Origin of the sequence: Amycolatopsis roodepoortensis (assembly GCF_014873915.1) — a bacterium.
Taxonomy (GTDB): Bacteria; Actinomycetota; Actinomycetes; order Mycobacteriales; family Pseudonocardiaceae; genus Amycolatopsis; species Amycolatopsis roodepoortensis.
On sequence record NZ_JADBEJ010000005.1, the window covers coordinates 1765283 to 1877448 of the forward strand.

At 69.5% G+C, this 112166-nt stretch carries 111 protein-coding genes and 1 tRNA gene (1 of these 112 cut by a window edge); 39 read left to right on the forward strand and 73 right to left on the reverse strand.

All coding sequences use genetic code 11. The features are described 5' to 3' along the window. Window positions 1–64 precede the first annotated feature (64 nt). Window positions 65–220: a hypothetical protein gene (locus tag H4W30_RS27625; RefSeq protein WP_162182762.1), complete on the reverse strand. Its 156-nt coding sequence runs from the start codon at window positions 218–220 to the stop codon at window positions 65–67. Window positions 221–352: 132 nt separating this feature from the next. Here H4W30_RS27625 and H4W30_RS27630 point away from each other — a divergent pair, with 132 nt between their 5' ends. Both H4W30_RS27630 and H4W30_RS27635 read left to right on the forward strand, forming a co-directional pair. After that, window positions 353–1138, forward strand: a complete 786-nt coding sequence (locus tag H4W30_RS27630) for a crotonase/enoyl-CoA hydratase family protein (protein WP_192745493.1) — start codon at window positions 353–355, stop codon at window positions 1136–1138. Window positions 1139–1148: 10 nt separating this feature from the next. Next, window positions 1149–1685: a GNAT family N-acetyltransferase gene (locus H4W30_RS27635; protein WP_126734846.1), complete on the forward strand. Its 537-nt coding sequence runs from the start codon at window positions 1149–1151 to the stop codon at window positions 1683–1685. Here the strand turns inward: H4W30_RS27635 and H4W30_RS27640 are convergent. Continuing rightward, window positions 1682–2830: a CaiB/BaiF CoA transferase family protein gene (locus tag H4W30_RS27640; RefSeq protein WP_192745494.1), complete on the reverse strand. Its 1149-nt coding sequence runs from the start codon at window positions 2828–2830 to the stop codon at window positions 1682–1684. The genes H4W30_RS27635 and H4W30_RS27640 overlap by 4 nt on opposite strands. A gap of 28 nt (window positions 2831–2858) precedes the next feature. Continuing rightward, the gene (locus H4W30_RS27645; protein ID WP_126734982.1) at window positions 2859–4010 is read right to left on the reverse strand and encodes an acyl-CoA dehydrogenase family protein; all 1152 of its coding nucleotides are present in this window, start codon (window positions 4008–4010) and stop codon (window positions 2859–2861) included. Between the two features lie 110 nt (window positions 4011–4120). Between H4W30_RS27645 and H4W30_RS27650 the strand changes: the two genes are divergently transcribed. The 3 genes from H4W30_RS27650 (at window position 4121) to H4W30_RS27660 (ending at window position 7361) form a co-directional block, all read left to right on the forward strand. Continuing rightward, window positions 4121–4729, forward strand: a complete 609-nt coding sequence (locus H4W30_RS27650; protein ID WP_378234204.1) for a TetR/AcrR family transcriptional regulator — start codon at window positions 4121–4123, stop codon at window positions 4727–4729. Window positions 4730–4832: 103 nt separating this feature from the next. After that, window positions 4833–5630 carry a hypothetical protein gene (locus H4W30_RS27655; RefSeq protein ID WP_192745496.1) on the forward strand — a complete coding sequence of 266 codons (798 nt, stop codon included), beginning with the start codon at window positions 4833–4835 and terminating at the stop codon, window positions 5628–5630. A gap of 117 nt (window positions 5631–5747) precedes the next feature. Then, window positions 5748–7361 carry a succinic semialdehyde dehydrogenase gene (locus H4W30_RS27660; protein ID WP_192745497.1) on the forward strand — a complete coding sequence of 538 codons (1614 nt, stop codon included), beginning with the start codon at window positions 5748–5750 and terminating at the stop codon, window positions 7359–7361. 232 nt (window positions 7362–7593) lie between these two features. Here H4W30_RS27660 and H4W30_RS27665 read toward each other — a convergent pair whose 3' ends face one another. From H4W30_RS27665 to H4W30_RS27705, 9 genes are all read right to left on the reverse strand, one after another. Further along, window positions 7594–10620: a helix-turn-helix transcriptional regulator gene (locus tag H4W30_RS27665; RefSeq protein WP_192745498.1), complete on the reverse strand. Its 3027-nt coding sequence runs from the start codon at window positions 10618–10620 to the stop codon at window positions 7594–7596. Between the two features lie 63 nt (window positions 10621–10683). Next, window positions 10684–10896, reverse strand: a complete 213-nt coding sequence (locus H4W30_RS27670; protein ID WP_192745499.1) for a hypothetical protein — start codon at window positions 10894–10896, stop codon at window positions 10684–10686. A 161-nt stretch (window positions 10897–11057) separates the two neighbouring features. Further along, entirely contained in the window at window positions 11058–11267 is a 210-nt protein-coding gene (locus tag H4W30_RS27675; protein WP_125688181.1) for a DUF397 domain-containing protein, read from the reverse strand. Beyond that, window positions 11251–12165 carry a helix-turn-helix domain-containing protein gene (locus H4W30_RS27680; protein WP_192745500.1) on the reverse strand — a complete coding sequence of 305 codons (915 nt, stop codon included), beginning with the start codon at window positions 12163–12165 and terminating at the stop codon, window positions 11251–11253. The genes H4W30_RS27675 and H4W30_RS27680 overlap by 17 nt, the downstream gene beginning before the upstream one ends. A gap of 450 nt (window positions 12166–12615) precedes the next feature. Further along, window positions 12616–13515, reverse strand: coding sequence for an acyl-CoA thioesterase (locus H4W30_RS27685; RefSeq protein ID WP_192745501.1), 900 nt, complete (start codon window positions 13513–13515; stop codon window positions 12616–12618). Between the two features lie 260 nt (window positions 13516–13775). Beyond that, the gene (gene pyk / locus H4W30_RS27690) at window positions 13776–15200 is read right to left on the reverse strand and encodes a pyruvate kinase (RefSeq protein ID WP_043848002.1); all 1425 of its coding nucleotides are present in this window, start codon (window positions 15198–15200) and stop codon (window positions 13776–13778) included. 110 nt (window positions 15201–15310) lie between these two features. Next, window positions 15311–15976 (reverse strand): DUF2461 domain-containing protein, encoded by a 666-nt coding sequence (locus H4W30_RS27695; protein WP_016332804.1) that lies wholly within the window; start codon window positions 15974–15976, stop codon window positions 15311–15313. 96 nt (window positions 15977–16072) lie between these two features. Then, a complete protein-coding gene (locus H4W30_RS27700; protein ID WP_192745502.1) occupies window positions 16073–17293 on the reverse strand; it encodes a glycoside hydrolase family 18 protein in 1221 nt (406 codons plus the stop codon). Window positions 17294–17504: 211 nt separating this feature from the next. Further along, window positions 17505–17846: a winged helix-turn-helix transcriptional regulator gene (locus H4W30_RS27705; RefSeq protein WP_192745503.1), complete on the reverse strand. Its 342-nt coding sequence runs from the start codon at window positions 17844–17846 to the stop codon at window positions 17505–17507. Between the two features lie 104 nt (window positions 17847–17950). Between H4W30_RS27705 and H4W30_RS27710 the strand changes: the two genes are divergently transcribed. Together H4W30_RS27710 and H4W30_RS27715 are read left to right on the forward strand one after the other, a co-directional pair. Next, window positions 17951–18421, forward strand: coding sequence for a group II truncated hemoglobin (locus H4W30_RS27710; RefSeq protein ID WP_192745504.1), 471 nt, complete (start codon window positions 17951–17953; stop codon window positions 18419–18421). Window positions 18422–18459: 38 nt separating this feature from the next. Beyond that, entirely contained in the window at window positions 18460–19902 is a 1443-nt protein-coding gene (locus tag H4W30_RS27715; protein ID WP_192745505.1) for an aromatic amino acid ammonia-lyase, read from the forward strand. An 18-nt stretch (window positions 19903–19920) separates the two neighbouring features. Here H4W30_RS27715 and H4W30_RS27720 read toward each other — a convergent pair whose 3' ends face one another. Continuing rightward, window positions 19921–21405 (reverse strand): amidohydrolase family protein, encoded by a 1485-nt coding sequence (locus H4W30_RS27720; RefSeq protein ID WP_225949889.1) that lies wholly within the window; start codon window positions 21403–21405, stop codon window positions 19921–19923. A gap of 165 nt (window positions 21406–21570) precedes the next feature. After that, on the reverse strand, window positions 21571–22596 hold the full coding sequence (locus H4W30_RS27725) for a 6-phosphofructokinase (RefSeq protein WP_034322513.1): 1026 nt from the start codon (window positions 22594–22596) through the stop codon (window positions 21571–21573). 282 nt (window positions 22597–22878) lie between these two features. Here H4W30_RS27725 and H4W30_RS27730 point away from each other — a divergent pair, with 282 nt between their 5' ends. Further along, a complete protein-coding gene (locus H4W30_RS27730; protein ID WP_192745507.1) occupies window positions 22879–23955 on the forward strand; it encodes a 3-deoxy-7-phosphoheptulonate synthase in 1077 nt (358 codons plus the stop codon). A gap of 310 nt (window positions 23956–24265) precedes the next feature. On the opposite strand, the gene H4W30_RS27735 is transcribed toward H4W30_RS27730, so the two are convergent. Further along, the gene (locus H4W30_RS27735; protein ID WP_016332795.1) at window positions 24266–24751 is read right to left on the reverse strand and encodes a polyadenylate-specific 3'-exoribonuclease AS; all 486 of its coding nucleotides are present in this window, start codon (window positions 24749–24751) and stop codon (window positions 24266–24268) included. A 20-nt stretch (window positions 24752–24771) separates the two neighbouring features. Beyond that, window positions 24772–25533: a lysophospholipid acyltransferase family protein gene (locus H4W30_RS27740; protein WP_007033728.1), complete on the reverse strand. Its 762-nt coding sequence runs from the start codon at window positions 25531–25533 to the stop codon at window positions 24772–24774. A gap of 216 nt (window positions 25534–25749) precedes the next feature. On the opposite strand from H4W30_RS27740, the gene H4W30_RS27745 reads away from it, so the two are divergent. From H4W30_RS27745 to H4W30_RS27755, 3 genes are read left to right on the forward strand one after another with little or no spacing between them, the layout of a single operon-like run. Then, window positions 25750–26520: an alpha/beta hydrolase gene (locus H4W30_RS27745; RefSeq protein ID WP_192745508.1), complete on the forward strand. Its 771-nt coding sequence runs from the start codon at window positions 25750–25752 to the stop codon at window positions 26518–26520. Further along, window positions 26517–27020, forward strand: a complete 504-nt coding sequence (locus H4W30_RS27750) for a hypothetical protein (RefSeq protein WP_192745509.1) — start codon at window positions 26517–26519, stop codon at window positions 27018–27020. Before H4W30_RS27745 ends, H4W30_RS27750 begins: the two co-directional genes overlap by 4 nt. A 20-nt stretch (window positions 27021–27040) precedes the next feature. After that, window positions 27041–28183 carry a glutamate--cysteine ligase gene (locus H4W30_RS27755; protein WP_192745510.1) on the forward strand — a complete coding sequence of 381 codons (1143 nt, stop codon included), beginning with the start codon at window positions 27041–27043 and terminating at the stop codon, window positions 28181–28183. On the opposite strand, the gene H4W30_RS27760 is transcribed toward H4W30_RS27755, so the two are convergent. The 7 genes from H4W30_RS27760 to H4W30_RS27790 form a co-directional block, all read right to left on the reverse strand. Further along, the gene (locus H4W30_RS27760; protein WP_192745511.1) at window positions 28180–29043 is read right to left on the reverse strand and encodes an NUDIX domain-containing protein; all 864 of its coding nucleotides are present in this window, start codon (window positions 29041–29043) and stop codon (window positions 28180–28182) included. The two genes, H4W30_RS27755 and H4W30_RS27760, sit on opposite strands and share 4 nt — an antisense overlap. Before the next feature lie 4 nt (window positions 29044–29047). Next, window positions 29048–30007: an ROK family protein gene (locus H4W30_RS27765; RefSeq protein ID WP_192746843.1), complete on the reverse strand. Its 960-nt coding sequence runs from the start codon at window positions 30005–30007 to the stop codon at window positions 29048–29050. A 16-nt stretch (window positions 30008–30023) separates the two neighbouring features. After that, window positions 30024–30443 (reverse strand): hypothetical protein, encoded by a 420-nt coding sequence (locus H4W30_RS27770; RefSeq protein WP_192745512.1) that lies wholly within the window; start codon window positions 30441–30443, stop codon window positions 30024–30026. Further along, a complete protein-coding gene (locus H4W30_RS27775) occupies window positions 30440–31582 on the reverse strand; it encodes an ArsA family ATPase (RefSeq protein WP_192745513.1) in 1143 nt (380 codons plus the stop codon). Before H4W30_RS27775 ends, H4W30_RS27770 begins: the two co-directional genes overlap by 4 nt. A gap of 14 nt (window positions 31583–31596) precedes the next feature. Then, a complete protein-coding gene (locus H4W30_RS27780; RefSeq protein WP_192745514.1) occupies window positions 31597–32037 on the reverse strand; it encodes an SRPBCC family protein in 441 nt (146 codons plus the stop codon). 141 nt (window positions 32038–32178) lie between these two features. Next, entirely contained in the window at window positions 32179–32967 is a 789-nt protein-coding gene (locus H4W30_RS27785) for a metallophosphoesterase family protein (protein ID WP_126734870.1), read from the reverse strand. An 8-nt stretch (window positions 32968–32975) separates the two neighbouring features. Continuing rightward, on the reverse strand, window positions 32976–33386 hold the full coding sequence (locus H4W30_RS27790) for a polyketide cyclase / dehydrase and lipid transport (protein WP_192745515.1): 411 nt from the start codon (window positions 33384–33386) through the stop codon (window positions 32976–32978). Between the two features lie 125 nt (window positions 33387–33511). On the opposite strand from H4W30_RS27790, the gene H4W30_RS27795 reads away from it, so the two are divergent. Then, entirely contained in the window at window positions 33512–35302 is a 1791-nt protein-coding gene (locus H4W30_RS27795; RefSeq protein WP_192745516.1) for an AMP-dependent synthetase/ligase, read from the forward strand. Between the two features lie 328 nt (window positions 35303–35630). Here the strand turns inward: H4W30_RS27795 and H4W30_RS27800 are convergent, their stop codons facing one another. The 3 genes from H4W30_RS27800 to H4W30_RS27810 all read right to left on the reverse strand — a co-directional run bounded on the left by H4W30_RS27800 (window position 35631) and on the right by H4W30_RS27810 (window position 39224). Then, window positions 35631–36725 carry an FAD-dependent oxidoreductase gene (locus tag H4W30_RS27800; RefSeq protein WP_192745517.1) on the reverse strand — a complete coding sequence of 365 codons (1095 nt, stop codon included), beginning with the start codon at window positions 36723–36725 and terminating at the stop codon, window positions 35631–35633. A gap of 65 nt (window positions 36726–36790) precedes the next feature. Continuing rightward, window positions 36791–37738 carry a ferritin-like domain-containing protein gene (locus H4W30_RS27805; RefSeq protein WP_192745518.1) on the reverse strand — a complete coding sequence of 316 codons (948 nt, stop codon included), beginning with the start codon at window positions 37736–37738 and terminating at the stop codon, window positions 36791–36793. 241 nt (window positions 37739–37979) lie between these two features. Next, window positions 37980–39224, reverse strand: coding sequence for an aminotransferase class I/II-fold pyridoxal phosphate-dependent enzyme (locus H4W30_RS27810; protein ID WP_192745519.1), 1245 nt, complete (start codon window positions 39222–39224; stop codon window positions 37980–37982). A 177-nt stretch (window positions 39225–39401) separates the two neighbouring features. Between H4W30_RS27810 and H4W30_RS27815 the strand changes: the two genes are divergently transcribed. Next, complete coding sequence (locus H4W30_RS27815; RefSeq protein WP_192745520.1) at window positions 39402–39875, forward strand: hypothetical protein; 474 nt, start codon at window positions 39402–39404, stop codon at window positions 39873–39875. On the opposite strand, the gene H4W30_RS27820 is transcribed toward H4W30_RS27815, so the two are convergent. The 13 genes from H4W30_RS27820 to H4W30_RS27880 form a co-directional block, all read right to left on the reverse strand. Continuing rightward, the gene (locus H4W30_RS27820; RefSeq protein WP_192745521.1) at window positions 39876–40370 is read right to left on the reverse strand and encodes a hypothetical protein; all 495 of its coding nucleotides are present in this window, start codon (window positions 40368–40370) and stop codon (window positions 39876–39878) included. It lies immediately after the preceding gene. After that, window positions 40367–40855: a hypothetical protein gene (locus tag H4W30_RS27825; RefSeq protein ID WP_192745522.1), complete on the reverse strand. Its 489-nt coding sequence runs from the start codon at window positions 40853–40855 to the stop codon at window positions 40367–40369. The genes H4W30_RS27820 and H4W30_RS27825 overlap by 4 nt, the downstream gene beginning before the upstream one ends. Then, window positions 40855–42090 carry an MCE family protein gene (locus H4W30_RS27830; RefSeq protein WP_192745523.1) on the reverse strand — a complete coding sequence of 412 codons (1236 nt, stop codon included), beginning with the start codon at window positions 42088–42090 and terminating at the stop codon, window positions 40855–40857. Before H4W30_RS27830 ends, H4W30_RS27825 begins: the two co-directional genes overlap by 1 nt. Beyond that, window positions 42087–43292, reverse strand: a complete 1206-nt coding sequence (locus H4W30_RS27835) for an MCE family protein (protein WP_192745524.1) — start codon at window positions 43290–43292, stop codon at window positions 42087–42089. The genes H4W30_RS27830 and H4W30_RS27835 overlap by 4 nt, the downstream gene beginning before the upstream one ends. Further along, window positions 43289–44470: an MCE family protein gene (locus tag H4W30_RS27840; RefSeq protein WP_192745525.1), complete on the reverse strand. Its 1182-nt coding sequence runs from the start codon at window positions 44468–44470 to the stop codon at window positions 43289–43291. The genes H4W30_RS27835 and H4W30_RS27840 overlap by 4 nt, the downstream gene beginning before the upstream one ends. Next, window positions 44467–45498 carry an MCE family protein gene (locus H4W30_RS27845; RefSeq protein WP_192745526.1) on the reverse strand — a complete coding sequence of 344 codons (1032 nt, stop codon included), beginning with the start codon at window positions 45496–45498 and terminating at the stop codon, window positions 44467–44469. Before H4W30_RS27845 ends, H4W30_RS27840 begins: the two co-directional genes overlap by 4 nt. Then, entirely contained in the window at window positions 45495–46532 is a 1038-nt protein-coding gene (locus H4W30_RS27850) for an MCE family protein (protein WP_192745527.1), read from the reverse strand. Before H4W30_RS27850 ends, H4W30_RS27845 begins: the two co-directional genes overlap by 4 nt. Window positions 46533–46740: 208 nt before the next feature. Beyond that, entirely contained in the window at window positions 46741–48075 is a 1335-nt protein-coding gene (locus H4W30_RS27855; protein ID WP_192745528.1) for an MCE family protein, read from the reverse strand. Further along, entirely contained in the window at window positions 48072–48920 is an 849-nt protein-coding gene (locus tag H4W30_RS27860) for an MlaE family ABC transporter permease (protein ID WP_034322613.1), read from the reverse strand. The genes H4W30_RS27855 and H4W30_RS27860 overlap by 4 nt, the downstream gene beginning before the upstream one ends. Window position 48921: 1 nt before the next feature. After that, window positions 48922–49707 (reverse strand): MlaE family ABC transporter permease, encoded by a 786-nt coding sequence (locus tag H4W30_RS27865; protein WP_125675589.1) that lies wholly within the window; start codon window positions 49705–49707, stop codon window positions 48922–48924. 91 nt (window positions 49708–49798) lie between these two features. Further along, window positions 49799–50560 (reverse strand): glucose 1-dehydrogenase, encoded by a 762-nt coding sequence (locus H4W30_RS27870; RefSeq protein WP_034322618.1) that lies wholly within the window; start codon window positions 50558–50560, stop codon window positions 49799–49801. Between the two features lie 17 nt (window positions 50561–50577). After that, window positions 50578–51462: a 3-oxoacyl-ACP reductase gene (locus H4W30_RS27875; protein WP_192745529.1), complete on the reverse strand. Its 885-nt coding sequence runs from the start codon at window positions 51460–51462 to the stop codon at window positions 50578–50580. A 71-nt stretch (window positions 51463–51533) separates the two neighbouring features. After that, window positions 51534–51725 carry a ferredoxin gene (locus H4W30_RS27880; protein WP_005164609.1) on the reverse strand — a complete coding sequence of 64 codons (192 nt, stop codon included), beginning with the start codon at window positions 51723–51725 and terminating at the stop codon, window positions 51534–51536. Between the two features lie 102 nt (window positions 51726–51827). Here H4W30_RS27880 and H4W30_RS27885 point away from each other — a divergent pair, with 102 nt between their 5' ends. From H4W30_RS27885 to H4W30_RS27900, 4 genes are all read left to right on the forward strand, one after another. Then, window positions 51828–53009 carry an acyl-CoA dehydrogenase family protein gene (locus H4W30_RS27885; RefSeq protein WP_192745530.1) on the forward strand — a complete coding sequence of 394 codons (1182 nt, stop codon included), beginning with the start codon at window positions 51828–51830 and terminating at the stop codon, window positions 53007–53009. A gap of 9 nt (window positions 53010–53018) precedes the next feature. After that, a complete protein-coding gene (locus H4W30_RS27890; RefSeq protein WP_192745531.1) occupies window positions 53019–54092 on the forward strand; it encodes an acyl-CoA dehydrogenase family protein in 1074 nt (357 codons plus the stop codon). Beyond that, the gene (locus H4W30_RS27895) at window positions 54089–55600 is read left to right on the forward strand and encodes a long-chain-fatty-acid--CoA ligase (RefSeq protein ID WP_192745532.1); all 1512 of its coding nucleotides are present in this window, start codon (window positions 54089–54091) and stop codon (window positions 55598–55600) included. The genes H4W30_RS27890 and H4W30_RS27895 overlap by 4 nt, the downstream gene beginning before the upstream one ends. Before the next feature lie 129 nt (window positions 55601–55729). Further along, window positions 55730–56827, forward strand: a complete 1098-nt coding sequence (locus tag H4W30_RS27900) for an alpha/beta hydrolase family protein (protein WP_192745533.1) — start codon at window positions 55730–55732, stop codon at window positions 56825–56827. On the opposite strand, the gene H4W30_RS27905 is transcribed toward H4W30_RS27900, so the two are convergent. Then, complete coding sequence (locus H4W30_RS27905; protein ID WP_192745534.1) at window positions 56779–57384, reverse strand: TetR/AcrR family transcriptional regulator; 606 nt, start codon at window positions 57382–57384, stop codon at window positions 56779–56781. The two genes, H4W30_RS27900 and H4W30_RS27905, sit on opposite strands and share 49 nt — an antisense overlap. 65 nt (window positions 57385–57449) lie before the next feature. On the opposite strand from H4W30_RS27905, the gene H4W30_RS27910 reads away from it, so the two are divergent. Continuing rightward, entirely contained in the window at window positions 57450–57875 is a 426-nt protein-coding gene (locus H4W30_RS27910; protein ID WP_192745535.1) for an SgcJ/EcaC family oxidoreductase, read from the forward strand. 6 nt (window positions 57876–57881) lie between these two features. Here H4W30_RS27910 and H4W30_RS27915 read toward each other — a convergent pair whose 3' ends face one another. The 3 genes from H4W30_RS27915 to H4W30_RS27925 are packed head-to-tail and all read right to left on the reverse strand — an operon-like array spanning window position 57882 to window position 62653. Then, window positions 57882–60575, reverse strand: a complete 2694-nt coding sequence (locus tag H4W30_RS27915) for a bifunctional acetate--CoA ligase family protein/GNAT family N-acetyltransferase (RefSeq protein ID WP_192745536.1) — start codon at window positions 60573–60575, stop codon at window positions 57882–57884. 1 nt (window position 60576) lies between these two features. Then, complete coding sequence (locus tag H4W30_RS27920) at window positions 60577–61749, reverse strand: acetoin utilization protein AcuC (protein ID WP_192745537.1); 1173 nt, start codon at window positions 61747–61749, stop codon at window positions 60577–60579. A gap of 55 nt (window positions 61750–61804) precedes the next feature. Continuing rightward, window positions 61805–62653: a sulfurtransferase gene (locus H4W30_RS27925; protein WP_192745538.1), complete on the reverse strand. Its 849-nt coding sequence runs from the start codon at window positions 62651–62653 to the stop codon at window positions 61805–61807. Window positions 62654–62761: 108 nt separating this feature from the next. Between H4W30_RS27925 and H4W30_RS27930 the strand changes: the two genes are divergently transcribed. The 3 genes from H4W30_RS27930 (at window position 62762) to galE (ending at window position 65850) form a co-directional block, all read left to right on the forward strand. Beyond that, the gene (locus H4W30_RS27930) at window positions 62762–63481 is read left to right on the forward strand and encodes a metal-dependent transcriptional regulator (protein WP_126734895.1); all 720 of its coding nucleotides are present in this window, start codon (window positions 62762–62764) and stop codon (window positions 63479–63481) included. Further along, window positions 63478–64659 carry a galactokinase gene (gene galK, locus H4W30_RS27935; protein ID WP_192745539.1) on the forward strand — a complete coding sequence of 394 codons (1182 nt, stop codon included), beginning with the start codon at window positions 63478–63480 and terminating at the stop codon, window positions 64657–64659. The genes H4W30_RS27930 and galK overlap by 4 nt, the downstream gene beginning before the upstream one ends. A gap of 237 nt (window positions 64660–64896) precedes the next feature. Continuing rightward, window positions 64897–65850, forward strand: coding sequence for a UDP-glucose 4-epimerase GalE (gene galE / locus H4W30_RS27940; RefSeq protein WP_126734984.1), 954 nt, complete (start codon window positions 64897–64899; stop codon window positions 65848–65850). Here the strand turns inward: galE and H4W30_RS27945 are convergent. From H4W30_RS27945 to H4W30_RS27955, 3 genes are all read right to left on the reverse strand, one after another. Then, on the reverse strand, window positions 65825–66889 hold the full coding sequence (locus H4W30_RS27945) for a DUF4192 domain-containing protein (RefSeq protein WP_192745540.1): 1065 nt from the start codon (window positions 66887–66889) through the stop codon (window positions 65825–65827). The two genes, galE and H4W30_RS27945, sit on opposite strands and share 26 nt — an antisense overlap. 148 nt (window positions 66890–67037) lie before the next feature. Then, complete coding sequence (locus tag H4W30_RS27950; protein ID WP_192745541.1) at window positions 67038–67892, reverse strand: M23 family metallopeptidase; 855 nt, start codon at window positions 67890–67892, stop codon at window positions 67038–67040. 437 nt (window positions 67893–68329) lie between these two features. Then, on the reverse strand, window positions 68330–70141 hold the full coding sequence (locus H4W30_RS27955; RefSeq protein ID WP_192745542.1) for a Xaa-Pro dipeptidyl-peptidase: 1812 nt from the start codon (window positions 70139–70141) through the stop codon (window positions 68330–68332). Between the two features lie 82 nt (window positions 70142–70223). Between H4W30_RS27955 and H4W30_RS27960 the strand changes: the two genes are divergently transcribed. Next, window positions 70224–71789 (forward strand): DUF4139 domain-containing protein, encoded by a 1566-nt coding sequence (locus H4W30_RS27960; RefSeq protein ID WP_192745543.1) that lies wholly within the window; start codon window positions 70224–70226, stop codon window positions 71787–71789. Between the two features lie 60 nt (window positions 71790–71849). Here H4W30_RS27960 and H4W30_RS27965 read toward each other — a convergent pair whose 3' ends face one another. The 3 genes from H4W30_RS27965 to H4W30_RS27975 are packed head-to-tail and all read right to left on the reverse strand — an operon-like array spanning window position 71850 to window position 73728. After that, window positions 71850–72281: a CBS domain-containing protein gene (locus tag H4W30_RS27965; RefSeq protein WP_126734901.1), complete on the reverse strand. Its 432-nt coding sequence runs from the start codon at window positions 72279–72281 to the stop codon at window positions 71850–71852. Between the two features lie 47 nt (window positions 72282–72328). Beyond that, complete coding sequence (locus H4W30_RS27970; RefSeq protein ID WP_192745544.1) at window positions 72329–72811, reverse strand: hypothetical protein; 483 nt, start codon at window positions 72809–72811, stop codon at window positions 72329–72331. Continuing rightward, the gene (locus tag H4W30_RS27975; RefSeq protein ID WP_192745545.1) at window positions 72808–73728 is read right to left on the reverse strand and encodes a neutral zinc metallopeptidase; all 921 of its coding nucleotides are present in this window, start codon (window positions 73726–73728) and stop codon (window positions 72808–72810) included. The genes H4W30_RS27970 and H4W30_RS27975 overlap by 4 nt, the downstream gene beginning before the upstream one ends. An 85-nt stretch (window positions 73729–73813) precedes the next feature. Between H4W30_RS27975 and H4W30_RS27980 the strand changes: the two genes are divergently transcribed. Then, window positions 73814–75820, forward strand: coding sequence for a prolyl oligopeptidase family serine peptidase (locus H4W30_RS27980; protein WP_192745546.1), 2007 nt, complete (start codon window positions 73814–73816; stop codon window positions 75818–75820). 46 nt (window positions 75821–75866) lie between these two features. Here H4W30_RS27980 and H4W30_RS27985 read toward each other — a convergent pair whose 3' ends face one another. Then, a complete protein-coding gene (locus H4W30_RS27985; protein WP_192745547.1) occupies window positions 75867–76181 on the reverse strand; it encodes a DMT family transporter in 315 nt (104 codons plus the stop codon). Further along, window positions 76181–76828, reverse strand: a complete 648-nt coding sequence (locus tag H4W30_RS27990) for an FMN-dependent NADH-azoreductase (protein ID WP_192745548.1) — start codon at window positions 76826–76828, stop codon at window positions 76181–76183. Before H4W30_RS27990 ends, H4W30_RS27985 begins: the two co-directional genes overlap by 1 nt. Before the next feature lie 93 nt (window positions 76829–76921). On the opposite strand from H4W30_RS27990, the gene H4W30_RS27995 reads away from it, so the two are divergent. Beyond that, a complete protein-coding gene (locus H4W30_RS27995) occupies window positions 76922–77506 on the forward strand; it encodes a TetR/AcrR family transcriptional regulator (RefSeq protein WP_192745549.1) in 585 nt (194 codons plus the stop codon). On the opposite strand, the gene H4W30_RS28000 is transcribed toward H4W30_RS27995, so the two are convergent. Then, the gene (locus H4W30_RS28000; RefSeq protein WP_192745550.1) at window positions 77507–77905 is read right to left on the reverse strand and encodes an SRPBCC domain-containing protein; all 399 of its coding nucleotides are present in this window, start codon (window positions 77903–77905) and stop codon (window positions 77507–77509) included. Between the two features lie 55 nt (window positions 77906–77960). Between H4W30_RS28000 and H4W30_RS28005 the strand changes: the two genes are divergently transcribed. Genes H4W30_RS28005 through H4W30_RS28015 form a run of 3 tightly spaced genes read left to right on the forward strand, consistent with a single transcriptional unit; the run spans window position 77961 to window position 80024 of the window. After that, a complete protein-coding gene (locus tag H4W30_RS28005; protein ID WP_192745551.1) occupies window positions 77961–78560 on the forward strand; it encodes a CGNR zinc finger domain-containing protein in 600 nt (199 codons plus the stop codon). Between the two features lie 18 nt (window positions 78561–78578). Beyond that, complete coding sequence (locus tag H4W30_RS28010; RefSeq protein WP_192745552.1) at window positions 78579–79628, forward strand: DUF2293 domain-containing protein; 1050 nt, start codon at window positions 78579–78581, stop codon at window positions 79626–79628. 39 nt (window positions 79629–79667) lie between these two features. Further along, window positions 79668–80024, forward strand: coding sequence for a DoxX family protein (locus H4W30_RS28015; protein ID WP_192745553.1), 357 nt, complete (start codon window positions 79668–79670; stop codon window positions 80022–80024). Here the strand turns inward: H4W30_RS28015 and H4W30_RS28020 are convergent. The 4 genes from H4W30_RS28020 to H4W30_RS43850 form a co-directional block, all read right to left on the reverse strand. Next, entirely contained in the window at window positions 80012–80662 is a 651-nt protein-coding gene (locus H4W30_RS28020; protein ID WP_192745554.1) for a hypothetical protein, read from the reverse strand. The genes H4W30_RS28015 and H4W30_RS28020 overlap by 13 nt on opposite strands. A gap of 80 nt (window positions 80663–80742) precedes the next feature. Further along, window positions 80743–83559, reverse strand: a complete 2817-nt coding sequence (locus H4W30_RS28025; RefSeq protein ID WP_192745555.1) for a vitamin B12-dependent ribonucleotide reductase — start codon at window positions 83557–83559, stop codon at window positions 80743–80745. 34 nt (window positions 83560–83593) lie between these two features. Next, complete coding sequence (gene nrdR, locus H4W30_RS28030) at window positions 83594–84082, reverse strand: transcriptional regulator NrdR (RefSeq protein WP_034311932.1); 489 nt, start codon at window positions 84080–84082, stop codon at window positions 83594–83596. Between the two features lie 297 nt (window positions 84083–84379). Then, the gene (locus H4W30_RS43850; protein WP_225949892.1) at window positions 84380–84874 is read right to left on the reverse strand and encodes a LysM peptidoglycan-binding domain-containing protein; all 495 of its coding nucleotides are present in this window, start codon (window positions 84872–84874) and stop codon (window positions 84380–84382) included. Window positions 84875–85192: 318 nt separating this feature from the next. On the opposite strand from H4W30_RS43850, the gene lexA reads away from it, so the two are divergent. Continuing rightward, window positions 85193–85909 carry a transcriptional repressor LexA gene (gene lexA, locus H4W30_RS28040; RefSeq protein ID WP_037343289.1) on the forward strand — a complete coding sequence of 239 codons (717 nt, stop codon included), beginning with the start codon at window positions 85193–85195 and terminating at the stop codon, window positions 85907–85909. 75 nt (window positions 85910–85984) lie between these two features. Here lexA and H4W30_RS28045 read toward each other — a convergent pair whose 3' ends face one another. The 4 genes from H4W30_RS28045 to H4W30_RS28060 all read right to left on the reverse strand — a co-directional run bounded on the left by H4W30_RS28045 (window position 85985) and on the right by H4W30_RS28060 (window position 89428). After that, complete coding sequence (locus tag H4W30_RS28045) at window positions 85985–86998, reverse strand: SdiA-regulated/phytase-like domain-containing protein (protein ID WP_192745556.1); 1014 nt, start codon at window positions 86996–86998, stop codon at window positions 85985–85987. 111 nt (window positions 86999–87109) lie between these two features. Then, window positions 87110–87445 (reverse strand): hypothetical protein, encoded by a 336-nt coding sequence (locus H4W30_RS28050; RefSeq protein ID WP_192745557.1) that lies wholly within the window; start codon window positions 87443–87445, stop codon window positions 87110–87112. Window positions 87446–87453: 8 nt separating this feature from the next. Beyond that, entirely contained in the window at window positions 87454–88887 is a 1434-nt protein-coding gene (hflX, locus tag H4W30_RS28055; RefSeq protein ID WP_192745558.1) for a GTPase HflX, read from the reverse strand. Between the two features lie 43 nt (window positions 88888–88930). Continuing rightward, the gene (locus tag H4W30_RS28060; protein ID WP_192745559.1) at window positions 88931–89428 is read right to left on the reverse strand and encodes an ArsR/SmtB family transcription factor; all 498 of its coding nucleotides are present in this window, start codon (window positions 89426–89428) and stop codon (window positions 88931–88933) included. 61 nt (window positions 89429–89489) lie between these two features. Between H4W30_RS28060 and H4W30_RS28065 the strand changes: the two genes are divergently transcribed. Next, window positions 89490–90734 (forward strand): MFS transporter, encoded by a 1245-nt coding sequence (locus tag H4W30_RS28065; RefSeq protein WP_192745560.1) that lies wholly within the window; start codon window positions 89490–89492, stop codon window positions 90732–90734. On the opposite strand, the gene dapF is transcribed toward H4W30_RS28065, so the two are convergent. From dapF to H4W30_RS28080, 3 genes are read right to left on the reverse strand one after another with little or no spacing between them, the layout of a single operon-like run. Continuing rightward, window positions 90731–91555 carry a diaminopimelate epimerase gene (dapF, locus tag H4W30_RS28070; RefSeq protein ID WP_192745561.1) on the reverse strand — a complete coding sequence of 275 codons (825 nt, stop codon included), beginning with the start codon at window positions 91553–91555 and terminating at the stop codon, window positions 90731–90733. The genes H4W30_RS28065 and dapF overlap by 4 nt on opposite strands. A gap of 10 nt (window positions 91556–91565) precedes the next feature. Next, window positions 91566–92468 carry a tRNA (adenosine(37)-N6)-dimethylallyltransferase MiaA gene (gene miaA, locus H4W30_RS28075; protein ID WP_192745562.1) on the reverse strand — a complete coding sequence of 301 codons (903 nt, stop codon included), beginning with the start codon at window positions 92466–92468 and terminating at the stop codon, window positions 91566–91568. Beyond that, window positions 92465–93154: a class III extradiol dioxygenase subunit B-like domain-containing protein gene (locus H4W30_RS28080; RefSeq protein ID WP_192745563.1), complete on the reverse strand. Its 690-nt coding sequence runs from the start codon at window positions 93152–93154 to the stop codon at window positions 92465–92467. Before H4W30_RS28080 ends, miaA begins: the two co-directional genes overlap by 4 nt. A 246-nt stretch (window positions 93155–93400) precedes the next feature. Between H4W30_RS28080 and H4W30_RS28085 the strand changes: the two genes are divergently transcribed. Further along, window positions 93401–94714 carry a DUF349 domain-containing protein gene (locus H4W30_RS28085; protein ID WP_192745564.1) on the forward strand — a complete coding sequence of 438 codons (1314 nt, stop codon included), beginning with the start codon at window positions 93401–93403 and terminating at the stop codon, window positions 94712–94714. A gap of 246 nt (window positions 94715–94960) precedes the next feature. Next, window positions 94961–95413 (forward strand): hypothetical protein, encoded by a 453-nt coding sequence (locus H4W30_RS28090; protein ID WP_192745565.1) that lies wholly within the window; start codon window positions 94961–94963, stop codon window positions 95411–95413. A 160-nt stretch (window positions 95414–95573) separates the two neighbouring features. Here H4W30_RS28090 and H4W30_RS28095 read toward each other — a convergent pair whose 3' ends face one another. Together H4W30_RS28095 and miaB are read right to left on the reverse strand one after the other, a co-directional pair. After that, window positions 95574–96035: an Rv2732c family membrane protein gene (locus H4W30_RS28095; RefSeq protein WP_192745566.1), complete on the reverse strand. Its 462-nt coding sequence runs from the start codon at window positions 96033–96035 to the stop codon at window positions 95574–95576. Then, complete coding sequence (gene miaB, locus H4W30_RS28100; RefSeq protein ID WP_043848691.1) at window positions 96032–97513, reverse strand: tRNA (N6-isopentenyl adenosine(37)-C2)-methylthiotransferase MiaB; 1482 nt, start codon at window positions 97511–97513, stop codon at window positions 96032–96034. Before miaB ends, H4W30_RS28095 begins: the two co-directional genes overlap by 4 nt. A 49-nt stretch (window positions 97514–97562) precedes the next feature. On the opposite strand from miaB, the gene H4W30_RS28105 reads away from it, so the two are divergent. Further along, on the forward strand, window positions 97563–98474 hold the full coding sequence (locus H4W30_RS28105; RefSeq protein ID WP_192745567.1) for a TAXI family TRAP transporter solute-binding subunit: 912 nt from the start codon (window positions 97563–97565) through the stop codon (window positions 98472–98474). Here H4W30_RS28105 and H4W30_RS28110 read toward each other — a convergent pair. Together H4W30_RS28110 and H4W30_RS28115 are read right to left on the reverse strand one after the other, a co-directional pair. Beyond that, window positions 98464–99867, reverse strand: a complete 1404-nt coding sequence (locus H4W30_RS28110; RefSeq protein WP_192745568.1) for a sensor histidine kinase — start codon at window positions 99865–99867, stop codon at window positions 98464–98466. The genes H4W30_RS28105 and H4W30_RS28110 overlap by 11 nt on opposite strands. 4 nt (window positions 99868–99871) lie before the next feature. Further along, window positions 99872–100561, reverse strand: coding sequence for a response regulator transcription factor (locus tag H4W30_RS28115; RefSeq protein ID WP_185927233.1), 690 nt, complete (start codon window positions 100559–100561; stop codon window positions 99872–99874). Between the two features lie 396 nt (window positions 100562–100957). On the opposite strand from H4W30_RS28115, the gene H4W30_RS28120 reads away from it, so the two are divergent. From H4W30_RS28120 to H4W30_RS28140, 5 genes are all read left to right on the forward strand, one after another. Further along, window positions 100958–101686 (forward strand): amino acid ABC transporter ATP-binding protein, encoded by a 729-nt coding sequence (locus H4W30_RS28120; protein WP_173426348.1) that lies wholly within the window; start codon window positions 100958–100960, stop codon window positions 101684–101686. Between the two features lie 55 nt (window positions 101687–101741). Then, on the forward strand, window positions 101742–102602 hold the full coding sequence (locus H4W30_RS28125; RefSeq protein ID WP_192745569.1) for a glutamate ABC transporter substrate-binding protein: 861 nt from the start codon (window positions 101742–101744) through the stop codon (window positions 102600–102602). Window positions 102603–102688: 86 nt separating this feature from the next. Then, the gene (locus H4W30_RS28130) at window positions 102689–103384 is read left to right on the forward strand and encodes an amino acid ABC transporter permease (protein WP_219153394.1); all 696 of its coding nucleotides are present in this window, start codon (window positions 102689–102691) and stop codon (window positions 103382–103384) included. Beyond that, on the forward strand, window positions 103381–104289 hold the full coding sequence (locus H4W30_RS28135; RefSeq protein ID WP_192745570.1) for an amino acid ABC transporter permease: 909 nt from the start codon (window positions 103381–103383) through the stop codon (window positions 104287–104289). Before H4W30_RS28130 ends, H4W30_RS28135 begins: the two co-directional genes overlap by 4 nt. Window positions 104290–104410: 121 nt before the next feature. Next, window positions 104411–104854 (forward strand): class I SAM-dependent methyltransferase, encoded by a 444-nt coding sequence (locus H4W30_RS28140; RefSeq protein WP_192745571.1) that lies wholly within the window; start codon window positions 104411–104413, stop codon window positions 104852–104854. A gap of 147 nt (window positions 104855–105001) precedes the next feature. Here H4W30_RS28140 and H4W30_RS28145 read toward each other — a convergent pair. The 5 genes from H4W30_RS28145 to H4W30_RS28165 form a co-directional block, all read right to left on the reverse strand. Further along, a tRNA-Glu gene (locus H4W30_RS28145) sits at window positions 105002–105073 on the reverse strand. A 312-nt stretch (window positions 105074–105385) separates the two neighbouring features. After that, window positions 105386–106138 carry a succinate dehydrogenase/fumarate reductase iron-sulfur subunit gene (locus H4W30_RS28150; protein ID WP_192745572.1) on the reverse strand — a complete coding sequence of 251 codons (753 nt, stop codon included), beginning with the start codon at window positions 106136–106138 and terminating at the stop codon, window positions 105386–105388. After that, window positions 106135–108078, reverse strand: coding sequence for a fumarate reductase/succinate dehydrogenase flavoprotein subunit (locus H4W30_RS28155; protein WP_192745573.1), 1944 nt, complete (start codon window positions 108076–108078; stop codon window positions 106135–106137). Before H4W30_RS28155 ends, H4W30_RS28150 begins: the two co-directional genes overlap by 4 nt. A 51-nt stretch (window positions 108079–108129) precedes the next feature. After that, a complete protein-coding gene (locus H4W30_RS28160) occupies window positions 108130–108960 on the reverse strand; it encodes a hypothetical protein (RefSeq protein ID WP_192745574.1) in 831 nt (276 codons plus the stop codon). Beyond that, window positions 108957–109244 carry a hypothetical protein gene (locus tag H4W30_RS28165; protein WP_016332714.1) on the reverse strand — a complete coding sequence of 96 codons (288 nt, stop codon included), beginning with the start codon at window positions 109242–109244 and terminating at the stop codon, window positions 108957–108959. The genes H4W30_RS28160 and H4W30_RS28165 overlap by 4 nt, the downstream gene beginning before the upstream one ends. 264 nt (window positions 109245–109508) lie before the next feature. Between H4W30_RS28165 and edd the strand changes: the two genes are divergently transcribed. Next, on the forward strand, window positions 109509–111398 hold the full coding sequence (gene edd / locus H4W30_RS28170; protein WP_192745575.1) for a phosphogluconate dehydratase: 1890 nt from the start codon (window positions 109509–109511) through the stop codon (window positions 111396–111398). After that, complete coding sequence (gene eda / locus H4W30_RS28175; protein WP_192745576.1) at window positions 111395–112015, forward strand: bifunctional 4-hydroxy-2-oxoglutarate aldolase/2-dehydro-3-deoxy-phosphogluconate aldolase; 621 nt, start codon at window positions 111395–111397, stop codon at window positions 112013–112015. The genes edd and eda overlap by 4 nt, the downstream gene beginning before the upstream one ends. Before the next feature lie 43 nt (window positions 112016–112058). Here the strand turns inward: eda and H4W30_RS28180 are convergent, their stop codons facing one another. Next, on the reverse strand, window positions 112059–112166 hold the final stretch of the coding sequence (locus H4W30_RS28180) for a GNAT family N-acetyltransferase (protein ID WP_192745577.1). The gene runs 330 nt beyond the window's last position; only the last 108 of its 438 coding nucleotides appear in the window; the start codon falls outside the window, past its right edge; it ends in the stop codon at window positions 112059–112061.

Sequence of the window (112166 nt, forward strand, 5' to 3'; positions counted from 1 at the left end):
GCAGGTGGCTGCGCACGGTGATCACCGGCGTCACCAAGGACACCGGTGATCACCGGAACGAGGGTCAGGAGAAGAGGCTCCGGACGAACGTCACGATGGCTTCGGCACCGGACCGGAGCCAGCCGAGCGCGGTGTGGACGGCGTCCGCGGATTGCGTCGGCCTGCTGATCAGAAAGAAGAGCACGAGCGCGACGACGGCGATGACAACGAATTTCTTCAAGCCGGGCGACATGGCTCCATCCCATCACACCGTAGTGTCCAGACGATGACTCCGCGCGCACTGCGGACTTTGTCACCACTTTAAGGAGAAGCGGGCCCTGTTGCCCACCCGGATTCCCAGAGGGAGCGATCGATGAGCGAAAACGTCCTCGTCCACCGGGACGGTCCGGTGACGACGATCACGCTGAACCGCCCCGAGTCGCGCAACGCCGTGGACGGGCCGACCGCGAACGCTCTCGCCGACGCGTTCCGCGCCTTCGACACGGACGAGGAAGCCGCGGTCGCCGTCCTCACCGGTTCGGGTGACGCCTTCTGTGCCGGAGCCGATCTGAAGGCCATCGGCACCGGCCGCTCCAACTCGCTCAGCCCGGCGGGTGACGGACCGATGGGCCCGTCGCGCATGGTCCTGTCGAAGCCGGCGATCGCCGCGGTCCGCGGGCACGCCGTCGCGGGCGGCCTGGAGCTGGCGCTGTGGTGCGACCTGCGCGTCGCCGACACCACGGCCGTGTTCGGCGTGTTCTGCCGCCGCTGGGGGGTGCCGCTGATCGACGGCGGCACGGTGCGCCTCCCCCGCCTGATCGGGCATTCGCGGGCGATGGACCTGATCCTCACCGGCAGGCCGGTCGACGCCGACGAGGCACTCGCGATCGGGCTTGCGAACCGGGTCGTGCCCGACGGCGAGGCACTGGCGGCCGCGCAAGCGCTGGCACGCGAACTGGCCGCGTTCCCCCAGGCGTGCCTGCACGCGGATCGCAAATCCGCGTACGGCCAGTACGGGCTCACCGAAGAAGAGGCGCTGCGTGCCGAGTTCTCGAACGCGCTGATCGACGGCGGGCTCGCCGAAGAGGCCGTCGAAGGCGCCGGCCGGTTCAGTGGCGGCGCGGGGCGTCACGGCAGCTTCGAGGGGGATCGGTCCTAAGGTCTGTCGGATGACAGAAACCGGAGTCGCGCTCAGACCGGTGTCCGAAGACGACCTGCCGATGCTCGAAGCGCTCACGAACGATCCGCGGGCCGCGGGCCCGTTCGAGTGGCACGGCTGGCACGACCCGCATTTTCTGCGCCGCCGCTGGGCCGAGACCGGCATGCTCGCCGCGGACAACGGGATGCTGATGATCGAGCTCGGCGGGCAGCGGCTCGGTTTCGTCTCCTGGCACAAGACCAGGACCGGCTCGACGTCGTACTGCTGGAACGCCGGGCTCGTGCTCATCCCCGAGGCACGCGGCCACGGCTACGGGACCGAGGCCCAGCGGCTGCTGGTCCGCTACCTCTTCGCGCATACGCAGATGAACCGGGTCGAGGCGTCGACGGAGGCGGGCAACCTCGCCGAGCAGCGCTCCCTGACGAAGGCCGGCTTCACCCGGGAGGGTGTGCTGCGCGGCTACGGGTTCCGGGACGGGGCCTGGCGCGACCACATCCTCTATTCGGTGGTGCGATCGGACCTGGGCCCCGACCCGGAACACCTCTAGGCGATCGTCCCCGCGGCCCGGAGCCGTTCGATCCCGTCGGCGTCCACGCCGAGTTCGGCGAGGACCTCGGCGGTGTCGCCGCCCTTGGGCCGCGGCGGTTCCGGCGTCTCGGCCGGCGTGCGGTCGAACCTCGGCGCGGGCGCGGGCTGCATCATGCCGCCGACGTCGACGAACGTCTTCCGCGCGACGTTGTGCGGATGCGACGGCGCCTCCTTCGGGGAGAGCACCGCCGTCAGGCACGCGTCGGTGCCCTCGGCCTTCGCGACCAGCTCGTCGCGAGTGTGCTTCGCGACGGCTTCGGCGACGATCTTGCGCAGCTTCGGCCACTCGTTCTTGTCGACGTGGACCGGGGTCTCCTCGGGGTCGAGGCCGAGCACCTTCACCAGGTCGCCCCAGAACCGCATCTCGATCGCGCCGATCGCGACGTATTTACCGTCGGCGGTCTCGTAGGTGTCGTAGAACGGCGCGCCCCCGTCGAGCATGTTCTCGCCGCGCCCGCCGGGCCACAGCCCGGAGTCCAGCAGTCCGTGCAGGCTGGTGGTCAGCAGCGCGGCGCCGTCCACCATGGACGCGTCGACGACCTGTCCCTTGCCGGACGTCTGGCGTTCGAACAGCGCCGCCAGCACGCCCATCGCGAGCAGCAGGCCACCGCCGCCGAAGTCACCGACGAGGTTGAGCGGCACCACCGGCCGCTGCCCGGCGTGCCCGATGGGTTCGAGCGCGCCGGAGATGCCGATGTAGTTGATGTCGTGCCCGGCGACGGTCGCCAGCGGGCCGTCCTGGCCGTAGCCGGTCATCCGGCCGTAGACCAGCCGCGGGTTGCGGGCGTGGACCTGTTCCGGCCCGATGCCCATCCGCTCGGCGACGCCGGGACGGAACCCCTCGATGAGCACGTCGGCGTCGTCGGCGAGTTTCAGCACCAGTTCGACGCCCTCGGGGGTCTTGGTGTTGATCCCGATCGAGCGCCTGCCGCGGGCGAGCGGATCGTTCGGGAACCCGATGACGTCGTTGCCCGGGGTCGCCCGGTCGATCCGGACGACCTCCGCGCCGAGATCGGCGAGGATCGTGCAGGCGAACGGCGCCGGGGCGAGCCCGGCCAGTTCGACGACCTTGAGCCCGCTGAGCGGGCCGGCCTTTTTCGCCACGTCTTTCCTTTCTGCGCCAACGGTTCCGCTACAGCGTGCGGGAGATGATTTCCTTCATGATCTCGCTGGTGCCGCCGAAGATGCGGGAGATCCGGATGTCGGCCCACGCGCGCGCGATCGGGTACTCGGTCATGTAGCCGTAGCCGCCGAAGAGCTGCAGGCAGTCGTCGACGACCTTGTTGACCCGTTCGGTGGTCCACAGTTTCGCCATGGCCGCGCCCTGCACGTCGAGTTCCTTGCGCAGGTGCCGCTCGATGCACTGGTCGAGGAACGCGCGGGACACCGCGGCCTCGGTCGCCGCCTCGGCGAGCTTGAACTTCGTGTTCTGGAAGTTGTAGACCGGGCGGCCGAACGCCTGGCGGTCCTTGGTGTAGGCGATGGTCTGGTCGATCGCGGCCTCCATCCCGGCGACCGCGGTGACGGCGATGATCAGCCGTTCCTGCGGGAGCTGCTGCATCAGCTGGATGAAGCCGAGGCCTTCCTGGGCACCCAGGAGGTTGGCGGCGGGGACGCGGACGTCGTCGAAGTTCAGCTCCGCGGTGTCCTGCCCCTTGAGGCCGATCTTGTCGAGGACGCGGCCGCGACTGAAGCCCGGGGTGTCGGTCTCGACGGCGATCAGCGAGACCCCCTGCGCGCCCGCGTCGGGGTCGGTCTTCACCGCGACTACGACGAGGTCGGCGTGGAAACCGTTGGTGATGAACGTCTTCGCGCCGTTGATCACGTAGTGGTCGCCGTCGCGGACCGCGCGGGTCTTGATGTTCTGCAGGTCCGAACCCGTGCCGGGTTCGGTCATCGCGACGGCGCCGACCATCTCGCCGGAGGCGAACTTCGGCAGCCACGCCTTCTTCTGCTCTTCGTTCGCGTACTCGAGGATGTAGTGCGCGACGATTCCATTGTGGACGGTGACGCCCCAGGCGCTGTCGCCGGAGCGAGCCTGCTCTTCGTAGAGCACCGCCTCGTGGGCGAACGTGCCGCCGCCACCGCCGTACTCCTCCGGGATGGACAGGGCCAGCAGGCCGACCTCGCCCGCCTTCGTCCACAGCTCGCGGTCGACCTTCTTCTCGGCCGCCCAGCGCTCCTGGTTCGGCACGAGTTCCTTCTGGCAGAAGGTCCGGGCGAGGTCCCGGAGGTCTTCGAGCTCCGTCGTGCTCCACGAACTCTTCTGGATCTGCAAGGGCACGGCCAACGCCTCCTGATCGGACCTGGAAAACATGACGCTTAGGATGTAAGTTCCATTCGGAATGTACATCCGTACCGAGCTGCACGTAAAGGGGGCCCGATCCGGTGAGTGTGCTCGGCAGGACCCACCGCACCCAGGCCGAGCGGCGCGAGCAGACCCGCACCGCGCTGCTCGACGCGACCATCGACTGCCTGGTCGACCTCGGCTACGCGCGCACGTCGGTCCAGGAGATCTGCGCCCGCGCCGGCGTCTCGAAGGGCGCCGTGCAGCATCACTTCTCCGCGAAGGCCGAGCTCATGGCGGCCGCCGTCGAACATCTGACGGAGAAACTGCGCGGGCGTCTCGCGACGTCGATCACGGCGCTCCCCGGCGGAGCCTCGGGCGTCGCGGCGGCGATCGACCTGCTGTGGGAGGGCTATTCCGGCACGCTGTCCACGGCGGCCACGGAACTGTGGGTCGCGGCGCGCACCGATCCCGAGCTCCGGGCGGCGATCCGCCCGGTCGACCGGGCGCTGGGCCGTTCGACCCTGGAGCACATCACCGCGGTCGCCGGTGATCTGCCGAAGGAACGCGCGGAGATCCTGTTCTGGCTGACCGTGAACCTCACGCGCGGGCTGGCGCTGGACGCCGAACTCGGCGGCGACCCGAAGCGGCGGCGCCAATTGCTCGACGAATGGAAACGCGTCGCGGTGATGTTGTACGAGGACAGCTCCGCGTAGCACGCGCGAAAGCCCTTCACCAGAGCACATCCGGCACTTATCCCGTCGGCCGATCCATGGTGGAATTCCTTGCTGGACAACGGAACCGGCGGAGGAGTCGACCATGAACGCGCCGCAGCAGCAGCCGTACCAACCGACTGGCCCGTTCGGCGCAATACCGCCCGCCGCCGCCCCGCGCCCGCCGTCCGACGTCCGGCTCCCCCGCCTTTTCGCCGCGATGATGGGGGTTTTCGCCGGCTTGCTGGTCCTCATCGCGACCTTTCTCCCGCAGTCGACGTACGAGCAGATCTCCGACGGCAAGGCGGTGTCGAAATTCGCCGAGACCGGCTGGACGCGGACCTTCGACATCGAACCGTCGGCGGAGGAGAAGGAGTTCTACGACAAGACGCATGTCGCCCGCTACGGCATCCCGCTGTCCGCCGCCGCGCTGACCCTGTTCGCCGGGGCCGCGGTCGGTTTCGCCGCGTACCAGCGCAATTCGGGTTCGCCCGCCGCGACGACGTCGCGGACGCTGCTCATCGCGGGCGGGGCGGGGACCGCGGCCTGCGTCTGGATGCTCGGCATGGACATCTCGGCGAGCCTGAGCTTCGGACAGGACACCGGCCGGTTCGTCTCGCGTTATGGGACCGGGAGCGGATTCTGGATCCTGCTCGCCGGCGGACTCGTGGCGTTGCTCACGATCGGGCTGGCGGTCGTGGCGAACCGCCGTGAACCGGCGTCGCCCCGGCAGGCCCCTTACCCCATCGCCTACACCCCTTACCCGCCCGGCGTTCCCCAGCAGCAGTATCCGCAGGCCTACGAGCCGCCGTCGCCTCCGACCCCGCCCGCGGGATCCGCGTTGCAGCAGCAGGACATCCTTCGCCCCTCCCCCGACAACCCGCCCCAGCCGGGCAATACGTGAAACTGATTCACATCAGCGGTGGACAGTCTCCATACCGGCGGTATGCTGTACTCGTCGGTAACACCTGGGCTCTGCGTGGCGCCTCCCCGGCTCCGCGCGGCATGGAACGGAGACGGCATGACGAGCACGACACCGGCGAGCGCGGGCCACCACACCGAAGGACCGGCCACCATCGGCGACGTCCCCGGCGCCCCGGCCACGGCCAGGGCGGAACGGCTAGTGCGCCGGGTCGTGGGCGGGGCGGATTCCGCGCCGGTCCAGATGCGCGCGCCCTTCACCGGGCAGCCGATCGCGACGCTGCCCCAGGCCACCGACGCCGACGTTCGCGCCGTGTTCGACCAGGCGCGTGAAGCGCAGCGCGCGTGGGCCGAGCGGCCGGTCGAAGACCGCCAGCGCATCCTGATCCGCCTGCACGACCTGGTGCTGAAGCGGCAGGAAGAGGCGCTCGACCTCGTGCAGATCGAGGCGGGCAAGGCGCGGATGGACGCCTTCGACGAGGTCAGCGCCACCGCCCTCGTCGCCGCCTACTACGGCAAGCACAGCGCGAAGATCCTCTCCCCGCGTCGCGCCGCCGGGCTGATCCCGGTGCTGACGAAGGTCGGCGAGATCCGGCACCCCAAGGGTGTCGTCGGGATCATCTCGCCGTGGAACTACCCGCTCGCGCTGACCGCGATGGACGTCCTCCCCGCGCTCGCGGCGGGCAACGCCGTCGTGCAGAAGCCGGACAACCAGACCGCGCTTTCGGCGCTGTGGCTGCAAGAACTCGCCGAGGAAGCCGGGCTGCCCGCCGGTATCTGGCAGATCGTGCTCGGCCGCGGCTCGCAGATCGGCGACGCGCTGGTCGAGGAGTCGGACTATCTCTGCTTCACCGGATCCACGCCCACGGGCAAGGGTCTCGCCGCGAAGGTGGCGGAGCGGCTGACGAGCTACTCGCTCGAACTCGGCGGCAAGAACCCGATGATCGTGCTGCCCGACGCGGACATCGCCAAGACCGCGACCGGCGCGGTGACCGCGTGCTTCTCCTCCGCCGGGCAGCTGTGCGTCTCGGTCGAGCGCATCTACGTCCACGAGTCGATCCGCGAGGAGTTCACTCGCGCGTTCGTCGCCAAGACAGCGGCACTGCGGCTCGGCGGCGCGCTGGATTACCAGGCGCAGATGGGATCTTTGACCTCCGAGGCCCAGCTGGAGACGGTGTCGGCGCACGTCGAGGACGCCCGGTCCAAGGGCGCGAAGGTGCTCACCGGCGGTAAGGCCCGGCCCGACCTCGGCCCGCTGTTCTACGAGCCGACCGTGCTCACCGACGTCACCGAGGACGTCAAGCTGTTCGCCGAGGAGACCTTCGGGCCGGTCGTGTCGATCTACGGCTACACCGACGTCACCGACGCGATCGAGCGCGCCAACGACACGCAGTTCGGGCTGAACGCGAGCGTGTGGTCGCGCAACGGCCGGGCGGGCTGGGAGGTCGCGGCGCGGCTGAAGGCCGGGACCGTCAACGTCAACGAGGGCTTCGCGGCGACCTTCGGGACCGTGGGGCTGCCCATGGGCGGGATGAAGGAGTCCGGCGTCGGACGGCGCAACGGCGCCGAAGGCCTGCTCAAGTACACCGAGGCCCAGGCGATCGCGGTACAACGCGGGATGCCGCTGCGCCCCGGCCGCGGAATCCCGCCGAGGCTCTGGGCACGAGGCCTGAGCGCCGGTCTCAAGGCGCTCCGCCGCCTCCCGCGCCGCTGACCGCCTCGCCACCGCCGCCGCAGTACATGAAGGCCCCCTTCCTTGCGCCTGGCGCAAGGAAGGGGGCCTTCATGTACTTGGGGAAGGTGTGAAGGTCGAGTTTCCTCGGCTGAGCCGAGGGAAGGGGTCCTTCACGCGCCGCCGCTGTGACTTGTGGGGCTGGTGATGTTGCCGGGGCCACGGAGGGCGGTCGCGTAAGTCCCATGCCGCCACATTCAGAGGACGAAACGCGCTAGGAGGACGAGGTGGGCGCGGCCAGCAGGCCCCGGTCGTAGGCGATCGCGACGGCCTCGGCCCGGCGGCTCGCGCCGAGTTTCGCCATCACGCGCGAAAGATGGACGCTCACCGTCTTCTCGCTGATGTACAGCTCTTCGCCGACCTGCCGGTTGGTCCGGCCGAGCGCGACGCGCTCCAGCACGTCGCGTTCCCGATCGGTGAGCGGATCGACGACGTCACGACGCGGCGCCACGGCCTCCCCGGGCAGCTCGACACGCGCCCGGTGGCTGAGCTCCCGGACGGCTTCGCGCAGCGGACAGGCGCCCAGCCGATCGGCCACCGCGTGCGCGGCCAGCAGCTCCGACGTGGCGAGCGCGGTGTCGCCGTCCGAAGCCAGCAGGGACTTCGCGTGCTGCAGACGGCACATGGCCTGCTCGTACACCGCGCCGTACCCGAACGCCTCGACCGCCTTCGCCCACAGCGCCGGATCCCCCGCGCCACGCAGGCAGCTGCCGAGCGCCTCCAGCCGGGCGAGCCACGCCAGCGCTTCCGGCCCCAGAGTCACCGAACGCGGGATGCCGTGTTCGGCGCAGTGGCGGCCGTGGGCGAGGAACTTCTCGCCCGACTCCACCGCTGCCTCGGCCGTGGCCAGATCACCGCGTACCCGTGCTTCGGCCGCCTGCGCGACGGCCGCCGTGAGACCGTGCACGCTGATCCGGATCCCGCCGAGCACTGCGGGTTCGAGCTCTTCGAGCCAGTCGATCAGCTCGTGCGCCTGCCGCACCGCGCCCGCGTGGTCCCTTCGCCACGACGCGAGCTGGATCGCGGCGTCGGCCGACGCGAGCGCGATCGAGTAGTCCGCGCTCCAGTGCTGCCGCAGGCTCGGCAGGATCTTGTCCGCGTCCGCGAACCGGCCCCTGCCGACGACGAACTGCGCCCAGATGCTCAGGAACCGCCCGGCGACGACGCTCGAAACACCGCGGCCCGCGCGGCCGGCGTCGTCGTCTTCCGGCCAATCGCCGCTGACGTACCGCAGCGTGAGGTGCTTGGTCCGCAGCTCGATCCCGAACGAGCTCCAGGTCAGCCCGGTCTCCTTGGCCCGCTTGATGCCCTTGGCGTAGTACTTCAGCGCGGAATGGATCTCGGCCCGGTCGTCGTAGCTCAGCCCGAGGAAGTGCAGAGCCCGTAGCTCGCCGTTGAGCGCGCCGGAATCCCTGGCCTTCCGCTCGGCCTCGCGCAGCCGCTCCCGCGCCTCCTCGACGTCGCCCGCCGAATCGGCCAGCGTCCCGAGCGAGACCAGCGCCGCCGCCTCCGCCCCGCCCGCGCCGACGGCCCTGGCGTCGGCGACCGCGGCCAGCGCGCACTGCAGCGCCTCGTCGTGCCGGTCGATCAGCCGCAGGATCCCGGCGCGGGTGGCGAGCACCCAGGCCCGCGCGGCACTCGCCTCGGTGTGCTCGACCAGCTTCCAGGCCTTGTCGATCGCCTCGACGACCTCGTCGATCGTGCCGTCGACCGAAAGCAGTGCTTCCGCGTGCCGCCGCCAGACCTTGGCGGCCCGCTCGTTGCCGATGTCCGGGCCGAGCGCCTCGGTCGCGGACCGCGAGTAGGCCACCGCGCGCTCCGGCTCCCCCGACGTGCTCGCGAAATACGACGCCTCGTGCAGGAGGCGGAGCTCGTCGACGTCCGGCGGCCGGTCCGCCGCGGGTACGGCGTCCCAAATGGACAGTGCCTGCTCGACGTGCCGCAGCGCGGAACCGGGCGCGCCCAGCTTCTCGGCCTCGTCCATCGCGCGCAGCAACGCGGCCAGCGCGGTGACGAAGTCCTTGCTCTCCAGGCTGTGGTGCGCGAGCCGCGCGTCCTGGCCGCGGCCCTGGCCCCGGTCGCGGATGCGGGCCGCGTACGCCGCGTGCATGCGCACCCGCTCGCCGGGCAGCAGGTCTCCGTACACCGCTTCCTGCAGCAGCGCGTGGCGGAAGGTGTAGAAACCGTTCTCGATCACCAGCACGTGATGCTGCACGGCCTCGCGCAGCGCCTCGTCGAGTTCGAGCTCGTCCAGCCCGGAGATCTCGGCGAGCGCGGCGTGCGCGACCGCGTCCTTCGCGACCGAGACCACGCGCAGCACCCGGCGCGTGATCTGGGAGAGCTGCTCCACCCTGGCGAGCAGCACTTCGGCCAGCCCGGCGGGGAGCTCGCGGCAGTCCTTCGCGGACGCGAGCAGCTCCTCGACGAAGAACGGATTGCCCTCGGACCGGGCGACGATGTCGGCGATCAGGTCCTGGCCGATCGGCTCGTCGGCCAGCGCTTCGACGAAGGCGCGCGCGTCCTCGGCGCCGAACGGCTTGACCTCGACGCGTTCGACGGCGCCGAGCCGCACCACCTCGGACAGCACCGCCCGGAGCGGATGCCGCCGGTGGACGTCCTCCTCGCGATAGCTCGCCACCACCAGCAGCCGCTGGGTGCGCAGCCTGGTCAGGAGGAAGGACAGGAGGTTCCGGGTGGAGCCGTCGGCCCAGTGCAGATCCTCCAGGAGGATCACCACGGGCCGGCGCTGCGCGATGACGGTCAGCACCCCCAGTACCGCGTCGAACAGCTGGAGCTGGCCGAGGTCCCGTTCGGGCCCGAGGCGTTGCGTCGACACGCGTTCGCTCGCGGTGAGCTGACCGTCTTCGATGGCGGGGTAGTCCTCCGCCTGCTGCATCTGCGGGAGCAGCCTGCCCAGCGCCGGCCGGGCCCGGAGCGCGGCGGTGACCGCGGGATCGGACGTCGTCGCCAGCGGCGCCAGCGCCTCGGCGAACGGAAGATAAGGAAGACCGCCCTCATGGACGTCGATACAGCGCCCGGTGAGCACCAGGGCGCCGGTGCCGGCGGCGTACTCGCCGAGCGCGGTCAGGAGGCGGGTCTTGCCGACGCCGGCGTCACCGGAGAGCAGCACCGCGCCGGCCTCGCCCCGTTCTGCACGGGCGAAGGCGGCGCGGAGCTGCCGCATCTCCTGAGTGCGGGCGACGATCGGGATTCCGGAGCCAAGACGGGGCACGAGGTGCATTCTTGCCTACCGGGCCGACAACTTCGCCTGTGTTTTCGCCGAGAGCTTCATCGCACTCGACCTCTACCGGGTGACGTCGCCGCTGCGGGCGGGCGCCTGCCGGACCTCTCGGCGCTCCTGGGCGGGCACATGGACTTCGTTGCGCTGCGCGCGCATCCGCTTGCCCGCCCGGCGGGCCCGGTCGACCCATACGCTGCGGCCCGCTCGCTGCAGCTCTTCGCGGCGATACTCGACCTCGGCCAGTACGCCGGTGAGCAGAGCGTCGTTCGTGTTCATTCTTTTCCCCTTAGGAACTCACTGCCTTGTTGGTAGTGACGAGATTCGTCCTGAGGGGTGCCCTGAGGCATCGGGTGATCACCTACACCCGGACGTGATTCGACCCCTTACGCCGGCCCATCCCCTGCTCGGGGGGCGTAAGGGGTCGAGTTCAATGGTCTCTAGCCGTGATCCGGGCCACTCGCGCGCACAGCGCCGAGCAGCCCCCGCCATGCCTGCGGGGAGAGGCGGAAGGCACCTCCCTCAGGGTCCTTGGAGTCCCTCAGCGCGGCACCGGAACCGGTGAAGGCGACCTCGACGCAGTCGTTGCCGCCACCGCTGTGGCTGCTCTTGAACCACCGGGCCTGGGAAAGGTCATCGTTGGGCGTCATGCTCCCCACTCCTTACTTGTTTCCAGTGACTTTCCGGAAGGGCCGCCTGTTCGGCGAACCTCCCGGCGGCCTCGGCGATCACCTCGACCGAGTCGTCCGGCTTCAACGCGGCGGCACGCAGATGGTCGAACATCAACGCGTATCGCCGGACGTCCGGGGGTTCCTCCAGGTAGAGCCCGCTGGAGGTGCTGTCGACGTAGACCACGTCGGTGTCGGCCAGTTCGGGGAAGCCCATGATGAGGAACGGACCCTCCATCCCGGGATGGGCGCCCGCGCCGAACGGCACGATCTGGACGGTCACGTTCGCCCTCCCCGCCATCGTGACCATCCGGTACAGCTGTTCCGCCATGACCTCGGGCCCGTCGACCACGCGGTGCAGGACCGCTTCGTCGATGACGGCCCAGTACTCCGGGGGCGAGGGATCGGTCAGCAGTTCCTGCCGCGCCATCCTCGCCGCCACCCGGCGCCTGATCTCGGCGTCCTCCGCGTCGGGCCGCATCGCCCTGATCACGGCCTTGGCGTAGCGCTCGGTCTGCAGCAGGCCCGGCACCAGCAGCGCCTGGAACGCCCGCAGCGAACTCGCGTCCGCCTCCAGCCCGACGAAGGTGCCGGTGAACACCTCGTTATACGCGTGCCACCAGCCGCGTTTGCGGGCTTCCCTCGCCAGCTGGACGAGCGCCTCCTGCTCGTCCCCCGCGATGCCGTACAGCTCGAGCATGTCGCGCGCGTCGCGTGGGGTGACGCCGACGTGCCCCGTCTCGATACGGCTGACCTTCGACGCCGAGCATTCGAGCTTCTCGCTCACCTCGTCGATGGTGAGGTCGGCCGCCTCGCGCAACCGCCTCAGCTCGCTCGCCAGCCGCCGGCGGCGCACGGTGGGTCCCTGACCCCTCGTCATCACGGCACCTCCACAAGCTGTCCGAGCACCAACGATCGCGACATCGCGGAGAACAGTGTTCAGGAACCCCGCACGAAGCACATCTAACCAGCCCGAGACACATTCGGTGAGGTGGTCACACGACCATTTTCACCCACGCGTCGATTTTCATCCTGCAATTTGCAGATTGCCGTTGTAGGTTGAGCATTGTGCAACGCGGTACGCCCGCCTTCACCGGCGGCAGCGGATCCGCTCGCGGCACGGGCGCGGGGCCGCGAGCTGCACCGATGGGCTTTCGGAAGGATACCCGTCGAAGCCGGATTCACCCCCGGTGCAGGGCCGGAGCCGTCCCCCGATCGGTTCCGGCCCTCCCTTTATGCCCGCATTCCCGTAATGCTCTGGCTCCAGATGTTAAAGCGTTTCGTCATTCCCTCTAAAGGGTGGACGAGAAGAGAACTCCGCTGCGGAACGTCACACGACTCGGAGCAGACCTTCCTGCACGACGGTGGCGATATGCGTTCCGTCCGCGGCGAAGAACCGGCCGGTCGCCAGCCCCCGGGCACCCGACGCGGTCGGCGACGCGCTGTCGTAGAGGAACCACTCGTCGGCCCGGAACGGGCGGTGGAACCAGAGCGCGTGGTCGAGGCTCGCGCCGAGCACCTTGTCGAGATCCCAGTAGACGCCGTGCCGCGCGAGGACCGAGTCCAGAAGCGTCATGTCGGAGGCGTAGGTCAGCACGCAGACGTGCAGCAGCTGCTGATCCGGGAGCTTGCCGTCGGCCCGCATCCAGACCTGGTTCCTGGCGGGCCGGTCGCCGGACTTCCTGGTCACCCACGGCGGATCGTTGACATAGCGCAGGTCGATCGGGCGCGGCCGGTCGAGATGGCCCATGAAGTACCCCTCGGCCCGCTCCTGCAGCGTCGGGAGCGACTCGGGATCGGGGACGTCCGGCATGGCCTCGGAGTGCTCGATGCCGCCTTCGTCCTTCTGGAACGAGGCGGACAGGGAGAAGATCGCCTTGCCGTGCTGGATGCCCACGACGCGGCGGGTGGTGAACGAGCGGCCGTCACGGATGCGGTCGACCTCGTAGACGATCGGGACGCTCGGGTCGCCGCCGCGGATGAAGTACGCGTGCAGCGAGTGGACCTTCCGCTCCTCGGGGACCGTGCGGCCGGCGGCGACCAGCGCCTGCCCCGCGACCTGCCCGCCGAACACCCGCACCGGCGAATGCGCGGGCGAGACGCCGCGGAAGATGTTCTCCTCGATCTTCTCCAAGTCCAGCAGCGCGACCAGCCGGTCAAGCACGGGCTGTCCGCCCGTCCCGCCGGCGTTGTCGAACCCGGCCGCGGCTTCCCTGGCCATCTCAGTCATGTCATGGACTTTAGGCCGTGCGGGTGCTTGGAGCCTCCGTGAGGCGGGACGTTTGTCGCGAAGGCCACCTTCGGGACACCTGGGACGGTACCGGGTGAGCCAAGAGTGGCGATCTCGCGTGACTGGATGGACGACACGCGTGATCCAACGGACGACACGCGAACCCGCTCACGACCACCGGGCCGAGACGTAGTGAAGGCCTCCTTCCCTACTCCGACGGTAGGGAAGGAGGCCTTCACGGACCTTCGCCGAGACCGGCGTCAGGCGTGGTCGTCCTCGCCGAGGCGGTGCACCCGGATGAGGTTGGTCGAGCCGACGGTCCCGGGCGGGGAACCGGCCACGATGACCACCAGGTCACCCTTGGCGTACTTGCCCATTTCGAGCATCGCGTGGTCGACCTGCTGGATCATCTGGTCGGTGGAGCCCACCTTCGGCACGATCCGCGTGGTGGTGCCCCAGGTCATCGCGAGCTGGCTGCGGACGCTCTCCTCCGGCGTGAACGCCAGCAGCGGCAGCCGCGTGTGCAGCCGCGCGAGGCGGCGGACGGTGTCACCGGACTGCGTGAAGGCGACCAGCGCCTTGGCGTTCAGCCGCTCGCCGATGTCCCGCGCCGCGTAGGAGATGACACCGCGCTTGGTGCGCGGGACGTGCGACAGCGGCGGCACGACGGGCGAGTCCGTCTCGACGGCTTCGATGATCCGGCCCATGGTCTTGACCACGTCGATGGCGTAGCGGCCGACGCTGGTCTCACCCGAGAGCATGAGCGCGTCCGCGCCGTCGAGCACCGCGTTCGCGACGTCCGAGGCCTCGGCGCGGGTCGGGCGGGAGCTGTTGATCATCGACTCGAGCATCTGCGTCGCGACGATGACCGGCTTCGCGTTCTCGCGGGCGATCTGGATGGTGCGCTTCTGCACCAGCGGGACCTGCTCCAGCGGGAGTTCCACGCCGAGGTCACCGCGGGCGATCATCACCGCGTCGAAGGCCAGCACGATGGCTTCGAGGTTGTACACCGCTTCGGGCTTCTCGATCTTCGCGACGACCGGGAGGCGTCCCTTGCCGACGCGGTCCATCACCTGGTGGACCAGGTCGATGTCGGCGGGCGAGCGGACGAACGAGAGCGCGATGAAGTCCACGCCGAGTTCGAGCGCGAACTCGAGGTCTTCGATGTCCTTTTCGGACAGCGCCGGCACGGAGACGTCCATACCCGGCAGGGAGACGCCCTTGTTGTTGCTGACGGGGCCGCCTTCGGTGACCTCGCAGACGACGTCCGGGCCGTCGACCTCCTTGACCACGAGACCGACCTTGCCGTCGTCCACGAGGAGACGGTCGCCGGGCTTCGCGTCGTCGGCGAGTCCCTTGTAGGTGGTCGAGACGCGGTCGTGCGTGCCCGCGACGTCCTCGACGGTGATGCGCACGATGTCGCCGTTGTGCCACTCGACCGGACCGCCGGCGAACGTGCCGAGACGGATCTTCGGCCCCTGAAGGTCGGCGAGGATACCCACCGCGCGTCCCGATTCGGCGGCGGCGGTGCGGATGAGGTCGTAGACCTGCTTGTGGTCGCTGTGCGTCCCGTGGCTGAAGTTCATCCTCGCGACGTCCATCCCGGCGTCGACGAGTTGCCGCATCTTCTCCGGCGTAGCGGTCGCGGGGCCAAGGGTACAAACGATCTTCGCGCGTCGGCTCACGTTCGCACAGCGTAGTCCCTCATCCCGGATACGTCTGTACCGATACCGAAAGTTCAAGAAAAGTGTCAGTTGACCTGGGCGACGGACAACCGTCGATCAGGGTTCGGTGGTTATCGTCGCGGCTTCTCGCTCGGCCCGACCCGGTCCCGCGCCCACTCGTTGAACGCGCGGACCTGCCGCCACGCCTTCCGCACCCGGTCGAGGGCGCCGCGTTCGTGCAGGACGTCGTCGGGCTCCCAGCCGCGGACGGCGTACACGGAGCGGTACTTCAGCAGGTCGATGCGGGGATGGTCCTCGGCGAAGCCGCGCGGCTTCGACTTCAGCCTGTCCCCCTTGATCTCCCAGCCGGCCTTCTCCAGCTTCGCGAGGATCTTGGCCAGCTCGGCGCCGCGCAGTTCGGTGTCGACGGCCTTGCGGAACCGGGCGAGCTGATCGGACTCGAAGTGGAAGCAGCCGCCGCCGACCCGCAGCCCGGCCGGGCCGACTTCGACGTAGTACGCGCCGCCGCCGCGCCCCTGTTCGATCACCGCGCCGCAGTGGGTCTTGTACGGCGTCTTGTCCTTGGCGAACCGGACGTCGCGGTACGGGCGGAACACCTTGCCCTCGCCGAAGCCGTCGCCGAACTCCGGGACCAGCTCGGCGAGCAGCGCCTCCATCGGGGCCCGGACGTCCGCCTTGTAGGTGGCGAGGTTCGCGTCCCAATAGGACTTGGAGTTGTCCGCCTCGAGACCGTCGTAGAAGTCGATGGCGTACTCGCCGAAACCCTCGAAACCCATGCGGTGACCGTAATCCCCGCCACCGACAGAAGTACGTGAAGGCCCCCTTCACTGCGCTAGGCGCAGTGAAGGGGGCCTTCACGTACTTGGAGAGCCTTACTTGGCCAGCGCGGTGATCAGCTCGCCGTCGGTGGTGTCACCGGACAGCTCCCAGAAGAAGGCGCCGCCGAGCCCCTGGTCCTTGGCGTAGGTGACCTTGCCGCCGATCGTCGCCGGGGTGTCGTAACTCCACCAGTCGCTGCCGCATTTCGCGTAGGCCGTGCCCGCGACGGTGCCGGTGGCCGGGCAGGTGTTCTTCAGGACCTTGTAGTCCTGGATGCCCGGCTCGGTGCCCGCCGCCGGACCGGTCGCGGTGCCGCCCGGGGCCTCCTGGGTGACGCCGGTCCAGCCGCGGCCGTAGAAACCGATGCCCAGCAACAGCTTGTTCGCCGGGACTCCCTTGCTCTTCAGCTTCTGGATCGCGGCGTCGGAGCGGAAGCCGGCGGTCGGGATGCCGTCGTAGCCGGTCAGCGGCGAGTGCGGGGCGGTCGGGCCCTGCGCAGCCCAGGCGCCGAAGTAGTCGTAGGTCATGACGTTGTACCAGTCGAAGTACTGCGACGCGCCGCCGTAGTCGGCCGCGTCGATCTTTCCGCCGTCGGTGCCGTCCGCGGTGATCGCGGCGGTGACCAGCTTCGAGCCGAACTTCTCCCGCAGCGCCTGCGCGAGGTTCTTGATGGCGGCCGGTCCGCTGGTGTCGCACGAGAGACCGCAGGCGTTCGGGTACTCCCAGTCGATGTCGATCCCGTCGAAGACACCGGCCCAGCGCGGGTCGTTGACGAGGTTGTAGCAGGATTCCGCGAACTTGGCGGGATTCTTCGCCGCCTCGCCGAAGCCGCCGGACCAGGTCCAGCCGCCGAAGGACCACAGCACCTTGAGGTTCGGGTACTTGGCCTTGAGCTTCTTCAGCTGGTTGAAGTTCCCGCGCAGCGCCCCGGTGTCCCAGCTGTCGGCGACCCCGTCCACACTGCCCGCGGCGTCGTAGAACTTGCTGGTCGCCGCCTCCGCGTCACCGATCGCGCAGCCGCCGTTCGTCACGTTGCCGAACGAGTAGTTGATATGCGTCAGCTTACTCGCCGAACCCGACGTGTCGATGTTCTTCACATGGTAGTTCCGCTGGTAGACGCCCCATTCGGCGAAGTACCCGAGTACCTTGCCGACCGAGGCCGCCGGAGCTTCCGGTTCGGCTGCCGCCTGCTGCGCCGGCGCCGCGACGGCCAGCGCGCCCAGCGCGACGGCCGCGGCACCCGCGATCGCGGTGAACCTGTTCAAACGGGACATGCGTTCTCCCTTCCCGGTCACCAGCGGTGACGAGAGGACTGCGGCGGGACACGCACAAGCTAAGTGGACTAGACCACACCGTCAATGGTTCAGACCAAGACTTTCGGATGGACATTTTCGAACATTCCCAGAGGGGAATATGCCGAAGGCCTCGCGGAGCCTGGTCCAAGTCCTTCAGTCGAGCTGCTCCGTCACAGCGGCACGACGGCAGTCAGTGAATCGGTAACGGCTCGAACGTGATCCCGCGGTCCGCCGCGCGCCGGGTCCCCCAGTCGTAGAGCGCCTCGAGTGCGGGGCGTAACCGCTCCCCCTCCTCGGTGAGCCGGTACTCGACGTGCGGCACCCGCCCCTCCCGGCTCTCCCGGAGCACGAGGCCGTCCGCCTCCAGTTCGCGCAGGTGCTGGGTCAGCATCTTCTCGCTGACGCCCGGCATCCGGCGCCGGAGTTCGCCGTACCGGTGCACCCCTTCCTTCAGATGCGAGAGGATCACCGGCTTCCACTTGCCGCCGATGACGTCGACCGCGAGCTCGACCGCGCAGCGGTACCGCTTCATCGTCACTCCCGTTGGCACGCACCGAAAAGTAAGCGGTTGTCCCGAGCGATCCGGGGTGGTTGCCTTGCCGGACCGGAAGATCAGCGCCGCTGGGAGGACCCTACGTGACCGAGACGCCGACGTTGTACGAATGGGCGGGCGGGCTTCCCGCCCTGCGACGGCTGACCACCGTCTTCTACGGCCACGTGCTGAAGGATCCGTTGCTCGAACCGGTCTTCCGCGACATGGACCCCGGCCATCCCGAACACGTGGCGGTCTGGCTCGCCGAGGTGTTCGGCGGCCCGGAGACCTACAGCCGCGACCACGGCGGCCACCGGCACATGGTCGGGCGGCATCTCGGCCGCGCCATCACCGAAGAGCAGCGCCGCCGCTGGGTGAACCTGCTCTTCGACGCCGCCGACGAGGCCGGGCTGCCCGCCGATCCGGAGTTCCGCTCCGCGTTCGCCGCGTACGTCGAATGGGGCAGCAGGCTCGCGGTGATGTTCTCGCAACCGGGCCGCGAGGTCACCGTCCCCGAGCCCATGCCGAAATGGGACTGGGGCAACCGGCCGCCCTGGCAGCCGCCGTCGGACTGAAGGCGTTCATAGTGGGGCGGTCGTGAAAGGAGGCCGCCGTGATCCGGGTGGACGGCCGGACCCTGCGCTGCGCGGACGTCGTGACCGCCGCGAGCACCGAGGGCCCGCTGGGTATCGACGTCTCGATCGCCGCGCTGCGTGGCGCGGAAAGCGCGTGGAAGCTCGCCGAGGAGCTGAGCACGCGCCGCATCGTCTACGGCCGCACCACCGGCGTCGGCGCCAACAAGGAGGATCCGGTCGGCGAGGGGGAATCGCCGGATCACGGGCTGCGGCTGCTGCGCAGTCACGCCGGTGGCAGCGGTGACGTCATGTCCCCCGGCCAGACCAGGGCGATGATGCTCATCCGGCTCAACCAGCTGCTCGCCGGACGTTCGGGGCTGAGCCCCGAACTGATCGGGGCGCTGGCCACCGCCGTGCGGACCGGGGCGCTGCCGCTGGTGCACCGGCTGGGCGCGATCGGCACCGGAGACCTCGCGCCGCTGGCGGAGACCGCGCTCGCCCTCACCGGCGAACGGCCGTGGCTGGCGGGCAGCGTGCCTCCGGTGCCCGTGCGGGCCGGTGACGCGCTCGCGTTCATGAGCAGCAACGCCGCCACGCTGGCCGAAGCGACCCTCGCGGCGATGCGGCTCGACACCCTGACGCGGGCGAGTCACGTCGTCGCGGCGCTCACGTACATCGCGCTCGACGGGAACCCGGAGGCCTACGCGACTCCCGTCCACGAGGCGCGTCCGCACGCCGGGCAGGTCGCGTGCGCGGCGGAGATGCGGCGGCTGCTCGGGATGGAGGGCACGCCCAAACCCGGCAGGCGCATCCAGGACCCGTTCGGCCTCCGCGCCTTCCCGCAGGTGCAGGGGCCCGCGCTGGACGCGATCCACTACCTGCGCGACGTGCTCGCGGTGGAGATCAACGCCAGCACCGAGAACCCGATGATCTCCACGGTGCACCAGGACGCCTACCACCACGCGCATTTCCACACCGCGTACGTCTCGACCGCGCTCGACCAGGTGCGTGCGACCGTCCACCAGGTCGCCGAGCTGTCGGTGGCCCGGCTGGGCGATCTGGTGGAGCCGGAGTTCACCGGGCTGCGGCCGTTCCTCGCGGCCGGGCCGTCGGGCAGCTCGGGCGTGATGATCCTGGAGTACGTCGCGCACGACGCGCTCACCGAACTGCGGCAGGCCGCGCTCCCGGCGACGCTGGGCACCGCCGTCGTCTCACGCGGGATCGAGGACCACGCGAGCTTCTCCACCCAGGCCGCGCGGGCGGCGACCGCGGCGGGCTCGGCGTACCAGCAGGTGCTGGCGTGCGAACTGGTCGCGGCCGTCCGGGCGCTGCGGATGCGGAAGGCCGACCTCGTCTCCCTCCCGGCTCGGGACGCCTACGAGGCGGCCGCGGCGGTGCTCGACCCCAGCGTCGAGGACCGGCCGCTCACCGAGGACATCGCGCGCGCCGTGTCCCTTTTGGACACCCTGGCGCGGATCTGACTCCCGCGTTTCGGGAGGTCAGCAGCAGCAACCCCGCCGGGCGAGGGCGTGGACCCGGGCGCTCGTGACCGCCGTCGGCCGGTTCGCGGCGACCTCGACGGCATCGAGCATCCGCCGTCGCTCCGCCCTGTCGAGCACCCGGCCGCGGGTGATCACCGTGTCGATCTTCGCGACGTTGCGGATGTCGGCGGCCGGGTTCGCGTCCAGCAGCACGAGATCCGCCTCCTTCCCCACCGCCACCGTGCCCGACGTCGCTTCCCTGCCGAGGAACCTCGCCGCGTCACCCGTGACGGTCTTCAGCGCCTGCACCGGGGAAAGACCGGCCTCGACCAGGAAGGCGAGTTCCTCGTGCAGCCCGCTGCCGGGGAAGGTGTACGGGTTGAGGCAGTCGGTGCCGCCGACGAGCCCGACGCCCGCTTCGTGCGCGAGGCCGACCAGCCGCAGGGTCTCCTGGTAGTACCGCTCATGCAGGGCGACGTCCTCAGGCGTCTTGGGCGCCAACCGTTCGATGCCCTTGGCCCAGCTCTCGCGGACGTCGGCGGGCATGTACTTCAGCCGCGGGTCCTGCTGGTGGGTTTCGGCGGGCTGCGTGACCACCCGGTTGATCGTCAGCGTCGGGGAATGCCAGGTGCCGTTGCGCCGCAGCCTGCCGAAGTAGGCCTGCGCACGGCCGTGGTCGTACGTGGTGACCGACTCGAACTCCAGCCGCCGCGCCAGGTCGAAGAAGGCACGCGGCGTCGCGGGGTCGTAGGGCGTCTCCGCCAGCCTGCCGAGGATCTCGTCGCGCCGGGACGAGCAGTGGATGGACACCCCGAAGTAGTGCTCGAGGCTGTGCTGGCCGAGGTCGCTCACCTCGAGGTGCGACAGCTTGTACGGCCAGTGCCCGGAGAAACGGAGGCCCTGTGCGCGGGCCTCGCCCGCGAGCGCGCGCACGGCGCCGGGCCCGAGGTAGGAGTAGATCTTGACGAATTCGGCGCCCGCGGCCTTCTCCGCGCGGACGACGGCTCGCGCTTCGGCCGCTGTCGACACGTGAAGCACCGGTGGCGCCAGCAGCGTGACCGGCCCGTCGACGATCCCGCTCGCCAGCACCATGCGCGGGCCGAGCAGTTCACCGCGTTCGACCTTGGCCTTCGTCTCGCGGTTCTCCGCGTACCCCCACATCTCGCGGACGCCGGTGACACCGTGGACCAGGTGCAGCGGCGGGACGATGTCTTCGAGGTCCGCGCTGTGGGTGTGCATGTCCCACAGACCCGGGACGAGGTATTTGCCGCGGCCGTCGATCACCCGCGCGCCGACGATGTCCGGCAGCCCGGCGGAGCCGCCCACCCGGACGATCCGGTCGCCGGCGAGCACGACCGAAACGCCCGGCCGCGGCGCGGCACCCGTGCCGTCGATCAGCGTGACGTCGGCGATGACGACGATCTCGCCGAGGTCGGCGCCCGCCGTGCCGGGCAGCAGCCCGGTGAACGCCATCCCGGTCCCCCCGGCGGCCAGCAACCTCAAGAACTCGCGCCTACTGGATCCCGCACCCGCCATGAGAACCGCCGTCCCTTTCACCTGGATCCCCAGATGGCCGATTCAACTTGCCGCGGCGGCGGGGCCGCAAGAAAACGAAGGCCCCTTACCCGGATTCAGCACAAAGTAAGGGGCCTTGTCATCAAACCGGGCTCAGCCGAAGAAGACCTCGGCCTCTTCGTACCGCTCGACCGGGACGGTCTTCAGCTCGGCGGTGGCTTCGGAGAGCTTGACGCGGACGATGTCCGTGCCGCGCAGCGCCACCATCACGCCGAAGTCACCGTCGGCCACGGCGTCGACGGCGTTGAGGCCGAACCGGGTGGCGAGCACGCGGTCGTACGCCGTCGGGGTGCCACCACGCTGGACGTGCCCGAGCACGACCGCGCGGGACTCCTTGCCGGTGCGGGCGGCGATCTCGTCGGCCAGCCAGGTGCCGATGCCGCCGAGCCGGACGTGCCCGAAGGCGTCCTTCTCCCCGGTCAGCAGCTTCTCCTCGCCGCCCTCGGGCAGCGCGCCCTCGGCGACCACGATGATCGGCGCGTACTCCTTCTCGAACCGGCGCTCGACCCACGAGACGACCTGGTCGACGCTGAAGTGCCGCTCCGGCACCAGGATCACGCTCGCGCCGCCGGCGAGGCCGGAGTGCAGCGCGATCCAGCCCGCGTGCCGTCCCATGACCTCGACGACCAGGGCCCGGTGGTGCGATTCGGCCGTGGTGTGCAGCCGGTCGATGGCCTCGGTGGCGATCGAGACGGCCGTGTCGAAGCCGAAGGTGTAGTCGGTGGCGCCGAGGTCGTTGTCGATCGTCTTGGGCACCCCGACGACGCCGACGCCGTCGTCCGTGAGCCGCTTCGCGACGCCGAGGGTGTCCTCGCCGCCGATCGCGATCAGCGCGTCGACCTGCTGCTCGGCGAGCACGGCCTTGATCTTGTCGACCCCGCCGTCGACCTTGTAGGGGTTGGTCCGCGACGACCGCAGGATCGTGCCGCCGCGGGTCAGGATGTCCTCGACGTCGTTCAGGCCGAGCGGGCGGCTGTCCCCGGTGAGGGGACCGTTCCAGCCGTTGCGGAACCCGACGATGTCCCAGCCGTGCACCTCGATGCCCTTGCGCACCACAGCGCGGATCACCGCGTTGAGCCCCGGGCAGTCGCCACCGCCGGTCAGCACACCGACACGCATGAGAAGCCTCCGTCTTGTGTTCCGTAGAGATGACAGTCACATGTCCCGCCGCCAGCGTAGCGGGAGTTCTCTGGATCGGTGCAGGGCGGACCACCTCGGGAATCGGTCCACGCCGGCGATGTGCTAGCTTGGCCCCGTGCAGCGCTATTTCTGGTTTACGAAGCTGGCCCCGGGTGGGCACGGCCGCGTGAACCTGCGCTGACCTCCACCCCGAGCCGGAATCACACCGGCTCGGCGAGTTCCCGCGGGTCGGTATCCCTTTCGAAAGGAACCAGACCCGCGATGTCTCCCTCCGCTGACACCCTGATCGCCCTCGACGGGCACCGCACGGCGGCCATCAACCCGCTGCTGTCGCCCGCGATGCTGCGGCACGAACATCCGATGACGGCGGAAATCGCCGATACCGTCCTAGCCGGGCGGGCCTCGGCCGTCGACATCCTCGACGGCCGGGACGACCGGCTCCTCGTCGTCGTCGGGCCCTGCTCGGTGCACGACGCGGACGCCGCGCTCGACTACGCCCGCCGCCTCGCCGCCAAGGCCGAAGAACACCGCCGCGACCTGCACATCGTCATGCGGGTCTACTTCGAGAAGCCGCGGACCACGCTCGGCTGGAAGGGGCTCATCAACGACCCCGGGCTCGATGGGACGTACGAGGTCAACCACGGCCTGCGGATGGCGCGCAAACTGCTGCTCGACATCTCCGCGCTCGGCCTGCCGGTGGGCTGCGAGTTCCTCGACCCGATCACCCCGCAGTTCATCTCCGACACCGTGACCTGGGGTTCCATCGGCGCGCGGACCGCGGCGAGCCAGGTGCACCGGCAGCTGTGCAGCGCGCTGTCGATGCCGGTCGGGATCAAGAACTCCACCGAGGGCGACGTCCAGGTCGCCGTCGACGCCACCCGCGCGGCCGGCGCCAGCCACGTCTTCGCGGGGATCAACCCCGACGGCCTCGCCGCCCTGATCACCACGGCGGGCAACGAGGATTGCCACGTGATCCTGCGCGGCAGTTCGGCGGGCCCGAACTACGACCCCGCGACGGTGGCCGACACGCTGGCGCGGCTGGCGAAGTCGGGGCTGCCGGAGCGCGTGATCATCGACGCGAGCCACGGCAACAGCGCGAAGGACCACGTGCGGCAGGCCACGGTCGTCCGCGAACTCGCCGGCCGGATCGGTGCCGGTGAGCGGGGCATCGCCGGGCTGATGCTGGAAAGCTTCCTGGTGGAGGGGCGACAGGACCTGACGCTGGGCTCGGCCGCTTCGCTCACCTACGGGCAGTCGATCACGGACGCGTGCCTCGGGTGGGACACGACGGCGGAGCTGCTGGACACCCTCGCGGAGGCCGTCGACTCACGCCGCTGACTCCAGGCCTCTTAAGTAGCTACTGGTCCGAAGTCCGTGAAGGCCTCCTTGAGGGACTCTGGGTCTCTCAAGGAGGCCTTCACGGACTGGGAACGCGGGTGCGCGGCGTGCGTAGAGGCGTAACTCGCGTGTTCAGGCACGTAACTCGCGTGTCTGGAAGCGACACTCACGAGTTACGCCGCTGATCACGCGAGTTACGCCTCTACGCACGCGAGTTACGCCTTCAAGCACGCGAGTTACGCTTTAGCGCACGCCTCGTGAGTGGTGAGGACGGTTAGAACCGTCCTTACCACTCACGAGGGCGAAGGGCTTACCGGTGCCAGTAGGACTCGATGATCTGCCACCGCTGGTAGTTGTGCCGCGCGTCCGCCAGCGCGTCGTGCTGGTCGTCCGGCGCCGAGGGCAGCTTCGGCTTGCCCGCGTCCTCCCAGCGTTGCCGCAGGTCACGCGTGAACCGGGGCAGCTGGCGCGGCAGCGCGGGCATCGGCCCCCACAGCTGCGCCAGCGCGACGTGGTCGTAAGCGGCGAACCAGGCCCACAGCTCGATCCCGCCGGGAGGTTTGCCGAAGAACTCGAGCAGATCCGTGCGGATCTTCTCGCGGCTGCGCCACGCCGGGTCGGCGGGCGACGGGAGTTTCGGGAGCACGTTGTCGCGGACCCAGGGGCCGGCCTTGCCGGGATCGAAATCGGTCGAGACCGCGTAGAACTCGCGTCCTCTTTCGTCCACGACACCGATCGACACCAGATCGATGGTCACGCCGTCCTCAATGAATTCGGTGTCGTAGAAAAAGCGCACCGGAGAACCCTAGTGGGGCGTCAGCCGACCTTGGTGTCCGGGATGCGGGCGACGTCCTGGGCGGACGGCTGCGCGGGCACCTTGGGGCGGAGCCCCGCCTCCTCGGCGGCGAGCAGTTCCTTCGCCTTGGCGGCGTAGATGTCGACGTACTCCTGGCCGGAGAGCTCCATGAGCGCGTACATGATCTCGTCGGTGATGGACCGCTCGATGAAGCGGTCGCCGGCGAGGCCCTCGTAGCGCGAGAAGTCGAGCGGCTTGCCGAAGCGGATCTCGAGGCGGCGCGGCCACCACATCTTCGAGCCGATCGGGTTGACCTTGTCGGTGCCGATCATGGCGACCGGGACCACGACGCCGCCGGATTCGAGCGCGATCCGCGCGACGCCGGTCTTGCCCTTGTACAGGCGGCCGTCCGGGGAGCGGGTGCCTTCGGGGTAGATGCCGAGAAGGTGGCCCTCGCGGACCAGCCGGGTCGCGGTGTCGAGCGCGGCCTGCGCGGCGTTGCCGCCGGAGCGGTCGATCGGGAACTGGCCGACGCCGGTGAAGAACCACTTCTTCAGCAGGCCCTTGAAGCCCTTTTCGGTGAAGTACTCCGATTTGGCCGGGAAGGTCACCTTGCGCTTGACCCGCAGCGGCATGAAGAAGGAGTCGGCGACCGCGAGGTGGTTGCCCGCGAGGATCGCGCCGCCGTCGTCGGGGATGTTCTCCGCGCCGACGACTTTGGTGGGCCACAGCGCCTTGAGCAGTGGCCCGATAAACACGTGTTTCATGAGCCAGTACAGCACTGCGAAAACTCCTCCTAGCAGCTCGACCCCCGCGCCCGATGGTCAAGACTACGAATCGCGCACCCCAGGCACAACGAAGTCCACCCGGTTACCCGCACCCAGCGACGGATCTCACATCGGATCCGGCCCGATTTTCGAAGTGAGAGCGGGGGCCCACAAGCCGCTCCGGTCGTGCGAACATAGGAGACCTACCCAGCTCTCACGGAAGGCGATCGCATGGCCGTCCTCGCCGGCGCGGAACCGTTCGCTCACACCGGTTCGACCGAAGCAGGGTTCCTGCTGTGCCACGGATTCACCGGCACCCCCGCGAGCATGCGGCCCTGGGGAGACCATCTGGCCGAAGCCGGTTACACGGTGCGCTGCCCGCTCCTTCCCGGGCACGGCACCCGGTGGCAGGACATGAACCGGACCGGCTGGGAGGACTGGTACGGCGCGGTCCGTGAAGAGCTGCTGGCGCTCTTCGCGACCTGCGACACGGTGTTCGTCGCCGGGATGTCGATGGGCGGGACACTGACGCTGCGGCTCGCCGAGGAGTTCGGCGACCGGATCGCCGGCATCGTGCTGGTGAACCCGTCGATCCTGACTTTGCGCTGGGACGCCAAGCTGCTGCCGGTCCTGTCGAGGATCCTGCCGTCGGTACCGGGCGTGGCGAACGACATCGCGAAGCCCGGCGAGACCGAGCTGGCCTACTCGCGGACGCCCGTGCGCGCCGCGGCCAGCCTGGCGAAGCTGTGGAAACTCACCCGCGCGGATCTGCGCAAGGTGACCCAGCCGGTGCTCCTGCTCCACTCGGCCGTCGACCACATCGTGGAGCCGGTCAACTCCCAGGTGATCCTGGACGGGATCGGCAGCGAGGACGTCACCGAGGTGGTGCTGGAGAACAGCTTCCACGTCGCCACGCAAGACCACGACGCGGGCCTGATCTTCACGCGTACGGTGGACTTCGCCCGGTCCGTACGCCGGGCGGGACAGGTGGACGCCGGATGAACAGAGGCAAGGACGGGCCGGAGGACGTCGACGCGACGTTCGCCGAGATCGTGGCCGACCTCCGTGCGGAGGGCGTCGGCCTGTTCCCCGACGACGACGTGGAGAAACCGGCCGGGAAGACGGCGGAGAAGCCCGCCGAGAAGACACCCCGGCCCGAGCCGTCGGACGCCGAACCCGAACCGGGCTGGCGCGGCGGCGGCACCAGCTGGGACAAGACCCTCTTCGAGGACGACCCCGCCGGGCCGAGCGACGACGAGGGCCATTTCGTGCCGCCGGAGCCGCCTCCCCTGCCGCGTCCGCGCAAGGGCGCGTTCATCGTCCTGCTGTTCTTCGTGCTCGGCCTGCTGCTCCTGATCGCGCCCAATCTGATCGGCATGGGCACCCGGCTCGGCACCCCCCTCGGCATCCTCGCCCTCGCGACCGCGATCGCCCTGCTCCTGCTGCGGGTGCGTCAGGGGCCGCCGCCCGGCGCGGATCCGAACAACGGCGCCCAGGTCTGATCTGCCGGACAATTCGGAAGATGAAGATCGACTTCACCCCCTCGCGCCGGTCGACGGTCGGCGCGGAATGGGAACTCGCCCTCGTCGACCGGCGGACCGGTGAGCTCTCGTCGGTCGCGGAGCAGGTGCTCGACGCCGTCCGTCCGGACGGCGAGGAGGAGCATCCGAAGATCAAGCAGGAGCTGCTGCTCAACACCATCGAGGTGATCAGCGGGATCTGCGACACGATCGCCGAGGTCAAGGCCGATCTGAGCGACTCGCTGGACGTCGTGCACTCGGTGCTCGACCCGCTGGGCGTCGAGCTGTTCTCGGCGGGGTCGCATCCGTTCTCGACGTGGTACCAGCAGAAGGTCACCGACAAGGAGCGCTACGCCAAGCTCATCGACCGGACCCAGTGGTGGGGGCGGCAGATGCTGATCTATGGCGTCCACGTGCACGTCGGCGTCGACCACCGCGACAAGGCCCTGCCGATCCTGGACGCGCTGCTCAAGTACGCGCCGCATCTGCAAGCGCTTTCGGCGTCTTCGCCGTACTGGGGCGCGGAGGACACCGGGTACGCCTCGAACCGCGCGCTGATGTTCCAGCAGCTGCCGACGGCCGGGCTGCCGTTCCAGTTCCGGAAGTGGACCGAGCTGGAGAGCTACGTCGACGACATGTTCACCACGGGCGTGATCGACCACTTCTCGGAGATCCGCTGGGACATCCGGCCCGCGCCGCATTTCGGGACGATCGAGATGCGGGTGTGCGACGGGCTGCCGACGCTGGAGGAGGTCGGTGCGATCTCCGCGCTGACCCAATGCCTGGTCGACGATTTCAGCGCGCGTCTCGACGACGGCGAGATCCTGCCGACGCTGCCGCCGTGGCACGTCCAGGAGAACAAGTGGCGCGCGGCGCGCTACGGCGTCGACGCGATCGTCATCCTCGATGCGGCGGGCAACGAGCGGCTGGTCACCGACGACACCTACGACCTGCTGAACCGGCTGGAACCGGTGGCCCGGCGCCTGGGCTGCGCCGACGAGCTGCGGTCGGTGGAGACCATCCTGGCCTACGGGCCCAGCTACCTGCGCCAGCGCGCGGTGGCGAAGCAGTACAACGGCAGCCTGCGGGCCGTGGTCGCTTCGCTCATCGCGGAGATGCGGGACGGGAAGATCGCGCGCCCTTAGTCGAGGTGCCCCAAAAGGGTGCCGGGGCCGAAGGTCGAAGCGCCCAGGGCCTCGACGCGGGACCGCAGCTCACGATCCGCGGTCACCACGACGACGTGGTCGTCCGGGCCGGCCGCCCGGGCCTCCCGTGCGACCGCCACGATCCGGGAGTCACCGTCGGACTCGGCGTCCACTACCTCGACGCCCGGCACAGCCGCGACTCCCCGCGCCTTGCCCTCGACGACCAGCACGACCTTCGGCCACCACGACCATCCACCGCCACCGGGCAGTGCCGGATCGGCGAGCCCGGTCTCGGACAAGGTCGCGAGCTTGTCCCGCAACCGTTCCGCGGCGCCACGCCGGTCGCGCCACCAGCCGTCCGGCCTCGACCCGACGACGTTCGCGCCGTCGACCACCAGTACCAGCCTGCGATCCAAGTGTTCCCTCAATCCCGGCCACGCCGCCGCGAAGTCGCGATGCAGCCGGAAGTCCGCGACCTCGGCCGCCCGGACCCACCGCAGTTCCGCGCTCTCCGCACTCGTCACCCTGGCCGAAAGCGGGCCGATCGGCGCGGCCAGGACCGTGGTGTACCGCCAGTTCCCGTGGTCGACGTGCGACGCGGCCAGCGCGCGGACCCGCCCGGGCGGGATGTCGGCCTCCTCGTGCGCCTCACGGGTGGCGGCCTCGCGCGGGCTCTCCCCCGCCTCGACGGCGCCCCCGGGCAGCGCCCAGGTACGTCCATGATGGACCCACCAGGCCCGCCGCTGCAGCAGGACACCGCGCGCGGGATCGGACAGCAGCAGCCCGGCGGCGCCGTTCAACCCCCAGTGAAGATGCCCGAAGTCGCATTTCACGAAGCCGTTGCCGTCCTGCCGGGTCACGGCTTCAGCCTGTCACACCGACCTCGGCGCCGGGAGCCTTCGCAGCGTCGACGGCGAGCGCGGCGGCACCGACGATCGCCGAATCGTCGCCGTGGTGCGCGGCCCGGATCCGCGCCAGCGGACGGTGCCCGGCGCCGGTGATCTTGCCCGCGTAGCGTTCGCGCGCCTCGTCGAGGAACAGCGGCGCCGATTCGGACACCCCGCCGCCGATCACGATGATCTCGGGATCGAAGACGTCGGCGACCAGCGCCAGGCCCTCGGCCAGCCATTTCGCCAGTTCGGTCATCGCGCGCTGGGCGATCGGGTCGCCGTCACGGGCCGCGCCGGCGACCCGGCGTCCGGTGACCGAGCCGGGGTCTCCCCTGGTCTCGCGCGCGAGCACGGTCGAACGGCCGGGATGGCGCGCGAGCAGCTCCACCGCCGTGGCGGCCAGCGCCGTCCCGCTGCAGTACCGCTCCCAGCAGCCGTATTTCCCGCACGGGCAGGGCCTGCCGCCGGGGACGACGGTCAGGTGCCCGAGTTCCGGCGCGACACCGTACGCGCCCCGGTAGATCTTGCCGTCGAGCAGCAGTCCCGCGCCGATCCCGGTGCCCAGCGCGATCAGCGCGGCGACATGGGCGCCGCGGGCGGCCCCGAAGCGGTACTCGCCGACCGCGGCGGCGTTCACGTCGTGTTCCAGGGTCACCGGCAGGCCGACCCGCTTTTCGATGCGCTCGGCGACCGGCGCGGCACGCCAGGACAGATGCGGCGCGAACATCACCGTCCGCCGGTCCTTCGCGACGAACCCGGCGACCGCGAGTCCGACGCCGGAGACCTCGTGCCGGTTGCGGAGGTCTTCGACGACCCCGGCGATGGCGTCCTCGAGCGCGTCCTCCCCGCTGGGCGTCCCGACCCTGGCCGTGTCCATCAGCGAGCCGTGCTCGTCCACCACGCCGGCGCGCACACTCGTGCCCCCGACGTCCACCCCTACCGTCAGCAACTCAGTTCTCCCGGTCCGGCTGCCAAGCGTCGCGCCTGGTCACCGTGATGTGCTGGACCCGCGAAGCTCCCACCTGCACATCTTCGGCCGTGGGATCCTTCCGCGCAGGCTGGAACCCCGGCATGTGCACGCCGGCCTCGGGTTCCCAGCGATCGGCGAGCACCGCCCGCAGCAGCGCGACGAGCTGCGCGGCCTGCTCCATCAGGCTGGCCACGAACTCGGGCCGCTCGCCGCGGAAGATCCCGACGATCGCGCAGAGCGGGCACCACCCGCCGGAATCGTGGTCGGTGCAGCCGTGCCCGGCGGAGATCAGTCCCTCCAGCCACGGCGCGGCGTGCTCGACGACCAGCTCGACCAGCAGCCGGATCTCTTCGGCCAGGTCGAGCGGCGCCGATCCGGTGTTCTCGTCGTTCTCGCTCACCCGGGTCCCCGGTTCCCGGCCAGGTTCACGACCAGGCCGTGCGCGTCGGATTCCGCACCGGTGATCCGGCACGGGCGCAGCATCTCCGGCAGGGCGATCAGCCGCCGGAAACCGTCCACGGTGACGGCGAGATCATCGTCCACTCTGGCCAGGTCCACTTCGGAGTCACGGTGCAGCGGCACCGCGATCCGCAGCTCGTAGCCACTGTCCGATTCGGACACCCGCAGCAGCGGGGTCACCCCTTTTTCGCTTCCCGCCAGGGGATCCAGGCCTTGGTAGAGCTCGTACGCGATTTCCTGCAGCGCCTCGAGCCCCACCGGCTCGACCGCGCGATACTCGACGGGCTTCACCTGCCCGGGCCCGAACCCCGCGTCGGCGAGTTCGGCGAGGACGGTGTTCTGCTGCGCGCGCCGGGTCCGCATCCAGGTGGCCGCCGCGCCGCGCCAGAACCCGGGCGCGGGCATCAGCCGGTTGACGATCAGGCCGTCGACCAGGATTCCCCGCAGGGCAAGGGAACTGAGCGTCCGGCGGGCTTCCGCCACGACGACGCGTTCCGGCGTCAGGACGAGCCGCACGGTCGTGGTGGCCGGATCGGTCAGCAGGGTGCGCAGCGACTCCAGATGCGCGCCGAGCCGCCGCACCGCGGCCGCCGTCCGCCGCGCGCCCGGTTTGAACATCCTCGACAGATAGCCGGAGACGGCTTCGGGCAAGGCCAGCAGGCGCAGCGTTTCCGCGGTCGGTCCACAGTCGACGACGACCGTCTCCCAGGGACCGCGCTCGGCGAGGCGCTGCACTTCGGTGAGGGCGAGGAGTTCGTCGACGCCGGGCACCACCGTGAGCTCTTCGGCGTCGAGCGAGTCGAGACCCGCTCCCGCGAGCGCGATCTGGAGTTCCTGCCGGAGTTCGCGCCAGGTGCTGTCGACGAGGCCGCGCGTGTCGATCTGGGCGGCGTGCAGCAGCGTGTCCACTTCGGACGGTTCGCCGCCGAGCGCGCGGCCGAAGGCGTCACCGAGGGAATGCGCCGGGTCGGTCGAGACCACGAGCGTCTTCCTGCCCCGCCCGGCCAGTGCCGCCGCCGTCGCCGCGGCCAGCGTGGTCTTGCCGACACCCCCCTTGCCGGTGAACAGCAGGATCCGCATGCCTACCCTTCGACTCAGGATGCTTCAGCGCGCTTCTTGAGCTCCTTGAGCGCGGTGTCCATGACCATCTTCTCGGCCTTGCGGCGCAGCAGCCCGATCATCGGCAGCGCCAGCTCGACGGACAGCGTATACGTGACCTTGGTGCGGCCGCCGCCCAGCGCTTCGAGGGCGTAGCGGCCGTTCTGGGCCTTCTGCATCTGCCCCTTGACCAGGTGCCAGCTGACTCCGTGGCCGTCGGCGTCCCAGTCGTACTCGAGGGTGTAGACGTCCTTGATGGGTCCGGCGTCGAGGGTGAGTTTCACCTGCTTGGCGCGGCCGTTGTCGTCCTCGGCGAGGACCTCGGTCTCCCGGACGGCCTTGGCCCATTCCGGGTACGCGGGGAAGTCGGCGATGACGGCCATCACCCGCGCGGGCTCGGCGTCGACCTCGATGGACTGCGTGGACTGCTCGGCCATGGAGTGAAGCCTAGAGCGTGTCGTGCGGTTCCCGGGCGGGCGGGTGACCACACGCGCGCGTTTCTTTTCGCCGAAGGCCCGGATTCGGGGAGGATCCGGCGGCGCGCGCCCGAGGATCAGGCTCTAACCGGGACCGGCAAGTCACCAGCGAAGCACGTACGGCTGAGAGGTCTCTTTGAAGTGACCGACGTTACGGCATTCGGTCCTGCCGAGCCTCGTCCTCGGGGTCAGCGGCTGGTGGACGTGCCCGAAGACCGACCAGCGCGGCCGCTGCTCGCGGATGAGATCCACCAGCGCCGCCGACCCGATCTCGGAGCGCCGGGCGATCACGTCGTAGGTCAGTTCCGGGACGGCGGGCGGGATGTGGGTGCACAGGACGTCCACCTTCTCCAGGCCGGCGACCGCGACGTCGTACTCCTCGCGGGTGCGCAGGTACGGCCGCCAGAAGCCGTTGCGGCGCGGGACCACGTTCGGCGGGAGCAGCGCGCCGCCGATGAACCCGAAGCGCAGCCCGCCGAACTCGGCGACCTCGCCGTCGAGGACGGTGATGCCGTCGCCGGCGAACTCGGGCCACAGCGACGGGTCGTCGACGTTGCCGGGGGTCGCGAACGTCGGCGCGGTCAGCGCTCCGAAGAGGACGGCGTACTGGTCCTGGATCGCCTCGCCGACCGCAGCGGCGGGATCGGCCAAAGTGGCCCACAACGATCGCGAGAAGGCAACGGTCTCATCACGAGTGCCCTCACGTCGCAGCCGCGCGAACTCGCCGACCTTCTCGGCGCCGAACAGCGCGCCCATGATGCCCTTGTCGTGTTCGCGGTAGTCGACGAAGTCCAGCAGGTCGCCCAGCACGATCAGCGCGTCGGCGCCGTCGCCCGCGCGTTTGAGCGCGTCGGCGTTGCCGTGCACGTCCGACACCACGTGAACCCGCATGCTCTCCCCTACTCGGCCCGGGGACCGACCCCGGGCTCGCGCCCGTCCTCGAGGACCTCTTTGAGCCCGAGCGCGATCGCCTTGGCGGCACGGGCCCTGCGATCGAACTCCCGCCGCAGGTCACGGGCCTGGAGCGGACGAGGCTCCCCGTCCGGACCGGCGGGCGTGGCGCGCAGGAAGTAGTGCAGCAAAGTGCCGTCGAGCACCGGCTCGAGCCAGACCTCCATGGTACCGATCAAGGCGCCGCGCACGGTCCAGCGCAGTCCTTGGTCGCCACGGTCGGTGTAGACCTCCAGGACGAGGTCCGGCCAGTAACGTGACCAAGATCGCGGATCGGCGAAGGCGGCGGCGACGGTGGAGGGCGGGACCACGATGAAGGTCTCGTCGACGATGTCGAGAGCTGGCGGCGCCTGGTTCACAGCGGCAGAATGTCATGCCCTGGGTATGGCCGATTCGTCAGCATGGTCTTAAGGTGCACGGCACGCTAAGTTGACTGGCGGGTAACACCGGTCACACCACTTGCACGCGAACACGGAGGTTCCTCGTGCGCGAATACAGCGCCCCCGCCGCCACTCCGGTGAACGACGACGAAAATCTCGCCGACGTCGTCTGGGCGAACGCCGAGCGGTTCTCCGATGTGGTGAGTTTCCGCCGCCAGGTCGACGGTACCTGGTTGGACGTCACCGCCAAAGACTTCGCCGCCCAGGTTCTGGCCGTGGCCAAGGGAATGGCCGAGGCCGGCATCGCTCCGGGCGACCGGATCGGGCTCATGTCGAAGACCCGCTACGAATGGACCCTGATCGATTTCGCGATCTGGGCCGCCGGCGCGGTCACCGTCCCGATCTACGACACGTCTTCGGCCGAACAGGTCCACTGGATCCTCTCGGACTCGGCCGCGAAGGCCGTGTTCGTCGAGACCGACGAACACGTCGCCACGCTGGAGACCGTCAAGGGCCGTCTCGACGCCCTGGAGCACACCTGGCAGATCGAGGGAGGCGCCGTCGAGCGCCTCACCGAGCAGGGCACCGGGCTCAGCGACGACGACCTGCACGAGCGGCGCCGCACGGTGAAGGCCGGCGACCTGGCCACGATCGTGTACACCTCGGGCACCACCGGCCGCCCCAAGGGTGTCGAGCTGACCCACCGGAACCTCCTCGCCGAGATCCGCGCCGACATCGCCGCGTTCCCGCAGCTGATGGAGCAGGGCAACTCGCTGCTGGTGTTCCTGCCGCTCGCGCACGTCCTCGCCCGCGCCATCGCGGTGACCGCGCTCAGCGCGCGGGTGACCCTCGGGCACACGTCGGACGTCAAGAACCTCGTCGCCGACCTCGGCACCTTCCGGCCGACGTTCGTCGTCGCCGTGCCCCGGGTGTTCGAGAAGGTCTACAACGGCGCGAAGCAGAAGGCGCACGGTGACGGCAAGGGCAAGATCTTCGACGCCGCCGAAGCCACCGCCGTCGCGTACAGCCAGGCCCAGGACACCGGCGGCGCCGGGCTGGGCCTCAAGATCAAGCACGCGCTGTTCGACAAGCTGGTGTTCACCAAGCTGCGCGCGGCCCTCGGCGGCCGGTGCGTGGCCGCGGTGTCCGGCGGTGCCCCGCTCGGCGTGCGGCTCGCGCACTTCTTCCGCGGCATCGGCGTCCCGGTGTTCGAGGGCTACGGCCTGACCGAGACGTCCGCCGCCGCCTGCGTCGGCACCCAGGACGGTTTCCGCGTCGGCACCGTGGGCCGTCCGGTCGCCGGGACCTCGGTGCGGATCGCCGAAGACGGCGAGATCCTGCTCAAGGGCGACGTCGTCTTCGGCGGCTACTTCAACAACCCCGAAGCGACCGCCGAAGCGCTCGAAGACGGCTGGTTCCACACCGGCGACCTCGGCGAGCTGGACCGGGACGGGTTCCTCAAGATCACCGGCCGCAAGAAGGAGATCATCGTGACCGCGGGCGGCAAGAACGTCGCCCCGTCCGGGCTCGAGGACACCATCAAGGCCAGCCCGCTGGTCAGCCAGGCGATGGTCGTCGGCGACCAGCGGCCGTTCATCGGCGCGCTGATCACCATCGACGAGGAGTACTTCCCGTCGTGGAAGTCTCAGCACGGCAAGCCCGCCGACGCCTCGGTGTCCGACCTGGCCGACGACGCCGAGCTGCGCGCCGAGATCCAGACGGCCGTCGATCAGGCCAACAGCGCGGTTTCGCAGGCCGAGGCGATCAAGAAGTTCACGATCCTCTCGAAGGACTTCACCGAGGCCGGCGGCGAGATCACGCCGAGCCTGAAGCTGAAGCGCAACATCGTGAACAAGAACTACGCGACCGACATCGAGGCCCTGTACAAGAAGTAGGCCAAAGTACGTGAAGGCCCCCTTCACTGCGTCTAGCGCAGTGAAGGGGGCCTTCACGTACTTTGGCGGATCCTGGCTGGGTGTTGCGAAAGTGGCTTTCGCAACGGCGGGCCGGGATGGTGACTGAAGTGCCCTCTCACCGCCTGCCATGCAGGAAAAGCACCCTTCCCCACGCGCAGAAGCCCTTCCCCTCGCCTCAATACACAGAACGGACTTCCGCCCCCCTGGCCATCCACTGTGGACAGAACCGCCCCGAAGGTCACCTTTGAGACGTTGAGCGTCCCGAAGGTGCCCTTCAGGACACCCCGCCTGCGCGGCGAAGCGTCCTTCAGCCGATTTTCGCGTCCCACTCGATGTGGTGCCGGTACAGCCAGTTCCGGTCCCGGTCGGAAGTCGTCCCCGACGACACCGCCGCGCTGCTCGCCACCAGCTCCTCCACCCGCGCCCGCCGCAGCCGCTCGTAGGCCGCGAATGCCGTTGGGGCGTCGGGAAGATCCCGCAGGCACTGCGCCAGCACGACACTGTCCTCCAACGCCATCGACGCGCCCTGCCCCGCGGCGGGCGAGGCCGCGTGCGCCGCGTCGCCCACGAGCACCATCGACTCGGTGAACCACACCGGCGTCGAGGGCACGTCGTAGGAATGCCCACCGAAGACGTCGTCCCCCGTGGACTCGATGATTTCCGCGGCGGGCAACGGTTCCCCCTCGAAAGCGGCGAAAGCGGCCGAGCGCCATTCGGCCGGTGACAGGCCCGAGCGCACTCCCTCGGCCGTGGGAAGCCGCGCGAACCAGTACGTCGCGCCGTCGGGCGTGCTTGTGTAGCCGAAGAAGGCGTGCAGGCTCTGAATCATCCGATAGAGGGACGGCGCCTGAGGGATGCCGGGGTCGGTCGTGTAGCCGTAGACGACGTCGAGGCCCGTCGAGCGCGGCGGCGGGCAGTCCGGGTCGATGATGGTCCGGACGACCGAGCGCAGCCCGTCGGCGCCGATCAGGATGTCGCCCTCGGCCACGGAACCGTCCTCGAAACGAGCGGCCCCCGGTGTGGCGGAGACCAGCCGTTTCCCGCGCTCGAAGGCGATCCCGCGCGAGATCGCCTCCTCCTGCAGCGCGCGGTAGAGCGCCGCTCGCGTCATCGTGCGCGGCCCGGCGAGACCGTCGATGTCGAAGGAACGCCGTTCGACCGTCCGCCCGTCCGGGGTCACGAGTTCGAGGCCCACCGCCTCGAAGGACTTGTCGATCACCGGCCCCTCGGCGCCGATCGCGCGCAGGGCGTCCATGCCGTTGTGCATGATCGTCAGGAACGCGCCCGCGTCTTCGCCGCCGGAGGGATACGCCTCGTGGACGCTCGCCTCGATCCCGGCCCGCTGCAACGCCATCGCGGTCACCGTGCCCGAGACGCCGCCGCCGATGATCACAGCCTTCACCGCTGACCCCCTGTCGTGTCGCCGTCACCCGAACCTACCGGGAAACGGCGACCCGACGGAGAGGGTTACGCGCCGCCGCTGGCGACGATGTCGCCGTTGACCCCCTTGGGGAAGAACCCGCCCTCCTTCACCGGGCCGGGGTTCAGGTAGACGACGTTCAGCACCCGGTCGGCGCCGCGGCCGAAGCAGATGCCGTTGGCGTCGGCGGGCACGATGTTGGCCTGGTTGCCGAGCAGGATGCCCTGGTCGTCGTCGCCTGGGCCGTCGAGAGTGTCGCGGGCGTTGGAGATCTTGGCCGCCGCGTCACCGAGACCGCGGTCGAACAGCGAGGTCCGGATGGTGGCGGCGTGATAGGCCTCGGCCGCCAGGATGCCCGCGGCCGCGTCCAGGAACGTCTTGTTGGTGATCAGCGGCGCGGCACCCTTGTAGGCAGTCACGCCGACGTCCTCGAACAGGAACGCCGCCAGCAGGAAGTTCTTCTCGTTGGCGAACGGGTCGAACTGCTGGTACTCGCTGATCAGCCCGGCCGCGCGGGCGGCGGCGGTGAAGCTGTTCTTCAGATCGATCTCGGGCCGCGACACCGCGGCCTCGCCCAGCGCGCCGCGCAGGAACTTGACGTGCGCGACCTCGTCGCCCGCGATCTCCTTCGCGAACTGGTGCAGCGTCTTGTCGTGGAACATGACCTTCTTGCCGCCGACGACGCCACCCTGGGCACCGACGCCACCGGTGAGGTCGTCCGGCAGCCCGCGGCCGTGGACGGCGAAGGAGTAGAACTCGGCTTCGAGGTACTCCAGATTGAGCGCGAAGTTGAGCACGGCCGCATCACTAGGGGCTTCCGCGGCGGCAGCGGCCTCACCCGTCGCCGATGCGGACGAAGTGGCCTGCACCCCGAGGTAGGTCGCGCCGACCACACCGAGCCCCGCCGCGCCCGCGGCCTTCAGGAACCGGCGGCGATCCGTGCGGTTCTCGGCGCTGCGCGAGATCAGGGTACGAACGAAGGGCTTTCCGAACACGAGTGGTTCCTCTCGTCTTTGCGGTGCACACCCACCCACTCGGACGTTCGGAACCACCCGTGACCCGGATTGGAGAAGATCTCGAATTTATTTCTTCGTCGCCGTCTTGGTCAAGGAACCGCAGATCAAGGGCTCGCGAGTGGCCGCGTCACCTCAGCCGGTGTCGCGAAAGCCACTTTCGGGACGTCAGATGTCGCGAAAGTGGCTTTCGCGACACGCCACCCTTGCCTTCGGCTCGAACTTATTTCTTCGTCGCCGCGGCAAGGCGGACGCAGACGGCGAGCCCGCGGATGGCCTCTTCGACTTCGGCCAGCTCGGGGTACGTCGGCGCGATGCGGATGACGGCGTCCTCGGGGTCGTCGCCGTACGGGTGGGTCGCGCCGGCCGGGGTCAGGGCGATCCCCGCCTCCTTGGCCAGCCGCACGACCTCCTTGGCGGTCCCGGACGGCACGGTCAGCGAGATGAAGTACCCGCCGGTCGGCTTGGTCCAGGACGCGAGGCCCGATTCGCCCAGTTCCTTGGTCAGGATCTCGTCGACGGCCGCGAACTTCGGCCCGATCAGCTCGGCGTGCTTGCGCATGTGCTCGCGGACGCCGTCCTCGTCGCGCAGGAACTGCGCGTGGCGGAGCTGGTTGACCTTGTCCGGGCCGATGGTCCGCTTGCCGATGAGGCCGGTCCACCAGGCCAGGTTCGCCTCGGAGGCGCCGAAGAAGCCGACACCGCCACCCGCGTAGGTGACCTTCGAGGTGGAGCCGAAGACGAACACGCGGTCGGCGTTGCCCGCCTCGGTGGCCAGCGCGAGCAGGTCCGCCAGCGGCGCCTCTTCGTCGGTGAGGTGGTGCACGGCGTAGGCGTTGTCCCAGAAGATCCGGAAGTCCGGGGCGGCTGTGGTCATCGTCGCGAGGCGGCGCACGGTGTCTTCGCTGTAGGTGACGCCGGTCGGGTTGCTGTACTTCGGCACGCACCAGATGCCCTTGACCGCGGCGTCCTCGGCGACGAGGCGCTCGACGACCTCCATGTCCGGGCCGGTCTCGGTGAGCGGCACCTGGATCAGCTCGATCCCGAAGCGCTCGGCCAGCGCGAAGTGACGGTCGTAACCCGGCACGGGGCACAGGAACTTGACGCTCGGCTCGTCGGCCCAGCGGCGCTCGGCGCCCGGGAGCTTGCTGAGGAAGGCCTGCACGATCGAGTCGTGCATCAGCTCCAGGCTGGAGTTGCCCGCGGCGAGCAGCTGCTCGGCCGGGACCTGCAGCGGCCCGGCGAAGATGCGGCGGAGCTCGGGCAGACCCTTGAGGCCGCCGTAGTTGCGGACGTCCGTGCCGTCTTCGGCCTTGCGCACGTCTCCGGGGAGGGCGAGCAGCCCGTCGGCGAGGTCCAGCTGGCGGGGGGACGGCTTGCCGCGGGTGATGTCCAGGGAGAGGCCACGGTCGACGAGGGCCGCGTAGTCGCGGCGGGCGCTCTCGACATCGACAGGTGCAGTGGTCATGCCTAACGCTAAACCCGGGGGCGGTCCGGCGTGAGACGAGGGTGGCCCTAGGCCCCGCGCGCACAAGATCCGATAACGGTTCCGGCGTGTTTTTCAGCGATCGTAACGAGTCCGAATCCCCTATTTCCCCGCCGCCTTTTCCCGCATTCTCGGCAGCACGAGGAAAAGGGGAGAGAAATGGGAGCGAAGAAATGGGCGGCGGTGACGCTGCTGGCGGCGGGCACGCTGGCCGCCTGCGCGGTACCGAATCAAGGAACGGCCATGCCCGCCGTCACGGTGACCGCTCCGCCGGACACGATCGTGATCCAGCCACCCGCGGTCGCGGCCCCGCCGCAGACGGTTTATGTCGCACCCGCGGTTCCCGTGGCGCGAACGGTGATCGCCTTCTACGACGCGATCAACCGGCGTGATTTCCCCACCGCGTGGAATCTCGGCGGGCAACGGCTGGCGAAAGGCGGCACTTATGCCTCCTGGGCCAATGGATACGCGTCGACTTCGTGGGCCGACGTCACCGTGCGGAGCGTGAGCGGGAACACCGTGTACGTCGACCTTTCGGCTCGGCAGACCGACGGTTCTCTGCGTACTTTCTCCGGTTCCTACACCGTTTCCGGCGGCACGATCACCGGCGCGAACATGAAACGCCTCTCCTGATCACAGCGGGGTCAGCCGGGAGATCTTCCACCGGCCGTCGACGCGCTGCGCGGTGACCGAAAGCTGCGAGACCGTCGACTGCGGCGCGCCGCCACCGGCGGTCATCGTCTGCTGGTCGAGGAACAGCAGCACCTCGGCCTGGTCGCCACGCAGGGACCGGACACCCAGCGACCGGACCGTCGTCGTCCGCACGAGCTTCTGTTCTTCGGCCCGTTTCCGCGCCGACGCGAACTGGTCCCGGTACTGTCCGGTCGCCTCGCCGGTCAGCACCTCGCCCGCGGCCCGCTCGGTTCGCGCCAAGTTGCTGTAGTCGTAGGAGAAGACGGCCTTCACCCCGGCGCCGACCTGGTCCGCGACCTCGGCCGTGGCGGCCTGGTCCACCAGTGCCGCGTTGCCGTCCGAGCCCAGCGAGGACGCCTGGAGGCCGAACCACACCGCGCAGCCGGTGGCCACCACGATGATCGCGAGCAGGATCCGCGGGAGGCGTCCGGTCATGATCCCGCCGCCTGGACCGCGCTGACCTTCCAGCCGCCCTCGACCCGCTGGTAGTCCACGGTCAGCCTGCTCACCTTGGGCGCGGCCGAGCCGCCGCCGGTACTGACCCGCACGTCCAGCACGGCCATCAGCCGCGCCGTCCCGGCGACGGCGTCGAGTTCGGTGACCGCGGCCTGTTTGAGCTCGGCGGTCGCGACGGTCTTGCTCGCGTTCGCCCGGTCGATCTGGATCTGCCGGTCACCGGTGAGGTCCTTGCCGAGCCGTCCCGTCGTGACGCCGAGCCAGCGGTCGACGTCCTGCGCGCCGCTGCGGTAGTCGATCGTGTTGAGCACTTCGAGCTGGCCGGACGCGGCGGCCAGGACGGCTTCGCGTTCTCTGCCGCGCGCCAGGCCGTCGTCACGGGCGGCGCTCCACCACGACCAGCCGAACCAGGCGGCCGCCAGGACCGCCAGCGCGGCGACGACGGTGAGGGCACGGGTGAGCACTACTTGCCACCCAGCAGCGCGCCGAGCCCGCCGGGAGCGGATCCGGAGAGCAGGCTCAGCACCCCCGGCAGCTGAGCGGATTCCGCCGCCTGCGGGGTCTGCTTCGGCCGCTCGGGGACCGCGGGCGGCTTTCCGGCGTACGGAGCGTTCTGTGAGCCGCGCACGCCGGTGGGGCTTCCCGGCGGCTCGGCGCAGTACGCCTGGGTGTTCACCGGTGCCTCAGTGGTGTCGTTGGCGGGACGCTGCTTCGTGCCCTCATAGCCCTTCGTGCACGAGACCGGGTCGAAGAAGTTGAAGACCACGCCCAGGTGACCGGTGCCGTCCGGCGACGTCGAACGCGAGAACGCCGAGATGATCGGGTACGCGACGAGCAGTTCCTCGATCGCGTCCGTGCGAGCGGAGGTGATCTGGGCCGTCGTGAGCGTGTTCGCGAACAGCACCCCGAGGTCGGTCCCGGAGACCGCGAGCACGTCGCTGATCTGGCGGCTCAGCTTCGGCGCCTCGTCGATCACGCGCCGCAGATCCGGGTCGGACGTCTTCAGCTGCGCGGCGATCGTCTTGAGCCCGCTGGAGAACTGGGTGATGCTGTCCGCCTGCCGCCGCTGGGTGTCCAGCACCGTCCGGGAGTTGGCGAGCAGGCCCTGGGTGTCGGGCAGGTACTGCGTCGCGGTCGCGGTGAGCGAACCGGTGCTGTTCAGCAGCTGCCGCAGATCCGGGCCGGCGTTCGCGAAAGCCTCGTAAGTCTCGTCGACGACGGTCTTCAGCGATTCCGGTTTCACGCTCGACACCAGTTTGTCCAAATTGGACAGGACGGTGTCCGGTCCGAGCGGGATCGAGGTCTTGTCGCGCTTGATGACCGATCCCTCGGCTAGGTACGGCCCGTTTTCGTGCATGGGCAGCAGATCGACGTACTGCTCCCCCACCGCCGACCGGTTCGCGACCGCGGCCTTGGTGTCCGCGGGGATCTTCGGCGCGCCCGAATCGATGTCGAGACCGAGGTCGATACCGTGTTCGGTGAGCGTCATCGACGCGACCTTGCCGACCGCGACACCGCGGTAGGAGACCTCGGCGTTGACGAAGATCCCGCCGGAGTCCACGAGCTGCGCGGTGACGAGGTAGCCGCGGGTGCCGAAGAGCCGGTCCAGCCCGGCGTACTTGCCGCCCGCGTAGACGACCGAAACCACCGCGATGACGACGAACGCCGCCAGCTGGATCCTGGTCTTGCGCGTGATCATTCGCCACCTCCGAGCAGCGGCCCGAGGATCCCGCCGAGCACGCCGCCGAGCACATCCCCCTGCGGTGCCTGGGGAGCCTGCGGGAGATCGCCGGCGGGCAGCGGCAGCACCGGCGGCGCGGCGCCGTTGTTGAACGGGATCGCGCCAGGTGTGCCGGTGCCCCGGGTACCGGGCAGCTGGATGATCGGCTGCGACGAGTTGTTCATGTTCTCCAGGAACGTGTCCAGTTTCAGGTCGATCTTCGCTTCGACGTTCGCGTAGTCGCCCTTGATCACGTTGCCCGCGTAGTCGGGGAACGGGTACGTGAGCAGGATCCGCAGCGCCGTCGGCAGGTCCTGGCCGGCTTCGGTGAGCTTCTTCAGCGTGGGCTGCAACGCGCGCAGGTTCGCGACCAGCGTGTCCTTGCTCGCGTTGATCGTCTCGGTCGCGACCCCGGAAAGGGTGTTCAGCGACTGCAGCATGCCGACGAGCTGATCCCGCTGCTCGGTCACGACCTTGAGCCCCGGCGAGAGGTTGTCGAGCGCGTTCGTGAGGTTCTGCGTCTGGCCGACGAGGGTCTTGGACAGCTTGTCGAGACCGTCGATGGCGCGAAGGATCTCGCCCTTGTGCCCGTCGAGTTCGGTGGCGATCTTGTCCACTTGGGACAGCAGGGAGCGGACCTCGGCCTCGTTGCCGGTGAGCGCTTCGTTGAGCTCGTGGCTGATCTTCTGGATCTGCTCGACGCCGCCGCCGTTGAGCAGCAGGGAAAGCGCGCCGAGGACCTCTTCGACCTCGGGGTTGCGGTTCGTGCGGTCCAGCGGGATCTTCGCGCCCTCGGCGAGCGTCCCCTCGGGCTTCTCGGGGGCGTGCAGGTCGACGAACTTCTCCCCGAGCAGGCTCGACTGCCGCAGCTCGGCACGAGCGTTCGCGGGCAGCGCGATGTCGCCGTTGACGACCATGCTCACCCACGCCGAACGCGTGTCCGGCGCCAGGTCGATCTTCTCGACCCGGCCGACCGGGACGTCGTTGACCTTCACGCTCGCCTGCGGCACGAGGTCGAGGACGTCGGAGAACTGCGCGGTGAGCCGGTACAGATGGTCGCCGAGATCCGCACCGCCCGGCAAGGGCGTGTTGTACAGCCCCGAAAAACCGCCGTCACTGCAGCCGGCGAGCACCAGGACGCCCGCCATCACTCCCGCGATCTTCTGCCGCTGCCGCTTCATTTCGGGATCCCCTTGGTCATCACGTCGACGAGCGGGAGCGGCAGCGGTGGCAGCTCGCCGCTCTGCAGCGACGCCAGCACCTGCGGGACCGACGGGAGTTTCAGCGTGCCGTCGAGGACGGGCGCCAGTTGCTTGCAGATGTTGCCCAGCGCGTCCGGGATCGGCTTCGGCGTGCTCGCGCTGATCAGGCGGCAGACGGTCAGGATCGGCGGATGCGTCAGCTCGTTCAGGTTGTCCCGCACCGCGATCGTGCCGGACGCGGCGTCGTAGGAGTTGATGAAGTTGGTCGCGCCGGTCGGCGCGATGTCGATCACCTCGGCGAGTGAGGCCCGCTGGTCCACGAGCACCTTGGTCAGCCCGGCCAGTTTGTCCACATTGGACGAGAGGAGGTCCTTGTTCTCCGCGACGAACTTCTCGACGTCGCCCATCGCCGTCGCCAGGGAGTTCAGCGCGGCGCCCACGTCGGCGGAATCCGCGGCCAGGAAGCCGCTCACGTCCGCTGCCCGGCGGTAGAACTCGTTGAGCTGCTTGTCGCTTTCGGCCAGCGCGCCGGTGAAGGAGTTCAGGTTCTGGATCGTGGTGAACAGGTCGCCCTTGGAACTGTCCAGCGTCTTGGCCAGTTCCGACAGCCGCGTCACCGTCGTGTTGAGGTTCTTCCCGTTGCCGTCGAGGTTCGCGGCCGCGGTGTCGAGCACGTCGGACAGCGCGCCGTTCTTGTTGGCACCGTTGGGTCCCAGGCTGGTCGAGAGCTTGTCCAGGCTCGTGTAGAGGTCGTCGAGCTCGGCCGGGGTCGCCGTCTTCTCCTTGGCGATCACGGTGTCCGTCGCCATTTCGGGGCCGCTCTCGTACGCCGGGGTCAGCTGGACGTACCGGTCGCTGACCAGGCTCGGCGCGACGACGACGGCCCCCGCGTCGGCCGGGATCGGGGTGTCACCGTCGATCCGCATGTCGACCCGGACGGCTTCACCCTGCGGCGTGACCCCGGTGATCTCCCCGACCTTCACGCCGAGCACCCGGACCGACGAACCCGCGTAGAGCCCGACGGTCTTGCCGAAGTAGGCGCTGATCCGCGTCCCGCCCGGTTCCTTGAACACCAGCCACAGCCCGGCGGTCAGGAGGAGCACGAGAACGCAGGCGAACGCGACCCAGTCGTAGACCGTGCGGGTGCGAGTGCTCATCGTCCGCCCACCCCCTGGTTCGGCGCCGCGATCGGCGGGGTGCAGCCCTCCGGGTTCACCTGGAACGCGCCCGCGATGATCGTCGGCGGCAGCAGCCCGCACAGGTACCCCTCGAACCAGCGCCCGTTGCCGGTCGCGTTCGCGCCGACGCGGGCGAAGGGCGCCATCAGCGCGAGACTGCGGCTGAGGTTGTCCTGGTTGCGCTGCAGGATGTCGGTGACCTTGCCGAGTTTCTCCAGTGTCGGCTTCAGCTGTTGCCGGTTGTCGGCGACGAGACCGGACAGCTGCGCGGAAACCTGTTGCGTGCCCTTGAGCAAGGTGCTGATCGCGTCCTTCCGGTTCTGCAGCTCGGCGAGCAGGAGGTTGCCGTCGTCGAGGATCCGTTTCAGCTGCGCGTTGCGGTCGGACAGCGTCTTGGACACCTTGCTCGTGTTGGCCAGCAACGTCTTCAGGTCACCGTCGCGTGAGGACACCGTCTTGGACAAGGAGGACAGGCCGCTCAGCGCGTCTTTGAGGTACTGCGGGCTGTCCTTGAGCGCGTCGGAAAGCACGGTGAAGCTCGTCGCCAGCTGTGCCGTGTCGATGTCGCCGACCGTGCCCGACAGCTCCTGGAACGCGTCCTGCAGCTCGAAGGGCGTCCGTGTGCGGTCGAGCCCGATGGTGGTGTTCGGGTCCTGGCTGCCTTTGCCCTTCGGCGTGAGCGCGAGGAACTTCTCGCCCAGCAGCGTCTTGATCTCGATCGACGCGGCGGTCGCGTCGCCGACCCGGACATCCTTGACCCGGAACTTCACCAGCACCTTCTTGCCCGCCAGCTCCACCGAGCTGACCTGCCCGACCTTGACCCCGGCGACCTGGACCTCGTTGTCCGGCGCCAGCCCGGCGGACTCGCCGAAGTACGCGGAGTAGGTCGTCCCGCTGCCGAACAACGGGATCCGGTCGGAGAAGTACGTCGTCGCCGTGACCAGCACGATCAGGATGAGCGTCACGCCGCCGACCACGGCCTGGTTGCGTTCCTTGAGCGGCTTCACGGCCCGCACCTCTCCGGTCGCTGCGTGCCGGGCAGCGGCGTGATCGGCAGTTCGATGTCGAGCGACTTGATGCCGATGCTGCCGGAGATCCCGCACAGGTAGTAGTTGAACCAGCTGCCGTAGCTCAGCGTCCTGGTGAACTTCTGCAGGTTGCCCGGCAGGACCTGCAGGAGATGGTCGAGCAGCTGTTCCGAATCGCCGAGGTTCTGTGACAGCGCGCCGAGCTGGACGACGTCGTCCTTGAGCGCCGGCCGCGCGTCGGCGAGCAGGCCGGTGGTGGCGACGGTGAGGTCGCCCAGCGCCTTGACCGCCTCCCCGATCGGCTGCCGCTGCTCGGAGAGCCCGGTGACGAGCCGCTGGGTCTGGTCGATCAGCTCGCCCAGCTGCGGCGAGCGTCGCTCGACCGTGCCGAGCACGGTGTTGAGGTTCGCGATGACCTCACCGATGATCTTGTCCTTGCCCGCGATGGCCGACGTGACCGACGCGGTGTGCGCGAGCAGGCTGGTGATCGTGCCGCCCTCGCCCTGGAAGACCTGGATGATCTCGTAGGAGAGTTTGTTGACGTCCTCGGGGTTCAGCGCGCGGAAGAGCGGTTTGAACCCGTTGAACAGCACGGTCAGGTTGAGCGCCGGTTTGGTGCGCTCGGGCGGGATGACCCCGCCGCGCGGCAACGACTTCTCGTCCCCGATATCCGTGCCGAGCGAGAGATACCGCTGGCCGACCAGGTTGCGGTACTTGATCGTCGCGGTCACCGACGCCGGCAGGCGGTGCGAGGTCTGGACGTCGAAATGGACCTGGGCGAGGCTCTTCTCGCCCTCCTCGACCTCGATCTTGCCGACCTGGCCGACCTTCACGCCGACGATGCGGACGTCGTCGCCCTCCTTGAGGCCGGACGCGTCGGTGAACTTGGCCGTGTAGCCCGACGTCTCGCCGAAGTTGGTGTTCGCGATGGTGGCGCCGAGGATCGCGGTGAGCAACACCGTCACCACGGCGAAGACGAGGATCTTGACCAGATCCGGGATGAAGGACCTCATCGGGCGCCCCTCCCGTCTCGTGAGTGGCTAGGACGGTTAGAACCGTCATTGCCGCTCACGAGGCCCCAGCGTGTCCGGTCGGCGGAGCCCGACATCCTCACCGCAGCACCCACCGCGCGCGTGTCGCGAAAGCCACTTTCGGGACACCAGACGTCCCGAAAGTGGCTTTCGCGACGTGGCCCGGCGCCCGGCGAGCTCGGCTGAGTCCTCATCGCAGCTCCACCTCCGCCCCGCGGTACAGCGGCCCCACCAGCAGACTCCCCCAGTTCGGCACCTGATCCGGCGTCGTGCCCATCGCCGGCGACACGAGCAGGTCGATCAGCCGCTGTTCGTCCGGCGAGTTCACCACCGAACCACCCGCGTTCCCGCCCGCGGGAATGGTCCCGTTCGACGGCAGCCTGCCGTCGGGATCACGCGGCGGCGCAGGCTTCGAGGACCCGTCGTCGATGGCGCCGTCCGGCGGGTACTGCGGCCAGCGGCCCGGCGGCGGCACCTCCGGGTAGCAGCGGGGGCCACGTTTGTCGTTGTACTTCGGCTCGTCGACGCCGGGCAGGTACTTGCCCCGGCTCGGCGTGAACTCGATCGTCACCCGGCTGACCTCGGGATGCGCGGTGCCCTTGCCGAACGCGAGTTCCGCGCGCGGCACCGATCCGGCGAGCTGCTTGAGCAGGCACGGGTATTCCGGCGCGTACTTCGCGAGGACGTCCAACGTGGGCTGCAGGTTGGTGGTGAGCCGGATCAGGTTGTCCTGGTTCACCTTCAGGAAACTCGTCAGGTCGATGGACGCCGCCGTCACGGTCGAGTAGACGTCGGCAAGCCCGCGCTGGCTCTCGACCAGGGTCTTGCTCGTGGTGGTCAGATCCGAAAGCGCGGCCAGCAGATCCGGCGCGGCCTTGTCGTAGATCGCGGCGGCGTCGGCGAGTCCGGTGATGTCGGCCTTGAGGTCGGGCAGCGACGGGTTCACCTTGCCGAGGTAATCCGAAAGACCCGCCATCGTCGCGCCGAGCTGTTTTCCCTGACCGTCCAAAGCGGACGCGACGGCGTTGAGCGTGCTGGCCATCTTCTCCGGCTGAACGGCCTGCAGCAACGGCATCACGTTGCCGAGCACGGTTTCCAGCTCGATCGCGCTGCTGCTGCGGTCCTGCGGGATGACGTCGCCCTCGGCGATGTGCCGCTCGGGCTTCTCGGGTATCTGTAAAGCGACATACCGTTCGCCGAACAATGTCTTCGGCAACAGCCGCGCGGACACGTTCGACGGGATGACCGACGTCTTGTCCGGCTGCAGCGCCAGATCCATCGTCGCGCGATCGCCGTGCGCCTGGATCGTCCGGACCTCGCCGACGACCATCCCCCGCACCTTGACGTCCGCGCCTTCGCGCATCTGGTTGCCGATGCGGTCGGTCTCCAGTTTCACCAGGGTGACCGTGGTGAAGGCCTTCTGGTAGAAGGCGATGGTGGTGACGAAGAACAGCACGACCACCACGAGGAAGATCAGCCCCAGCACCTGGTGCCGGAGCCGCTGCAGCAGAATCCTCCTGTTCACCCGGAAATCCTCACCGTCGTCGTGGCGCCCCAGATCGCGAGGCTGAGGAAGAAGTCGAGGACCGAGATCAGCACGATCGACGTCCGCACCGCGCGCCCGACAGCGACGCCGACCCCGGCGGGCCCACCGCTGGCGGTGTAGCCGTAGTAGCAATGCGAAAGGATCACGAGCACGCTGAAGATGATCACCTTGAGGAACGACCAGAGCACGTCCTCGGGCGGCAGGAACAGCGTGAAGTAATGGTCGTAGGTGCCCGCGGACTGGCCGTAGAGCCAGATGGTGATCTGCCGCGAGGCGAGGTACGACGAAAGCAGGCCGACGGCGTAGAGCGGGATGACCGCGGTGACGCCGGCGATCACCCGTGTCGTCACCAGATACGGCAGGCTCGGCACGCCCATCACTTCGAGCGCGTCGATCTCCTCCGAGATCTTCATCGCGCCGAGTTGCGCGGTGAACCCGCAGCCGACGGTGGCCGAGAGCGCGAGCCCGGCCGAAAGCGGCGCGACCTCGCGGGTGTTGAAGTAGGCGGAGATGAACCCGGTGAGCGCGGCGGTGCCGAGCTGGTTCAGCGCCGAATACCCCTGCAGGCCGACGATGAGGCCGGTGAACAGCGTCATCCCGATCATCACGCCGAGCGTCCCGCCGATCACCGCCAGCGCGCCGGTGCCGAAGCTGACCTCGGTCAGCAGGCGGAAGATCTCGCGGCCGTAGCGCCGGATCGTGCGCGGGGTCCAGGCCAGCGCCCGGAAGTAGAACGACAGCTGGCCGCCGAAGCCTTCCAGCATCGCGCCGGGACGCGCGATGATTTCGAGCGTCCGGTCGGAGACAGCGGGTTCGCCGGCCATGTCACATCGCCTTCGGCGGGACGATCCGCAGGTAGATCGCGGTCAGCACGACGTTGATCAGGAACAGCAGCAGGAACGTGATGACCACGGCCTGGTTCACCGCGTCGCCGACACCCTTCGGCCCGCCCGCCGGGTTCAGCCCGCGGAACGCCGCGACCACCCCGGCGACGAAACCGTAGAGCAACGCCTTGATCTCGCTGATCCACAGATCCGGCACCTGCGCGAGCGCGTTGAAGCTGGCGAGGTACGCGCCCGGGGTGCCGCCCTGCATGACGACGTTGAAGAAGTAACCGCCGAGCACGCCGACGACGCTGACCAAACCGTTCAGCAGCACCGAAACCACGATCGCGGCGAGCACGCGGGGCACGATCAGGCGCTGGATCGGGTTGACCCCGAGGACTTCCATCGCGTCGATCTCTTCACGGATCTTGCGGGCGCCGATGTCGGCGCAGACCGCGCTGCCGCCCGCACCGGCCACCAGCAGCGCGGTGATCAGCGGGCTCGCCTGCTGCACGATCGCGAGCGCGCTCGCCGCGCCGGTGAACGACTGCGCGCCGATCTGCTGCGTCAACGAGCCCAGTTGCAGCGCGATGACGGCGCCGAACGGGATCGCCACCAGCGCCGTCGGCAGGATGGTGACGCTGGCGAAGAACCAGCACTGCTGGATCCACTCGCGGAACTGGAACGGGCGTTTGAAGATCGCGCGCAGGACTTCCCACGACAGGGTCGCGAGCCTGCCGACCTGTGTGAGCGCACCCGTACCGGGGACGGACACCGTCGCTCCCACAGAACCTCCCAGTCGCCTGCCCCGAGTCTTACTCCACCTGTCAACGCCCCATTGCGTTAGCGGTGTTCACTTTGCTCTCGGCACCTCCGAGCTAGAACTTGAGTGCGTGTGTGGCCGTGGCGCCGCCATCGGCGACGAACTCGGCGCCCGTGCTGTACGAACTTTCGTCACTGGCCAGGAACAGCACGAGCTTCGCGATGTCCTCCGGCTGCCCGACGCGGCCGAGGGCGACCTTCTTGCCCACCCACGACATGTCGACTTTCTGGCCGCCCGCCGCGGCCGCGACCATGGGCGTGTCGATCGCGCCGGGATGGACCGAGTTGACCCGGATGTTCTTCGCGCCGAGTTCGAGCGCGGCGACCTTGGTCATCCCGCGGATGGCGAACTTGCTCGCGGTGTAGGCGACGAGGAACGGCATCCCGGCGAGCCCTTCGACTGAGGACACGTTGACGATGGAGCCGCCTCCGGCCCCGGTCATCGGTTCAACGACCGAACGCATCCCGAGAAACGCCCCGATCTGGTTGACCCGGATGACGCGTTCGTAGTCGGCCAGCGTGGTCTTGCCCAGTTCCGAGAAGTGCAGGATGCCCGCGTTGTTGACCAGCACGGTCGGCGGGCCGAACTCCGAGACGGTGCGCTCGATCGCGGCGTCCCATTCGGCCTCGTCACCGACGTCGAGATGCTGGTAGACCGCGGATTCGCCCAGATCGGCGGCGAGTTTCTTGCCGTCGAGGTCGTTGATGTCGGCGATCACCACGCGCGCGCCTTCGGCGACGAACAGCCGCGCGGCCGCCTCGCCCTGCCCGCGGGCGCCGCCGGTGATCAGCGCTACCTTGCCGTCGAGCCTGCCCATTCGTCATCTCCTCCGGTTCACGGCAGCGACATGATCTCGGACGCGGAGAACATCCGTTCCGGGTCGCGGTCGGCGAAGTAGCCGCCCACGCTGGTGGCGAGTTCGTCGGCGGTCCAGGTGCCGTTGACGGTGTCGAACCGCTGTTCCACCGACGGCGGCCGCATCAGCGCGACCATCCCGCCGTAGACGAGGAAGACCTGGCCGTTGACGCGATCGGCGTCCGGCGAACAGAGGAAGGACACGAACGGCGCGACGTGGTCGACCGACAGCGGGTCGATCCCTTCCGGCGCGTCGGCCCCGAAGACCCCTTCGGTCATCGCCGTGCGGGCGCGCGGGCAGATCGCGTTGGCGCGGACGCCGTACCGGGAAAGACCGCGTGCGGTGGAGACGGTGAGCGCGGCGATGCCCGCCTTGGCCGCGCCGTAGTTCGGCTGGCCGGGCGCGCCGAGCAGGAACGACTCCGACGCGGTGTTGACCACGCGGCCGTACACCGGCGCTCCGTCCACTTTGGACTTGTCGCGCCAGTACGCCCCGGCGTTGCGCGAAAGCAGGAAATGCCCGCGCAGGTGGACGCGGAGCACGGTGTCCCATTCGTCGTCGGTCATCGAGAAGAGCATCCGGTCGCGCAGCACGCCCGCGTTGTTGACCAGGACGTGCAGCCCGCCGAAGTGGTCGACGGCGGCGGTGAGCAGCGCGTCCGCGGTGGCGGACTCCGACACGTCGCCGGTGACCGCGATGGCCTTGCCACCCTTGGCCTCGATCTCGTCGGCCACCGCCCGCGCCGCGGCCGACACGTCGTTGACCACCACCGACGCTCCCGCCGCGGCCAGCGCCAGCGCCTCGGCCCGGCCGAGTCCCGCGCCGGCCCCGGTCACGATGGCCGTCCTGCCGTCCAAACTCACTCCGGGCCTCCTTGCCTCTCCGCACACACTAGAATCTGTTCTTGCTCGATGCAAGCAGCAAATAAACAGTGCTAACTACGGATGAGCAGGGCGTTCTTCGGACAGCTCGCCACGGCCTGAGTAACACGTTCTACTTGATTCTGCGGAACTTCCGCCGACGCGAGGACAAGCTCCTCGTCGTCGTCGAGATCGAAGACCTCGGGCGCGAAGCCGACACAGATCGCGTTCGCCTCACAGAGCGAGCGATCGACGTCGATCTCCATATTCCCTCCTCGCCGCCTCACTGGTACAACTAGAACAGGTTCTACCTTACCGCCGCGAGCGGCCATGGCACCAGTAACGAGCACCGACGGCAGAGGTGACGGATGCGGATCGACTACACGCCGGAGCAGCGGGCGCTGGCGGCGGAACTCAGGGAGTACTTCGCCGGGCTGATGACCCCCGAACGCCGCGAAGCCCTGGCCGGTGACGGTGGCGAATACGGTGACGGCCTGGTGTACAAGGAAATCGTCCGCGATCTCGGCAGCGCGGGCTGGCTCGCGATCGGCTGGCCCCGCGAGTACGGCGGGCAGGACCGGCCGATGCTCGACCAGCTCGTCTTCACCGACGAGGCGGCCGCGGCGGGGGTGCCCGTCCCGTTCCTCACGGTGAACACCGTCGGACCGACCATCATGCGCTACGGCACCGAAGAACAGAAGGCGTTCTACCTGCCGAAGATCGCCGCCGGCGAGCTGCACTTCGCGATCGGCTACTCCGAGCCGGGCGCGGGCACCGACCTGGCGTCCCTGCGCACTCGCGCGGTCCGCGACGGCGACGACTACGTCATCAACGGCCAGAAGATGTGGACGAGCCTGATCGAGTACGCCGACTACGTCTGGCTGGCCGCCCGCACCGACCCCGACGCCCGCAAGCACAAGGGCCTGAGCATGCTGATCGTGCCGACCTCGGCCCCCGGTTTCTCCTGGACCAAGGTGCACACGGTCGCCGGGCCGGGCACGAGCGCGACCTACTACGACGACGTGCGCGTGCCGGTGACCTCACGCGTCGCCGGGGAGAACAAGGGCTGGCCGCTCATCACGAACCAGCTCAACCACGAACGCGTCGCGCTGACCTCGGCCGCCCCGATCCAGACGTCGCTGCGCGAGGTGCGGAGCTGGGCGCAGACCACGAAGCTGCCCGACGGCTCGCGCGTCATCGACCAGCCGTGGGTGCGGCTGCACCTGGCGCGGATCCACACCCACGCCGAGTACCTCAAACTGCGGAACTGGCGCATCGCCTGGGCGGCCGCGAGCGGCGACCTCGGCCCGGCGGAGGCATCGGCGACGAAGGTGTTCGGCACGGAGTTCGCGACCGAGGCGTACCGGCTGATGATGGAGATCCTCGGCGCGGGCGCCGTGGTCCGCGAGGGCTCCCCCGGCGCCCAGTTGCGCGGCCGGATCGAACGGCTGCACCGGTCGTCACTGATCCTCACCTTCGGCGGCGGGACCAACGAGATCCAGCGGGACATGATCGCCGCGACCGCCCTCGGCCTGCCCGTCACGCGCTAGGAGACATCCATGGACTTCACGCTCACCGAGGCGCAGCAGGATCTCGCGTCGCTCACGCGCCGGATCCTGACGGACAAGGTCACCCCCGACGTACTGGGGCCACACGGTTCCGGCGGCTTCGACGCTCCACTGTGGACCGCGCTGGCGCAGGCCGGGGTGCTCGACGCGGCACTGCCGCAGTCGGTCGGCGGTGGCGGGTTCGGGCTACTGGAGCAGTGTTCCGTGCTGGCCGAGATCGGCCGCGCGGTCGCGCCCGTGCCGTATCTGACGTCGGTCGTGCAGGGCGCGGCCGCGGTCGCGCAATTCGGCGACGGACGGCTCGCGGAGCGCTGGATCGTCCCGGTGCTGCGCGGCGAGCACGTCCTCGCGGTGGCCCTGCCGGACTACGGCGTGCCCTGTGGTTTCACCGCCGAGGCCGACGGTGACGGCTGGCGGCTGACCGGCGCGCAGACCGCGGTGCCGTCGGGCGCGTTCGCGCACGGGTTCCTCGTCGAAGCCGCCATCGACGGCGGCCGCCAGGTGTTCCTGCTCGACCGCGACGCCGTGACGGTCTCGCCGCAGCGGACCGTCGACCACGCCGACGCGGCATTGGTCGAGCTGTCCGGCGCGAAGGCCGCCACGTCCTTGGGCGACATCGGCGAATGGCTGCGGCTGCGGGGCACGATCGGCGTCTGCGCGCAGCAGCTCGGCGTGGTCGAACGGGCGCTGGAGCTGACCGCGGCGTACGCGCGGGAACGCAAGCAATTCGGCAACCTCATCGGGAGTTTCCAGGCGGTGCGGCAGCGGCTCGCCGACGCCTACGTCGACGTCGAAGCCGTCCGGCTGACGTTGTGGCAGGCGGCCTGGCGGCTGAGCGAAGGGCTTCCGGCGGCCGAAGAGGTCGCGACGGCGAAGTTCTGGACGGCCGAGGCCGGGCACCGGGTCGCGCACACCGCAGTGCACGTCCACGGCGGAGTCGGCATCGACGTCGACCACACCCTGCATCGCTACTTCGTCGCGGCGAAACGGCTCGAGTTCACCCTCGGCGGGGCGACCGCGCAGCTGCGGGGGCTCGGCGACCTGCTGGCCGCGGACCCGGCATGACCCCCACGGTCACGGAACTCCTGCTCGCGCGGGCGGAGGACCGCTCGACCGGCCTGCTGTTCGAAGACCGGCGCTGGACCTGGGCCGAGCACGTCCGGGCCTGTGCCGGGCGCGCCGCCGCGCTCGCCGGGATCCTGCGGCCCGGCGGGCACTTCGGGCTGCTGGCGGACAACGTTCCCGAGTTCTCGTTCCTGCTCGGCGGGGCGGCGCTCTCGGGACACGTGCTGGTCGGCCTGAACCCCACGCGCCGGGGCGCGGCGCTGGCCCGCGACGTCGCGCTGGCCGACTGCGAGCTGGTGTTCGCCGAGGAGAAGTACCTTCCGCTGCTGTCCGAGGCCAAGGTGCCGGTGCTGCCGCTGAGCGAGCTGGAGCCAGCTGGGAAAGACGTCGAGCCGGTGGCCGCGAAGCCGGAAGACCTGCTCATGCTGATCTTCACCTCGGGCACCAGCGGGGACCCGAAGGCGGTCCGGTGCACGCACGGCAAGATCGCCTACCCCGGCGAGATGCTGGCCACCCGGTTCGGTCTGTCCACACAGGACACCGTGTACGTGTCGATGCCGATGTTCCACTCCAACGCCATCATGGCGGGCTGGTCGGTCGGGCTCGCCGCTGGCGCGGGGATCGCGTTGCGGCGGCGGTTCTCGGCGTCCGGTTTCCTGCCGGACGTCCGGAAGTTCGGGGCGACGTACGCCAACTACGTCGGCAAGCCCCTGTCCTATGTGCTCACCACTCCCGAGCAGGACGACGACGCCGACAATCCGCTGAAACTGGTCTACGGCAACGAAGGCGCGGAAGCCGACCTCGCCGCATTCGGCAAGCGATTCGGCTGTCACGTGGTCGACGCCTTCGGTTCGACGGAGGGCGGCGTGAACTTCGGAAGGGACGCCACCACCCCCGCCGGTTCGCTCGGCCGGCTGCTCGACGGCGTCGCCGTCCTCGACCCGGAGACCGGGAAACCCTGCCCCCCGGCGGAGTTCGACGAGGGCGGGAAGCTGCTCAACGCCGCCGAGGCGGTGGGCGAACTGGTCAACACCGGCGGCCCCGGCTTCTTCGCCGGGTACTACGGGGATCCGGCGGCCGAGGCCGAGCGGATGCGCGACGGGATGTACCACACCGGCGATCTGGCCTATCTCGACGCGGACGGCTACTGCTACTTCGCGGGGCGGCTCGGCGATTGGCTGCGTGTCGACGGCGAGAACCTCGGCACGGCCCCCATCGAACGCGCGCTCCTGCGACATCCCGATGTCAGGGAGGCCGCCGTCTACGGGGTTCCCGATCCGCGGGTGGGCGACCAGGTGATGGCCGCCCTGGTCTGCCGGTCACCGATCGACGCCGCCGATTTCGCCGCTTTCGTTGCCGCGCAAGGCGATCTGGGGCCGAAGCAACGGCCCCGGTTCATACGGACGCTCGACGAACTCCCGCGGACCGCCACGCACAAGGTCCTCAAACGCGACCTGGCCGCGGACGGGACCCGCGACGCCCACGAGCTCCACTACCCCCGCATTTAGTCCTCTGGATGCGGTAGTTGGCGACGCGAACCACCGCATCCAGAGGACGAAATGCGGGGTGGATCTCAGGGTCGGGACGGGTGATCTTCCCGATGCCCGCGGCCGGGCGCGTTGCCTACGTTCGGTGCCATGAAACGAACAACGCGCCGGATCGGCGTACTGGCGACCGCTCTCGCCCTGCCCGCCGTCCTCCTCGCCCCGCCCGCGTCGGCGGCGCCCGTCCGCTTGAGTCTTCCCGCGCCGACCGGCCCGTACGCCGTCGGCAGCACCGACCTCCATCTCGTCGATCACTCCCGCCAGGACCCATGGGTCACCGGTGTGCCAAGGGAATTGATGGTCACCGTGCGGTATCCGGCCTTGCCGAGCGGAAAGCCGAAAGCGCCGTACATGGCGCCAGGTGTCGCGAAGGTCGTGGCCGAGGGCGACGCCGTCAAGCTGGGCATGACGGCGGATCGGCTCGACTACCGCTTCCCCACCCATTCCCGGATCGGCGCGCCCGCGATCGGCGGCAAGCGGCCCGTCGTGCTGTATTCACCCGGCGGCACCTTGTCGCGTTCGCACGGCACCACCCACCAGGAGCAGCTCGCGAGCGAGGGCTACGTCGTCGTGGCCATCGACCACACCCACGAAGCGGAAGCGGTGGAGTTCCCCGGCGGTCGCGTCGCGAGGAAATCCTTGCCGCCGTCGAGTATCGAGGTGTCGAAGCGCGTGATCGACACTCGCGTCCGGGACACGCGCTTCGTCCTCGACTCGCTCGGGCTGACCCAGGCCGGCATGTTCGGCCACTCCGCCGGCGGGTTCACCGCGGGCGAGACGATGGTGAGCGACCGGCGCGTCGTCGCCGGGGCGAATCTGGACGGCAGCCTGGCCCACTCGCAGTCGCAGCGGATCTTCGGCCGCGTCGCCGACAAGGGGCTGGACCGGCCGTTCCTGCTGATGAGCGCCGGTGACCACAGCGCCGCGTCGGACGCGTCCTGGCAGGAGTTCCTCCGCAACCAGCGTGGCTGGACGCGCGAAGTGCGCTTGCCGGACGGCGAGCACTTCAGTTTCACCGACTACCAGACGCTGTTGCCGCAATTGGGGAACGCCCCGGCCGCGTTCGTCGGCACCATCGATCCCGCGCGCAGCGTCGCCACGCAGCGCGTTCAGCTCTCGGAGTTCTTCGGCAAGACACTGCGTCACCGAAGCAGCGACGTGATCAAGGTTTCCTTGAGCCAGGCTTCGTAGTCGTCGTGACTCCACCCGGCCTCGGTGACGAGGCTGGTGTGGACGTCGGCGCTCATCAGGGCCACGACGATGTCCGCGGCCCGGGGCACCACCGCGCGCCCGCTCGCGCGGATGCGGCCGACGACCATCTCGACGCCGAGCCGGTTACGCCGGGCGCCTTCCGCCTGGGTCGCGGCTATGTCCGGATCGACGGCGGCACCGGAGCTCAGCATCGCGACGATGTCGCCACAGCGTTCCCGGACCTGGCGGGCGACCCTGGCCAGCAGGCCGAGCAACGCGACCGGGTCGTCGGTCCGGTGCGCCTCGGCGACGACGTCGGGGATCCCGGCCTCGTCGTCGAGGAGGTCGACGAGACCGCCGAGGACCCCGGCCTTCGAACCGAAGTGCGCGTAGATGGTCTGCGGGGACACCCCCGCTTCCTGGGCGATGAGGCGGATCGGTGTCCGCGCGTACCCGCGCTCGGCGAAGAGGCCGCGGGCCGCCGTCAGGATCGTGCGCAGCGTCAGCGCCTCACGACGGTCGCGCAACCGGACGATGCCGGGAAGGTCCGCGGGCATGTATGCTCCTCGAAAGTTGGAACGTTGTTCTAACTTATGGATCGTCGTTACAGGAAAGGATAGCGATGATCACCGAGGAGATCATCACCGCGCTGGAACGCGCCTGGAACGCGGGCGACGGCGAGGCGTGGGCCGCGAACTTCGCCGAGGACGCGGATTTCGTCGACGTCGTCGGCCGCATCCAGCGCGGGCGCGCGACGATCGCGCGCGAGAGCCAGAACATCTTCGACACCGTCTACCGGGGCAGCACGCTGCGGATCCGTCAGGTGTCGAGCCGTCCGCTCGGCGGCGGGTTCGATCTCGTGCACACCGCCACCACGCTGACCATCCCCACCGGTCCCCTGGCCGGGGAAGCTCAGGCGGTTCAGTCGAAACTCGTCCACGACGGGCTGATCGTCGCGTTCCACAACACGATCAGGCGCGATATCGCGGTGTTCGCCGGCCACGACGCGGACCTCGCGGCCCGCTCGCCCCAGGAATGGAACTCCTGACCGGGCTCAAGCCGGGGCGTTGATCGGCCGCAGCCGTCGCGGCCCGGTGTCGGGCCGGGACGGTGGCGGGCCCAGCACGATCCGCGCGTTGGCGACGAAGGCGCCGTCCGGTGAGGCCAGGATCGGGTCGAGCGTCATCGAGCGGACCTCGGGATTGTCCTCGGCGAGCGCCGCGACGCGCAGCACGATGTCCTGGAGCGCGGCCAGATCCGCCGGTTCATCGCCGCGGTACCCGGTCAGCAGCGGCGAAGTCCGCGGTTCGCGCAGCAGCGTCGCGGCGTCGACGTCGGTGAGCGGGACCGCACGGTAGGCCCTGTCCCCCAGCAGCGTGCTGACCAGCCCGGAGAGACCGAACGACACGAGCGTGCCGAACGACGGATCGTCCTGCAGCCCGACCACGCACGAAATACCCTTGGGCGCCATCCGCTGGACGTAGACCTCGTCGTCACCGGAGATCTCCCGCAGGTCGAGATACGCCCGCCGCACTCCGTCCACAGAGGACAGATCGAGCCGCACGCCCGCCAGGTCCGGCCTGCCGCGCAGCCGTTCGTCGACGGCCTTGAGGGTGACCGGGAAGCCCAGGTCCTCGGCCGCCTTCACCGCCTCGTCCGCGGACGTCACGACCCGGAACGGGACGACGTCGATGCCGTAGCAGCCCAGGAGCCGGACCACGTCGTCGTCGGAAAGCAGCGTCGTCTTGCCGTCCTCGCCCGCCAGCAGTTCGGCGACGATCACCTGCGCCTGCTCGGCGTGCAGGCCCGCGGGGCGCACCAGGTTTCCCTGCGGCCGTTGCCGCCAGGCGGCGTAACGCACGACCCGCGCCAGCGCGTTCACCGCGCGTTCGGGGCTCGGGTACGACGGCACCGAACCCCGCGTCGGCACGCCGTCCTCGGACAGCACGGCGAGTTCGTCCGGAACGCCCTCGACGGCGAGGAAGGTCGACACGATCGGCTTGTTCTTGTCCATCTCGACGACGGCCTCCCGCAGCGCGCGGGCGTACGCCGCGCCCGGGATCGCGAGCGGCGGCACGAAGACCACGACCAGCGCGTCGGTCTCCGGCGAGTTGAGCGCCTCGCGCACGGCGGCGGCGAACTCCTCCGGGCTCGCCTGCGGCCCGACGTCGACCGGGTCCGAGGTCAGCCGGAGGCCGTGCGCCCGCGCGGTGTCCGCGGCGAGCAGCCCGATGGCGCTGGAATTGCCCACGATGGCGATCCGGGGCCCGGCGGGAAGCGGCTGATGGGCGAAGACCAGCGCGGTGTCGAAGAGCTGCGCGAGCGTGTCGACGCGGACGACACCCGCCTGCTCGAACAGGGCCTGGACGCTGGACTCGTCGACCTCCGCCGACGTCGCGGCGAGCTGCGGGCGGACCGCGTGCCTGCCGGATTTCACCGCGACCACCGGTTTCGTCCGCGCCAGCCGGCGGGCGAGCCGCGCGAACTTGCGCGGATTGCCGAACGATTCCAGGTACAGCAGGACGAGGTCGGTCGCCGGGTCGGTCTCCCAGTACTGGAGCAGGTCGTTGCCGGAGACGTCGGCCCGGTTACCCGCCGAGACGAACGTCGACAGCCCGAGGCCGCGCGACTCGGCGTCGGCGAGGATCGCGGTGCCCAGCGCGCCGGACTGGCAGAAGAACCCGGTGCGGCCGCGCGCCGGCAGGCGAGGCGCGAGGGTGGCGTTGAGCCGGACGGAGGCGTCGGTGTTGAGCACGCCCAGCGCGTTCGGGCCCACGACCCGCATCCCGTGCGCCCTGGCCTCCCCGACCAGCCTCAGCTCGGCGTGCAGCCCGTGCGGCCCGGCCTCGGCGAATCCGCCCGAGACGATCAGGAGGGTCTTGACCCCCTTGGCCAGCGCACCGTCCAAAACGGACTCGACGGCCTCGGCGGGCACGGCGACCAGCGCGAGGTCGACGTCCTCGGGGATGTCCACGACGGACGGATAGGCACGGACGCCGCGGACGGACTTGTGCTCGGGGTTGACCGGGTAGACGGTGCCGGCGAAGTCGGCGCTGAGGAGGTTGGTGAGGGCGACGTAGCCGATCTTCGTCGGATCGGTGGACGCGCCGATCACCGCAACCGACTTCGGGTGCAGCAGATTGTGCACGCTGCGCGCCTCGGCGGCCTGCTCCCGGGACCGGGCGACCGCGAGCGACTCCTCGGTCGGGTCGATGTCGAACTCCAGGTGCAGCACGCCTTCCTCGATCTCGCGGCTGACCTGGTAGCCCGCGTCGCGGAACACGCGGACCATCGCCGCGTTCTCGGCGAGCACTTCGGCGACGAAGCGGCGAAGCCCGCATTCCGACGCGGCGGCGGCCAGATGCTCCAGCAGGATCGACCCGAGCCCGCGGCCCTGGTGGGCGTCGTCGACGACGAACGCGACCTCGGCCGACGGCCCGTGTTCGAGCCGTTCGTACCGGCCGACCGCGACGATGTCGTCGCCCAGCAGCGCGACGAAGGCGACCCGGTCGTGGTGGTCGACGACGGAGAACCGTTCGAGGTCACGCTGCGGGATCCGCGGATAGGCGCCGAAGTACCGGAAGTAGCGGGTGCGCTCGGACAACCTGCCGTGGAAGGCGACGAGCCCGTCGGCGTCGCTGGGGATCACCGGGCGCAGGTGCACGGTGCCGCCGTCGGAGAGCAGGACGTCGGCCTCCCACTCGCGCGGGAAGTCGTACGGGTCGCGTTTGGTGTCCTCACTGGCCATGTCAGTCCCTCGGATCGTCCGGATCGAGGCCGTGCAGCGGGAAGATCGCGCGGCGGGTGTCACGGATGGCGATGTCGACCGGCTCGTCCGCTCCGTCTCCCCACGGGACGAACGTGGTCTCGCGGCCGTCGGACATGCCGGCCGGAAGCTCTGCTCGCGGCGCCGCCCTGGAGATCGACGCGACCCAGTTCGGCGGCAGTGCCGTCGCCGGGTCGACGTCGCGGCCGAGCACGGTCGCGAGCAGATGGGTCCAGGAGCGCGGCACCACCCGGATCAGCTGGTAACCACCGCCGCCCACGGCGAGCCAGCGGCCACCGGCGTGCGCTTCGGACAGCTCCCGCAACCGCCGGTAGATCGCGCGGTGGCCGTCCACCGACAGCGAGAGGTCCGCCAGCGGGTCTTCCTCGTGCGAGTCGACGCCGCACTGGGTGACGAGGATCTGGGGCCGGAACTGTTCCAGCAGCGACGGCACCACCGCCTCGAACGCCCGCAGCCAGCCGCCGTCGCGGGTGCCGGGCGGCAGCGGAACGTTGACCGCCATGCCCTCGGCCCCGCCCTTGCCGATCTCCGCCGAGTAGCCCGTTCCCGGCCACAACGTGAAGGGATGCTGGTGCAGGGAAACGGTCAGCACCCGGGGGTCGTCGTAGAACGCCGTCTGCACGCCGTCACCGTGATGGACGTCGGTGTCGACGTAGGCGACCCGGTCGAAACCGTGGTCGAGCAGCCACGAGATCGCCACCGAACAGTCGTTGTAGACGCAGAACCCCGACGCCTTGCCCGGCATCGCGTGATGCAGCCCGCCGGCGATGTTCACCGCCCTGGTCGCCTCGCCCTCGGCGATCTTCCGCGCGGCCAGCAGCGTCGAGCCCACCACCAGCGCGGAAGCCTCGTGCATCCCGGTGAACACCGGGTTGTCCTCGGTGCCGAGCCCGTGCGCGAAGTCGGCGCCGGTCATCGGCGCCTGCCGCACGGCCTCGATGTACTCGCCGAGGTGCACGCGGCGCAACTCGTCTTCCCCGGCCGGGCCGGGGACGAGCAGCTCGACGCCGTCGAGCACGCCGAGCTCGGTGGCGAGCCGGATGGTCAGTTCGAGCCGCACCGGGTTGAACGGATGTTCGCCGCCGAGGTCGTAGCCCAGCAGCGAGGAGTCCCATACGACGGCCGGTGCTCGCATGGTCCGAACTCTAGTGCCCGGACGCGGCTCGTGCGTCGTTCCGGACGCCCGCGGGTCAGCCGGGCAGATCCCCGGTGGCCACCGGTCGCTCCGGATCGCGCGACCAGTGCGACCACGAACCCGCGTACAACGCCGCCGGCTCCGGATGGCCGACGACCTCCAGCGCGAGCACGACGGACGAGGCGGTGACGCCCGATCCACAGTAGACACCGACCGGGGTCTCCGGGCTCACGCCGAGACCTTCGAACCGCTCGGCCAGTTCCGAGGCGTCGCGCCAGCGCCCGTCTTCCCCGACATGCCCGGAGAAGGGTGCGTTGACCGCGCCGGGGATGTGCCCGGCGCGCGGGTCGATCGGTTCGGTCTCCCCCGCGTACCTCGGCCTCGCCCGCGCGTCGAAAAGCAAGCCGTCCCTGGCGAGCGCGGCCGCCCCGGCCGCGTCCAGCACCGGCATGCCGCCGGGTTTCACGACGATGTCCCCCTCCTCGGGCGAGGGGACCTCGTCGGTGACGGGGCGCTCCTCCTCGGTCCACGCCGCGAACCCGCCGTCCAGCACGGCGACCTCGGCGTGCCCGGCCCAGCGCAGCAACCACCACGCCCTGGCCGCGACCGAACCGTCGGCGTCGTCGTAGACCACGACCGGGTGACCGGCGCTGACCCCGGCCGCTCGCAGATGCCGCTGCAGCGTCTCCGGTTCGGGAAGCGGATGACGGCCGCCGTCGCCCGGCTCCCCGGCGAGCGCCGTGTCGAGGTCGACGTACACCGCGCCCGGGAGATGCGCCTCACGGTAGGAATCGGCGCCGGGCGGGCCGGCGAGCCGCCAGCGGACGTCGAGCACTACGGAGCGTGCCGATTCCGGCCCGGAGAGCCGCGCGGCGAGTTCGCTGGTGGTGATCATGGGGCGCATGGGCCCATCTTTCCGTGCGTCAGGGCTCCCTGCCCAGCTTGGGGGACTTTTCCCGCCTCGGTGCTTGTTCTCCCCACGCCTGCGTCGCTGTCGGTGCCAGCGACTACGATGAGCAACGCGGACGAAGGGGACAGCGTGAACGATCTCATCGACACCACAGAGATGTACTTGCGTACCATCTACGAGCTCGAAGAAGAAGGTGTCGTCCCGCTGCGGGCCCGGATCGCGGAGCGGCTGCAGCAGAGCGGCCCGACCGTGAGCCAGACCGTCGCCAGGATGGAGCGCGACGGACTGGTCGTGGTCGCGGACGACAGGCATCTGCAGCTGACCGAGCACGGTCGCGAACTCGCCATCGCGGTCATGCGCAAGCACCGGCTGGCCGAGCGCCTCCTGGTCGACGTCATCGGCCTGGAGTGGGAGCACGTCCACAACGAGGCCTGCCGCTGGGAACACGTGATGAGCGAGGCCGTCGAGCGCAAGCTGGTCAAGCTGCTCGACCACCCCACCACGTCGCCCTACGGCAACCCGATCCCGGGGCTCGACAAGCTCGGCGACGGCGAACCCGCTCCGCCCGCCGAAGCCGACCTCGTGCGGCTCGACGAGTTCGCCCGCATGGGTGGCGGCGAGGTCGAGATCCGCCGCATCGCCGAGCACGTGCAGCTGGACGAGACGCTGATGACGGAGCTCAAGTCGGTCGGCATCGTGCCCGGCAGCCGGGTCAAGGTCGGCAAGACCGCACCCGGCGGCACCATCGAGGTCACCGGCGGGAGCAGCACCGCGCAGGTTCCCGTGTCGGCGCTGCACGCCGTGCTGGCGCAGGCCAGGTGAGCGCCGCGTCCGACGCCGCGGAGACCTTCCAGGCTCTCCACGGCCGGGCTCCGGCCGGAGTCTGGTCCGCACCGGGCCGGGTGAACCTGATCGGTGAGCACACCGACTACAACGACGGTTTCGTGCTGCCCTTCGCCCTCCCGCACCGGCTCGCCGCCGCGGCGACGCCGCGCGAGGACGGTGTGCTGACCGTGGCCACCCTCGGCTCGGACGGCAGGGTCCAGGAATCCGGCCCGCTCACGGTCGCCGACCTGCGGCCCGGCTCGGTCGAAGGGTGGGCCGCGTACCCGGCGGGGGTCGCGTGGGTCCTGCGTGACCAGGGCCTCGGCGGCGGCGCGGACGTGACCATCGCGGGCAACGTGCCCTCCGGGGCCGGCTTGTCCTCCTCCCACGCTCTCGAATGCGCCGTCGCGCTCGCCCTGCTGGGGCTGGCGGGTATCACTCCGGGCACCGGCGGGGGTTCGCCGAGCCTGCACGAAGTGGCCCGCTGGGTGCAGCGTTCGGAGAACGACTTCGTCGGGGCGCCGACCGGCTTGCTGGACCAGACCGCCTCCCTGTGCTGCACGGAATCGAACGTGCTGTTCCTCGACGTCCGCTCCGGCGAGATGGAACAGGTGCCGTTCCCGCTGGAGGAATCCGGCGTCCGGATCCTGATCATGGACACCCGCACGAAGCATTCGCACGCCGAGGGCGGCTACGGCGAACGCCGCCGGGGCTGTGAACGCGCCGCGGAACTGCTCGAAGTGAAAGCGCTGAGGGATATCGACGTCGACGGCCTCGACGCCGCGCTCGGCAAGCTGCCCGACGAACTCGTGCCGCTCGTACGCCACGTGGTGGCGGAGAACCAGCGCGTCCTCGACACCGTGGACCTGCTGCGGGCGGGCCGCATCACCGAGATCGGCCCGCATCTGGACGCCTCGCACGCGAGCATGCGCGACGACTACCGGATCTCCACCCGCGAACTCGACCTCGCCGTCGATTCGGCCCGCGAAGCCGGGGCGCTCGGCGCGCGGATGACCGGTGGCGGCTTCGGCGGTTCGGCGATCGCGCTGGTCCGCGAGTCCGATGTGGACGCCGTCGGGCGAGCGGTGAAGGCCGCGTACGAAGCGGCGGATCTGCGCCACCCCAGGCTGTTCACCGCCGTGCCTTCGCGCGGCGCGGGCCGCGACGAGCTCTAGCCAGGGGTCTGCCCCGTGACGCCGAGGCGTGCCACGAAGGCCGCTTTGGCGTGATTCGCGTGTCCAGGCGCGGGACACGCGTGTTTGAAGGCGTAACACGCCGAGGCCGGTTCCCTCAGACCGCACCCGCACCCCGGGGCGCGGCCGGTGCGCGGGGGCGAGGACACTGAGCCGCGACCGCATCCGCAGCAGAAAGGCGCGAACGTGACCGACGAACCGACCAAGACCCTGAAGCTGATGGTGACGGGCGGAGCCGGTTATGTGGGCAGCGTCTGCGCGGCCCGCCTCGTCGAGGCCGGGCACGACGTCACCGTGGTCGACGACCTCTCCACCGGGCACGCCGACGCGGTGCACCCGGACGCCACCTTCGTCGAAGGCGACGCGGCCGAGGTCGCCCGGCGGCTGCTCGGCGACGGCTTCGACGGTGTGCTCCACTTCGCCGCCAAGTCGCTGGTCGGCGAGTCGATGACGGATCCGGCGAAGTACTGGGAAGGCAACGTCCTGACCTCGCTCCGCCTGCTCGAAGCGATGCGCGACCACGGCACGAAGCGGCTGGTGTTCTCCTCCACCGCGGCCACCTACGGCGAGCCCGAGTCCTCCCCGATCCCGGAGACGGCGCCGACCCAGCCGACCAACACCTATGGCGCGACGAAGCTGGCCATCGACCACGCGATCACCTCGTTCTCGCGTGCCCACGGCATCGCCGCCGTCAGCCTGCGCTACTTCAACGTCGCCGGCGCCTACGGCTCCTTCGGCGAGCGGCACACCACCGAAACCCACCTGATCCCCCTCGTGCTCCAGGTCGCCACCGGGGACCGCGAGCGGATCCAGATCTTCGGTGACGACTACCCGACCGCGGACGGCACCGCCATCCGCGACTACATCCACGTGGTCGACCTCGCCGACGCGCACCAGCTGGCCCTCCGCCACGCGGCCGAAGGCGAACACCGCATCTACAACCTCGGCAGTGGCACCGGTTTCTCGGTGCTCGAGGTGATCGAGGCGTGCCGCCGCACCACCGGTCACGAGATCCCCGCCGCGGTCGCTCCGCGCCGGGCGGGCGACCCGTCGGTGCTGGTGGCCTCCAGCGAGCGGGCCGGGGACGAACTCGGCTGGAAGCCCGAGCGCACCGACCTCGACGGCATCGTCGCCGACGCCTGGGCGTTCACCCGGTCCCGCCGGAACGCCTGAGGCCGATCTCGGGCGGTCCTCCGGCTCGCTGCCGCAGGACCGCTCCGGACAGCTCGGACGGCTCCACCATCGCGTGCAGGGCCGCGGTCAGCAGCCTCGCCAGCCCGTGATCGGGGTCGGCTTCGGTGGCCCTGGCCAAGGCGATCCCGGCGGTCGCCAGGTCTCCCCGGACATAGGCGGCGTGCGCCTTCAGGGCGAGTGCCTCGGCCATTTCGGGCGCCGGGATTTCCCTGGCCAGGGTGAGCCAGAGCTCCTCCGCGGCGCGGGCGAGCCGTGAGTCCGCCGGCGCGGCGGTGAGCACACAGGCGTCCCGGACCTCGACCAGGGAAAGCGCCCAGGCCAGCCGGACGGCCTGGTCGTCGGTGATCGCCAGGTCGCCTTCGTCCGCCCGGGTGAGCGCGGCGTTCACCTCGGCGACTCCCGCCTGGACGGGATCCCGGCCTCGCCACGGCGGGTCGGCCATCCTGGTGAGGAGATCGGCACGCCGGGCGAGCGTCTCCGGCGCGACGGGATCGAAGAGGCGCTCGAGCTCGTCCCGGCTCGCGTGGGTGATCTGCCCGGCACCGGTGACGACCGCGGCGGCCACCGAGTCGCGCGGGTCCGGCAGGAGACCACCACAGGTCTTTTCCCGGTAGCAGCCCCAGCGCACGCCGGCGGCGATCCGCGACGCCCATACCGAATGCTTCAGCGAGATCTCGTACTCGGCCAGCACGGCTTCCAGGCGCCGGACGAACCGGCGGTGTGGCGGCCGCCCGGCCTTGTTCGCGGTGCCACCGCCGATCACCGCGACGGTGGCACCGGTATGGCCGGTCACGGCGAGCCTGACCGCGAGTTCACGGGCCTCGTCGTGTTCCAGGCCGGGCGGCGGCAGATCCGCTCGCATGACGAGGCCCTGCTGCATGCGTCCCGGGCCGCGCAGGCCGAAGACGACGACGGAGTCCTCGGGATGGAAGCCGAGGAGGTACGGGATCGCGGCGAGCAGGTCCGCCGGATCCGTCAGATCGACCTTGGTCCTGCCGGTCGGAGTGGATGTGGTCATGCCCCCACCTTGCGGCGGGAATGGGGCCGCCGGGTGGGGGCACGACAATCTGTGGACAGCCGGGACCGTTGTGGACAACCGCCGCGGGCCGGGCGCGGGGACGCCGGTCCTGTCGGTGGGGTGGTCTACAGTGCCCGGCCCCGCGGGATCAGCCGCAGTGTTCGAACGGGCTCTCGTAGGTGTTCGACCCGACCGAGCCGCCCCACTTGACGCAGGTCGCGGCGGCCGTCTTCTTCACCGGCCCGGCGTAGTAGGTGAAGCTGCCGGAGTCGGTCACGCGGGCCGAACCCTGGACTTCGAGGAACGCCGAAACCGGCGAAGCGGTACCGAGCGAAACCGCCTTCAGCGTGGTGACGCAGTTGGCCTTGGTCGACGCGTTGTAGAGCAGGTACGCGGTGCCAGACCCGTTCGCGAGCGCCTGCGAGTCGACGACCGAGAACCCGCTGCCGCACACCTCGGTGGCCGAGTACGGGTTGCCGCCGCACGAGTTCTTGCTGGTGAAGTTGGTGTGGCCGTAGTACGGCACCGCGACCCCGTGCAGCACCACCTTCTGCGCGACCCCGTTGAGCCGCTGTTCGAAGTGCAGGTGGGGACCGGTCACGCCGCCGGTCGCCCCGGCCGTGCCTATCTGCTTGCCGAGGCTGACGGCCTGGCCGACCGAAACCGACTGGGTCGACAGATGCGCGTACCGGGTACGCCAGCCGCTGCCGTGGTCGATCTCGACCCAGCGCCCGTAGCTCGTGCTGCCCTCGTTGGCGACGCGGGTGACGGTGCCGCCCGCCGACGCCAGCACCGGCATCCCGGTGATACCCGACTTCTGGAAGTCGACCGAGTTGGCCGGGCTGTGCCCGCTGAACGTCGCCGCCGTGACCGTGACGCCGCATTTGAACGGGACCTGGAAGTTCGGGGCGGCCGACGCCTGCGTCGTACCGGCGAGGGTCAGGCCGAGCGCGGGGATGACGGCGGCCGCGGCGAGCACTGCGAAACGGCGCAACCTGGACATGGAGACCTCCATCAGGTGGGGAAGCCGGACGGCCCGAAGCAAAGCCGGAGGAAATACATTTTCCGTACAAGCCCGAGGTCGGGTCGGGGTTTTCCGGCGGGCGCGCGCCCGCACCGCGTGTCGCGAAAGCCACTTTCGGGACATCAGGTGTCCCGAAAGTGGCTTTCGCGACGCCTGCGAGGCTGTCGGGCAGGCAAGGACCCAGGGCATGCCCGTTGTCGGCCGTGCGTGTTCCGTGTCGTCCGGGGCTTGGTTACCCAGTGGATTCTGGCCGGGGTGGATGGCCGCGGTGTGACGTTGCGAAAGCCACTTTCGCAACGCTGGAGGTTGCGAATGTGGCTTTCGCGACACGCCCTCCGCCGCGGCCGCGGCGTGAAGGTAGTGAAGGCCTCCTTCCCTACCCTCAAGGTAAGGAAGGAGGCCTTCACGGACATCGCTCAGCCGAAGGCGGCGCGCAGCGCGGGCTTGCCGCCCGCCACCGGCAGCACCAGCGAACTGCGGTTCAGCTCGACCGAGACTCCGGCGCCCGGCTTCGGCCGGAGCGTGTAGTCGTGGTCGCTGGAGGCCACCAGGAACTCGATCTTGTGCCCGGCCGCGAGCAGGTAGTCCTTGGCGACCAGTTCCACCTCGACCTTGTAGTTCTCACCGGGGGTGATCGGGTCGGTGCGGGCGGGGTCGCGCCGGTTCTGCGGGTCGGTCCAGCCGCGGGTGATCACCTTCGCCGTCCCGTCCGGGGCGCGGTCGAGGAGTACGGCGGTCACGTTCGCGGCCGGCTTGTCGAAGGACAGCGACAGGTCGGTCTTCACGGTTCCGGAAAGCCGCACAGGCTGCTTCGCCGCGGTGGTCGAGTACAGCAGCCGGTTGCCCGACGAGGCCGCGGCCGCCAGCTGTTCGATCGTCTTGCTCGCGTCGTCCGCCAGCGTCTCGACGGCGGCCTTGCCCGGAACGGGGTTGCGCGTGTCGAGCTTGCCCTTCGAAGAGCCGCCGGGCCACGGGTAGAGCTTCACGTCCTGAGTGCCGGGCAGCGGCCACTCCGGCTCGTCCACCCACGACTTGTCCTCACGCTGGATGGTGGCCTTCGGCTCGCGCTCGATGCCGTTGTCCACGTCGTAGAGGTAGTGCGACATCCACTTGTTCAGCGTGGCGAGCCAGACGTCACGGCGGAGGCTGTACGGATCGGAGTGCCCGGACTGGTGCAGCCATATCTTGTGCTCGACACCGCGCGCCTTGAGCATTTCGTACCAGCGGGTGCCCTGGTCGGTCTTGACGTTCCAGTCGCCGAGGCCGTGCACCACGAGCACCGAGGCCCGCACCTTGTTCACGTCGTTGCGGTAGTTCCGCGCGTCCCAGAAGGGGCTGTAGTCACCGGTCACCCGGTCCTGGTCGACCGCGATGCCGTCGATCAGCGGACGGCAGACGGCGCGATCCTCGCGGGTGTAGACGTAGTCCGCGAGCACGTCCGCGTCCTCGCCCTGGAACCCGCCCGCCGCGACGACGGCGCCGTCGTTGCGGTAGTAGTCGTACCAGCTGGAGATCGCCGCGATCGGGACGATCGTCTCCAGCCCTTCCACGCCCGTGCTGGCCACCGCGTTGGGCAGCGTCCCGTTGTAGGACACGCCCATCATGCCGGTCTTGCCGGTGCTCCAGTCCGCGACCGCGGCCTTGCCCGCCGCGTCCCGTGCCGTCGCGCGGCCGTTCAGCCAGTCCACAATGGACTTCGCGCCGATGGTCTCGTTGACGTCGCCGCTGCTCGGGCAGCCGGTGGACTGGCCGCTGCCGAGCGACTCCCCGTACACCACGGCGAACCCGCGGGCGGTGAAGTAGTCCTGGTAGCGCCAGCTGATCGGCAGCGGGTTCGGGCCGACGGTCTTCGTCGCGATCCGCGGACCCGCCGGGGGACGCTTCGCGCCGGGCACGTACAGCTCGACGTCGACGTTGTGGTTCGCGACGTCGTTGCCGCCCGCGTAGTACGGGCTCGCCTGATAGACGACCGGGGCCTTCATGCCCTGCTGCGTCGCGCGGGGCCGCACGACCTCCGCGTGCACGAGGTCGTCCTTGCCGTCACGGTCGCTGTCGACCGGCGCGGTGACCCAGACGTTCTCCCGGATGACGTCCGCCGGGTCGAACACCGGCTGGGCTTGGCCGTCCTTGAAGACCGGTGCCGGCGGCGCGTCGGCTTGAGCGGGCAACGCCGTCGCCGGAAGGACCAGGACGGCGGTGAACAGGGCAGCGAGCCTGGCGACTCTCACAGGACCCCCAATGGCGGGCGGGCAAGACCCAGCTGAGGTTTCCGGCCACCCGAACGGGTGTCAAGAGACTAACGTCGGAGGCATGCCGAGCACTCTCGAAGCACCGATCGTCGCCGTCACCGTCTACCCGCACCACGCCCGGATCACCAGGCGGGCTTCGGCTGTCCTCGACGGCGAAACGCGCTTCGCCTTCGCCGGCCTGCCGTGGAACCTGGACACCGACTCGGTCCGCGTCACCGGTTCCGGCCCGGCGGTCATCGCCGGGGTCGACGTCGCCGTCGAGCGCCATCCCGCGCCCGCGGACGCCTCGCTGCGCGCCCTGACCGAGCAGCGGCGCGCCGATCAGGCGGCGGTCGACGAGGTCGCGGACGCCGTCGCCGCGGAGACCGCGAAGGTCGATCTGCTGACCGGGCTGGCGGCACGCAGCGGCAAGAGTTTCGCGAAGGCGCTCGCGGCGGGTACGGCCGAACCGCCCCGGGTCGCCGAAGTCACCGACGCGCTCGGCACGCAGCTGGCCGAAGCGCTGGGAAAGCGCCGCGAACTCGGCATCCGCCTCGCCCGGCTCCGTGACGATCTCAAGGCGCTCGACCGCGAGATCGAGGCGAAACAAGGAACGTCCGAAGTGGACAGTGCGACGGTCACGGTCGAGCTGGAGTCCCAGGAGGACGGCGCCGAGATCGGCCTCGAACTGTCCTATGTGGTCGCGAACGCGAGCTGGGAGCCGGGTTACGACGTCCGCGTCCGCGGCGAGGACGTCTCGCTGACCTGGTACGGGCGGATCACCCAGCACACCGGCGAGGACTGGCCCGAATGCGAGCTGGCGCTCTCCACCGCGCGGCCGGCGAACACCGTGGAGGTGCCGGAACTCGATCCGTGGTTCCTCGACCGCGTGCCGGAGTACAAGCCGTCGATGGCACGGATGGCGTACGGCGGCGCGTCGCCCGCGGGCGGCGGGATCCCGGAGTCTGTGGGCATGCCGGCTCCCGGGGCGCCCGCGATGGCGGCGCGGACCGCGTCCGTCGAACAGGGCACCACCGCGGTCACCTACCGGCCGGGCCGCCCGGTGGCGGTCCCCTCGGGGGCGCAGGGTCACCGCACGACGCTCGCGCAGCTGGAGCTGACCGCGAAACTGGGCTACGTCACCGCTCCGGTGGTGTCGCCGGAGGCGTTCCTGCGGGCGACCGTGGTCAACACTTCGGAGCACACGCTGCGGCCGGGGAAGGCGTCGGTGTTCCACGAGACGGAGTTCGTCGGCACCACCCGGCTGGACGTCTGGGCGCCGGGTGAGGAAGTCGAACTCGCCCTCGGCGTGGACGACCGGATCCGGGTCGAGCGCGAGCTCACGCACCGCACGGCGAGCAAGGCGACGCTGTCCGGGGTCCGCAAGCGGGAAGCCGCCTACACCACGACGATCGTCAACCACAGCCCGCGCGAAGCGGTCGTGACCGTGCTGGATCAGGCGCCGGTCTCCCGGGACGACGCGATCACCGTCCGGGACGTGCGCACCACGCCGGAGCCGGTGGAGCGGACGGAGCTGGGCGAGTTCACCTGGCGGCTGACGCTCGCTCCCGGCGCGAAGAGCGTCGTGACCCTCGGGTACCGGGTGGACGTCGCGAAGGGGATCGAGCTGTCGGGGTGGCGCGAGTAACCCCAGGCGCCTCGTGAGTGGTAAGGACGGTTCTAACCGTCCTTACCACTCACGAGCCGGTCAGCCCTGCGAGATGTACGCCTCCAGCTGTTCCTGGCTCTTCTCCAGTTGCTCCATCCGGGTCTTCACGACGTCGCCGATGCTCACGATCCCCGCGAGCCTGCCGTCCACCACGACCGGGACGTGCCGGATGCGGCGTTCGGTCATCAGGACCGAAAGCTGATCGACCGAGTCCTCGGGGGTGCAGCTCGCGACCATCTTCGTCATGATCGCGGACACCGATCCGTCGAGCAGCTGGGGTCCGCGCTCGTTGAGCCGTCGCACCACGTCCCGTTCGGAGACGATCCCGACGATCGCGCCGTCGGCGTCGACGACCACCAGCGCGCCGACGTTGTGCTCCGCCAGTCTTTCGAGCAGTTCGGTGACGTTCGTCTCCGGCGAGACGGTCGCGACGGCCGCCCCCTTGGTCCGCAACAGATCGGAAATCCGCATACGCGCTCCTCCCGGATGGGTGACCTGAGTCACTCCAGGTTATGGCTTCACCGCCCTGCGCGAAAGTCCGGAGAGTCCGGTTCGAGACCGAGCCTGGTCGCGAGCGCTTCGTACGCCTGGATGATCCCGGTGCCGTACGGGTCGTCGCCGAGCGCGCCGAGAGTGCGCCGCCCGAGCTCCCACTGGGCCTTCGCGGACTCGTGATCACCGAGTTTGCGGTAGTCCTCGGCGAGGTTCAGGTGCAGCGACGGGTAGAACCCGCGCACGGCGAGCGTCGCGTGGTACTCCTTGGCGCGTTCGTCGGTGAGCGAATCCGCCGCCGCGAGGGCGCGCAGATCCCAGGCGAGTTCCTCGGCCGGATCATCCTGGACATCGGCCATGTAGTGCGCGAGCGCGCACCGGTGCAGCGGGTCGCCGTCCTCGCCGATCCGTTCCCACAGCTCCGCGAACTTCTCGCGCGCGCCGGCGCGGTCACCGGAGATGTGCAGCTGGAGGCCGGTGTTGATCTCGGTCATCACTTCGTCGGTCATTTGACGTCCGAGGCCGGGGCCGCCCAGGTGTTGCACGCTGACGTCGTCTTGCCGGAGTACCCGGCCTTCGCCCATTTCAGCTGGTTACGACGGCTGCCGTGGGTGTCGCTGTCGTCGGCGCGGCCGTAGTCGTCGAGGGCGGCGTCGGCCAGTGCCCTGCTGATCGACCCGCGTCCCGCGGCGGCGGCGAGGGCGAGCGCGCCGAAGCAGTTCGCCTGCAGTTCGATGCGGCGCACCAGTTCCTTGTCGGCCGGGCTGTCCTCGTTCGGCGACGACATCTTCTCCGCGGCGGCCGACAGGATCCCGCTGGACCGCTGGACGTGGTGCCCGTACTCGTGGGCCATCGTCGCGAGGTGACGGGACCGCTCGAGGCCCGCGTCGCCCAGCATCCACTGGGTCGGCGCGTAGATCGTGGTGTCACCACCGCAGTAATAGGCGACGGCCTCGTTCTCGCCTGGCGCCTTCCCGCAGGCGCTGGTCTCGGGCAGCGTCACCTGCACGGTCACCGGCAGCGCGGGCTCGTTCGCCTGGCCCAGCGCGGGTTTCCAGGCTTCGGCGAGACACGCCACGAACGTCTTGTAGTACGTCTCCAGCTTCGCGGGTTCGCGGCTGATCGCGGGCAGACGGCACGTGACCGCGCCGAGCGCGACCCCGTCCGCCAGTAGCGGGTTCGTCTCGAGTTCCCGCACCTCCTTGGGCGCGGGCTTCGCGTTCCCGGCCGGCGCCTTGGCCACTTCCGAGGTGTACGCGCCGGGCACGGGGAGGGCTCGGCCGTCGACCGTCCGCGGTCCCCCCGCCATCGCCATACCGGTGCCGGTCAGTGCCGCGACGATGAGCAGACCGACCACGGCGGCCCCCGGGTTCCGGCGAGGTGGCGAAGGCGCGAACGGTCTGGGTACCTCGTCGGTGCCGGTCATGGTGTCCCCCAAACGTGCGAGTCCACAGCATACGGAATGCCACACCTGGTGGCGCCGGGATGCGGCACCCGGCGAGACTGTGTGCATGAGCGACGAGGACCCGTACCTGTGGCTGGAAGACGTGACCGGCGAGAAGGCGCTGGACTGGGTGCGAGCCCGCAACGCGGAGGCGCTGGCGGAGCTGGCGGGTGGCGAGCGGTTCGCCGGGATCCGTGACGAGGTCCGCGAGGTCCTCGACGCCGACGACCGCATCCCGTACATCCGGCGCCGCGGCGAATACCTGTACAACTTCTGGCAGGACTCGGCCAACCCCCGCGGCCTGTGGCGCCGCACCACCCTGGAGCAGTACCGGCTCGACACGCCGGAGTGGGAGCTCCTCCTCGATGTCGACGCGCTGGCCGAGGCCGAGGGCGAGAACTGGGTGTGGCAGGGCGCGGCCGTCCTCCGGCCGGGTTATGACCGCGCGCTGGTCGAGCTGTCGCGGGGCGGTGCCGACGCGACCGTCGTCCGCGAGTTCGATCTCGGCGAGCGCCGCTTCGTCGAAGACGGCTTCTTCGTGCCCGAAGCCAAGACCAGGATCGGCTGGATCGACCGCGACCGCGTCTACGTCGGCACCGATTTCGGTCCGGGGACGCTGACCGATTCGGGCTATCCGAGGCTGGCGAAGGAATGGCGGCGCGGCACCCCGCTCGAAGAGGCGACGGTGGTCTTCGAGGGCAAGGCGGACGACGTCTCGGTCTCCGCCCACCACGACCCGACCGAAGGCTGGGAGCGTGACTTCGTCTACCGGTCGATCGACTTCTACCGCACGGAAAGGTATGTCCGGACGGCCGCCGGGCTCGACCGCATCGAGGTCCCCGAAGACGCGCAGACGTCTTCCCACCGCGAGTGGCTGCTGATCCGGCTTCGCTCGGACTGGACAGTCGAAGGCACGACGTACCCCTCCGGCGCTCTGCTCGCCGCCGGGTTCGACGCGTTCATGGCGGGCGAGCGCACTTTCACGATCCTGTTCACGCCGGACGCGCACACGTCCCTGGAGTACTGGGTGTGGACGCACAACCACCTGCTGCTCTCGACCCTGTCCGACGTCCGGACCGAACTGCGCGTGCTCACGCCGTCCGACGGCTGGGCCTCGCGGCCGCTCGCCGGCGCCCCGGAACTGGGCACCGCGCAGATCACCGGCACCGACCCCGACGTCAGCGACGAGTACCTGCTCGACTCCAGCGGCTACACCCAGCCGTCGACGTTGAGCTACGGGCACGTCGGAGGCGACGTCGAAGTTCTCAAGCGCGCTCCCGCTTTCTTCGACAGCGAAGGAATGACGGTTTCGCAGTACTTCGCGACGTCCGAAGACGGCACGAAGATCCCGTACTTCGTCGTACGTCCCTCCGGTGCCGAAGGCGGGCCGACGCTGCTGACCGGCTACGGCGGCTTCGAGGTCTCGCTGACTCCCGGCTACAGCGGCGTCATCGGCCGTGGCTGGCTCTCGCGCGGCGGCACGTACGTCGTCGCGAACATCCGCGGCGGCGGCGAGTACGGGCCGGACTGGCACACCTCGGTGACGAAAGCCAAGCGGTACAAGGTGTACGAGGACTTCTCTGCCGTCGCCGCCGACCTCGTCGAGCGCGGCATCAGCGAGCCCGCGCGCCTCGGCATCCAGGGCGGCAGCAACGGCGGGCTGCTGATGGGGGTCATGCTGACGCGTTATCCGCACCTGTTCGGCGCGATCGTGAGCCAGGTGCCGCTGCTGGACATGAAGCGGTACCACAAGCTCCTCGCCGGCGCGTCGTGGATGGCCGAGTACGGCGACCCCGACGACCCGGCGGAATGGGACTTCATCGGGAAGTACTCGCCGTACCAGAACGTCCGTGCTGACGGCGGATACCCGCCGGTCCTGTTCGTCACGTCCACGCGGGACGACCGCGTGCATCCCGCGCATGCCCGCAAGATGGTCGCGCGGATGCTGGAGCAGGGGCACGACGTGCGGTACCACGAGAACATCGAGGGCGGCCACGGCGCGGCCGCCGACAACGAGCAGCTGGCGCACAAATGGGCGCTGATGCTCGAATTCCTGTGGGAGAAGCTCGCCTGACCCGACGGGAAGGGGACTTTCCGGCGGGAAAGTCCCCTTCCCGAGGTCACTCCGCGACCTTCGCCAGCACGACCCCGCCGACGATCAACGCCATCGCGGCGAACCGGCCGAAGCTGAGCGGGTCCTTGTGGATCACGATGCCGAACACGATGGCGCCCACCGCGCCGATACCGGTGAAGACGGCATACGCGGTGCCGACGGGGAGCGTGTCCATCGCCTTCGACAGCAGGTAGACCGCGGCGACACCGAGGACGAAGCACAGCACGGTCGGCCAGAACCGGGTGAAGTTCTCCGTCGGTTTGATGCTCTGCGACCAGGCGACCTCGACGGCTCCCGCCAGCAGCAGGATTCCCCAGCCCATCAGGCTTCCCTTCCGGCCTTTTCGGCACCGAGGAGCGCCTGCTCCCGCGACGCGATCCGCTCGGGATCGCGCGGGCTCAGCCCCGGATCGACGAGGGCGTTCGTCAGTTCGGAGTTCAGGAACGTGACGTCCCGGACGTCGTAGTGCCCGGCGAAGAAGTCGCGCAGGTAGCGCTCGTGGTGGTCGAACGGCTCGCGTGGCGTGCCGGGCAGGTAGCTGCCGCCCCGCGCTCCCGCCACCACGAAAGCCTTGCCCGCCAAGGACATCTTCGGGAATGTGACCTGGTCGATCCACAGCTTGAGCGTCGCGGGGATCGAGAAGTTGTACATCGGCGCGCCGATCAGCACGACGTCGGCGGCGAGCAGTTCGGCCAGCAGCGGCTCGATGACCGCCCAGGCCTCGCGCTGCTCCGGCGTCTTCACCACCGAGGCGTAGCCGGCCGGATCGGTGATCCCGGCCTGGAGGAGGGCGTCGCAGATCTCGGTCCAGGCCTGGCCGATCGGCGGCACCGGGTCGGCGGCGACGTCGCGGTAGGTGTAGCCCGCGCCCGGGTTCGCGGCGCGCCAGACCTCAGCGAAACGAGCACTCAGCTCACGGGAGAAGGACGCGCTGCGGGCACTGGAGTCGAGGTGGAGAAGGTGGCTCATCGGGGCCTCCCGGACCAGGAAGTGGACACGGCGTCCACTTGCTTCGCCGGGTACAAGTGGACGCCGCGTCCGGATATTCCCTAGGCTGCGGACATGCCAGAAGATCTCCTCGCGACCGGCCAGGGACGGGAACGCTCGGACGCCGCCCGCAACCGAGCGAAGATCCTGAAGGCCGCCGAAGAGCTCTTCGCGGCGCGCCCCGCCGCGGACGTCACCATGGAGGACATCGCCCAAGCCGCCGGGGTCGGCCGGGCGACGCTGTACCGCCGCTACCCGGACCGCTCGGCGATCGCCGTCGCCCTGCTGGACGAACACGAGCGGGAATTACAGGAGCGGCTGCTCACCGGCCCTCCCCCACTGGGACCCGGCGCGCCGCCCGCCGAGCGGCTGGCCGCGTTCTACGCGGCGATGATCGGACTGCTCGCCCGGCACGCGCATCTCGTCCTCGGCACCGAGGTCGGGCATTCGCGCTTCACCAGCGGGCCGTACCGGCTGTGGCGCACCCATGTCCGGCATCTCGCCGAGCAGGCGGGAGCGAAAGATCCGGACGCGCTCGCCGACATCCTGCTGGCACCACTCGCCGCGGATGTCTTTCTCCATCAAACAGGCGAACTCGGCCTGAGCGCCGAACGGATCATCGACACCCTGGCCGAGCTCGCCCGGCGAACGCTCTCCTGATCAGCCGGCGAGACCGTCGACGACCAGCTTCATGACGGCCTGCCAGTGCTCACGCTGCGCGGCGCGCTCTTCCGGGCCGGCGAGCCGTTCCTGATGGAAGACCACGACCGTCTTGCCCGGCCCGGCCGGACGGAGCCCCACCTGGACCGTGCTCTCGTGATCCCAGTCCTTCGGGCGCCAGGTGAGGCGGATCTTCTCCTGCTCGCGGTAGCCGCGGACCTCGCCGACGGTGCCGTCGGCCGTCTCGTACGGCGCACCCTTCTCCGACTCCAGCCGCACGTCACCCAGCCAGGTCGCCAGGCCAGGACCCGAGAGGTACTCCCACACCTGTTCCAGCGGATACGCCACCGTCTTGTACACGCCGATCTCCCAGCCCGCGTCCTTCGTCTTGCCGACCATCACGCCTCCGCCGTAACCGTCTTACCTGGTTTCTGAAACCGACTATAGTGGTTACATGACTCCGGGAACAAGACTGCTCGTCAACGCCCAGGGTGAGCGGTACCGGTTCGATCCGGGCAGTCTCAGCCTCGAACTCATGCTGACCGGCGGCCCCGGCCCGTACGAGCGCTACGAAATCGCGCACACGCCGTCCGACCTCGCCGAATGGTTCACCGGCTCCCGGCTGGCGCTGACCGCTCCCCTGACCGACGTCCGGATCCGGCCCGCCGAACTCGCGGCGCTCAAGGAACTCCGGGGCGCCCTCTACCGCGTCGCGCCCGCCCTCGCCCGCGGCGAAGCGCCGTCGGAGGACGACCTCGCCCTCCTGAACAGCGGAACCGCGGAAACCCCGAGGCCGCTCGTCGACCCGGGGACACGGCGGCTCGCCTGGGCGCCGCCCGTCACCGGGAAACAGCTCCTCGGCGCCGTTGCCCGCGACGCCATCGGTCTCGTCGCGGGCGAGCGGTCCGGCCGTGTCCGCGAATGCTCCGCCGACGACTGCCACCTGCTGTTCTTCGACACCTCCCGCTCGGGCAACCGCCGCTGGTGCTCGATGGAGCGCTGCGGCAACCGCGCCAAGATCAGGGCGTACCGCGCGCGGACCGAGACCACCTGATCGCTACGATTCCCGGCGATGCAAGGTGAGGCGAAACTGGAACAGCGCGTCGTGGAGGCGGCGGAAAAGCTGCTGTCCAAACGGAAATCGGTGACCGCGCTCGACGTCCTGACCGGCATCGGCTGGCTGCCGGAGAACGTTCTGAAGAGCTGGCAGCAGGGCCGGATCCCCGACCTGTCCACCGCCTTGCCGGTGAGCGCCGAGAAACTGGACTTCGCCCTAGGCGCGCTTCACCGGTGGACGCGGGAAAAGGCCCTCGAAAGCTCGGAGATCGAGCATGTCGGCGCGACCCGCGACCGGGCGGTCCTCCGGGTGACCTCGGGCGAACTGGCCGGTCTCGAACCGCTGTTCCGGACGCAGTGGCTCATGCCGGGACTGTCCGAGGCCAAACGTGCGCAAGTGCTCGCCCGGCAACAAAAAGCGCCGGATCTCGTCGTCTCCGTGGCATTGAAGGACTGGACGTGCGCCGACTGCGACGGCACCGGCGACCTGCTGTTCATGGAGAACGAAAAGCCGCATTGCCTCGACTGCGCCGACCTCGGTCACCTGGTCTTCCTCCCCGCCGGCGACACCGCCCTGACCCGCCGGGCGAAGAAGGCGAGCCGGCTTTCCGCCGTGGTCGTCCGCTTCAACCGGTCACGGAAGCGCAGTGAGCGGCAAGGGCTCCTGGTCGAGGAAGCGGCACTGCGCGGCGCCGAGGAACAATGCCTCGCCGACGAGGACGTCCGGGAACGCCGCCGCAGCCGGGATCGCGAACGCCGCGCCCACGAGGACGTCGAGTTCACCGCCCGATTCCACACCGCGATCACGGAGATGTTCCCCGGCTGCCCACCGGAGCGGGCACGCGCCATCGCCGAACACGCGGGCCAGCGCGGCAGTGGCCGGGTGGGCCGCTCCGCCGCCGGGCGGGAACTGGCCGAGCGCGCGGTGTTCCTCGCCGTCGTCGCCTCGATCCGGCATCTGGACACCGAGTACGACGACCTCCTCATGGCGGGCGTGGAGCGGCAGGCCGCCCGCGACCGCATCCGTCCCGCCATCGACGCGGTGCTCGAACGCTGGCGTTCCTGACCGCTGTCACATTCCGGGCGCCGGCCTCGTCCAGGGGGCATGTTCACCGCATATCTCATCGTGGCGCTCGTGACGATCGTGCTCACCGCAGGGGCCGCGATCGCCGATTTCGCGTATGCCCCGTTCGTCCTCAAGAACTCCGCCGCCGTCGGCGTACCCCGCTCTTGGCTCATACCCCTGGGGTTGGTGAAGGCCGCGGGCGCGGCGGGCCTCATCCTCGGCCTGCTCGGGGTGCCATACCTCGGCACCGCGGCGGCCGCCGGTCTGGTCCTGTTCTACCTCGGCGCGGTCGTCGTCCACGTGCGAACCCGCGTCTTCGGCAACATCGCCGCTCCCGGCGGTCTTCTCGCGCTGGCCGCGGTCGTCCTGGTCTTGGATCTCGCTCAGGCCAGGTAGGGGCCGAAGTGCTCGGCGACGACGTCCGCGATCGCCTCGGCGTCTCGTGAGCCGTCGATCTCCAGCACCCGGATGCCGAGATCCTTCGCGGTACGGACGGCGTCGTCGGCGACGAGCCGGTCCCGCTCGATCCGGTTGCGCTGCGCGCGTTCGGTGTCGCTGACCCGGTGCGCCACCGAGCCGGCCCGGGGCAGCACGCGGAGCTGGTGCTCGCGGAACTCGTCGGTGGGCACCAGCACGATCATCCGCCGTGGTGAATCCAGGAGAGGCGCGACCAATTCCGGGCGCAGCCCCCAGCCTTCGGCGAGGATCGGGCGCCCGGAGACCAGCGCGCGCAGATCGTCCAGCGCCCATTCGAACCGCAGCGGGAAACCGGCGATCGTTTCGGCGGCCATCCGCTCGGGCGTGGTGTCCACCCAGACGGACTCCGGGTCGGGATCCGCGGCGGGCAGTCCATTATGGACGCGGTGAGCGATGCGGCGGTCCTGATGGGCGCGGGCGTCGTGGAAGTCGTAGTGGTAGACGGTGATGCCGTGGCGGTGCGCCAGAATCCGGGAAACGGTGGACTTTCCCGCCCACTGGCCGCCGCAGATCCAGAGCGCCTGCCCGAGCGTGCCGAACGGGTCGAGGGTGGTCACGCAATCGCCTCCAGTGTCAGGAAAGGGTCGTTCAGGGCACACATCGTCCTGAACGACCCTTTCCTGACATTCGCTGAGCGCTAGCTGCAGCCGGAGGTGGCGCCGCACCCTTCACAGGCGTAGCACGATCCGGCCGGCCGCATCTTGGTGCCGCACGTCATGCAGAGCGGCGCGTCGGAGGCGGTGCCGAGGTTCAGTTCGACCAGTTCCGCCGTCGAATGCGCCACCTTGGCGGGCTCCGCGGACGAAGAGTCCACAGTGGACCGAAGGGCGTCGAGGTCGACGTTCTCCGGTTCGGCGGCGGGCGCCGTGCCGTAGTTCGCCTCGACCTGTGCCGAACGCTCGTCGGCGGTGAAGATGCCGAGCTGCGCACGCTTTTCGTAGGGCAGGTAGTCCAGCGCCAGCCTGCGGAACAGGTAGTCCATGACGCTGGTGGCGATACGGATGTCGGGGTCGTCGGTCATGCCGGCGGGCTCGAAGCGCAGGTTCGAGAACTTCGAAACGTAGAACTCCAGCGGGATCCCGTGCTGCAGGCCGACGGAGATCGACATCGAGAACGCGTCCATCACGCCCGAGAGGGTCGACCCCTGCTTGCCGAGCTTCACGAAGATCTCGCCGAGGCCGTCGTCCGGGTACGAACCGGCGTGCAGGTAGCCCTCGGCACCACCGACGGTGAACGACACCGTCTGGCTCGGGCGCTTCTTCGGCAGGCGCTTGCGGACCGGCCGGTACTCGACGACCTTTTCGGCCTCGGGCTCGGCCTTCTCCTTCTTGCCGGTGGACAGCGGCTGGCCGACCTTGCAGTTGTCGCGGTAGATCGCGAGCGCCTTGAGGCCGTACTTCCAGCCCTGGAAGTAGATCTCCTCGACCTCTTCGACGGTCGCCGACTCCGGCATGTTGACCGTCTTGGAGATCGCGCCGGACAGGAACGGCTGCACCGCGGCCATCATCCGGACGTGGCCCATCGGGGCGATGGACCGCTCCCCCACCGCGCAGTCGAACACCTCGTAGTGCTCCTGGCGCAGGCCCGGAGCGTCGACGACGTGACCGTGCTGGGCGATGTACTCGACGATCGCCTCGATCTGCTCGCCCTGGTAACCGAGCGCGGCCAGGGCGCGCGGGACGGTCTGGTTGACGATCTGCATCGAGCCGCCGCCGACCAGCTTCTTGAACTTGACCAGCGAGAAGTCCGGCTCGATACCGGTCGTGTCGCAGTCCATCATGAAGCCGATGGTGCCGGTGGGAGCGAGCACCGACGCCTGCGCGTTGCGCCAGCCGCTGGTCTCGCCCAGCTCGATCCCGCGCTTCCATTCCTGGGTGGCGAGCGCGCGGACCGCGGCGTCGTTGGAGTGGTAGGTCCGCACCAGTTCGTTGGCGGCGGCGTGCTTGCGCATGACCCGCTGGTGTGCCTCGGCGTTGCGCGCGTAACCCTCGTACGGCCCGACGACCGCGGCGAGTTCGGCGGAACGCCGGTACGAGACGCCGGTCATCAGCGAGGTGATCGCGGCGGCGAGCGCGCGGCCGCCGTCGGAGTCGTACGCGTGGCCGAGCGCCATCAGCAGGGCGCCGAGGTTCGCGTAGCCGATGCCCAGCTGACGGAACTTACGGGTGGTGTCGCCGATCGCCTCGGTCGGGAAGTCGGCGAAGCAGATCGAGATGTCCATCGCGGTGATGACCAGCTCGACGGCCTTCGCGAACAGCGGCGCGTCGAAACCGCCGTCCTCGGTGGCGAACTTGAGCAGGTTCAGCGAGGCGAGGTTGCAGCTGGAGTTGTCCAGGTGCATGTACTCCGAACACGGGTTGGACGCGGTGATCCGGCCCGACTCGGGGCAGGTGTGCCAGTCGTTGATCGTGTCGTCGTACTGCAGGCCCGGGTCGGCGCATTCCCAGGCGGCCTGCGCGATCGTGCGGAACAGCTTCTTGGCGTCGACCCGGTCGATGACCTCGCCGGTCGTCCGGGACCGGAGGCCGAAGTCGCCCTCCGTCTCGACGGCCTGCATGAACTCGTCGGAGACGCGGACCGAGTTGTTCGCGTTCTGGTACTGGACGGAGGCGATGTCGGAGCCGGAGAGGTCCATGTCGAACCCGGCGTCGCGGAGGACCTTGATCTTCTCCTCTTCGCGGGCCTTGGTCTGCACGAACTCCTCGACGTCCGGGTGGTCGACGTCGAGCACGACCATCTTCGCCGCGCGCCGGGTGGCGCCACCGGACTTGATGGTGCCCGCGGAGGCGTCGGCACCACGCATGAACGAGACCGGACCGGACGCGGTGCCGCCGGAGGACAGCAGCTCACGCGAGGAACGGATCCGGGAGAGGTTCAGGCCTGCGCCGGAGCCGCCCTTGAAGATCAGGCCCTCTTCGCGGTACCAGTTGAGGATCGACTCCATGGTGTCGTCGACCGAAAGAATGAAACACGCCGAGACCTGCTGCTTCGACGACGTGCCGACGTTGAACCACACCGGCGAGTTGAAGCTGAACACCTGGTGCAGCAGCATCCAGGTCAGCTCGTGTTCGAAGACCTCGGCGTCGGCGGGGCTCGCGAAGTAGCCGTGTTCGCGGCCGGCGTTCACGTAGGAGTGGACGACACGGTCGATCAGCTGCTTGAGGCTCTGCTCGCGCTGCGGTGTGCCGACGGCGCCGCGGAAGTACTTGCTGGTGACGATGTTCGTCGCGTTGACCGACCAGAAGCCGGGGAACTCGACACCGCGCTGCTCGAAGTTGACCGTCCCATCGCGCCAGTTCGTCATCACGACGTCCCGGCTCTCCCAGGTGACCTGGTCGTACGGGTGGACGCCCTCGGTGGTGAAGACACGCCGCACGGTGAGCCCGCCCGCCTGCTTCTTCTTCCCGCTCGTCCGCGTTGTGGCCGGGGTGCCTGTTCCCACGGTCTCGGTCATGGGTCTTTCCCTCACTCCCACGCGGGAGGCGGCATCAGCCGTCTTTCGCGTCTTGATCGCTCTCGTCCGGTGTGGCAGCCATGGCCTCACGAAGGTCCGAGATCTCCTTCTCGAAGTCCTCGACCGAGGAGAAGGAGCGGTAGACACTGGCGAACCGGAGATAGGCGACGCCGTCGAGTTCGCGCAGGGGGCCCAGGATCGCCAGGCCGACCTCGTGACTCGGGATCTCCGCCAGCCCCGCCGACCGGATCGACTCCTCGACCCGCTGCGCGAGCTGCTGCAGCGCGTCGTCGTCGACCGGCCTGCCCTGGCAGGCGCGGCGCACCCCCCGGACCACCTTGTCCCGGCTGAACTGCTCGGTGACCCCGGATCGTTTGACGACGGCGAGCACCATCGTCTCCGAAGTGGTGAAGCGCCGGCCGCAAGCGGCGCACGAGCGCCTCCGCCGGATCGCCTGACCCTCATCCACCTCTCGGGAGTCGACGACCCGAGAGTCCGCATGCCGGCAGAACGGGCACCTCATCCGCCGATCACCTTCCCCTCCGCGCCGGCCGGTCCCGAATGGACGCCCGTTCCGCCGCCACGCAACGGCGAAAGATCGACATGTGGATCGATCTGTGGACATCCGGTGGGTGAACACCGGCCAGCTGTGGACAACTGGTACCGAGTCTACCCCAAGCTATGGACCAACTACAGCCATGTAACTACTACATATAGCGGTGGAGACTAGGGCGAGGTCCGGGCGCGCGCAAGCGCGACGGCCGGGTCCGTCAGACACGAATGAGGAGCTCACCCACGAGGGGTGAGAACGACACGAGGATCACCTCCCGCCTTCCGCCACCTCGGCCGCGACCGGCACCGTGAGCGGCAATCCGGGGACAAGAACGGCGTCTTCCAGGGAGTTGAGCTCCTTGATCTTGGCGACGACCGCGCCGGTGTCGCTTCCTGGCGCGAAACGCGCCGCCAGCTCCGTCAGGGTGTCCCCCGCGGAAACGGACACCGTCGTGGTCCGTTCGGGCACCGCGGCGCCGGGAACACCGGCCAAGAACAGACCCAATCCGGTGACGACTCCGGCGACGAGAAGGGCCATCGCGGCGAGCGACGGCCACCTGAGCGGGAGCCGCCGCGGCGCCGGGCACGCCGGGGAGGCGGTGGCGACACCGGGACGGCGGCCCGCCACGACCCGCGCCCTGGCCGGCGGGCGCAAGGGCTCGGCACGCCCGCCCCGCACCACCCGCACGGGCCGGGTCACCCCTGCCGGAACGGACCTGGGGGAACTGGGCCGCACCAGTCCTCGATCGGCCAGAATCGACATCGGAACCTCCTCGCAACTCCTGCTGCGCTCGCACCGGGCCGGGACCCGGCGATCAAGATCGAACAAGCGTTCTATCGAACGCCCGTGCGAATGTGTACCACCTCCCACCGACAAAAATCGAGCGACACGGCGTGTCCATCGAACAGATGTTTGAAATCGTCGTCCCGGCGGGCTAACGTCGTTGACCAGGGCGTCTGCTGCGCGGACGCCGCCGGTGCCGTGGGCGGGGAAGATCGTCCGCCACCGGCGAAGACACGCGAAGTCGGTCCGGGCGACCGGACGTACTGGGAGGCGACGCAGAGATGAAGGAGCGATACGGTGGCTAAGGAGAGCAAGGCGGGGAACGCGCCTAGGGGCTCGGGCAAGGTGCGCGCCTTGCCCGAGGTCTACGAGGTGGACGAGACCCTGACCGTGCGACAGCAGCAGGTGCTCGACGTGATCAAACTGTGGGTGAGCCGGTTCGGCTACCCGCCGAGTGTGCGTGAGATCGGCGAGGCGGTCGGGCTGACCTCCACTTCGTCGGTGTCGCACCAGTTGCAGGCCCTGCAGCGCAAGGGCTATCTGCGACGCGACCCCAACCGCCCGCGTGCGGTGGGAGTGCTCGCCACGACGGACGACAACCCGATGGGCATCGACGTCGAGCAGCCCCAGTCCGCCGCGAAGGCCGCGTACGTGCCGCTCGTCGGCCGGATCGCCGCCGGTGGGCCGGTGCTGGCGGAGCAGGCGATCGAAGACGTCTTCCCGCTGCCGCGGGAGATCGTCGGCGAGGGTGAGCTCTTCCTGCTGAGCGTCACCGGTGACTCGATGGTCGACGCCGCCATCACCGATGGCGACTGGGTCGTCGTGCGCCAACAGCCCACGGCGGATCCGGGCGAGATCGTGGCGGCGATGATCGACGGCGAGGCGACGGTCAAGACGTTCAAGCGCAAGGACGGCCACATCTGGCTGATGCCGCACAACGAGGCGTACGAGCCCATCCCGGGTGACGACGCCACGATCCTCGGCAAGGTCGTCGCCGTTCTTCGCAGGCTGTAGTCCGGAGCCGGAGCACGCCGGGATCCCGGGTCACCCGACCCGGGTCAGACTCGGCAGCTTCGGCAGGCCACCCGGTCAGGCGCGCCGCTTGCGCAGCCTGCCGACCAGCAGAAGGCCGCCGATCACGACGACCGCGGCGATCCCAGCCTGCACGTACGGGAAGCCGGACCCCTGGCCAGAGCCACCGGCCGCGGAGGTCCCGCCCGACGTGCTGCCCTCGGACTTCGCCGCGTCCACGGCGAGCGCGGCCGCGCCCTTCACCGCCCGGATCTGCTCCCCGACGCCCTCCCCGCCGGACAGCAGCGTCCCGTCCGGATCGAAGGCGATCGCCTCGCCCTGCTTCTCGTTCGGCAAGGGCACGCGCACGGGTTCGCGCTGCAGCGCGCTCTTGAGGTCTCCGTCGGTGACGGCGTAGAGGTAGGCGTCGGTGTAGGTACGCAACGCGACCACCGAGCCGTCGGCCATCGAGGCCGCGCCGGTCACCGTCATCGATCCGATCGACCCGACGGGTCCGCCCGGCGTCGAGGTCTCCTTGATCTGCAACGAACCCACGCTCTCCAGCGGGGTCGGGCCGGGGCTCGCGAGCGGCCCCGTCGGCCGGTACACCTTCGCGTCGCCGAAGACGTCCTTGGTGATCAGGTACGGCGTGCCCGAGCGGTCCATGATCAGCGCTTCGACGTCGTGCTGGCCGTCGGGATAGGTGAGCCGGTGCAGCGTGGCCTTGCCCTGGGGGGTCAGCGAGATCAGCGCGACCGTGTCCCGCTTCTTGCGGTTGTCGCCGGTGTCGGAAAGCCAGAAGGTGCCGTCGGCGGTGCGGGCGAGGTCTTCGGGGTCGTAAGGATCCGTCGCGGCCGAGATGACCTTCTGGACCTTGCAGTCGCGGCCGAGGACGAAGACCTGCGTCTTGGTGCCGCCGTCGTTGAGGGCGTACAGGTGCTCGCCGTCGGAGACCAGTCCGGACAGTTCACCGAGCCGGGATTCGCTGTTCTTGCACACCGGCTGCGGCGCCGGGACCTCCTGCGCCATGGCGGGAGCCGTCCCGCCGATGAACGCCGCCAGCACGACCGCGGCCGCGACAATCCCCCGCACATCCACCTCCGAACCGTGGAACCCCTGAAGCCCCACACTACGGAGACGTCCGGGACCGCGCGCAGTTCGGTGCGGACGCCGAGATGGGGCGGAATGTCGCGAAGGCCACTTTCAGCCGCGGGCGTCGAACTCGATCAGCCAGGCCTGGAAATCGACCGGACCGTGCAGATAGCCGGCAGGCGAGGTCATCAGATCGGCACCGAACAACCAGTCCAGCGCGTCCCAGACCAAGGCGTCATCGACCCGGCGGGCGTCTTCGACCATCCACGGGCGGGCCCAATCGGAGGCTTCCGCGCGTGTGACCGCACCGGTCGCAAGGTCCTCCAGCACTTTTCGCACCTCAGCACGCGTCGGCACCGGCGCGGATTCACGCATGAGGGCCTCCACTGCATCGAACGACGTGAAGGCCCCCTTCACTGCGTCCAACGCAATGAAGGGGGCCTTCACGTACTTGCTTACAGAGCCGAGTTCGTCTGGAAGTCGCTCAGCGCCGCGGCCAGTTCGGGCCTGCCGCGGACGACCAGGCGCGTCCCGGTCTCGACGTGCTCTTCCTCCAGCACCTCGCCGTCGGCGTGGGCGCGGGAGACGAGTTCGCCTCGCGAGTACGGGATCAGTACCTCGACCACGACCTCCGGCCTCGGCAGCCGCTCCGCGATCACCTCGGCCAGCTCCGTGATCCCGGTACCGGTCCGCGCCGACACCTGCACCGAACCGGCCAGCTGGTGCCGCAACCGGGCCAGCGACACCTCGTCGGCGGCGTCGGCCTTGTTGATCACCAGCAGCTCCGGCGGGAGCGGCTCGGAACGGCGCTTCGTGATCTCGGCGAGCACTTCGCGCACCGCGTTGACCTGCTCTTCCGGCGTCGGGTCGGAACCGTCGACGACGTGCACGAGCAGGTCGGCGCTCGCCGCCTCCTCCAGCGTCGAGCGGAACGCGTCCACCAGCTGGTGCGGCAGGTGCCGGACGAAACCGACGGTGTCGGTCAGCGTGTAGGTGCGGCCGTCGGGGGTCTGCGCCCGCCGGGTCGTCGGGTCCAGCGTGGCGAACAGCGCGTCCTCCACCAGCACCCCGGCGCCGGTCAGCGCGTTGAGCAGGCTCGACTTGCCGGCATTGGTGTAGCCGACGATCGCGACGCTCGGCACCTCGTTGGCCACCCGTCGACCGCGTTTGGTCTCGCGGATGGTGTCCATCGCGGCGATCTCGCGGCGCAGCTTCGACACGCGCTTGTTGATCCGCCGCCGGTCGGTTTCGAGCTTCGTCTCACCAGGACCACGCAGACCCACACCACCGTTGGCGCCACCCGCGCGGCCACCGGCCTGCCGGGACAGCGCCGCACCCCACCCGCGGAGCCGCGGGATCAGGTACTGCAGCTGGGCCAGCTCGACCTGCGCCTTGCCCTCCTTGGAGCGGGCGTGCTGCGCGAAGATGTCGAGGATCAGGGCGGTGCGGTCGATGACCTTCACCTTGACCTTCTCCTCCAGCTGACGCAGCTGGCCGGGCGAGAGCTCCCCGTCGCAGATCACCGTGTCGGCACCGGTGGCCGCCACGATCTGGCGAAGCTCCTTGACCTTGCCCGAGCCGATGTAGGTGGCGGGATCCGGGCGGATCCGCCGCTGCACCAGGCCTTCCAGCACCTCGGAGCCTGCCGTTTCGGCCAGCCGGGCGAGTTCGGCGAGCGAGGCCTCGGACTGGAGGGCGCTGCCCTCGGTCCACACACCGACCAGAACGACGCGCTCCAGGCGCAACTGCCGGTATTCGACCTCGGTGACATCCGCGAGTTCGGTGGACAGGCCCGCTACCCGGCGGAGCGAGGCGCGGTCCTCGAGCTCCAGTTCGCCGGTCGATGGGTCCATGTCGTCGTTCAGATCGTTGTGTGTCAGTTCCGTCATCGTGCCTCCATGGTCCCACGTTTCGGCGGCGGGACCGAATTCATTACCTGCTGGGATACTTCGACAGGTAGATGGCCGTGCGTTTCGCGTCCGGGTCGACCGGCCGGGAGATGAAGTCGTCGACGAGCTCCATCAGCCGGGTTTCGAACTCGGCGATCTGCTCGTCAGGTACCTGGACGACCAGGCGCGTCTGCTGCACCTCGTCGAATCCCACCTCGGCGATCTCGGCCAGGTAGGCCTCGAAGATCGCCTGATCGATCCCCCTGTCGCGGGAATCAAGATGCCAGGACAACCCGGTCGAGCGATACGGAATTTCTTTCGCGCCGCGCGTGCCGCGTCTCGGCGGGAGCGCTTCGAGGAACCCGGTGTCGACGAGCTTGCGCACGTGGTGCAGCGTCGTCGCGGGGTCGCGATCGAGCCGTTCGGCGAGTTCCTTGTTGGTCAGCGCCTCCGAGTACGTCAACCGGATGATGCGCAGCCTTATTCCGGAGGCCATGGCGGCGATCTCGGCCTCGGTGGCGGCACGTCGTGGAGTGGGCACGGGGACAGCCTAGAGCCGAAAGTGATTGACAGTTTCCAATCACTCGCGCCAAGGTGGCGTCGTGCGCAGAGATTCCCTCTTCTTCCATGCGGACTTCCGGCGGCTCTGGGCGGGCGACACGGCCAGCCAGATGGGCGCTTTCGCCGGGCACACCGTGATTCCCCTGCTCGCGGCCACCGTGCTGGCCGCGACGCCGTTCGAGATGGGGCTGCTGACCGCCGCCGAGACGATCGCGTTCCTGATCATCGGGCTGCCGGCCGGGGTGTGGGTGGACCGCATGCGGCGGCGGGCGCTGATGCTGCGGGCCGACTTCGTCCGTGCCGCGCTGCTGCTCACCATCCCGGTCGCCTGGTGGGCGGGCGTGCTGTCGCTGACGCAGTTGATCGTGGTCGCCACGCTCGTCGGCGTCGCGACGGTGTTCTTCGACGTCGCCTACCAGTCGTATCTGCCGTCTCTGGTCGGCCGGGAACACCTGCTCGAAGGCAACGCGAAACTCCAGGCCAGTCAGTCGGTCGCGTTCCTGACCGGACCGGGTGTCGGCGGTGGGCTCGTGCAACTGGCGGGCGCGGCCAACGCCGTGCTGATGACCGGCGTGGGCTTCCTGACCTCCGCGCTGTGCCTGCTGCGGATCCGCACCGTCGAAGAAGTCCCCGAGCAACAGGAAGACGCGAAGCTGCTCCCCCAGATCGTCGAGGGACTGCGGTTCGTCTTCACCGACGCGGCCCTGCGCTCGATCGTCGCCTGCACCGCGACGGCCAACCTGGCCAACGGCGCCTTCACCACCGTGCAGATCCTGTTCCTGAACCGGGAACTCGGCCTGCCACCGGCGATCATCGGTGTCGTGCTGGCGACCGGTGGCGTCGGCGGGATCATCGGGGCGATCCTGGCCGGGCGCATCACCCGGCGGATCGGGCAGGCCCGCTCGATCTGGTTCGTCCCCTTGCTGACCTGGCCGTTCCAGTTGCTGCTCCCGCTCGCCGCGCCGGGCTGGCGGATCGTGCTGTTCCCCGCGGCGCTGGCGATCGCGGGGTTCGGGATCATCGTCTACAACGTCGCCCAGGTGTCCTACCGGCAGGCCGTCTGCCCGGACCGGCTGCTCGGCCGCATGAACGCCAGCGTGCGCTTCGTGGTGTGGGGCATGCTGCCGCTGGGCGGACTGGTCGGCGGCGTGCTGGGTGAGGCGATCGGGGTCCGGGGGACGCTGTGGTTCGCCGCGGCCGGAGAGGCGGTCGCGATGCTGTGGGTGGTCTTCTCCCCGATCCGGAAGCTTCGCGACCTTCCCAAGGAGCCGATCGCGGTCGGCTAACCGAGCCCGGCCCACCAGGTTTCGTCGAGTTCGCCGCGCGCGACGATCTCCGCCGGGCCGGTCAGCGTGGACCCACCGCGGCGGACCTCGACCACCACGCGGCCGCCGGGGATGTCGACGGTCGCCTCACCGGTGTCGGTTCCGGCGAGGTGCAGCGCGGCGGCGACCGCGGCGACCGTGCCGGTGCCGCAGGAGCGCGTCTCGCCGACGCCGCGTTCGTGGACGCGCATCTTCAGCGCGTCGTCGCCCAGCAGGTTGATGAACTCGAGGTTCACGCCTTCCGGGAACACGTCGGAGTCGAAGTCGGGCTGGTCGCGCAGGTCGAGCACGTCGACGTCGTCCTCGACGACCGACACCAGGTGCGGATTGCCCACGTTCACCGCGACACCGGAGAACGGCTGCCCCGCGACCACGGTGACCGAGGTACCGGTGATCGTCGCCGGCCCCATCTGCACGGTCACCGATCCGTCCGCGTGCATCCGCACCGGCCGGTCGCCGGCGCGGGTGCCGATGACGAAGTCGCGCTCGGACACGAGCCCGGAATCGACCAGGTGACGGACGAAGACCCGGACACCGTTGCCGCACATCTCCGCGATGGACCCGTCGGCGTTGCGGTAGTCCATGAACCATTCGCCGCCGGACTCGGCACCCAGTGCGGCCGACCGCACGATCCGGAGCACACCGTCGGCGCCGAGACCACGCCGGCGGTCGCACAGCGCCGCCACCCGCGCTTCGGTCAGCTCGAGGCGGCCGTCGGGGTCGGGAAGCAGCACGAAATCGTTCTGTGTGCCGTGTCCCTTAAGGAATTCGATGCCGCCCATGGCCCCAAGATTACTGGGCCGTCGCTTCGAGGACGCGCTCGGCCAGCCGCTCCGAACCGCCGTCGAACCACTGGATCCGCTTGTCCCGCCGGAACCAGGAACGTTGCCTCCGCACGAACCTCCGGGTGGCCTGCGCGGTGGCCTCGGACGCGGCCTGGAAATCGCCGTCTCCGTCGATGGCGGCGATCACCTGCTGGTAGCCCAGTGCCCTCGATGCGGTGAGCCCGTCGCGAAGCCCCTGGCCCAGCAACGTCCGGACCTCGTCGACGAGTCCCGCTTCGAACATGAGCTCCACGCGGCGATCGACGCGGGCGTCGAGCTCGGCAGGCTCGCGGTCGATGCCGATCAGGACCGTGTCGTAGCGCGCGGGCCCCGGTTTCGGCAGATTCGCCGAGAACGGTTCGCCGGTGATCTCGATGACCTCCAGCGCGCGCACGATCCGCCTGCTGTTGGTCGGCAGGATGGCCGTGGCGGCCACGGGGTCGAGTTCCGTGAGCCGGGCGTGCATCGCGGCGACGCCGATTTCGTCGGCCTCGGCGGTCAGCCTGGCGCGCACCTCCGGATCGGTCCCCGGGAACTTGAGGTCGTCGAGCACGGCTTGGACGTAGAGACCCGACCCGCCGGCGAGGACCGGCACGCGTCCGGCGTCGAGGAGTTCTTCGATGCGCTGACGTGCGTCGCGCTGGTACGCGGCGACGGACGCCGTCTCGGTGACGTCGAGGACGTCCAGGAGGTGATGCGGCACGCCCCGCCGCTCTTCGGGGGTCGCCTTGGCCGTCCCGATGTCCATCCCGCGGTACAACTGCAACGCGTCCGCGTTGACCACCTCACCCCCGAGGGTGAGGGCCAGGTCGACCGCCAGCGCGGTCTTCCCGGTCGCCGTGGGCCCCACGACCGCGACCGGCCGGATCACGCGTGGTCCCAGACCGCGACGTGGTAGCCGACGCCGAACGGCGCGGCGGAGTAGAGGACCTCGGCGGTCCAGTCCCCGTCCGCCGCGAGCCCGGCGAGAACCTGCCAGGGCGCGCGGCCGCCCACCCCGAGTTCGGCCGCCAAGGCCGGGTCGAGCGCGGACAGCGCGCCCGTGTCGGCCTTGGCCAGCGCGTCACGGATCCCGGCGTCGAAATCCCCCGCGCGCTCGTCCTCACCGCCGGGGGAACGCGGGCCGTGCCGGCTCGAACCGTCGCCGAGGACGAGCACCGCGGCGTGCTCTCCCAGCCCGCGGGCGAAGTGTTCGCACTGGTCGGAGGGGGTGGCGGGGTCGACGAGGCGGACTCGGACGGACGACGCGCCGCCCTGCTCGCGAAGCCAGCCGGCGACGAGCGCGGGCAACGGCAGCTCGGTCTCGGGCGCCGTCACCCGGCTGAGTGAGACTCCGAGGTCGACGCCGAAGCCGCGGAAAGACCCGCTCGCGTGCTCCGGCACCTCGGGCGCCCCCGCGGCCGCGCCGACGACGGCCCAATCCGGCGAAACGGCCGTCAGGCGCCTCGCGGCGGTGAGGCAGGCTTCGCGCAGCTCGGCGCACTCGTCCGCGGCTCCGGCGGCGAGTTCGGGGATGAGCAGCGGGGGTTGCGGGAGCACGGCGACACGGCGGATCACGGCCGCCGACGTTACCTTCCCCGCCTCCGGAGACCGGAAACTGTCCGGCAACCGACCGACACAGGGGGTCCACCGGAAGTAGGATCACTGCCCTCTGGTGGTTCATCCGGTTCCACGGTGGACGCTGAGCTGCTTGAATGCCGCAAGGGGTTGAAGCCCCCGAAGCAAGACGGCAACGCATTACCCGGCCCCGCCGCTAGGCGGGGCGCCCGCGCCAGCGGGCGTACAGGCGATAAGGAGCCTGCGATGGCCCAGGAGAACACGTCCACCGGTACCCCGGCACCGCACCCGGTACCGCACGCGCTCGGTGGCGGGCACCCCGCACCCCCCGTGCCGCCCGCCGAGCCCAGCCCGTCCGCTTGGGGCAGGGTCGACGAAGAAGGAACGGTCTACGTCACCACACCCGACGGCGAGCGCGCGGTCGGTGTCTGGCAGGCCGGGAGCCCGGACGAGGGCCTGCTCCATTACGCGCGCCGCTTCGACGACCTGCGCACCGAGGTCGAGCTGCTGGAGACGCGGCTGGAGTCCGGCGCGGGCGATCCGAAGCACGCCCTGGCGACGGCCACCCAGCTGCGTGACGGCCTGGCCGAAGCCGCCGTCGTCGGCGACATCGCCGCGCTGAGCGGCCGCATCGAGCAGGTCATCTCCCACGCCGAGAAGGCACTGGCCGCGGCCAAGCAGGAACGCGAGGAGGCCCGCGCGGCCGCCGTCGTCCGCAAGCAGGCCCTCGCCGACGAGGCCGAGAAGCTCGCCGCCGAGTCGACCCAGTGGAAGGCCGCCGGCGACCGGCTGCGCGCCATCCTGGACGAGTGGAAGACCGTCAAGGGGGTCGACCGCAAGACCGACGACGAGCTGTGGAAGCGGTTCTCCAAGGCCCGTGAGGCGTTCAACCGGCGTCGGGGCTCGCATTTCGCCGAGCTCGACAAGCAGCGCGCGGGCGCCAAGCACCGCAAGGAAGAGCTGATCGCCGAGGCCGAAGCGCTCTCGGAGTCGTCGGACTGGGGCGAGACGGCGGGCCGCTACAAGGACCTGATGACCGAGTGGAAGGCCGCCGGCCGCGCCCCCAAGGACAGCGACGAGGCGCTCTGGCAGCGTTTCCGCGCGGCGCAGGACAAGTTCTTCGCCCGGCGGTCCGCGGTGTTCTCCGAGCGGGACGCCGAATTCGCGACCAACGCGCAGCAGAAGGAAGAGCTGCTCGTCGAGGCCGAGAAGATCGACCCGGCGGCCAACCTCGACGCGGCGAAGCAGCACATGCGGCGTATCCAGGACCAGTGGGACGAGATCGGCAAGGTCCCGCGTGAGCGCATCCGCGAACTGGACGGGCGGCTGAAGGCCGTGCAGGACGCGATCAAGGCGGCGGAGGACAGCAAGTGGCGCCGGACCGACCCGGAGGCGCAGGCCAGGGCGGCGCAGTTCCGCGAGCGGGTCGAGCAGTTCGAGTCGCAGGCGGCGAAGGCCCGTGCGGCGGGCGACGAACGGCGCGCGAAGAAGGCGGACGAGCAGGCCGCGCAGTGGCGTGAGTGGCTCGAGGCGGCGGAAGCTGCCATCGCGGACCGGTAGGTCTCAAATGCGCGTGAAGGCCCCCTTCCCTCGGCTGAGCCGAGGGAAGGGGGCCTTCACGCGCTTGGATCGCAGGCGGTCGCCTTCGCGCCGGCTACGGAGGTCGCGAAAGCCACTTTCGCAACGTTGAAGGTTGCGAAAGTGGCTTTCGCATCGCCGGCGCGCATCACTCCACTGTGGAGGGACGCGTCGCACGTTCGCGCGTATTCGAGCGCTCTCCGCGCTCAACCGTGGTCGACTTCGATCATGAACCAGACACTGATTCCCCCAGTACGCCGGGCGTTCGCCGCCCTGGCGATCAGTTGTGCTCTGGTGGCCGGGCTCGCCCCGGCCGCGGCGGCGACCGGTTCCCCGGCACCGCTCCCGGCCTCCTCCGAAGCCGGAAAGAAGAAGGTCAAGCTCGACGCCTCGCTCAGCAAGAAGCAGGTCAAGGTCAACGAGAAGGTCACCCTCAAGGGGACTCTGCAGGCACAGGAAGGCGCCGACGGCACGGACAGCCTCGAAGCGATCATCGTCCAGCAGCTTCAGGGCAGTGTCTGGGTGAACATCGCCGACACGACCTGCCGGCCCAACTCGACGTTCTCCCTGAAGCTGAGCTTCTCCTTCAGCGCGGTGGTCACGCTGAGGGCCTATCACCCGGAAACGACGCTCTACGCGAGCGCGTACACGTCCAGCAACCTCACCCTGCGGGTCGGCTAGGTCGTGTCCTGCAGGTCTGTTCGATGGGCTTCGTGATCCAGGTGGTTCCTGGCGGTGCGGGCGGATCGGCCTCGTACCGGGTCGTACTCGGCCGCGTCCGCCCGTGCCGTCAGGGGCCGCCTGGGCACGAAGACCGCGAACAAGACTTGCAGGACACGGCCTAGCTCCGCGAGAACGCGGCCCGCATCCAGTAGATGGCCAGCGCGACGGTGGCGATCCAGGCGACGATCAGCCCGAAGCCCGGACCGCCACCGACCGCGCCGGTCGCGTTCGAGGACTGCTGGGACCAGATCGCGAGCATTCCGTCGACGGAGGCGAACCAGCCGCCCGCGGCGCAGACCCAGGCCAGCCACCAGCGCCGGGTCACCAGCGTGACGGCGGAGACGAACACCCCGACCCCGGTGGAGGTCGCGGCGAACAGTTGCGGGATCCCGCCGCCCCTGCCGAGCAGCACCTCCCAGCCGGCGTGCTCGCCGACCCAGGGCAGCAGCTGGGCGACCAGGAGCACGAACACCAGCACGGCGATGGTGAACCCGCGCCTGCCCAGTTCGATCGTCTTGGCCGCGCGTTCGCCGACTTCGTCGATCTCGGCGGCGAGTTCGTCGATCTTCGGTTCGGTCACAGTGCACACCCGCTCACCGGTTCCGGCGTGACGGCCGGGGCACCGAAGCCCGGCAGGCCCAGCGTCACGCCGTTGGTCTTCGGCCGCAGCCCGGCCTCGGAGTTGTCGCCCGCCTTGGTGCGGCGGTGCGACAGCAGGTCGCCGTCGGCGACGAGATGGTGCGGAGCGCCGTAGGTCACCACGGTCTCGACGACGTCGCCGGGCCGCACCGAACGGTCCACGAGCGGCCCGGTCGGCGTGAAGTGGACGAGCCTGCCGTCCCGCGCACGTCCGCTCATGCGCTGGGTCTCGGTGTCTTTGCGGCCCTCGCCGGAGGCCACCAGCAGCTCGACGCGCCGTCCGACGATCTTCTTGTTCTCGTCCCAGGAGATGTCGTTCTGCAGTTTCACGAGCCGTTCGTAGCGCTCCTGCACGACCTCCTTCGGCAGCTGCCCGTCCATCTCGGCGGCGGGCGTGCCCGGCCGGATCGAGTACTGGAAGGTGAACGCGCTGGAGAACCGCGCCTGCGCGACGACGTCGAGCGTCGCCTGGAAGTCTTCCTCGGTCTCGCCGGGGAAACCGACGATGATGTCGGTGGTGATCGCGGCGTCGGGCATGGACTCGCGCACGCGGTCGAGGAGCTTGAGGTAACGCGCCGAACGGTAGGACCGCTTCATCTCGCGCAGGACCCGGTCCGACCCGGACTGCAGGGGCATGTGCAGCTGGTGGCACACGTTCGGCGTCTCGGCCATCGCGTCGATGACGTCCTCGGTGAACGCCGCCGGATGCGGCGAGGTGAACCGGACGCGTTCCAGCCCGTCCACCGAACCGCAGGCGCGCAGCAGCTTCCCGAACGCGAGCCGGTCGCCGAATTCGACACCGTAGGAGTTCACGTTCTGGCCAAGGAGGGTCACTTCCAGCACGCCTTCGGCGACGAGCGCCTCGACCTCGGCGAGGATCTCGCCGGGGCGGCGGTCGCGTTCCTTGCCGCGCAGCGCCGGGACGATGCAGAACGTGCAGGTGTTGTTGCAGCCGACCGAGATCGACACCCAGCCCGCGTACGCCGAATCGCGCTTCGCCGGGAGCGTCGAAGGGAAGGTCTCGAGCGATTCGAGGATCTCGACCTCGGCCTCGGCGTTGTGCCGCGCGCGCTCCAGCAGCGTCGGCAGCGAACCGATGTTGTGCGTGCCGAAGACGACGTCGACCCAGGGCGCGCGCTTGACGATCTCGCCGCGGTCCTTCTGGGCGAGGCAGCCGCCGACGGCGATCTGCATGTCCGGCTTCGCCGTCTTCTGCGGGCGCAGATGGCCGAGGGTGCCGTACAGCTTGTTGTCCGCGTTCTCCCGCACCGCGCAGGTGTTGAACACGATCAGGTCGGGTGTGGCCTCGCCGTCACCCGGAACGTAGCCGGCGTCCTCGAGCTGCCCGGCAAGACGTTCGGAGTCATGCACGTTCATCTGGCAGCCGAAGGTGCGGATCTGGTAAGTGCGCGCGCTCATCTCGCCTTCGAGGGTACGCGGGCGGGGTTACATGGCACGATCGACCCTCATGAGGAGACCAGGGGTGCTCGCGGTGGTGCTCGCCGTGGTCTGTGCCCTGGTCACCGGGTGCGGGCCCGATCTCTCCGGGACGAAGGTGCGGATCGCGGCGGGGCTCAACGGCGGCGTCTACGACAAACTGGCCGAGGCGCTGGCCGACGCGTGGGCCGCGCAACTGGACACCGAGCGGCCGGTGATCCAGGAGACCCAGGGCTCGCCCGACAACGTCGGTCGGGTGCGGGCGGGGAAGGCCGACGTCGCGTTCGTGGCGGCCGACGTGGCCGCCGACGACACCGCCGGGCTGGCCGCGCTGGCCCGGGTGCACGACGACTATCTGCACGTCATCGTCCGTGCCGACTCGTCGATCAAGTCGTTCGCGCAGCTGCGCGGGCACAAGGTCGCGATCGGTTCGCCGGATTCGGGCGTCGAGTTCCTGTCGAAGCAGCTGCTGAAGGCGTCGGGGCTGACCGGCGCGATCGACCGGCGCAATCTCGGCCTCCCCGAGGCGCTGCCCGCGCTGGAGAACCGGCAGATCGACGCCGTCATCTGGTCGGGTGGCCTGCCGACGCCGTCGATCACCGAGAAGGTGCACACGGTCGGCCTGCGGCTGCTCGACATCACCGATCTCGCCGACGCGCTGCGCGCCACCAGCCCGGTGTACCGGACGGCGACCATCCCGGTGACGGCCTACAACCTGCCGTCGCCGGTGACCACGCTCGTGCTGCCGAACTTCCTGGTGGTGCCGGCGTCGATGAACGACGACCTCGCCGAGGCGCTGGTGCGCGGGCTGTTCGACGCGCGGGCTCAGCTGGTCAAGGCGGCGGGCGCGGCGTTGTCGATCGACATCCATCCCGCCATCGAGACCTCTCCCCTGCCGCTGCATCCCGGCGCGCTGCGCTATTTCCGATCACTCAAGGACTAGCACTGTTTAGAGGCAGGGTCACGGTCACCTGAAGGCCGCCGCCTTCGGGTGAGCCGAGCCGCAGCGAACCGTCCGAGCGGGCCAGGATCTCGGTGACGATCGCCAGGCCGAGGCCGGATCCGGGCACGTTCTGATGCGCGGTGCTGCGCCAGAACCGGTCCGCCGCGCGGTCCAGCTCGTCTTCGCGCAGGCCGGGGCCGTGGTCGCGGACGGCGATGTCGACCTTCCCGTCCGTGGTGGTGACGTCCACCCGCACCTCGGTGCCCGGCTCGGTGAACTTGAGCGCGTTGTCCAGCAGCGCGTCGAGGACCACTTCGAGGCCGCGGGCCGGCGTGAGCACCCGCAGCCCGCCGCCCAGCCCGGTCGCCACCAGCGTGATGTCGCGAGCCGCGCCGACCACCGTCCAGTCGGCGACCCGGGCGCCGACCACCTCGTCGAGACCGACCGGCACCAGTTCGCCGCCCGAGGCCTCGGCGCGGGCCAGCGAGAGGAGTTCGTCGAGGATCTGGTTGAGCCGTCGCGCGTCGACGACGGCGGCTTCGAGGTCGGCCGCGGCGAGGTCGTCGTCGACGTGGCCGTCGAGGTTGCCGAGCCGGATCTTCAACGCGGTCAACGGGTTCCGCAGCTGATGGGAGGCGTCGGCGACGAACGCGCGCTGCGCCGACAGTGCCTCGTCGACGCTGGCGGCCATGCGGTCGAAGGACCGTTCGAGCTGCCGCAGCTCCGGCGGCCCGCCGGTCTCCCCCACCCGTTTGACCTCGCGACCGCTGACCACGGAGGCGACCAGCTCACCGGTGGCGTCGTCGAGCCGCCGGACCGGGCGCAGGATCCAGCGCACCACCGGCACCGCGACCAGCAGCGCGAGCCCGAACGCCAGCACCGCGCCCGCCGCGATGAGCACCCACCACCACAGCAGTTCGGTGCGGGCCTTGCCGGTCGAGGAGACGGTGATGACCGCGCCCCGCACCTCGCCGTCGATGAGGATCGGCTCGGCCAGCACCAGTGGCTCGGTGTTCCACGGCATCAGCAGCGGTCCGGGTTCCGAACGCCGCCCGGCCAGCGCCTGCTGCAGATGGGAGGCGATGACGGGGTCCTTGAGCTCGATCCCCACCTCGCCGGGCCCGCCCGCCACGGCCTCGCCGTCCTGGTCGACGATCGCCACCGGCACGTCGTAGACCTCGGTGTAGCGGTGGAGCTCGTCCACGATCAGGTCCGGCCGGTTCTCCACCAGCGGGCGCTGGGCCAGCGACGCGAACCGGGAGGTGTCGGTGAGACGGTCGAGGAAGAGGTCGAGCTGCACACTGGCCGCCACGCTGAGCGCGAGCGGGATGCCGAGGCCGAACACGAGCGCCGCGACCAGCGTCAGCACGATCGCCTGGAGGCGGACGCGCACCGGCTCAGCCCTCTTCGGCCGGACCGTAGGCGCCGCCGAGGCGGTACCCGACGCCGCGGACGGTCTCGATCAGCGCGGGCCTGCCCAGTTTGGTCCGCAGGGTGGCGACGTGGACGTCGAGCGACCGGCTCTCCGCCGGGCCGCGGTGCCCCCAGACCTCGTTCAGCACGTGATCACGGGCGCAGACCGCGCCGCGGGCGGTGACCACCAGCGCGAGCACCTGGAATTCCTTGCGGGACAACGAAACCGGCTGCCCGTCGACCTGCACCTCATGGCGCCCGATATCGACCGAGACGTCACCCGCCCGAATGACGCCCGGCGGTTCGGGCGCGGCTGGCCGTTCCCCGCGGCGACGGCGCACGGCCTCGACGCGGGCGACCAGCTCGTCGACGTCGTAGGGCTTGACCAGATAGTCGTCGGCGCCGGACCGCAGCCCCTGGATCCGGTCGTCGACCTCGCCCCGCGCCGAAACGACGATCACCGCGACGTCGCTGACCGCGCGGATCCGGCGGCACAGCACGATCCCGTCGATGTCGGGGAGCCCCAGGTCGAGCAGCACGACGTCGACCTCGTGCACCAGATCGAGCACCCCGGCGCCGGAGGCGAGGCGTTTGATCGTCAGGCCGCGCCGGGTCAGCGCGGGCGTCAGGGCACCCGCGACCCGGTCGTCGTCCTCCACCAGCAGTACCCGCACCCGTGTTTTCCCTTTCACGCCGTCACCGCCACCGCGACGACTTGAAGAACGACTCTATGGGGTGAGTCACCTCTCGCGCTGCCCGTACCGCTGGGCCGGATGGCCCTGTGAGGGATCCACTGCACCCCGTAATGGTCACGATGCGTCACAGATCTGCTGTGACCCCGGTTACGAGGCACCCCCGCTTTGTCTAGGCTGATCAGCGCCGGACAGAGGTGGACCGGGCCGTCCGGTGGCTTGAGAACGATACGGACTTGAAACCCTAAGTATTGGTCAAGCCGTCTTTACAAGCGGTCCGACGGGAGTAGGTTTCCGCCATCGCGTGGTGCCTGACCCCGCAGTCCCCTGCAAACGAACGCTCCTGGAGGCCAGATGACCGCGGAGGTGGCGGCGCCGATGATCAAGGCGGCCGCCGTGAACAAGTACTTCGGCGACCTGCACGTGCTCAAGGAGATCAACCTCGAGGTGCCGCGCGGGCAGGTCGTGGTCGTGCTCGGGCCGTCCGGGTCTGGCAAGTCGACGCTGTGCCGGGCGATCAACCGGCTGGAACCCATCAACTCCGGTGAGATCGCGGTGGACGGCGTTCCGCTGCCCGCCGAGGGAAAGGCGCTGGCCGCGCTGCGTGCCGACGTCGGCATGGTCTTCCAGTCGTTCAACCTGTTCGCGCACAAGACGATCGTCGAGAACGTCATGCTCGCGCCGATGAAAGTCCGCAAGGTCAACTCGGCCGAGGCCCGCAAGACCGCGATGGACCTGCTCGAACGAGTCGGTATCGCCAACCAGGCCGACAAGTACCCGGCGCAGCTCTCCGGCGGGCAGCAGCAGCGTGTGGCGATCGCCCGCGCGCTGGCCATGCGCCCCAAGGTGATGCTGTTCGACGAGCCGACCTCGGCACTGGACCCGGAGATGGTCCAGGAAGTCCTCGACGTGATGACCACGCTCGCCAAGGACGGGATGACGATGCTCGTCGTCACCCACGAGATGGGCTTCGCGCGGCGCGCGGCGAACCGGGTGGTGTTCATGTCCGACGGCGAGATCGTCGAGGACTCCACCCCGGACGAGTTCTTCACCAAGCCGAAGACGGATCGTGCCAAGGACTTCCTCGGCAAGATCCTGACCCACTGAGGTCTTCCCCGCCGGCCGGTATGGCTGGACAAGATTCGGAAGGAAACTGAGAACAATGCGGTTGAACCGAGTTCTGCGAATGAGCGCGGCCGTCGTGGCGGCCGGTCTCGCCCTCTCCGCCTGTGGTGGCGGCGGTGGGTCGGACGCCGGCAGCGGCTCCAGCGGCGCCAAGAACGTGGTGGCGAAGGCCAAGAGCGACAAGAAGCTCGTCATCGGCATCAAGTTCGACCAGCCCGGTCTCGGCCAGAAGCAGGCCGACGGCACCTACGCCGGTTTCGACGTCGACGTGGCGAAGTACATCGCCAAGGAGCTCGGCGTCGAAGAGTCGGGGATCACCTGGAAGGAAGCGCAGTCCGCGCAGCGTGAGGACCTGATCAAGAAGGGTGAGGTCGACTTCATCGTCGCCACCTACTCGATCACCGACAAGCGCAAGAACGAGGTCTCCTTCGCGGGCCCGTACTTCATCGCCCACCAGGACCTGCTGGTCCGCGCCGACTCCACCGACATCACCGGCCCGGAGTCGTTGACCGGCAACAAGAAGCTCTGCTCGGTCAAGGGTTCGACCCCGGCGCAGAACGTCAAGGAGAAGTACGCCAAGGAGGTTCAGCTCGAAGAGCGCGGCAAGTACACCGACTGCGTCACCTCGCTGCTGAACAAGACCGTCGACGCGATGACCACCGACGACGTCATCCTGGGCGGCTACGCCGCGCAGCAGCCCGGCAAGCTGAAGCTGGTCGGCAAGGGCTTCACCGACGAGAAGTACGGCGTCGGCCTGAAGAAGGACGACAACGAGAGCATCACCGCGATCAACAACGCGATCAAGAAGATGCAGCAGGACGGCGCGTGGAAGGCCGCTCTGGAGAAGAACGTCGGCCCGTCGGGCTACAAGATCCCCGAGCCCCCGGCCATCTCCTGACACCCGGCTCTCGCTGAGCCGCTGAACTGAAGGAATCGAACGGTGCGCCGTGTACCGCGGCGCACCGTTCCCATACCGAGGCTGGGTTGAGCACCTTGTTCGATTTCCTCGACAATCCCAATTACGACTTGCTCGGCGCCTTCTGGATGACGATCAAGCTCACCTTCTTCTCCGCGATCGGTTCCCTGATCTGGGGCACCATCCTGGTGGGGATGCGGGTGAGCCCGGTTCCGATCATGCGGGCGTTCGGCACCGCCTACGTCAACATCTTCCGGAACACCCCGCTGACGGTGATCATCGTCTTCACCTCGCTGGGATTGTCCTCCACCCTGGGGCTCAACCTGGCCTCGTCGGAGTCGACGACGTCGTTGGAGGACAACGCCTTCCGGCTCGCGATCCTCGGCTTCGTCGCCTACACCGCCACGTTCGTCTGTGAATCGCTGCGGTCGGGTATCAACACCGTCCCGGTCGGCCAAGCGGAAGCGGCCCGCGCGCTGGGGCTCGGCTTCGTCCAGGTGCTGACCCTGATCGTGCTGCCGCAGGCGTTCCGGTCGGTGATCGCGCCGCTGGCGAACGTCATGATCGCGCTGTTGAAGAACACCACGGTCGCGTCGATCATCGGTGTCGCCGAGGCGTCGCTGCTGATGTCGGACATGATCGAGAACGAGTCCGACTCGCTGCTCCTGGTCTTCCTGCTCTTCGCCGTCGGGTTCGTCATCCTGGTCCTCCCCCTCGGCCTGCTGCTGGGCTGGGTCGCCAAGAAGGTCGAGGTCAAGCGATGAGCAGCACGCAGACCGTTCTCTATGACATCCCCGGCCCGAAGGCGCGGGCACGGAACTGGCTCTACAGCGTCCTTTTCGTCCTCGTCTTGGCGCTGGTCGTCTACTACATCTACGTGGGCTTCGACGAGAAGGGCCAATGGGCGGGTGCGCTCTGGAAACCCTTCGTCGACGGTGCGACGTGGACCCAGTTCCTGCTTCCTGGCCTGCTCAACACCCTGAAGGCAGCCGGCCTGTCGATCGTGATCGCGTTGCCGATCGGTGCGCTGCTGGGCATCGGCCGGCTGTCCGACCACAAGTGGATCCGGGTCCCGGTCGGCGCGGTCGTCGAGTTCTTCCGGGCGATCCCGGTGCTGCTGCTGATGGTGTTCGCGGCCGCGTTCTACTCCTTCTACACGGACATCGACGCGGAGATCCGCCCGCTGTTCGCCGCGGTGACCGGACTGGTGCTTTACAACGGTTCGGTCATGGCCGAGGTGTTCCGCGCGGGGATCCTGTCGCTGCCCAAGGGCCAAGGCGAGGCCGCGTCCGCGCTGGGCATGCGCAAGACCCAGATCATGATGACCGTCCTGCTGCCGCAGGCGGTCACCCTGATGCTGCCCGCGCTGGTGAGCCAGCTCGTCGTCATCCTCAAGGACACCGCGCTGGCCGGTCAGCTGACCATCAACTTCGACGAGTTGATCCGGGCTTCCGGGCCGCTCACCGGTCTCTACGGCAACACGATCCCGACGCTGATCGTCATCGCGATCATCTTCATCGTGCTGAACCTGCTCCTGAGCTGGTTCGCGTCGTGGCTGGAGAACAAGCTGGCGCGGCGGAAGAAGGCGCCCAAGGGCGCCAAGCCGGTGCACGACGCACCCGCGTCCGTCGTCGACGCCACCGACTTCAACACCGGTCGGTCGCTGTAGCTCCGTAAGTACATGAAGGCCCCCTTCCTTGCGCCCAGGTACAGGAAGGGGGCCTTCATGTAATTCGGGATAGGCCTCTTGGTCCTGTCGGGACAGCGGCCGCTCGGCTAGCGTCGGCCGTATGGCGGACCAGGCCGCGACGCTGCTCGAAGCGCTGCCGGACCTGGCGGGCAGGTCGGTCCTGGTCGTCGGGTGCGGCGATGGCCGCTATCCACGCCTGTTGCGACAAGAGGGCGCTCGCCGCGTGGTCGGCGTCGACGCGGATCAGACGTTGATCGCGGTCGCGCAACGCGAAGAGGAACGCGACCCCGTCGGGGTTTCGTACGAGGTCCACCAGCTCGCCCGGCTGCCGGTGATGGGCGTCTTCGACATCGTGCTGGCTTTCCTGGAGTCTCCTGAGCCGCTCGGTCGCGTCGCCGTGAGCCTGGTGACGGGCGGGCTGCTGGTGGTCGTCGCCACGAACGGGCTCAACTTGGAAGAAGGCCTGCGGGACAACGGTTTCCAGGACATCGTCCTGCGCCGCCACGAAAGCGGCGACGTGCACAGCGCCCGCAAAACGGGCTGAGTCGCGCACCCTGGTGTCGAGCCAGGCTGGCCGGGGCTATGAATCCCGGCCGGTCGCCGGACCGTGCGCGTCTGGCGGTATGGGACACACGGACCCCACACCGCCGCACCGGTACGACGGAACAGATTTCCCCGCCGTGCCGGGGCGTAGCGCGTGTGGGAGTCGAACCCACGTCACCGGGGTGAAAACCCGGTATCCCTTCCGCTGGACCAACGCGCCTTGGCCTGGAACACAGTCCGGCGCGCGCCGCGCACCGGACTGCTTCGTTCCAGAAATTCAGGGTCACCAAAAGAAAAGCCGCCCGTTCGGTTTCCCGAAGGGCGGCTCCACGTGTGCGACGTCCGGCTAGGACGGCGGCGTGGAGCCGTGTTTCTCTTCCATGCCAAGGAACATGGCGTAACAACGTCGCGTCATGTGTCCTCCTTGGTCGGTGTGCGGTAAGTGTGCGACAGGCATAGGGGCGGCGGCAACCGATTTAGCTCGTGAGTGGTAAGGACGGTTAGAACCGTCCTTACCACTCACGAGAGGTGACTACTTGTCCCGCCGGAAAAGCTTGTTCCCCAGCCACACGATGGGGTCGTACTTCCGGTCGGCGACGCGTTCCTTCATCGGGATCAGCGCGTTGTCGGTGATGTGGATGCCCTCCGGGCATACGTCCGAGCAGCACTTGGTGATGTTGCAGTAGCCGAGCCCGTGCTCCTCCTGCGCCTCGTCACGCCGGTCGGCGACGTCGAGGGGGTGCATTTCGAGTTCGGCGATCCGCATCAGATACCGGGGGCCGGCGAAGGCCTCCTTGTTCTCCTCGTGGTCACGCACCACGTGGCAGGTGTTCTGGCACAGGAAGCACTCGATGCACTTGCGGAACTCCTGTGAGCGCTCGACGTCCACCTGCTGCATCCGGTACTCCCCCGGCTTGAGGTCAGGTGGCGGCGTGAACGACGGGATCTCGCGGGCCTTGGTGTAGTTGAACGACACGTCGGTCACCAGGTCGCGGATCACCGGGAACGTCCGCATCGGGGTCACGGTGATGACCTCGTCCTCGGTGAAGGTCGACATCCGGGTCATGCACAGCAGCCGCGGTTTGCCGTTGATCTCCGCCGAGCAGGATCCGCATTTGCCCGCCTTGCAGTTCCACCGCACCGCCAGGTCCGAGGCCTGGGTGGCCTGCAACCGGTGGATGATGTCGAGGACGACCTCGCCCTCGTTGACCTCGACGCTGTAGTCCTGCAGCTCCCCCGAATCGGCGTCACCGCGCCAGACCCGGAAACTCGCCTTGTAGCTCATGCCGGACTCCCGGGGTGCGAGGCCAGTTCTTCGTCGGTGTAGTACTTCCCCAGCTCGGACAGTTCGAAAAGCTCCAGCAGGTCCTGTCGCAGCGGGGTCTGTTCCTTGACCTCGATGCCGATCTCCGGCACCACCGGGTTGTCGCCCGGTGTGGCCGAGCAGACCAGGAGTTTGTTGCGCCACTGGGCGTCCATACCCGGGTGATCGTCGCGGGTGTGCCCGCCCCGGCTCTCGGTCCGCATCAACGCGGCCCGCGCCACGCATTCGCTGACCATCAGCATGTTCCGCAGATCGACGGCGAGATGCCAGCCGGGGTTGAACTGCCGGTGCCCTTCGACGGTGACCCGCTTGATCCGCTCGCGCAGTTCCCCGAGCTTCTCCAGCGCCCGCTCGATCTCCTCCGCCTTGCGGATGATGCCGACCAGATCGTTCATCGACTGCTGCAGCTCGGTGTGCAGGCTGTACGGGTTCTCCTCGACGCCGTCACCAGGCGGGTCGAACGGCGCGAGCGCCATCGCCGCGGCGGCGTCCACATCGGACTGACTGACCTTGGGGCGGTCCTTCAGTTCCGACACGTAGGACGCGGCGCCGAGGCCCGCACGACGGCCGAAGACCAGCAGATCCGACAGCGAGTTGCCGCCGAGCCGGTTCGAGCCGTGCATCCCGCCCGAGCACTCCCCAGCGGCGAACAGCCCCGGCACGCTCGACGACGCGGTATCCGGGTCGACCTCGATCCCGCCCATCACGTAGTGACAGGTGGGGCCGACCTCCATCGGCTCCTTGGTGATGTCGACGTCGGCGAGTTCCTTGAACTGGTGGTACATCGACGGCAGCCGCTTGCGGATCTCCTCCGCGGGCAGCCTGCTGGCGATGTCGAGGAAGACCCCGCCGTGCGGCGATCCCCGGCCGGCCTTGACCTCGGAGTTGATCGCGCGCGCCACCTCGTCCCGCGGCAGGAGATCCGGGGTGCGCCGGTTGTTGTCGGCGTCGGTGTACCAGCGGTCGGCTTCTTCCTCGCTGTCCGCGTACTGCCCCTTGAAGACCTCGGGAACGTACTCGAACATGAACCGCTTGTCCTCGGTGTTCTTGAGGACCCCGCCGTCACCGCGGACGCCTTCGGTGACCAGGATCCCCTTCACGCTCGGCGGCCAGACCATGCCGGTCGGGTGGAACTGGACGAACTCCATGTTGATGAGCTTCGCCCCGGCCCGTAGCGCCAGCGCGTGGCCGTCACCGGTGTACTCCCACGAGTTCGACGTGACCTTGAACGACTTGCCGATGCCGCCGGTGGCGAGCACCACCGCCGGCGTCTCGAACAGGATGAACCGGCCGCTCTCGCGCCAATACCCGAAGGCGCCCGAAATCCGGCTCTGTCCTTCCGGGGCACCCGGACCCGGGCTATCAGTCAGCAGTTCGGTGATCGTGCACTCGGCGAAGACCTTGATCCTCGCCTCGTAGTCACCGGTCTCCTTGAAGTCCTCCTGTTGCAGCGAAACGATTTTCTGCTGCATCGTGCGGATCAGTTCGAGCCCGGTGCGGTCGCCGACGTGCGCCAGGCGCGGGTACGTGTGCCCGCCGAAGTTCCGCTGGCTGATCCGGCCGTCGGCCGTGCGGTCGAACAGGGCGCCGTAGGTCTCCAGTTCCCAGACCCGGTCCGGCGCCTCCCTGGCGTGGAGTTCGGCCATCCGCCAGTTGTTGAGGAACTTCCCGCCGCGCATGGTGTCGCGGAAGTGCACCTGCCAGTTGTCGTTCGAGTTCGCGTTGCCCATCGACGCCGCGCAGCCGCCTTCGGCCATCACCGTATGCGCCTTGCCGAAGAGCGATTTGCACACCACCGCGACGCTGAAGCCACGTTCACGGGCTTCGATGACCGCGCGGAGACCGGCACCGCCGGCACCGATCACCACCACGTCGTAGTTGAGCCGTTCGACCTCGGTCATGAAAAGAGCCACCTCGAAGCTTGTCGCCGGGGACGGGAGATTCCCGCGCCGCTAGTTGATGAACCGCAGATCCGAAATCGCGCCGCTCGCCACGAGCATCACGTAGAGATCGGTCAGCACGAGCGTGCCGAGCGTCGTCCACGCCAGCGCCATGTGACGGGTGTTGAGCTTCGTCACCTGGGTCCAGATCCAGTAGCGCACCGGGTGTTTGGAGAAGTGCTTGAGCCTGCCGCCGGTCACGTGACGGCACGAGTGGCAGGACAACGTGTACGCCCACAACAGGATCACGTTGCCGAGTAGCACGATGTTGCCGAGCCCGAAACCGAAGCCGCCGGTCTTGCCGTGGAACGCGGTGATCGCGTCGTAGGTGTTGATCAGCGAGACGACCACGGCCACGTAGAAGAAGTAGCGGTGGGCGTTCTGGATGATCAGCGGCAGTCGCGTCTCACCGGTGTACTTCGCGTGCGGTTCGGCGACCGCGCAGGCGGGCGGCGAGAACCAGACGGCCCGGTAGTAGGCCTTGCGGTAGTAGTAGCAGGTCAGCCGGAAGCCCAGCAGAAACGGCAGGACGAGGAAGCCGAGCGGGATGAAGCTCGGCAACTCGCCGATCCAGGCCCCGAAATGCCGGGAGCCTTCAACACAGGATTCCGAGACGCAGGGCGAATAGAAGGGCGTCAGGTAGTGGTACTCGGGCACCCAGTAGGCGGTGCGCACGAAGGACCTGATCGTCGCGTAGATGATGAAGGCGGAGAGGCCGAGGACGGTCAGCAGCGGGGACAGCCACCACCGGTCGGTGCGCAGCGTTTTTTCGGCGATCCGGGCCCGCGACGGTGCGCGGACCCCCGTACCCCGTCCGGCCTCGTTGCCGGCGGGGGCGCTCACCGCTGGTCGCGCTTGTAGCCGCCGACGCCTTCGTCATCGGCGCCCTGCCACAGCGCCGGGTCGTAGGGCGTATCGGGAACTTGGACCCGGTCGGCGGCCTTCGCCTGAGCGGGCACCGCGTTCGGGGTCGTGTCGAGGTCGGTCGCGTCGATGTCGAGCCGCTCGACGTCGTTCGCCAGGCGCCGTACCGCCGAGGCGTCGCCGTATCGGGACCGCAGCGCGCCGACGCACTGCCTCAACTGACCGATGGCTCGCCGAAGCTCGGCGATCTCTGTGGTGGACATCGGTACCTCCCGATGGTCGGTTCGGTTGGCCGCTTGAGCCTTCGAAGGCCAGCGATTCCTCGCCGTCTCGACTCTGCCGCGCGTTGTGCAATGTGACAAGTAGCACAGTGGAACCTAGTGACGTGACGGAGGTCACGCGAGTCGATCTTCTGTATCGATTTTGATTCGGGCTTTCCCCTGGGTTACTGTGGCCACTGTCACGACCCAGCGACGTCAGCGTTGCCGTCCCGCGGACCACCACGACCAGTGATCCGGAGCCGGACAATGAGCACCGCCCCGAACGTCCACCCCATCATCGCCGAAGTCACCGAACGCATCGCGGCCCGCAGCGCCGAAACCCGCGCCGCGCATCTCGAGCGCGTCGCCGCCGCCCACGAGGAAGGGCCGGTGCGGCGCGGTCTCGACTGCAGCAACCTCGCCCACGGCTTCGCCGCGATGGAAGGTGTCGACAAAGCGGCACTGCGCGCCGCGCGGGCGCCGGGCGTCGCGATCGTCTCGTCCTACAACGACATGCTTTCGGCTCACCAGCCGATGCAGGAGTACCCCGCGATGCTGAAGGGCTCGGTCCGCCAGGCGGGCGGGGTCGCCCAGTTCGCCGGTGGCGTGCCCGCGATGTGCGACGGCGTCACCCAGGGCCGTCCGGGGATGGAGCTGTCGCTGTTCAGCCGCGAGGTGATCGCGATGTCGACCGCGATCGCGCTGTCCCACGACATGTTCGACGCGGCGCTGCTGCTCGGCGTCTGCGACAAGATCGTGCCCGGCCTGCTGATCGGGGCGCTGTCCTTCGGACACCTCCCGGCGATCCTGGTGCCCGCCGGGCCGATGAACTCGGGCCTGCCGAACAAGGAGAAGGCGCGCGTGCGCCAGCTCTACGCCGAGGGCAAGGCGACGCGCGAAGACCTGCTGGACGCCGAAGCGGCTTCGTACCACTCGGCGGGCACGTGCACCTTCTACGGCACCGCCAACTCCAACCAGATGGTCGTCGAGGTGATGGGCCTGCACCTGCCGGGCGCCAGCTTCGTGCAGCCGAACTCGGCGCTGCGGAAGGCGCTCACCGAAGAGGCCGGACGCCGCGTCGTGAAGCTTTCGCGGGGCGAGGAGTACACGCCGGTCTCGCGCGTGATCGACGAGAAGGCCGTCGTCAACGGTGTCATCGCGCTGCTCGCCACGGGCGGTTCGACCAACCACACGATGCATCTCGTCGCGATCGCCGCCGCCGCGGGCATCCAGCTGACCTGGGACGACTTCTCCGACCTGTCCTCGGTGATCCCCCTGCTGGCGCGCGTGTACCCGAACGGCAGCGCCGACATCAACCACTTCCACGCCGCCGGGGGCATCCAGTTCCTGGTCGGCACGCTGCTCGACGCGGGCCTGCTGCACGAGGACGTCCAGACCGTCGCCGGGCCGGGGCTGCACCGCTACCGGCAGGAGCCGATCCTCTCCGAAGGCGAGCTGGTCTGGCGTGACGTCCCGACCCGCAGCCTCGATGAGGACGTGCTGCGTCCGGTGTGGCGGCCGTTCGCCGCCGACGGTGGGCTGCGGATGGTCGCGGGCAACCTCGGCCGCGCGGTGATCAAGGTGTCGGCGGTGGCGCCGGAGCACCGGATCGTCCAGGCGCCGGCGCGGGTGTTCACCGACCAGAAGTCCTTCAAGGACGCTTTCGAGGCGGGCGAGCTGGACCGCGACGTCGTCGTGGTCATCCGGCAGCAGGGCCCGCAGGCCAACGGGATGCCGGAGCTGCACGGGCTCACCCCGGCGCTCGGGGTGCTGATGGACCGCGGGCACCAGGTGGCGTTGCTCACCGACGGCCGGATGTCGGGCGCGTCCGGCAAGATCCCCGCGGCGATCCAGGTGACGCCGGAAGCCGCCGTGGGAGGCCCGATCGCGCGGATCGCCGACGGCGACGTCGTCCGCCTCGACGCCAAGGCCGGGACGCTCGACGTCCTCGTGGGTGACGAAGAACTCGCCCGCCGTGAACTGGTGGATTCCCCGCCTTCGGAGGCATCCTGGACCGGCACCGGCCGGGAGCTGTTCGCGGCGCTGCGCCGAGCGGTCGGCCCCGCCGATCAGGGCGCGAGCGTGTTCGGACCGCTCACGCCGGAACACTTCGGCGCTCCGGCGCACACGTTGACCCCTGTGGAGGTAACCCAGTGACCACCGGCGCCGACCTGCTCGGCCTGTCCCCCGTGATGCCCGTCGTCGTGCTCGACGACGCCGACGACGCCGTGCCCACCGCGCGGGCCCTGCTCGCGGGAGGGATCGGCGTGATCGAGCTGACCCTGCGGACCCCGGCGGCACTCGCCTCGATCGAGCGGATCGCCGCGGAGGTCCCGGAGATCGTCATCGGCGCCGGGACCGTCACCGCGCCCGAGCACGCCAAGCAGGCCGCCGACGCCGGCGCGAAGTTCCTGGTGACCCCGGGCTGCACGGACGCCGTGCTGGACGCCGCGTTCGACACCGGCCTGCCGTTCCTGCCGGGCGCGAGCACGGTTTCGGAGGCGATGCGGCTGGCCGAACGCGGGCTGACCGCGCTGAAGTTCTTTCCCGCCGAGGCCAGCGGCGGGGTGGCGTACCTGAAGTCGATCGGCGGGCCGCTGCCCGGGCTCAAGTTCTGCCCGACCGGCGGGATCACCGTGAAGACCGCCCCGGACTATCTCGCACTGTCCAATGTGGGCTGCATCGGCGGATCGTGGCTGACTCCGAAGGACGCCTTGGCGGCCAAGGACTTCGGGAAGATCGAAGCCTTCGCGGCGGAGGCTTCGAAGCTCTGATCTCGGTGAGGGCCACTGGCGTGCCGAGTGGCCCTCACTGGTTTCACAGTGGCAACTGGTACTGGATGAAGCCCCGGTTGACCGCGACCCGGTCGTACAGGCGGCGCGCGGTGGCGTTGGATTCCTTGGTGTGCCAGTAAACCCTGCCGCA

Bases quoted from the DNA above. Each gene is read 5' to 3' on its own strand.
- dapF (WP_192745561.1), bottom strand. From the start codon at position 91,555: ATGGGCGGCATCGAATTCCTTAAGGGACACGGCACACAGAACGATTTC.
- H4W30_RS27980 (WP_192745546.1), top strand. From the start codon at position 73,814: ATGAGCGACGAGGACCCGTACCTGTGGCTGGAAGACGTGACCGGCGAG.
- H4W30_RS27630 (WP_192745493.1), top strand. From the start codon at position 353: ATGAGCGAAAACGTCCTCGTCCACCGGGACGGTCCGGTGACGACGATC.
- H4W30_RS27970 (WP_192745544.1), bottom strand. From the start codon at position 72,811: ATGACCGACGAAGTGATGACCGAGATCAACACCGGCCTCCAGCTGCAC.
- H4W30_RS27960 (WP_192745543.1), top strand. From the start codon at position 70,224: ATGCCGAGCACTCTCGAAGCACCGATCGTCGCCGTCACCGTCTACCCG.
- H4W30_RS28005 (WP_192745551.1), top strand. From the start codon at position 77,961: ATGACTCCGGGAACAAGACTGCTCGTCAACGCCCAGGGTGAGCGGTAC.
- H4W30_RS27745 (WP_192745508.1), top strand. From the start codon at position 25,750: ATGGCCGTCCTCGCCGGCGCGGAACCGTTCGCTCACACCGGTTCGACC.
- H4W30_RS27685 (WP_192745501.1), bottom strand. From the start codon at position 13,515: ATGACTGAGATGGCCAGGGAAGCCGCGGCCGGGTTCGACAACGCCGGC.
- H4W30_RS27725 (WP_034322513.1), bottom strand. From the start codon at position 22,596: ATGCGTGTCGGTGTGCTGACCGGCGGTGGCGACTGCCCGGGGCTCAAC.
- H4W30_RS27885 (WP_192745530.1), top strand. From the start codon at position 51,828: ATGCGGATCGACTACACGCCGGAGCAGCGGGCGCTGGCGGCGGAACTC.
- H4W30_RS27700 (WP_192745502.1), bottom strand. From the start codon at position 17,293: ATGTCCCGTTTGAACAGGTTCACCGCGATCGCGGGTGCCGCGGCCGTC.
- miaB (WP_043848691.1), bottom strand. From the start codon at position 97,513: ATGAGCGCGCGCACTTACCAGATCCGCACCTTCGGCTGCCAGATGAAC.
- H4W30_RS27730 (WP_192745507.1), top strand. From the start codon at position 22,879: ATGTCTCCCTCCGCTGACACCCTGATCGCCCTCGACGGGCACCGCACG.
- H4W30_RS27755 (WP_192745510.1), top strand. From the start codon at position 27,041: ATGAAGATCGACTTCACCCCCTCGCGCCGGTCGACGGTCGGCGCGGAA.
- H4W30_RS27660 (WP_192745497.1), top strand. From the start codon at position 5,748: ATGACGAGCACGACACCGGCGAGCGCGGGCCACCACACCGAAGGACCG.
- H4W30_RS27680 (WP_192745500.1), bottom strand. From the start codon at position 12,165: ATGACGAGGGGTCAGGGACCCACCGTGCGCCGCCGGCGGCTGGCGAGC.
- edd (WP_192745575.1), top strand. From the start codon at position 109,509: ATGAGCACCGCCCCGAACGTCCACCCCATCATCGCCGAAGTCACCGAA.
- H4W30_RS28105 (WP_192745567.1), top strand. From the start codon at position 97,563: ATGAGGAGACCAGGGGTGCTCGCGGTGGTGCTCGCCGTGGTCTGTGCC.
- H4W30_RS28085 (WP_192745564.1), top strand. From the start codon at position 93,401: ATGGCCCAGGAGAACACGTCCACCGGTACCCCGGCACCGCACCCGGTA.
- H4W30_RS43850 (WP_225949892.1), bottom strand. From the start codon at position 84,874: ATGTCGATTCTGGCCGATCGAGGACTGGTGCGGCCCAGTTCCCCCAGG.
- H4W30_RS27925 (WP_192745538.1), bottom strand. From the start codon at position 62,653: ATGCGCCCCATGATCACCACCAGCGAACTCGCCGCGCGGCTCTCCGGG.
- H4W30_RS27870 (WP_034322618.1), bottom strand. From the start codon at position 50,560: ATGGGCAGGCTCGACGGCAAGGTAGCGCTGATCACCGGCGGCGCCCGC.
- H4W30_RS28010 (WP_192745552.1), top strand. From the start codon at position 78,579: ATGCAAGGTGAGGCGAAACTGGAACAGCGCGTCGTGGAGGCGGCGGAA.
- H4W30_RS27655 (WP_192745496.1), top strand. From the start codon at position 4,833: ATGAACGCGCCGCAGCAGCAGCCGTACCAACCGACTGGCCCGTTCGGC.
- H4W30_RS28165 (WP_016332714.1), bottom strand. From the start codon at position 109,244: ATGTCCACCACAGAGATCGCCGAGCTTCGGCGAGCCATCGGTCAGTTG.
- H4W30_RS27920 (WP_192745537.1), bottom strand. From the start codon at position 61,749: ATGCGAGCACCGGCCGTCGTATGGGACTCCTCGCTGCTGGGCTACGAC.
- H4W30_RS27840 (WP_192745525.1), bottom strand. From the start codon at position 44,470: ATGAGCACTCGCACCCGCACGGTCTACGACTGGGTCGCGTTCGCCTGC.
- galE (WP_126734984.1), top strand. From the start codon at position 64,897: ATGGTGACGGGCGGAGCCGGTTATGTGGGCAGCGTCTGCGCGGCCCGC.
- H4W30_RS27930 (WP_126734895.1), top strand. From the start codon at position 62,762: ATGAGCAACGCGGACGAAGGGGACAGCGTGAACGATCTCATCGACACC.
- H4W30_RS27905 (WP_192745534.1), bottom strand. From the start codon at position 57,384: ATGCCCGCGGACCTTCCCGGCATCGTCCGGTTGCGCGACCGTCGTGAG.
- H4W30_RS27815 (WP_192745520.1), top strand. From the start codon at position 39,402: ATGGGAGCGAAGAAATGGGCGGCGGTGACGCTGCTGGCGGCGGGCACG.
- H4W30_RS27900 (WP_192745533.1), top strand. From the start codon at position 55,730: ATGAAACGAACAACGCGCCGGATCGGCGTACTGGCGACCGCTCTCGCC.
- H4W30_RS27820 (WP_192745521.1), bottom strand. From the start codon at position 40,370: ATGACCGGACGCCTCCCGCGGATCCTGCTCGCGATCATCGTGGTGGCC.
- H4W30_RS27910 (WP_192745535.1), top strand. From the start codon at position 57,450: ATGATCACCGAGGAGATCATCACCGCGCTGGAACGCGCCTGGAACGCG.
- hflX (WP_192745558.1), bottom strand. From the start codon at position 88,887: ATGACGGAACTGACACACAACGATCTGAACGACGACATGGACCCATCG.
- H4W30_RS27780 (WP_192745514.1), bottom strand. From the start codon at position 32,037: ATGGCCGAGCAGTCCACGCAGTCCATCGAGGTCGACGCCGAGCCCGCG.
- H4W30_RS28025 (WP_192745555.1), bottom strand. From the start codon at position 83,559: ATGACCGAGACCGTGGGAACAGGCACCCCGGCCACAACGCGGACGAGC.
- H4W30_RS27835 (WP_192745524.1), bottom strand. From the start codon at position 43,292: ATGAAGCGGCAGCGGCAGAAGATCGCGGGAGTGATGGCGGGCGTCCTG.
- H4W30_RS27695 (WP_016332804.1), bottom strand. From the start codon at position 15,976: ATGGGTTTCGAGGGTTTCGGCGAGTACGCCATCGACTTCTACGACGGT.
- H4W30_RS28090 (WP_192745565.1), top strand. From the start codon at position 94,961: ATGAACCAGACACTGATTCCCCCAGTACGCCGGGCGTTCGCCGCCCTG.
- H4W30_RS28125 (WP_192745569.1), top strand. From the start codon at position 101,742: ATGCGGTTGAACCGAGTTCTGCGAATGAGCGCGGCCGTCGTGGCGGCC.
- H4W30_RS27995 (WP_192745549.1), top strand. From the start codon at position 76,922: ATGCCAGAAGATCTCCTCGCGACCGGCCAGGGACGGGAACGCTCGGAC.
- H4W30_RS27950 (WP_192745541.1), bottom strand. From the start codon at position 67,892: ATGTCCAGGTTGCGCCGTTTCGCAGTGCTCGCCGCGGCCGCCGTCATC.
- H4W30_RS27990 (WP_192745548.1), bottom strand. From the start codon at position 76,828: ATGAGCCACCTTCTCCACCTCGACTCCAGTGCCCGCAGCGCGTCCTTC.
- H4W30_RS27965 (WP_126734901.1), bottom strand. From the start codon at position 72,281: ATGCGGATTTCCGATCTGTTGCGGACCAAGGGGGCGGCCGTCGCGACC.
- H4W30_RS27830 (WP_192745523.1), bottom strand. From the start codon at position 42,090: ATGATCACGCGCAAGACCAGGATCCAGCTGGCGGCGTTCGTCGTCATC.
- nrdR (WP_034311932.1), bottom strand. From the start codon at position 84,082: ATGAGGTGCCCGTTCTGCCGGCATGCGGACTCTCGGGTCGTCGACTCC.
- H4W30_RS27750 (WP_192745509.1), top strand. From the start codon at position 26,517: ATGAACAGAGGCAAGGACGGGCCGGAGGACGTCGACGCGACGTTCGCC.
- H4W30_RS27860 (WP_034322613.1), bottom strand. From the start codon at position 48,920: ATGGCCGGCGAACCCGCTGTCTCCGACCGGACGCTCGAAATCATCGCG.
- H4W30_RS28150 (WP_192745572.1), bottom strand. From the start codon at position 106,138: ATGAGCTACAAGGCGAGTTTCCGGGTCTGGCGCGGTGACGCCGATTCG.
- H4W30_RS27850 (WP_192745527.1), bottom strand. From the start codon at position 46,532: ATGAGGTCCTTCATCCCGGATCTGGTCAAGATCCTCGTCTTCGCCGTG.
- H4W30_RS28135 (WP_192745570.1), top strand. From the start codon at position 103,381: ATGAGCAGCACGCAGACCGTTCTCTATGACATCCCCGGCCCGAAGGCG.
- H4W30_RS27635 (WP_126734846.1), top strand. From the start codon at position 1,149: ATGACAGAAACCGGAGTCGCGCTCAGACCGGTGTCCGAAGACGACCTG.
- H4W30_RS27775 (WP_192745513.1), bottom strand. From the start codon at position 31,582: ATGCGGATCCTGCTGTTCACCGGCAAGGGGGGTGTCGGCAAGACCACG.
- H4W30_RS28120 (WP_173426348.1), top strand. From the start codon at position 100,958: ATGATCAAGGCGGCCGCCGTGAACAAGTACTTCGGCGACCTGCACGTG.
- H4W30_RS28155 (WP_192745573.1), bottom strand. From the start codon at position 108,078: ATGACCGAGGTCGAACGGCTCAACTACGACGTGGTGGTGATCGGTGCC.
- H4W30_RS27665 (WP_192745498.1), bottom strand. From the start codon at position 10,620: ATGCACCTCGTGCCCCGTCTTGGCTCCGGAATCCCGATCGTCGCCCGC.
- H4W30_RS28015 (WP_192745553.1), top strand. From the start codon at position 79,668: ATGTTCACCGCATATCTCATCGTGGCGCTCGTGACGATCGTGCTCACC.
- H4W30_RS27915 (WP_192745536.1), bottom strand. From the start codon at position 60,575: ATGGCCAGTGAGGACACCAAACGCGACCCGTACGACTTCCCGCGCGAG.
- H4W30_RS28000 (WP_192745550.1), bottom strand. From the start codon at position 77,905: ATGGTCGGCAAGACGAAGGACGCGGGCTGGGAGATCGGCGTGTACAAG.
- H4W30_RS27895 (WP_192745532.1), top strand. From the start codon at position 54,089: ATGACCCCCACGGTCACGGAACTCCTGCTCGCGCGGGCGGAGGACCGC.
- H4W30_RS27975 (WP_192745545.1), bottom strand. From the start codon at position 73,728: ATGACCGGCACCGACGAGGTACCCAGACCGTTCGCGCCTTCGCCACCT.
- H4W30_RS27675 (WP_125688181.1), bottom strand. From the start codon at position 11,267: ATGACGCCCAACGATGACCTTTCCCAGGCCCGGTGGTTCAAGAGCAGC.
- H4W30_RS27880 (WP_005164609.1), bottom strand. From the start codon at position 51,725: ATGGAGATCGACGTCGATCGCTCGCTCTGTGAGGCGAACGCGATCTGT.
- H4W30_RS27945 (WP_192745540.1), bottom strand. From the start codon at position 66,889: ATGACCACATCCACTCCGACCGGCAGGACCAAGGTCGATCTGACGGAT.
- H4W30_RS27785 (WP_126734870.1), bottom strand. From the start codon at position 32,967: ATGCGGGTTCACGTGGTGTCGGACGTGCACGGCAACGCCGACGCGCTC.
- H4W30_RS28140 (WP_192745571.1), top strand. From the start codon at position 104,411: ATGGCGGACCAGGCCGCGACGCTGCTCGAAGCGCTGCCGGACCTGGCG.
- H4W30_RS27705 (WP_192745503.1), bottom strand. From the start codon at position 17,846: ATGAAGCGGTACCGCTGCGCGGTCGAGCTCGCGGTCGACGTCATCGGC.
- H4W30_RS27810 (WP_192745519.1), bottom strand. From the start codon at position 39,224: ATGACCACTGCACCTGTCGATGTCGAGAGCGCCCGCCGCGACTACGCG.
- H4W30_RS27670 (WP_192745499.1), bottom strand. From the start codon at position 10,896: ATGAACACGAACGACGCTCTGCTCACCGGCGTACTGGCCGAGGTCGAG.
- H4W30_RS27985 (WP_192745547.1), bottom strand. From the start codon at position 76,181: ATGGGCTGGGGAATCCTGCTGCTGGCGGGAGCCGTCGAGGTCGCCTGG.
- H4W30_RS27890 (WP_192745531.1), top strand. From the start codon at position 53,019: ATGGACTTCACGCTCACCGAGGCGCAGCAGGATCTCGCGTCGCTCACG.